The sequence below is a fragment of the Paenibacillus sp. FSL R10-2782 genome, from assembly GCF_038592985.1.
Lineage (GTDB): Bacteria > Bacillota > Bacilli > Paenibacillales > Paenibacillaceae > Paenibacillus > Paenibacillus terrae_C.
Map to the genome: position 1 here is coordinate 2,767,392 of NZ_CP151951.1, position 115,343 is coordinate 2,882,734.

Genomic DNA, 115,343 nt, shown 5'->3' on the forward strand with positions numbered 1-115,343 from the left:
GTTTCGGCACGATTAGCAGACATTTACCAGACGAATCCGGGTTTAAGCCTGCAAAGTGAGACTGAATTCAGGAATAGAGTGACTGCTAACTTACCAGAACACCCTAATGCCTATCAAGAAATTCGGCAGACCAATATGGGAAAAATTACACCCACGGAAGAAGAACAGCGAGACATGGAAATGGGACCTAACCGCTGTGCCATACATGACCACTAAAGTGGGTGCATGATGGATATTCTCCTGTATGGAGTCATGGTGCTTCTGGGTCTGATCGGATCATTCTTTTCCGGTTTGCTGGGTATAGGCGGAGCCATTATCAATTATCCGTTATTGCTTTTTGTCCCGGCTGGCTTAGGTGTAGCGCATTTTTCAGCGCAAGAAGTGTCCACGATTAGCATGTTTCAGGTCTTCTTTTCCTCATTAGCGGGAGTATTGGCCTTTCGCAATAGAAAAAACAAGCCTTCCCTTGTGCATAAGGGACTTGTCTTGTATATGGGCACAAGCATTATGCTTGGAAGTCTGATCGGCGGAATGGTATCTCATTTTCTGGACGAACAAGTGATCAATATCATTTATGGGGTGCTGGCGATGCTCGCCGTCGTGCTGATGCTTATACCAAATAAAGGGAAACCCGAACAATCCACAAGCGAAATTACGTTTAACAAATGGATCGCGATGGGGGCCGCCTTTTTGGTCGGTATCATATCAGGCGTCGTAGGTGCAGGAGGGGCATTCATTTTAATTCCTATTATGTTAACCGTGCTCAAGATTCCTACCCGAACGACCATTGCATCCTCACTCGCTATTGTGTTCATTTCTGCCATTGGCGGTGTGATTGGCAAAATATCAACGGGCCATATTCCGATTATCGTAACTGCTTTTACGGTATTGGGGAGTTTGATCGGCGCACCTCTGGGCTCCAAATGGAGTGCGAAAATCAATCCAGTTATTTTGCGATACTGTTTAGTGGTATTGATCCTTCTTACTACCATTAAAATTTGGAGTTCCATATTAGGATTTTAAATAACAAAGTTGCAGTGAAAAAGGAGCTTTCAGGATGAATCAGGAATATACTCAGCAAAAAACTACCATCGTATTATTCAGCGGGGAGCTGGATAAGGCTATCGCTGCATTTATTATCGCAAATGGTGCGGCGGCTTACGACCATGAAGTGACCATCTTCTTTACGTTTTGGGGGCTAAACACGCTGCGTAAGGAGGAACTCGTACGCACAAATAAGGGGCTACTCGAAAAAGCCTTTGGCTGGATCATGCCGCGTGGACCCCAAAAGCTGGCATTGTCCAAAATGAATTTTGCAGGACTCGGCCCGCAGATGATCAAGCATGTCATGAAAAAGCATAATGCGCTTTCTCTTCCGCAGCTTATCGAGCTGGCGCAAGAGCAGGGAATCAAGCTGGTAGCTTGTACCATGACCATGGATCTGCTAGGACTGCAACAGGAAGAACTGATGGACGGTTTGGAATATGCCGGAGTAGCTGCCTACTTGGGGGATGCTACGCAGGGCAAGGTAAATCTATTCATTTAGGGTGTCTTAATTATTTTTTTGGTTTATAATATACCTATACATGTATATGATTAAATCAAAAAGGAGTCTATACCTTATGGATTACAATTATAGTGATGAACTGAAAACACGCCTGAGAAGAATTGAGGGTCAGGTGCGTGGGGTGCTTCGTTTAATGGATGAAGGACAGTCCTGCAAGGACGTAGTAAGCCAGTTATCTGCCGTACGCAACGCATCCGATAAGGCAATTGCCCAAATCGTGGCAGAGAATCTGCAACGTTGTATATTGGAAGAGCAAGAAGCTGGTGGAGATACAGATAAACTTGTTAAGGAAGCAATTCAGCTTCTCGTAAAAAGCCGTTAAGGAGGTCATTTTATTATGTCTTTTAAAGTTGAAAAAGAAATTACTCCTCAGCAGCTCGCGGCCCGTCTGAAACAAAATGAGGAAATTGTCATTATAGATGTACGCGAACCTGCTGAATGGTCAGAAGGCCATATTGAAAGTGCCAAGCACATTCCCCTCGGTCAATTGCTGGAAAGACAACACGAGCTTGATCCAAAGCAAGAAACGATTATAGTATGCAGAAGCGGAAACCGCAGCGGGCTGGCATGTGAATTACTTGGCGAAAAAGGTTTTAATGCGGTTAATATGATCGGTGGCATGAATGAGTGGACAGATACAACGGTATAAGCATAAAATTTTTCTTAGGGCAATATTATTTCAAATAATATTGCCCTCTATACATAAGGAACGGTGAACATAAGTGCCTAAATTTTTGTTGAAATAAACAGGATGTTGAGAAGTTTCGTTCGTAACCCGAATACGAAAACCCCCATTTCCATTGGGTATGATTTCATTTAAATGAATGCTGGATTGTTGAACATCCGTTTCCAGATCCATGTCTTTATGGCAATTACCTGTTGATTTTTGTAAGACGAACCCGTAACATTAGAAAAAAATATAACGGGAGCCTGTGGAAGCAAGCTGAGAGTATGACTAAGCCGTCGTAGACCGTGTGAACCTGTTGGATAATGCCAGCGTAGGGATAACTGTATACATATGTATAAGCCAACAGTCTTTCACAGGTTCCTGAAGAAAGAGGGTTGGTTTTTTGTGTTAGATAAAAAGGCTTTATTGCTACAAAATATGCGGGATACGAATCCGCTCATTCACAATATAACTAATGTGGTCGTCACCAATTTTACGGCAAACGGACTGCTCGCGCTCGGCGCTTCACCAGTTATGGCATACGCCAAAGAGGAAGTCGCAGATATGGCCCGTATTGCAGGGGCGCTTGTACTTAACATCGGGACGTTAAATGAGGAACTTGTAGAGTCCATGATTGTGGCTGGTTTATCGGCTAATGAGCATGGGGTACCCGTGCTGTTAGATCCCGTGGGTGCGGGGGCGACTCCATTCCGCACAGCCTCCGCTCTCCGTATTCTAGATCGGGTCAAGGTGGATATTATTCGCGGTAACGCTGCTGAAGTTGCACAAATCATTGGCGAAGACATGCAGATTAAAGGTGTCGATGCTGGAGAAACAGGTGATTTGAATATTCCACAACTTGCAGTCAAAACAGCCCATCAACTGAATACGATTGTTGCAATCACCGGCAAAGAAGACGTCATTACCGACGGCCGTATAGGATGGATCATTGAAAACGGCCATGGCATGCTTACCAAAGTTACGGGAGCTGGTTGCCTATTAACTTCGGTGCTGGGCGCTTTCGCTGCTGTCGAAAACGACAGGCTTACTGCTGGTATGGTAGCACTTGCCGTATATGGCGTTGCTGCTGAAATGGCAGCGGAACGAAAAGGTGCAGAAGGACCAGGAAGCTTTCAGATCGAGCCGCTTAATATGCTGTTCGCTGTAACGCCGGACGATGTGCGCCAGTACGGTAGGGTGCGCCCGCTAGAATTACAGGGCGGAAAACCCTCAGTCAGTTAACACCGCTCGATTTTTTAACGTCATTGGTTTTAAGTGAAATTGTGGGAAATACACTATACGACGATAAGGTGAGCATTGGGCAACTTTTGTTTGCTTTGATACCGTGGTGCGCGCTGTCCTACTTTTTTGAAAAGGCAACGACCCATTTTGTAAGATTTGGATATATGGCGGAGGGCCGGACTGTACTGCTCATCGAGCCAAACGAAGCGAGGGCCGCAATCAGCAGCAATTGCCGGACCAGGAGCAGCACGATATGCCGCATCCGGTCGAAAATGCTGGCGCCTTGAATCGCTGCCGCCCGCAGCATTGTACCCGACAGATTGCCAAAGGCCCCAAGCTGCACCCTAACCGCATATGGAATTGCTCCGGCGATACCGGCAATGACCAGTAGGGAAGGGGTGCCGTACAAATGAAGGCCGATGGACTCCAGCCATTTCTGATTCCAGATGAAAATATACCCGATCCCCAGGACTACGCCGGGTACCGCCAGCGATACAATCTATGATTTATTGAAGGAGAGGAAGCCTGTGAATTTGCAGCAATTAAAGGTGTTTGTGCTCGCAGTTGAACTGCAGAAGCTGTATCTGGTCGCGCAAAAACTGGAGGTGACGCAGCCTACCGTTACTTTTCATCTGAATAAATTACAGGAGGATATTGGCGTTTCACTGTTTCATACGAAATCTTATCATGTCATTAAGCTGACTGAAGCGGGGAAAGCCTTCTATCATTATGCTTCGCAGATCAATGCCTTGTCCTTGGAGGCCGAATCGCTGATGGACATGCACCGGGGAACGGGAGCAGGCAAACTGGAGTGGAGTAGCCTAAACATTTCCGATAGATATTCCGATAACTATTAAATGGACATATACTGCTTATGTAGGGATTTACAAGGCTGGATTACAGCAGTAGGTTTTTGAAAGCTTACTTACTGGTTAGACAAATACATACTGTTATCAAGGAGAGCATAGATCATGAATAAGAAACGTTTGCGCCAATGGATGGCTCCGTTCGCAACGGCTACATTGATTTTGAATACGGGATATAGCATCTGCGGAGGAACCGATGCAGTGGCGAGTGCGTTGCCGACTGAAGAGCATAATTCGAATCTGACAGGCTTGAATATAGCACAGCCACATACGAAATTAGCATCAGTTCAAGGACGCCATGTGCCAGTTACTTCAGGCACAAAAGTGACTGCGTTTACAAAAAATAGTAATCAAACACCCTATATTAACAAAATGATAAAAGCGATGGCGAGCCAAACCGCTGCTCTAAGTATTGCACCAGCAGAGGTGAGCAATCTGACAGCGGTTCCGCTAGATACAACAAAGGTGAATTTGTCTTGGACCAATCCGTCAGACATCAATTTTGACCATGTAAAGGTGGTCAATGTCAGTACCGATGTGTATGTCAATAACATTAACAGTAACTCTTATACCATGAGCGGATTACAGCCAGATACGACATATACCTTTCGAGTGAAGACGGTGGATAAGAGTGGAAATGAATCTCAAGGTACTACAGTACAGACCAAAACTGCTTCCATTAATGTTCCTGTAGATAAGACACCTCCAGGAGAGGTAAGCGGGCTGACAGCGACGAATGTGGGTTACAACGCTTTTACTGTGAATTATATATTGCCGAAGGATACTGACCTGAGCCAAGCCATTATCTATTTAAATGACAAAGAGGTGCAGCGAACTACAGGGACGTCCTATACGTTCAGTGGATTGATTGCTTCGACAAACTATAAAGTAACAGTTAAGACAGTGGACAAATCCGGCAACATATCTGGAGGGGTCAGTATTCCGGTTACGACTACAGCCCTCACCGTCGATACAGTGCCAGAAGTAACAGGAGCTTCAGTGACATCAGTTAATAACTATAGCGTTACGGTTTCTTGGACGAGGCCCAGCGGAATTAATACGGTCAGTCTGTATAAGGACGGACAGCTGGTAACCGATTCAACGGGAACATCCTATACATTCAACAATCTTTCGGCAAGCCAGACATACACGTTTATGATCAGATCCAAGCGAAGCACAGGTGTATTGTCCTCCGGTGTGAGGCTGACTGCCACAACGAACAGCACGTCCTCCAATTCGTCGGAAGTATCCAATCTTGAAGTAGATAGCAAAAGTGATACCTGGATCAAAATTACTTACGATATGCCGAGTCAGGCTGAAAAAGTAAAAATATATGTTGACGGTGATTATAGGGGTACTACATCCTCTGAATCCTATAAAATTACGGATTTACGTGAAGGACGCTGGTATGAGATTAAGGTTACAACTGTAAATAGCAGTGGAAGGGAATCCAGCGGTGTAAGGATCTCAGAACGTGCAGATAGTTATAGTTATTCCTCGTCGTCATCTAGTTCATCGAACTATGAGAAAGCAAGAGATTTGATGCGAATTGCGGAAAACAGTCTGAATGCTTCTGATTGGCGCTCTGCCAGAGACGCAATCAGTGACCTGCCGAGCGGGACACGTAAAAGCGATCTTCTGGATCGTCTAGAAGCTATTCGCAATAGAGCGGTTGGTACCGGTAGTTCATCGACCGGGACAAGCTCAGCTACATCGAATTCCAGCACAGCGTCTTCATATTCTAACAATGCGTTTTCCTCATATTCAACTTCATTTACCCTGACACCAGGAGCTACATCAGCTTATGTCGATGGTCGTACTACGACGATGGCTCAGGCACCACGAATAATAAATGGGGTAACGATGGTCCCGCTGCGCTTTATCGGTGAACGTGTGGGCTACCAAGTGAACTATGATAAAGGGACTAAAAAGATTATCATGAATCGCCTTACCGATGGCAAACAAGTGGTGCTTCAAGTCAAGAATTCGACTCTTGCAGTGTACGAGTTAAACAACTCTCGGAATTACTCGACGAACATCACAGCTCCGGTTATTATTAACGGGCACACACTGGTTCCATTACGAGTCATTAGCGAGCTTTCGGGCTATCAGGTGAACTATAACGCTGTATCCAAACAAATCACGATTACAAAATAACTGCTTCTGTAAAAACAATTTCATAGTAAATCATTTGGAACACAGCTTGTCGAGAAACCCGGTCATTTCCATGACCTAGGGTTTCTCCTTTTTTGTATGAAAGCCCGGATTTACACGAGTTCTTTTTGAAGATAAGCATCAATTTTTGCAAGGGCTTCTTCTGTACCGCCAGATTGCTGGAAGCTATCATTTATTTTTTGTATGCCTTTTTTATACGCTGCGTTCGATATCACTTCATGTACGGCCTCTCTTAACGAATGTGCATTGATATGCTCTTTGGTTATTCGATAGCCAGCTTGAAGTTCCGTTAACCGCTGCGCGACCATCGGCTGATCCTTGTCCTGTGGCAGTACGACCAAGGGAACATTGAAGTGAATCCCTTCATTCACGCTGTTCATTCCACCATGAGTAATAAATACATCTGCATGACGTAATACCTCCAATTGGGGAACATAAGGAGAAATAATAAAGTGCTCAGGGGCCGGATTGATCTTCGTAAAGTCAGCCTTCTCGCCAGCTGCAATCACAACCATGCCTTCAAAATCGGAAAAAGCTTCAATACAGGTGTTAAAAAAGTCTTCAACATGATCCAAAACCGTTCCCATCGAAATATACAGAACCTTGTTATTTTGTAATACATCCAAAGGAAAAGAATATTCCCCTTTGCGCTCAGGGAAGCTCGGACCAATAAAAAGGTTCTCCTCACCAAAACGGTCACCGTCCGGTTGGAAATATCGACTGGTATATACCACATTCAGTTCCCCAGAATTGTTCATAAATTGAAACATATCCTCAGGAGCAACCCCGAATCTTTCTTTCATGAGATGCAGTGAAGTCGTGGCATGTTCATCAAGCTGAAATGGCACTTTTACGTCAGAACTAAAAAGATTGCTGGCCATCCGATTCTTTGTAATTAAAAAGGATGGTGATGAAGCAATGCCTGGGATATTCAAATAATCTCTAACTAACTCACCAGCTCCAAATCTATCATAGAATACAAAGTCAAAATCAATATTTTCAGATAACCTCTGAGTAACTGCCAATATGTCCATCGAAGTCTGAATATGAATGTTCAAAAATGCGTTCAATCCGGCTGGAGATGCAGTGTCGATGTAAGCAGTCCTGATCAGATCGGGGTGCAGGTGAACCGTTGCTCCAACTGCTTGAAGTCTGTCCTTGTATTTCTCAGTTGTAATGTAATGTACCTGGTCTCCCCGTGCTGCAAAGGCTTGCGTAATCCCAATCGTAGGGTTCACATGTCCTTCTGCCGGAAAGTTAACCATTAATATGTGTAGCATTCATCATCACTCCTTTATGCATCGTTAGAGACCGCAGCTTTCACTGAATCTCTCTATCTATAATAACAATAATATTTATATTTTCAAATGATATCCTTTCAAAATACTTTCGATATACTCTTAAGGTCTCTCAGCATACCGTAAGAAGCGTTAGAGCGTGAGGAGCTACTAGAAGAAGGCGGATCAGGCATTGTATCTGGCCAAGAGCAGGGGAAGGAACAGGACAATGGTCGCTGAAGATTAAAACGATTCCTCAAATCGCTTTCAACCAGTAATATGGACGGATAATAGTTTTGGGTGGCTGGTAAATATCAACTCAATGGGTGAACTCGGGCAATCTCGTTATCGATGCAACGAGTACTTTCTTCATCTCTGCGTTAGTCCAGAACAACGACAAGTGCCATTGAGCCTGGTTGACATTCGTTAATGCTTTCACTTATACTGTCTGTAATCTTATATACGATATACGTTGAAAGAGCCCAGTAGTTGCTTCATCCCTGTTCCAGAAAGCCGGGGGGAGATGAGACCCGGTACACATGAAGCGAGCGAATTACACTCTGGAGTATCCTGGCTAATCCCGGGCGGACGTTGCGAACGTTAACTCGCTATCGAGTGGTATCCAGGACACGTCAAGCCAGTCTATGCTTCCTGTGCCGGATACAATCAGGGTGGTAACACGGTTATATAATCGTCCCTATGTCTACTAACAGACGTGGGGACGATTTTTTTGTCTTTCAACGAATGCTGTGAGTTGTGCACGGCTCGCGGTAGTAGTTCTCCATGGCTGTTGACCAAAATTGGCCAGCTGTCCGAGAATAAGGACTCGATATAAGGCACGCGACAAATTGAAGGAGTGGAATAAATCATGAACATTATTGATGAACTTGAATGGCGCGATGCCATTAACCAACAGACGGATAAAGAGGGGCTTCGGGCCTTGTCGAACGAGAAGTCTGTCTCCGTATACTGCGGGGTAGACCCAACAGGCGACAGCATGCATATTGGACACTTGATTCCGTTCATGGTGCTTAAGCGCTTCCAGCTTGCCGGGCATCGTCCGGTCATTCTGATCGGCGGAGCAACAGGTACAATTGGTGATCCGAGTGGCCGTCAGACCGAGCGCTCCCTTCAAACTCTGGAACAAATTCAGGCTAACGTCGATGCGCTCACAGCGCAGATGAAGAAGCTGTTCATTACGGAGGGCGACAACCAGATTCGTATGGTGAACAACTATGACTGGACGCAACAGATCAATGTGATTGAGTTCCTGCGGGATTACGGCAAGAACTTCAGCATCAATACGATGCTTGCGAAGGATGTCGTTGCAAGCCGACTGGATAGCGGCATTTCCTTCACGGAATTCTCCTACCAGATTCTGCAATCGCTGGACTACCTGCATCTGTACCGGAATGAGGATGTGCAACTTCAGATTGGTGGCTCCGACCAATGGGGCAACATTACGAGTGGCCTGGATCTGATCCGCAAGAAGGAAGGGGCAGAAGCCAAGGCATTCGGTCTGACGATTCCGCTGATGCTGAAGTCCGACGGCACAAAATTTGGCAAGACCGCTGGAGGGGCGGTATGGCTCGATCCGAAGAAGACGACGCCATACGAGTTCTACCAGTTCTGGGCGAACACGGACGATCGGGATGTTGTGAAATACCTGAAGTACTTCACTTTCCTGTCGAAGGAGCAAATTGACGAGCTGGCCCAGAAGGTCGAGACCGAGCCGCATAAACGCGAAGCGCAAAAAATGCTCGCTGAGGAAATGACCCGCTTCGTACATAGCGAGGAGATGCTGGAGCAAGCGAAGCGGATTACGTCAGCTCTGTTCAGCGGCGATATCCAATCCCTGACGGCAGATGAAATTGAGCAGGGTTTCAAGGAAATGCCGACCTACGAGGCAACTAGGGACTCCAAAAATATCGTGGACTGGCTGGTAGATATGGGCATCGAGCCTTCCAAGCGGCAGGCGCGCGAGGATATCACCAAGGGAGCGATCTCTATTAATGGTGACCGGATAAGCGATATTGCCCATGAGATAACAGCCGAGCAAGCGATTGGTGGCCGCTTTATTATCGTACGTAAAGGGAAGAAGAACTACAGCCTGGTAAAGCTGGCGTAGCTATAGCAAACAGTTGCAGTAGCCATTCCATCAGATAGCCAAGCAGATTCATCGCCCTGACAGGCGACATCGCTGCGGCTCCGTTGTTTAGGCCCTTTTGCAGCTGATCTGGGTAAATGAGCCTCACATCAGCTGCGAAGGGGCTGTTTTTGCTGTGTATCCAAGCGTCTGCTCATTGTAGCTTCGAACCAAATCACATAGCTGCCTCATCAGGCAGATGAGCTTCTTTGGGTCTCTTATTGGTGCAGTTCTCAGCGTGAATCAATCAGAGTTTTTTTGTCATTTTTCGCTAGATGTAAAATACAAGAATCAAAGCGGAGAGAAGTCCGAAAATAATAGGCGAATACAGATACATGAACTTGATTGTGCTCAGGGCCGCAGTTGACTGTTGTTCCTGAGTTCCAATATAGCCAACCAGGCACAGAGGGACAATCATGATCCAGTACTTATTGCGGAGCAGAGCAGGGATTGAACGCTTCAGTGGTATTTTTTTTGTGTTACCACCGGTTTTACACGTTCTTTGGTTGTTTTGAATGTAATCAGGTACATGAACGGTGCTAGACAGCCAAAAATCAGGAATGTAAAGAACCAGCCTGACTTGCCGCCACCAAAAGCATTCACGAGTGGCATCGTGGCATAAGAGATCAACGCAGCCCCTGCCATAGCCAGCGTCATTCGGAAGATGTTGAGTAGGGACGAGCACTCCAATGACAGCTCCTTCAATTGATTGAAACAATAACTTATGTACAAAATACTATATAATATTAATTTCTAAGATTTGTTGACGAAGCTATGAAACTACTGTATTTTCATATAGTGTTACACATCATATGTGGACATCCGTTTCATGGGAACGGAAGTGTCCTTTTTTTGTGTAGAAGATAGGTGGAGGTAGTGGAGGAAATGGCTTCATTTTTTCATGCATATTGTCCTGAAGGAGTGAACAGCAAATACCGTCTCATTGTTTTTGACGATAAGAAGGAGGCGTTCATTCCTCTTACAGTGTTTTATCACGATCAGTTCAACAGGATCAGTGAGAGTTCCGTAATCGCTTATTTAAATACCTTAGAGCCATTCTTTTATTGGTTAAAGTACAAAAGCTACTACAAGGCCAGAAAGGTCTGTTGGGATGATGAGCCAGAGGCTGTTAAGGAAGCGGTAAGGCAATATTTAATAGAACAGATGCATTGTAAGATTCGTGGTAGAGATGGGCATGAAGGCGTGTACTTAACGAGTAAAAGCTCCAAAACTGTTCAACTGTTTCTGTCCGCTATTAAAGGTTTTTATAAGACCATGATTCGCTTAAAGAAGTATACACAGGCCAATCCACTTATCGATATAGAATATAAAGATAGTGTTTCTGAGCAACCAGGGGAAAGGGGGAACAGACCAAGGATGCCCAAAGCGGCAGGTACCGAGGAACCGCTATCTTTCAGAAAACAAACGGATTCTTATTTTAAGGTCATCAATGAAGAATGGCTTACTCCTTGAAGCAAAGAAGATGAAGATCGCAAAAAATAGAGCTAAAAACGAACTTAAGGAGATCCAACTGATAGAGAAATCTCAAAGGGATGAGACATATGCGCCGGAAATCCGTATCTCAAACAAATGAGCTGGAATGGCTTCAAGCATCATACGACAAGAGAAAGAACCGTTCAGTCGAACTTGGTGTAAAGGCGATTGATGCGCTAATTAAAGAAGGTAAATCTGTTTCGTACCGAACTGTTTCGGACAAGTCAAAAGCAATTGATCCAGATGGAATAGGTATCCACCAAAATACAATCCGTAAGAACCCAGAACTTCATAACCATTTCCTAAAGCACAGTACTACTAAAGCTTATAGGCCTCGAAAAAGGTCATATAAGCCCTTAGACGATGATCTGGATGCATTTAAGCACATAAAAGAAGATCGCGACATAGATCGAGTCAGACAGCGTTATATGCAGCTAACTAAGCCAGAATTGGTTGATTTGCTAATTCGGATGGAACAGTATATTGCATATCAGAATCAGTATTGGCTGAAAAGTGAATTTGAAAAGTATATGAATGAGTAAACCTAACTTTGGTTTGTTAAATCAAACGGTACTGCCCCGCAATCAAACGGCAGCCTTGTTGTGCAGCGACACAAAACAGCTTAAATAAAATGATCGAAAACAGTATATCTTTAAATGTAATTAAGCAGACTTATGTCGTTTTTGTGAGACACAAGTCTGCTTAATTAATGACCACGTCGAAACAAATATGCTCAGCTTTCATAATTTTTTGGTGAAAACTGTATGTTATTTGTGCGACCTCGGCGCAAAACGTTAAGGGATGAAGGGAGAAGACCTGTATGATTACGTCCTAGATTCATCCTTCGGCTCAACGGTCACATTCGTAAATCCGCTTTGCATTATTTCATCAACCATCGCATAGATATAGATTCCCTTCGGCTTACACTTGCAGCACTTGTGACTAATCCTTTTCGTGGAATTGGACAGGTACTACCTTCCATTCCATTGTAAAGGATTTTTCTTTTTGTGCAGCACATAAACATAGAAAATTATGAAATTTCTGAGATCATTAATGCAACGCTAGTGATTATTAATCAACTTTCAAAATTTGCACTTCTCCTTCAGTGAATGTTTTATCGGCATAACCGTCACCCCATTGACAAAGCGCTCTTAGAATCGGTTCAAGCGATTGCCCAAGCTCTGTGGTCGAATATTCGACCTTCGGAGGGACCTGATTAAACATTTTTCTGCTTACAAGTCCATCAGCTTCCAATTCTCTAAGCGTTTGGATAAGCATTTTTTGAGTTATATTGTGTACAAGTCGCTTTAACTCACTCGTTCGTTTTGGACCATGTATCAAATAATATAAAACTAGCCCTTTCCATTTCCCCCCAATTACCTCCAATGTAACTTCAAGGTTACAATAATAAACTTTCATGTAGTAAACTCCTCCAGTGTCAATTATTACTTTTTAGTTACTATATAACAAAAAAGTGGGTACTTCTATTATTATTACTTTTGATACATAATATCATTTGTGGGATGTTATTAACAGTTTTTTTGAAAAAACGGCAGTCAAGAGATAATATACTTAGAACAAAAATTAACCTTACAAGGAGAGTCATAACATGGGAAAGTTTAATGGAAAAGTAGCGGTTGTAACAGGGGGTACTAGCGGCATCGGTCTTGCAACAGCGCAGAAGTTTGCAAAAGAAGGTGCACATGTTTTTATTACAGGACGCAGACAAAGTGAACTTGATTCAGCGGTGAAGCTGATTGGAGATAATGTAACTGGTATTCAAGGTGACGTTTCCAATCTGGCGGATTTAGACAGTCTGTTCGAAGCAGTGAAGCAAGAGAAAGGACATTTGGACATCCTCTTTGCAAATGCTGGGCTTGGGTCATTCCTTCCATTGGGTGAGATTACAGAAGAACATTATTACAAAACATTCGACGTTAACGTAAAAGGAACGATATTCACGGTTCAAAAGGCGTTGCCCTTGTTTCCGAACAATGTAGGTTCGATTATCATAACCGGGTCCACGGCTGGTTCCGTTGGTGACCCAGCGTTCAGTGTCTATGGCGCATCAAAGGCAGCAATAAGACAGTTAATTCGCAACTGGATTCTTGATCTAAAAGGAACTGAAATTCGTGTAAACGTCGTTAGTCCTGGATTCGTTCATACACCGGCTTATAATTACTTATTTGGAGCCGAGGTCGAAAATGTCCTTGAACATGCCAAGACCGTAACTCCACTAGGCAGAGTGGGAACATCTGAAGAAATTGCAAATGCTGTAATGTTTCTTGCCTCTAATGAAAGCAACTATATAAATGGAATTGAATTGTTCGTGGATGGCGGAACTGCACAAGTTTAGTTCGGAGATATACCACGAAGATGTATTAATGGCGGGAAAGTCTAACTGTAATCTCTCTTTTGCTTCAATATTGTGGGGAGGATTAACTAATGAGCAATGTTATTGATCTTATGAAGAGACATCTCGAAATTTGGAGTAATACAAACCATGAAAGCCGAAGAAAGGCAATAGATGAAGTCTACTCCGAAAACTGCCGTGTCTACGACCCTTATTAACCAGAAGTAATTGTTGGAGACGCGACGAACTAATGACACTAATTGATGAGGTCCAGGGAAAATTTCTTCATTTTCGTTTTACCATTATGCCAGGTTCCTTAGAAGAACACCATGGTCAAGTAAAGTTTAGCTGGTATTTCGGACCTTCTGACAATCCACAAACAATCTCTGGTCAGGACTTCATAGTCATTGAGAATGGGTTAATCCAATCTTTAGTTGTCTTTATTGAAAAGTCAGAAGAATAACCAGTTATTTAACCGATGGATACAATATACAAAATGTATTGAATTTTCAAAGAAACAAAAACAGTGCTAATAAACTAAAGAAGAGGTGTATCAACTATGACAAACAATAATAATCAAATTATCCTTAACATACGATTCAAAGTAAAATCCGGTAAGAAAGAAGATTTTCGCAAGCAATTATTCTCACTGGCTGACATTATGTCAAATGAAACTAACTTTGTGAACGCCATTATTCATGATGACATGGATCAATCGGAAGACATCGTCATTTACGAGATATGGAAAGGCACACAAGAAAGCTGGCTGCAAGAAGAGTTTCCTAAGCCCTACCGCAAGGAGTATGAAGGAGTTCTCTCCGAATTGCTGAATGATAGAATGGTTAGCTGGTTAATCCCAGTTGCTGAATGGGGAAGCAACTTAACTGGAGCATCTAAAAAACAATCCTTAAAGTAGGTGACTACATGATTCAAATATTTCCAAGTTTGTGGTATTCGGATCATAATAATCAGCAAACGAGAAGCTCATGTTACTGATCAACCAACCGTGATTTGCATAGTATCGAGATGAAGCCAATTGGCTACCTTAAAAACGCGAGACAAAACTTGAAGTTTTGTCTCGCGTTTTAGTTTTAGTTGTAGTAAGTTGTATCGCTTATTAAAACAGTTTTGTGTCTGAATACCGCTGCATGAAGACATGCATCGAAACCAACTTATTATTTTGCATCTGCAAAAATGGGGAATATAATGTATGACACTAAATGAGAATCTATATAGCTCATGGCATTTAATTGTTTTATATACATATGTACAAAATACGAGTTTTGTGAATATATATTAAAAACGCAGTGAAACCGAGTTCAAAAACACGTGTCTCATGTGTCCAGTGACAACAAGTTTACTCCTTTATTGACAACAAGTTTATCCCTTTGAAGAATTATCGGATTTGATAACGACCGAGGTGACTCATTTATTCGAGTTGACGACAATTCATTTCCCCTGTTGATCAGCAAGCAGAAAATGCATTCATTATCATACAAAACATGCTGAATTCTAAGCTCGATTCCTAGCTTTTCTTTTGCCCATTTGGTATGAACATTGCTATCCTGATCTTCTCCTGGTTTGAACTTAACATCCGGGCCCCAAGGTCGTAAATACGTAATCGTTACCGGTGGATCGTATTTACCGTTCTTAATCTCCAGCTTGGCACGTGTAGTATTTGTGTCAGCCGGCTTGTGACCGCTATTGCTGCTGCACCCGCTCAACACGGCCGACATGGTCAACACACCTACCATCAGCAGGCTGCCGATTCGTCTTTTTTTACTTTCGTTCAATATTGTCTCCCCCAGTCTATGTAAAGTAGATTACAGCATTAATAATAATAAATGAATCAGGTAGCTGCCCATACTAACTTTACAACATTTGTTGCACTAATTTAGGATATTGGAAATTGGATATAAATATTGGATTAGTTAAATTTTTTTACTGAATAGGCAAAAGCAGCCCTATAGGGCTGCCTCTTCTGCTGTAACCATACTAATTGCTCGTATATTTTACCCAGTCATATTCGGCGTACAACGGATTAACTCCGTTATACGGACCTAACCAGCTATCTACTCCGGTTCCATTCCATAAATTCATCATAATTTGGCCTGGCGTGCTCGGTACGTTCGTAGTTGCCGTATGCTTTAGAGCCCCGTCAACATACCACTTAATGTATCCTGGCTGCCAATCGAATGCATAGGTGTGGAAGCCATTTGATGCATCAAAACCCAGATCGATAATCTTCTCATGACCACCGACCCCGTTTGTATAATAGTTGAATTGCACTTTTGTCGTGTCTTTGCCTAAAAATTCAATATCTATTTCATCCCATTTCGTGCCATTAGCAGGTCCCGTATATGTGAAAAAGGAAGATACGATTCCTGTATTTTTAGCAGGTTTCATGCTGACCTCGTATAAGCCGTATCCGTAAGTATTCTTCGAGCGATACTCTCCGCCGTCAAATTTATTGTACGCAGGACTTGTTAAGCTAAGCTTCATTTTGCCATCGTTAGTAAAATTGACATTATTGGCACGCCAAGTGCAATTAAACATGCTCCCATTGGAATATCCATCTGCCTTTTGCCATGTACTCGAATTAAAATAACTTAATGGTTCCCAGAACACATCCGCCGCAAAAGCGCTTACCGAAAAAAACAGAGAAACTACACCCGTGGTTACCAGCGTAAACCAATACTTCTTCTTCATAAATACACCTCCATGTAATTCCAAACATGAACAATGTTGTGGAAATGCGGTTTCCAGCAAATGTGGTACGGGCTGCCGGAAACCAAATAATAGAGCGCTTACATATTTGGTGTCCTCATTATATATGGACATAGTGTAGTAAACTATAGAAAATTTTAAAGAAGCATATTCACTTTTTAAGATTCGTGTCAGGACGACGTGAAAGATCTGTTCACGGATGTCCCGGTTTCACAAAAGGTCCAAAACAACTACTGTTTATACGAGCGATCATTATGAAAATTCAATGAAATCCACGTAGGCATCCCAAGTGCCGTCATCGCTCGTCAAGGTGAGTTTGACCTCCTGATCTCCGGTAACGTGAGTAATATTGGACAAGGTTTGGACAGTCGGCGTTTTGCCCGTGAAATAGAAGGAACCTACAGTTACTCCTCCAATAACCAAGTCCACCTTGGCCGTACCAGCATTGCTTGAAGCCCCCCGCACTGAGATATTATGCGTAGATTTAGCAAAATACTGTGAATATGATGCGTAGTCAGCAGTGGCTTACAAGGCGACCCCGTCAAACGGTGCACTGATCTTGCCCGCATAAGTGCCGCCAATATTCATATTTTCAGCTTCAACCTTTGTCCCCGTATTGCCCCCCGTGTTGGGAGTGAACTGCCAGGCATCCAGATTGAAGAGATTGCCGCTGCCTGCCCCAGTAAACACCAGATATATGTTGTGAACTCCAGTGGCATTGCTAATCATGGTCTGTACTTCTCTCCAGATTTGCATCCCTCCAGTTGAAGGTACGTTCAAGGTACCGACCAGAGGGCCTGTCTCACGATCAAGCCGTACTTCAATATTGCCACCAGCATTCGTGGCCACATTAGCTTTGAAGGTTTTCGCTCCGTTAGAACCAAAATCGGCTTTCCCGACAGCGATCCAGTCCCCATTGTGGATGTTGGTTACATTCAGATTACTAATCGGCCCACCGCTGGCTTGCGTGGGTTCGGTCGTAACGCCTGCTTGCCATGCAATGGTCTCCGCTTCAACTCTGGTATACGGATTCAGATTGGATAGTTGAGCGATTCCTGTCATATTCCCCTGCACCTCAGAGATGCTCCCGTCCGCATTATGCACCAGCTTATTAATATGCGGAGAGCGATAGCCTTTTCCATCTCCAATTTGAGCCTTGCTGACCGTTTGGGCATGGTACACGACATACCATTCATTCTTAAAATTAAATACTGCATGGTGATTGTTGCCGCCAACGCCGAAGAACGTATACGGATTTTTTAGGAAATGGCCTTTATAAGTGAAAGGACCCATCGGGTTGTCGCTGACCATATAGCCGATTTCACCTGCAGGGTACTGCGGCGGATGTGATCCGGCAAAATTGATACAGTACGAATAGTAGTACTTGCCGTTGTGCTTGTGAATGCCGGAATCCTCAAACAGGTAAGGAGCATCAATGGTGGTAGCGCTCCCAATCACACTGATCATATCGCGCCTAATTTGATGACTCTGGCAGTCTTCGGATTAGCAATGGAAGCCGAATCGGATTCATTAGGAATTCCTCCACCACTATACAGGTATCCTGTACCATCATCATCCACCAGTACAGCCGGATCAAAAAGCCAAGTCACGCCAGCCATCCCAGGTGTACTATGTGTCACAAGTGCTTTACCAAGCGGGTCTGTCCAAGGTCCGATAGGCGTGTCCGCTGTCAGGACGCCAATACCTGCTCCGCCATTGGCGAAATATAAAAAGAACTTGTCTCTGCCATTTATTTTTTTATGCGCAATGGCTGGAGCCCAGGAGTTAGAAGCCCATTTCGCAATGCCTCTACCGTTGTTCTTGTTGTTGGCACCTGCGACTGGTATCGTTCCGTGATCCGTCCAGTTCACCATGTCCGCAGAGGATATGACCTGGATGCGATCCAGTGCACTGAAGTCATTGTCTTTAATCGACCCATCCTTGTTATACACATACGTATCACTTGACATGTAGATATACACCCTTCCGTCATACACCAATGCATAAGGGTCAGCTCCCAATTTATGATCCATCAGAGGATTGGAATTTCCAGGTAGTTTAGCCAGTGGTCGATTGGCAGCATTCACATTTAGCATGGGAAAGACACCGAGCAATAAAGCGAAGGAAAGAAATAAAACTAAACATTTTCTAATCATAACATTACCTCCGTTTTTTTATATGGTAAGCCGAGCTACCCGTAAATTCATCAAATTCAGGAATATACTCAGACCTCTACCCGTAAGGGGAACGGCTGTGAAGAATGGTTAGAGATAGAGATACAAATAAAAATGAAATCGCTTACAAAATTATTGTTTAGGAGCGCTCTACGAGAGGGGAATCGCTACATACTTATCTCTGTTCTTCTATTGGCAGTTTCAGTTATTGATTGAAAATAATAGGTTTTATTTGGCGTAATTGTAACATGCTCTATTAAAAATAACAATATCATTCTATTTTAAAAAAGAGCAAACCGAAAGGGATGAAACTCAATGGTTTACTCCGTAAAATACTGACATCAGATCAGGCGATCTTGGCTCCACTCTTGAGACCTCTGACTCTCAATCAGCATGACCAGTTTGAGTCTAGAGTCATAGCGAGATATTGTGAGGAGACCAATTCCCACAAATTATGATAACTGTCAAGCATGGTGCCCTACTGGGGGTAAATCCTGTTCTGCGTTTCTTATCCATTACATACGGTCTAAAAACAATCAGCACCTCCAACACCAGCTTTTTGGTCGGTCTTACGACGACCATACAACGAACCATGTCGCTATAATCCATGAGCATTCATATAGTTCACTGCTGTTCTAAAACGACCAATTTATCTATTACCATCATTATTCAGCTTACCAGTTTTAGACCAACTGCTGAACCGAGTACCATTGCAATGAACAGAATTCTCGCGGTATTACGCGGTTCACCGTAAAAGATCATACCTAATATGGCCCCGCCCGAAGCTCCAATACCGGTCCAGACGGCATAGGCTGTTCCCATTGGTAGTGTTTCCATGGCCAGGTTTAGGAACAAAAAGCTCAATCCAAAGCCTCCAAGCAAGTAGAAAGCGGACAGGAAATTCCGGTCTTTATGGAGTTTATTAATCATGAGAACTCCAATCATCTCAAATACGCCTGCCAAAATTAGAAAGACCCAGTTCATATGTCAGTGCACCTCTTCTCCTTGTTTCTTCTCTTTGCTCTGTATTTTGAGTCCTACAACCCCGAGCAGAAGCAGCCCGATCAGCATCAATTTAGATCCCTGTACCTCAGCACCAAACAACAAAATTTCTGCCAATACAGTGCCGGCCGTTCCCAAACCGACAAACACTGCATATACTGTTCCTACCGGAAGTGTACGGGAAGCCATAATCATGAGTATGAAACTGACAAAAATGGCGACTAAAGTCCCCACCCACTCTAACCATCCACTGGCATGTTTCAAGCCGATAACCCATCCAACTTCAAATAATGCTGCAATTACAACAGATAACCATGTCTTGTTCATTCTGTGCTTCCTCCTTTTTGATAACGCTGCAAATGTAGTATGGATTTAAAGCAGCAAATAAAAAAAGCCTGAGATAATACTGCATACAGCAGTTTTTCTCCCAGGCTTTTATCCCTCCGTGACACAGTACACCGACTGTGAGTTTTCTCTCGGACCAGCCGATATTACATCGCGGAACCCTAGAAAACATTTTTGAATTCAATTATAGTTAACATCATACATATTAGTAAATAAATCACGATATAAAATTAATAAGGACTTGGATATCATCAGGTAGTGCTAAGTAAGCTGTCCCAATATCACATATCCCAATGTATATTTCTTTATGCAACTATGTGCCTTTTGTATCATGATCATTCGGATAATGCTTTGTTTTGGTCATTATGAAATCAATTTGTTCTTCATCACCTATATAAAAAGAGTGTGTTCCAGTTTGAACAAACCCCATTTTCTTATAAAAAGCAATAGCATTTTCATTTTTTTCCATACGCGAGCCAGATTTTGTTTTTATTTTGTTCCATTGCAATTTCCATAGCTTTATTTAGCAGATACTTACCAAGTCCATGCTTTTGAAATTTGTTCTTTATATAGATTCTCTCAATTTCGAGTGACTCATCACCCATATTTTCGGATTGGGCATCATTCATATTTACTTTTAAATATCCAGCAAGTTCTTCATTAAAATAGATGAAAAAGATTTCTGAAGAGACATTGGACAATTCCTCCTCCAACTGTTTAGAGTTAAATGCTCTTTCCAGATAGGCTTTCATATTTTCATGTGAATTCTGATCTTTAAAAGTATCGTTGAATGTTTCAACACTTATTTCTTGGAGTATTTGTAAATCTTCACGGCTGCACTTTATTATTTTTTACAGTCATTTTTTAGGTATCGCTCCTTCATATAAATCAATCAATAATTTCTTTTGTTCCCCTTTTTCACGAATTCCCAGTCATTTCCTATGTTTTCTCTTACTCTTTGAAGAAGATTGAAAATGGTTTCTACTTCTCTTTCCGAAAATCCCTCTAATGCAACGTTATTGGAATAAACATTTTCTCTTTTTATAAAAGGATAAACATTGTTCCCTTTCTCTGTTGGAAAGAGTTTTTTGATTTTTTTGTTATGGTTATCCTCTTTCTTTTCAATAAATCCATTAATTACAAGTTTCTTTATGGCACGAGATGCTGTTGTTCGATCTACTTTTATCATCTCAGCTAACTTTTCTTGAATGATTCCTGGGTTTTCGCATATTCGCACAAGGTACAAATACTGCCCTTTTGTAAGGTCATATTCCTTAAATTCGATATTACTTATAGAATCCAATGCCCTTGCTATCATTCCAATTTCACGAAGTACTTCCTTCATAATTAACTCCTTTGTCTCTGTTTTGTTGCAAATGCAATAAAAATGGTATGTATTAAATTTACTCTAATTTTGTTGTATTTGCAACATGTAATTATGATAAAGAGGTTTGGTAGGACTGTCTATAAATATGGGGATTGCACAATTTAATAACATCTGAACTATGGTACAGCAAAGCTGTTTGTTTTGGAATTGGTTTAATGGACCCATTGGTGTTGGAACTTTGTTAACCGTTTGCTTAGGGGGGCTAATACTCAATTACTTTATGCCATTTACTAGGAAATTACTAGACCGCATATTAACACACTCTGCTACATCACCAAATCATGAGAAAGATAAAAAGCATTCTATATAGGTAACTTTACAGCTCTTGCAGAAGCAACTTTATCCCAAAATTGCATGTTCTATAGTTCTTCTTGGTTAATTCCCTCATTATCATAGAATGGCTGGATGGTTGTTATCAAATCCAGTTGCAGTATTAAGGGCCATTATGCTCTCACACCATGAAATAGTAATTCGCCCTTTCCGGTAGTGGAAAGATTGTTACAATAAAGAAGACTGCCGATAAATTTCACCGACAGTCCTTCTCTTCCAAGTAGTATACTCCTCAATCCTATTCGCTGGATAACTCCTTGAGCGATTTGATTTTACCATGGGGATGCTGTTCTTGCTTTCGTGACTTCCAGGCAGCTTCTTTTCTTCTCTTCTGGTGAGCCATAACAGATATCCTCCTTTGGAAATTGTGATGTATACCACTTCCTTATGTTGTCATTTCTCGGCTCTGTTCATTCATAAAACTAAATTTGTTGGATTTTTTGTTATAACTCAGGGTGATACCTGCCCCGTTTTTACAATTCCAAAGTAACTGGAACTGCCGTTAGTAGCTTCCAGAAAATATGAAAACTGCTGCTTTCCGATGTTCGACTCATCTGCGAATTCCTACTTCGGATTCCAGTTATCGCTCCCCATTTCTTACCTTGATAAAAGCGCAAAGGGTTACTTTTTCCGGCAACAAGCGATCGACAAGCTCACGAAATCCGGAGTGATCATCGGCTATGCCAGTGCAATCAGCACGAGCTGCTGGGATACAATACCGCCGTCGATATGGATGACTTTTTACAGGCTTTCTTCCGGTATCCGCTAGGACGCGCTATTTAGTTTGATTTGGACGAAAATCTATATTCTCAGACTCTCCATAAAAAAGCTCAATGCGTTGGACACCCACTTTTTGGGATGAAGAACAAGCTGGATCTCCAGCTTGAGCTCGGTATGCTCAAAGGGTAACACCTTTAGCTCTTCCCGTTCAATCTCCTCCAGCGCGGCCATTAGCGGTAGAATGGATATACCTTCTCCGGTTTTGATGCTCCGCTTGATCGCTTCCGGATTACCCAACTCTAGGCCCACTCGATAGGCGATTCCATTTGCGCGAAGCACCCTTTCCAGCAGCTGCCTGTAGTTGCACGTATGCTCGGGCATGATCCACTCCGCATCCACCAGATCGTCCAGCCTGATTCGCTCTTTAGCGATAAGTGGATGGTTCGGATGGACAATCAGCACAAGCGGTTCTTCGCGAATCCTAATCCACTGTAAGGCCGGATCGCTTGAATCGTCCGCGAGGATCAGCCCGACATCAGCCTCCCCTTCCCTGACCTGGTGCAAAATCATCTCTTCGCGATCCGTATGCAACCGTATGTTCAGATCAGGGTATTCTTTGCGGGTCGCCTGCATATACGGCGGCAAAAAATACGAAGCGATGGAATCCATGGTACCGATCATCATGGAACCCCCGCCCTGCTTGGCCAATTTTTCTTTGGATTGCTCGAAGAGCTCCAGCATTTGTCCGGCAAGCTTGAACAGCTCTTCCCCGGCGGAGGTAAGACGAATCTTGTTGTTGCTGTAGCGATCGAACAATTTGACCTGATACGCTTTCTCCAGCTTCTGAATCTGGGTCGTGACACTGGATTGTGCGTAACCGAGCACTTCTGCTGCTCTCGTAAAGCTTTCACGAATGGCAACTTCCCGAAATGTCTGAAGATAGATGAAATCCAAGCTGATCACCCCATCGAAATTATTGATGAGAATTATCACTTATTATAGATAACTCTGATGCTATCTCCTATGTTACATTAGATTTAATTCAACGGGAAGGGATAACTGATGATGATGAACGAACAACATATTCATGGGATTTTTATACCGCTGATTACACCTTTTTCGCGTGACTATAAGCTGGACATCAATTCGTACCGGAAGTATGCTACCTATCTTGCAGGCCATGACATCCAGGGTCTGGTGGTTAACGGTACGACGGGAGAGTCACCGACCGTATCCTGGGATGAAGTCAAACAGATGGTACAGGTAACGCAGGATGTTCTGAAGAGCATGAACAAAACTATTCCGATCATCATTGGCACGGGAACGAACGATACCTATTCAACGGTGCATCGGACGGAAATGGCGGCTGAATTAGGAGCGGATGCAGCCATGGTGGTCACTCCGTATTACAACCGGCCGACGCAGGAAGGAATCTTGGAGCATTTCCGTGTCGTATCTCGTGTAGGCCTGCCTGTGCTTGTATACGAGATTCCGGTTCGCACTGGCAGTCGCATGACATTAGATACAATACGCAAAGTACTCGACCTGGATGGCGTAATTGGGCTCAAGGACAGCGCGGGCGGTCTTGATCTGCTCTTGAAATTGACCCAGTACGAGACTAAGCCTATCCTCTGCGGAGAGGATGCCTATTTCCATGCCATGCTATGTCAGGGGGCTGCTGGCGGTATGCTTGCATCCGCTCATATCAACATCCAGAAGTATGTGGAGATATACCAACGTTTTGTGACTGGTGATATGAACGGGGCGCGAGACAGTTTCATGCTACTGGAGCCGATGATCCAGCATGTATTTGCAGAACCAGCCCCGGCCGCGATCAAGTGGTGGCTTGCCCAGCAAGAGATTATTGCCGCCGAGCAATTACGTCTGCCACTTATGCCGCTGTCGGATCAGGTGAAGCAGGGTCTCCTGAATTCGATCGTATCCTGATAAATCAACTTGTCTCAGACTTCCCAATCATAACGTAGAAGAAGGGGCTGTCCCGTCAGTTCGATAAGGCGATCTTGTTCTAGTCTCAGAAATCGTCCGTAGTGCGGATGGCGTTTCCCCTCAAAATGTGTTTCGAAAAAAAAGGCCGTATTCACTCGGGCCTCCATGATTACAGACCCTGGGGCTGCAAACCAATGGTTAAACCGCTTGGTCCACGCTTGATACAGAACATTGGGTGACGCTTCCATTTTTCGTTCCACTGTTAGATTAGACGGTCTTTGTGAAATATCCGGCAAAGAAATAGGTAGTGTCACTTCATCTTCAATCCCTTCAGTTCAAGAGCATTATGATCATCTCTTTATTATTATACCCATAAGTATCCGTTGATTTTGGAGTCATCATCTGTCCAATAAATACAAAAACGACTGGAGATCCCACCAATAGGGGCTCCAGTCGTTTTTTATAACTATTCGGAAGATCATTTTTGGTTTTGGAACAGTAGTGATATAAACGATAATTACTTATCCAAGGAAGCCTTTCCTTCCTTAAATGCGATCAGGAAAATAGCCCCGCCTATAATTACTGCAGATAGAAGCAGTAGTGTCAAATTGCTGTATAGATACGCTGCAACGTCAGTAACCATCGGGAGAATAGGAAAGTTAAGCCTGAGCTGTGTAAGCAGTCCACCTACAATGGTGATACCGAGCCCTTCGGCCAAAAAACAGGAAAAATTCAAAAAAACCATACCTGAGCCTGATTCGTCAGCGCTTAGCGAGCCTGCCACAATGGTTGAGATAACCGTTTTGACAAAGGATAGTCCACCAAAAATCAAAACTAAGGCCCCCGAGATGATCCAGGGGGTACTCCCAAAGCAACGGTCGATCCGATCATTCCAAAAGCCTTTCCTTGATGCTGCTTTTCGATACTTCTGGTAACGATGGCCATAATCAGCCCGGGAACGGCAGAAGCACCCGCTCCTTGAATAAATCGCGCGGCAAGTAAAGCCGGAAACCAGAAATGAAAAAGCAAGCCGATTAGCGATCCCCCGCCGTATATCAGCACACTGATGAAAAACAGTTTTTTTTATGCCATAGATGTCCGATATTTTTCCGTAAACGGCCGTTCCTACTGCAAAAGAAAGAACGAAGCTGGTATTGACGTAATTTGCGACGGATGGCTCAATTCCAAATTGAACAGCAATATCGGGCAACGATACGTTGAACACCGTCTCATTCAATACACTGAAAAATGCAAGCACGCACAGCCAAATCAAGGATTTAGGGATGCGTTCCTCAACCGATTTTTCCATCATGCAAACCCCTTAAAAATGCAAGGGGAACACGCAGTTTATAGGACCAGTGATGCGATGTCCCCTTTATTTTGTGCCCTTCTTTTCACTATGTACTTCATTCTAGCGCCTCCAAAAGTAAAAATCAGTTTAATCAAAACTACCTAACCATATTATCATAAAAATATTACCTGCTATCAAATGATTCTCAAGATCAGAAAGAGTCATATTTGTGGTATCGGAATCCTTCCACAATTCAAAGTAGTAGCCGTCTTGGGTATGATGTACAAAAATAAATGGGTTTCTCCAGCCATCAGCAGATGGTCTCTCTAATACCGAGAGCATTTAGAAAACTGGATTGTTTTGGTTTTCCGTTCCCCATTCACATAATTCTTCCAAAACAGGTAATAGTGTTTTCGCTTTATCGGTGAGACTGTACTCGACTTTAGGGGGAACTTGAGGATACTCTTTTCGTTTCACCATACCATCCGCTTCCAATTCTTTAAGTTGTGAACTCAATGTTTTATAGGTAATAGCTCCTATCTGTCTTTTCAGATCATTAAAGCGAACCGGTTCGTTTTCTGCTAGGAGGTAAATAATAACCATTTTCCATTTACCACCAATAACTGACAATGTATAACCAAAAGGTGTATCTTGAATATTTTTAACTTTACCTTTAAATTCGGCCATACTCATATTTACACTATCCTTTCGGGTAGTACCTATCAAAAAAGTGCGTACTACGTTTTTATTCGAGTTCAGTTTATACTAACCTCACTTTGAAGTAAAGGAGAGAACAACATGACTAAAAAAACAATACGTCTTTTAATGCCACAATGGCAAGGGGGAAACAACCCTAACTACTCTTTTGGAGCCGAACTGCTTGCTTGGCTAGCCCCGGACAATGATCAACCTCTTATTCATGTTCCAGTTCAAGCTTATGATGGAATTCCGCTTCAAAATGAGAACGGTATGTATGGGAGAAAACAGCTACTTGAACAATTAGAGGCTGCTCAACATATTATTGACGCACATAAGCCAGATCGCATTGTAATGTTTGGTGGTGACTGCTTAGTCGAGCAAGCCCCGTTTGCCTATTTAAACGAACGATACGGAGGTGAATTAGGTTTAATCTGGATCGATGCTCACAGTGATTTAGTTAGATATGTTGGTTATGATAACGGACATACATTACCGCTCGGGAATCTTTTGGGGGAAGGAGATGAGGAGTTCGCAAAACATGTGAAAATCCCTCTTAAACCTGAAAATGTCTTTATCGCGGGATTAGCGACTCCTACAGAACAAGAAACAGAAGTGATTTCAGAAGCGTTTCAAAGACTAGGCATTAAAACTGCAGAACAAGATACAGAAATGATTCAAAGACTAGGTATTAAAACTGCAGGAACCAAAGAGTTAACGAACAGTACTGCATCTATAAAAAAGTGGATTAAAGAAAGTGGCATTAAGCACCTGGCTATTCACCTGGATTTAGATGTGCTTGATCCCAAGGCATTTCGTTCTTTATTGTTCGCCAACCCTGAAGCACCTTATAATTATTCTCCTGCGGGAACAATGCAAATGCCTCAACTGCTTCATCTGATTAAAGAACTATCTGAAGAAACAGATGTGGTTGGATTAGGTGTAACGGAGCATATGCCGTGGGATTCTATTAACTTGAAAAATCTACTTGGAGAAATACCTATTCTAAACAAATAAAAAGTCATAAACAGAATTATAGCAGAACAATGATCTGCTTAATCACAAAAATACACTCACGCACTTTTATGTTTGCGAGGGTGTTACATAATTCTCCCTTCTCTTTTCTCATACGAATAATTTTTCAAACATTTTCATGGATAATTTTATGTTATTGCAGAAGGATTTAGAGTGAAATATATTGACACACAGGGAGGAAAATAGTGTATATTATGTAAAAACATCATCTTCTCTTTACGGATAATTTAAACCTATTCAAAATCTCCGCGACTTAGAAATGGTGGTGTTAACAGGTGTTAATAAGTAATAGAATAAAAAACATTTATCTGTAGAAGAGACTTTTCCCCATTCCCCTCTTTCCTGATCCTATCCATACTAAGGAGTGAAAGTGCTATGTGCGGACGAATGATAAAAGCGAATACAAGGAATGTAATCGGCAGTTATTGCAAATGGATCGCGGCTGGTATGATTTTAACTTTCACGGGATGCTCCCTTGCATCCGCAGCTCCTTCGCCCTCCTCAAGTGAAACTAATAGTGAACCCGCCTCCTCCCTAATTACATTTCAATTGCAAGAGGCTACGATTGCTCAGATGCAGGACGCGATGAAGTCAGGGGCACTGTCGAGTGTCGAGCTTACCGCCATGTACCTTAACCGGGTATATGCCTATGATTCTAGTGGCATTAGGCTCAATTCCATCCCTGTTTTGAACCCTGATGTACTAAAAGAAGCCGCTCAGGCTGATCAACTAAGGGCGCAGGGTATCAAGACCGGGCCTCTGCAAGGCATCCCCTACACGGTTAAAGACAGCTACAAGGTTAAGGGACTCACTGTCGCTTCTGGATCTCCGGCTTTCAAAAACCTGATGGCAAAGGATGATGCCTTTACAGTAGAGAAGATACGCAAAACCGGTGGGGTACTGATTGGTAAAACCAACATGCCGCCAATGGCAGCGGGGGGAATGCAAAGAGGGGTTTATGGCCGTGCTGAAAGTCCGTACAATCCAGATTATCTGGCTGCAGCCTGGTACTCTGGCTCCTCTAACGGATCTGGCGTCTCAACAGCCGCCAACCTCGCTGCCTTCGGTATGGGGGAAGAAACGGTATCTTCTGGAAGATCACCAGCATCTAACAATGGTTTAATTGCCTACACGCCATCGCGGGGCCTAATCTCCATTCGGGGGAATTGGCCGCTCTTCCCAATACGGGATGTCGTTGTCCCACATACGAGAACTGTCGAGGACATGCTCCGCTTGCTTGACGTGATCGTTGTAGAGGATAAGATCACCAAGGGTGATTTCTGGCGAGAACAGAAAGCTGTTCGGCTCCCTTCTGTCAACAGTGTCCGTCCCAAATCCTATTTAGAGCTGCGAGACACTCAAGCTTTGAAAGGCAAACGCATTGGCGTTCCGAAAATCTATATCGGTAAGGACCATGAAACCACAACTCCGATCAAATTCAGACCTTCGATACAGGCATTATGGGAAAAAGCTGTAAAGGATTTAACTGCTCTTGGAGCTGAGGTTGTGGAAGTTGACTTCCCCTTGCAGGCGAACAGCGAGAAAGACCGGGCAACAGCGAAAACACCTGAAGAACGTGGTTTGATGCCAGCAAAGTGGGTTGAAAAGGAATTCGGGCTGCTTAATCCTTATGCAGCTGAGGAATTCCTTAAAAGTGTGGGCGATCCGAATTTCCCGTCATGGGCTAATATCGACCCTGCAACCGTCTTCCCGAATCCGCCCGGTTCGGTAGATGCCAAACGTGGCAGAGACCTTGGCCACTATGACGTATTCATTGAAACCATAAAAAAAGGCGTCACCCCTTACGAACAAATTCCTCAGTTTCATGAAGGACTACGGGGGCTTGAAAATGTACGAAAGATTGATTTTGAAAATTGGATGAAGCAAAACAACCTTGATTTTATTGCATTCCCGGCAAATTCCAATATCGGCAAAGCCGACTCCGATGTGAATGAAACATCCTATGAGGAGGCTTGGGAGAATGGCAACTATTTCTCCAATACGAATTTCATTCTACGCGAGTACGGGATCCCAAGTGTGTCTGTGAGTATGGGCGCTATGAAGGATACCGGAATGCCCGTTAATCTGACGATGGCAGGTGCCGCATACAGCGATAATGACCTGCTTCGTTACGCTTATTCCTATGAGCAGGCGACCAAAAACCGTCCTATTGCAGCACGCACGCCAGCGCTTGAGGATGAAACCTTTTCCTATAACCCGCAAACTGCTCTCCCACCCTCTAAACGTAAGGAAACAGGAGCTCCTGAACTTAAGTTGAATGCTTCGATCAAGGGCGATGTTCTCGCTTTGGAAGGTTCAGTCACAGATCAAAGCGATATCGCACAGCTTAAAGTTTATGTCAATGGCATTCGTGTCGTTATTACAGAAGATAAAGCCAATTGGTCAGCAACACTTCCAACTACTAAATACAAACAGGGTGGTGCCTCCCAAGCCGATACGCTGCATATTCTCGTGCTGGCCAAGGATATTTACGGAAATACCTCTGCTCAAGTCAAGTCTGTCACTTTACCCCAATAACGAAGGACATCATAGTACTCACTATAATTGTGGGTGCCCTGACCGTAAGGTTCTCATTAGGAAAGCTATCGCTGCAGCTGGCCTGAGCGACGGGATAGTTGAGCTTGGCGGGCTGGAGGTTGGGCAGATGAAGCTGCAACTTCCAGCTCTTTAAATTCTAATGCAACTTGGCATGCTATAGACTTGCTGTCTTGTTCATCGAACTATCGTTTTTCGATAGCTCAATCACTATTTGGATATTTGTTGAATAGGAACTCTAATATATCTTTCAAATAATCTTCGAACACACTTATATAATTTTTAAAGATGTTTTCACTTAGTAGTACATAAAGAGAGTCTTCACTTTCCATATCACCAAGCATTTCGATCAAATCAATCGATGGCATTACATTTGTGTGCTGGTGGATCTGTTTAATCGAGAAATCATGGGTCATAGTGCAGGCCCGAACAAGGACGCTGCTCTGATTACCCATGCCTTCGCGACCGTTAAGGGTGATCTACGTCAGATTCAATGGTTTCATACCGACCGTGGCAGTGAGTTCAAAAATCAAAAGATGGACGAGCTTCGGTCGTCTTGTTTGCCATCTAAGACCATTCCTTTCTTTTGAGCCTGAACATCTCAATTTTATTGGAATGGTCTTAGTGGGAAACCCTCGATTCCTCCACCCGCATAGCGGGTGGTTTTTTGTTTCGCGCGTTTCACGCACTCAACTGGCTAAAGCCATAATAAAAAAATCGCCTACTAAAGGCGATTTTAAAATGCTTGTTTTTTTAAATTCTTAACTGTATCCATGATTCGCTCTCAGCTCTTTTACTAATTGAGTAAAATGCACAGGCCGCTCGTAGCTTAACTTATCAAATAGACCTTGTGCTTTGCAGGCAAGAATGACTGGGATGGTGACATAACCATATGCATAATTGTTTAAAATGGTTAACATGCTTTCACCCCTAAAGAAAATCTATATAGTCCAATTCATATGTTTCCAGTGTTCCGGACGCTGAAGTGCTGAAGGTAATTTCGTACTGTGGTCTCCCTTGGCCGAGTTGATCTGGTTCTGGGTAAGAAAGATACTGTTGGACAGATCCGTTCCTCTCAGATCCGCATTCCGGAAATCCGCCCCGATCAAATCCGCTCCTGTTAAGTTGTTTCCTCTCAAATCAGCTGCAATTAGGTAAGCTCCGCGCAAATTGGCCCCTCTTAAATCCACTTTTCTAAGATCAGCTCCAATGAGGTCTGCGCCACGGTCAATATTCTTTTTCCCGCCAGAGCGTCTCTTCTGTCCTGTGTGGTGGCCATTCTGCTTCTGATGAACTTCGGCCCTTACAAGCTCACTCGTCTTCAAGAGTAGAACGTTCACTGAAGCCCTATGTTCTCCCACATCTAATTTCAGCAAATCATCTGGGCTAAGATATGTGAGCCTTTCTGTCTCTTCCAGCAAAGCCTGGATCTGATCATAAATCGAACGTGCCGGCTGCAACATCACTGCTTCTGTCAAGTACCACAGCAATTCATGAATTTGCATCATGGTCGTGAACACCTTGAACATCTTTGGGGCAACCTCTGGAGATGACTGCCAATCTTGTCCAGCAAAGCTCACTTGTGACACCTTTTGTCCTGCGCCAAAGCAATCAAATGATATACATCCCTTCAGCCCCGGTTTGCTAAGACTTTCGTGAATCCCACAGCGAAAATCTTTTTGCAAATGGACACAGGGCTGACCTGCATTTTTATCTATTGGAAAACCATCTGAAGCAGAGAAGCGTAGTGCCACACAACACAGACCGATGCATTTTTCGCAGTCCGCTCGAATGCTTTGTCGCCTCTCTTCCGATAGAGGGGCGACCGCTTCAGACAACAACTTGTTTTTCGTATTTTTGTTAAGATTGTTCAATTGTTTTACCTCCGACTACATGTATTAAAGTCTCGTTTCCAACACGAGATTCGACACTCTTCCATCTGGTTTTTCAGCGACCCTCTGGATAATGTCAAAGTATCATTCAACCATTGACTCCATCGTAGGCTTGGTTGAGCAGATCAGCATTATATTCCAGGTAACTTTGAATGATCTGCTCTGGCGCAGGACTGAGAAAGGCTTCCGCCACCTCCGGTCGTGATATTTTGGCAGTGATTTTATGCAAAGTGATTACCTTGCCATCCGCACTCCGTTTTAATCCTTTGGCATGATCTCGTTTGTATCCCAAGTATTCATTAATATTTGCATACAACAGATAAAGCTAGTTATCTGCGTACTGGGATATTGACTCACGAGCGACAGTCATGCTGAACTTGCATTACCCTATCCACTGCAAACCGCCAATCCAGCGGAACCCGGTGCAATTTGCCTAAAATCCATAACCTATGCATGCGATCCAACGTACTGCAAGGATCTTGACGTTGAAGGGCGACTGACGACGGAGTCCGTCGACGGATCGGCCTTTGTGGACGACTAGGCATCCTGGCTCACAAAGACCTTCGGCTTTGGACCGAAAGCCATGCCGTTAAACGGCACGGTCTGGTATCCTGAAGACGATGGCCCCTTCCCGCTCGTGTTAATCGTGCACGGTAACCATCTCGCGGCCGATTTCTCCGATCCGGGGTATGCCGATTTGGGCAAGTTGCTGGCAAGTCTCGGAACTTTTTATATCAATAGCTTCTTTAAGTCATTGGGGGTAGCTGGAAAAGTACCATTTGGGAATGTAGGTTTGAAATTCATCATAGGCATCCAACACCAACTCAGCGCGATGCACCATATCGTCAACCTCTTCTTGTCCAAACGGAATCGCCCAGTGAATAGATGAGAGTTGATTGCTTGCAATATACAAGGCCATTAATCTGAAAAACAAATCAGGTACATGATGATTAAAATAACCGTGGATACGACCCGAAGCGAATAGTGGGCTTACGCCTGCACACCAGGTAATGCGATTGAATTCTTCCCAAGGATCGCCATAATCCAGTCTGTTAAAATCAATGATACCCAGTTCACCAGATTTGGAGACTACCATGTTTCCCACATGATAGTCTCCATGCTGAAAGGTTTGAGGACGATCTTCTAATAGATGACGATTCTGCTCAATAAAGCGGAGCGCTTGATCTGCTCCCCTGAAGGGAATGCCGCAAGCTATATAATTGGTGATATATCTGTTTATTTTGGCATTATAATATTCAGCCCAGGGTACTTGATTTGGCTCCGCAGGAATGTCATGCATTTTTCTCAAGATTTCACCTGCCTGTACCCCGAGTTGATACTGATCGTTAGCATTTAAGGCGGGAATCATCTTCTCCGCATCTTCCCCTTTAATCCAGGTGAATAAGGAATATACAGACTCGCCATGATTGCAAATCCCGAAATCAAGTGGCCGGGACATTAAAATGCCCTTTAGGTGGTCCAGCTTTTTAACAGATTCAAACTCCCATTTTTTCTTTTCAAATTGGGATATATCCGACACTCGAAGTAGTAGCTCCCTGTTATCTTTTGTTTTGATATCGTATTTTTTATCTTTGGACCAGCCTTTATGGACTTCTTCTACTGTATTCCATGTATGGGCATCCGGTATTTCGCTAAACATGTTAATCATTTCGTTACACCTACTGTGGGATAATATATTCTTGAAGCAATAGGGTTATAGTATGTATGATTTCGCCCTTATATTTTACTAATCTTTCCCTGATAATGCCACTAAAAAAAGAAAAGCCCCCTCTGCTACGCTGATAGGCTTATTTCAAACCCAAGTCAGTAGCAAAGGAGGTCAATACTTAGTAAGAATAAGAAAACTCATTTTTGAATTCATCCACCCGTTGGATGATATGCAGAATATTCCGGCCTTCACGAGTACCATCAATAATACGACGAGCTTGTTTACTGTCCCCGATATTCACGACTTCCACTTGATGTTCCCTACCGTAATCGAGCAAGCTGTCCATAAGCGGACTGAATGAGCGCATTCCCAAGCATACGAAACCGAGATCAAAAGGAATCTCAAACTCCTGTTCTCCGTGTTTTACTTTGAAACGGTCGCTGCATACTTCTGTCAAAGCAGTTTCCGTATGAACGTTCACTTCCCGCTCCTCAACCATTTTCATCATGGAAATACGGGTAATCATATCAAGGTCTTTGCCCAGTAACGGCATCATTTCAATAATGGAAACCTCTTGAGCGCCACGCTCTGCATAATATTCGACAACGTCCAATCCCACGGCTCCGCCACCTACTACAGCAATACGTTTCCCTTCAAACTCTTGGAAGCTCTCCATATTGTGCAAAAGATCAAAGATAGAGAATACTTTGGTACCCAGTTTACCCAGTTGGTCATGCAAGCCCGCAATGGGCGGAAGCAGGGGTTTGGCACCCGTTGCATTGACAATAATATCGGGATTTAAAGCCGTAATCATCGGCAGATCTGCTTGAGTTCCTGTAATAATATCCAGATTGGTCAGTTGTTTGGTGCGTTGAATCAGATAATCCGGGAAATCATTAATACGCGTTTTGTCCGGCAATCGTGCAATATCGCGAGCCAAGCCACCCAATTCTGGATTTTGTTCAAATAGGGTTACTTTGCAGCCTACTTCTGCCGCTGTACATGCCGCTTCTAGCCCTGCGGTACCCCCACCAATCACAACAACTTGAACGTTATTCTTAACGTGTTGTTTCCGGTATTCAGCTTCTCTGAACAGGTCAGGATTTACCGTACAGCAAATCGGTTTGCTCTTGGAAATACGGTGATCGGCACAGCCGATGTTGCAGGAAATACATTTTCTAAGCAATTCTTCATGGCCATTCTGCACTTTAAGTACCCAGTTCGGTTCTGCGATCAGTCCTCTACCCATCGCCAGAAGATCAGCGTCTCCTCTCTCTAAAATATCCTGGGCAGCCTGCGGGCTCCGAATATTACCTGAGGTCATGGTGACCTTACCGAATTTGTCTTTTACCGCTTTGGCCATATAAGATCGCCAGCCATCCGGCAGGTTCATCCCATCAATCTGGAACTGAATGGAATCATTCAGAGCAGCAGACACGTTCAGAATATCTACCTCATCATTCAAATATTCCAGCAATTCCAATGTATCCTCCAGTGTGTTACCGCCTTCTGTGAACTCTTCCGCACTAAAGCGTAAGCAGATCGGGAAAAATGGGCCAACTACCGAACGAATTTCATCAATCACCAATCTGGCAAACCGTGTGCGGTTTTCTGCGCTGCCACCAAATTCATCCGTACGTTTATTATACATGGGGGACAGGAACTGACTCAGCAAGTAGGAATGACCCGCATGTATTTCCACGCAGTCAAATCCGGCCCGTTGGGCTCTTCCCGCTGCCTCTCCGTATTTGCGTACAATGGCGTAAATTTCTTCTTTTTGCAAAGGTCTTGGAATCGCTCCACCCTTTTTAGAAGGAATATTCGAAGAAGATACAGCCTGAACTCCATTCAATCGCCCAGCATAAGCGGAAGCACCTGCGTGGTTAATTTGGACAGAGACGCAAGCTCCATAAGAGTGCAGGGCTTCTGTTAATCTAAACAATCCGGGAATAAACTGATCATTATCCATACGCAACTGGGTTGTTCCGTTCGTACCCATTGGGAAATCCAGACAAACATTTTCTACGGTTATCAGGCCGGTACCACCTTTGGCCCGTTGCACATAATAGTCAATATGATCCTGAACAAAGCTTCCGTCCATAGCCGCAAAATTAGTGCCCATCGGTGGCATAACAATCCGGTTTTTTAACGTCATGCGACGTATTGTCAGAGGTTCAAAAATAGCAGGATAGTGGTTCATTGTTCTTCCTCCTTGCGAGTTTGCAGATTTCATGTTCAAGTTTTCATCAAAACATTTTTACATGTGATTTTTTTCACTTTTAGGAGCGTCGAGGTACTTTGAGTACGACCGTTCCTTATGACTTGATTTTATATCATCTAATCTATAAATTCTAATGCTATTTTATGTTCTAAATCATAGTTTCAGTCTATGGATTTTAGCATATCGATCTCCCTTAAACTTACCCAATTGAGTGCTAACAGGGTATGTTTCATGTCGCATGCGACAGTCCCAGTTTTCTTGAATACGCTTGCAAACTTCAACTTTATACATGATATCCGCCAAATGCTGAACAAGCTCTTCTCCTGAATAATAAATATTCAATATTTCGTAACTTTCTACCGTTTAACAAAATCATTTTATAGGCTATATTAAATTTTAAGTAATAGTTACAAGGGAGGTTTATTCATGTTCAAAAATGCTTTTAAGACGTTTGGCGTCATTGGTAATATTGAAGCGATTTCATATCTGCTGCTCGTATGTATCGCTATGCCGCTTAAATACGCAGCCGGGATGCCGCAAATGGTAAGATGGGTCGGTATGATCCATGGTATACTGTTCGTGACTTATGTAGTTGCGATTGTGGTCATGCTGATTTTGCGAAAGCTTTCGGTACTGCAAGGGCTTGTAGCCCTGATTGCCTCATTGCTGCCCTTCGGGCCTTTCATTTTTGACCGTAAGGTACTGAAGAAAGCCGAAGTACGCGATAACGGTGCTACTCCAGTAAAAGCTACATAGGGGAGTCAAAGAAAAGACTCTATGGACATAAGGATTTTATAGCACAAAAAAACACGGCTTTTCGAGGTTACATAACCCCGGATCGGCCGTGTTTTTGCTCACGTTAACCAACAAAGAAGCAACGCCAATAATATATCCCTTCAGACAATTCCGTGGACTCCTATTATGTAAAATGATATATAAACCCTGCTTAATCTCTTGGGTAATTCACACTCATGATATCCATAAAAGGAACTTTGTCCGTTTCACCATTACTTTCTACATGCACTCTACCCGTTCTCGGATCCATTTTAACGATCTGCCCACGGGTTGTCTCCTGACGCCCCCATACGGTCAACACAACCTCGGACTGCTCTTGCTGCGCTTCTGCAAGCTGGTTCCCGATTTCCTCCAGCACAAATTCATCCCGGGTAGGACGTTTGGCCACCTTCGCCTTTGCCACTTGCTTTCACCCTTCCTTTACTGCGAATCAAATTCATTCCATTTTACCATACTTTTCATCATTTGGTGCTGGTAATCTGAGTTAAATCGTGTCACTTGCGTATAAAAAAGAACCGATTTTCTCACGAACAAGAAAATCGGTTCTCAAAGCTGATCAGCCAGGAAGCAATTCCATATCCTTTTTTTATTTTATCAGCTGTGGAATGTAATTCGCTACATTATAAATAGGTGCGCTGCTCTGCTGAGTAAGGGTCAGAATTAAGGCGCCTTCCAGCATGGAAATAATAAGTACCGCCAGACTATGTGCCTTTTCCTCAGTCCATCCCGCTGTTTGAAGATGCTCCATATAGATATGTTGCCAATCTGTAAACGTACTCACGCAGGCGCGCCGCAACGATTCGCTGATGCAGGATGTTTCCGCAGCAGCCCAAAATCCAATAGGCATAAAGCCTTTAAAGTTCGTTTGGTCCGCTTCCTCAGCTGTATTACGGATGAAATCCTGTATAGCGAGCACAGGATCCTCTTTCCCTGATAGCGTTTCTTTCAACTTTTTCTTAATAAACTCATTCCCTCTTCTGATGCACTCCAAAGCTAATTCCTCTTTGCCACGTGGAAAATAATAATAAAGCGAGCCTTTCGGTGACCCACTCTCCGCAAGAATCTGATTGAGTCCGGTAGCATGATAGCCCTGATGAAAAAAGAGCTTCGAAGCAGTTTGTACAATATTTTCATATGATTCGGATTTAGCAGCCATATACAGCATCCTTCATTAATATAATATTTACAATTTTTATTTTGACAAAAAAATAACTTCACGTTTATTATATATAGACCGATCACTATAATTCAATACCCATTAATTTTATTGGAGGAACAGAACAACATGAGTACAATGAGTCAAACAAGCCCTCCGTCTGATCCCAAGACGTTCAAGGTGCTGCCTATTATGATTGCCCTGCTGCTTAGCGGCTTTATCGGAATGTTCAGTGAAACGGCGTTGAACATTGCGCTGAATGATTTGATGCAGATTTTGCACATTACAACAGCAACAGCCCAATGGTTGACCACGGCCTTTCTGCTGACACTCGGTATTTTGGTACCTGTATCGGGTTTGCTGCTTCAAACCTTTACGACAAGACAGCTTTTCGTCACATCACTGCTGTTCTCTATTGCAGGCTGTCTCGTTGCTGCGTTAGCACCAAGCTTTACGGTACTATTGATCGCACGCATTCTTCAAGCCGTCGGTACGGCGCTCTTATTGCCGTTGATGTTTAATACGATCTTGATCATTTTCCCGGCTGAAAAGAGAGGTGCAGCTATGGGAATCATCGGATTGGTTATTATGTTTGCTCCTGCGGTTGGACCTACTATTGCGGGTCTGGTGTTGCAAAATCTATCCTGGCACTGGATTTTCTGGATTTCCCTTCCGTTTCTGATTCTTTCGCTGATTTGCGGTATCCTGTTTATGCAAAATGTTTCAGAGATTACAAAGCCGAAAATTGACATTCCATCTATCTTGTTATCTTCCATTGGCTTCGGTGGTGTTGTGTTTGGTTTCAGTAAATCAGGAGAAGGCGGCGAAGGCTGGGCTAGCCCGGTTGTTTTGCTCCCTCTGATTATCGGATTTGTATCTTTGATTCTATTCTCTGTACGTCAGTTAAAAATGAAGCAGCCTATGCTGAATTTGCGCGTCTTTAAATATCCGATGTTTGTTATCGGCGTTGTGATGGTCTTCCTGTGTATGATGACGATCCTTTCTACAATGCTGATTCTCCCACTCTTTTTGCAAAAAGGGCTGGCCCTGTCCGCGCTGTCCGCAGGATTGGTGCTTCTGCCCGGCGGAATTATCAATGGTCTGTTGTCACCCATCATGGGTTCCCTGTTCGATAAATTCGGTCCCAAATGGCTCGTTATTCCGGGACTTGTGATCGTTGCCGCTGTCTTGTTTTTCCTATCCGGCATTACGACGACATCAGCTATCGTACTCATTATTGTGCTGCATAGCTGCCTTATGATCGGCATTTCTATGATCATGATGCCTGCTCAGACGAACGGTCTGAATCAGTTGCCGATGGATCTGTACCCGGACGGTACAGCCATTATGAGTACGCTCCAGCAAGTTGCCGGTGCAATCGGTACAGCCGTGGCGGTTAGCATTCTCTCCAAGGGCATGGAAAGCTATTTGAGCCAATCCAGCATGCCGAAATCTGTAGAAGAATTGGCGAATGCTATGGCGTTTGGATCACAGAATTCTTTCTTCTTTGCCATGATCGTTAGTGTAATTGGATTAATTCTTGCGTTCTTCATTCGCAGAGTTCATGTAGAAAAAGGGGCTGCTCAAGCTCCCATGCATTAATAGATAATTTTATAGCTATCTATGTTCAAAAATATCCTAAAAGTGAAAAGGCTGCTGACCTATCTCCATGGTCAAGCAGCTTTTTTCTTTTATGACCCTATATACATATTTCTATAATTACATATTTACAAACCTTCTCCATTTGGTTACGATATGCTTCATGATCTAAAGTGTAAAAATTACGATTACGATCAAGGAGGAATATCTGTTGTTTAAGAATCAGTATTTTAAACTCTTCATACTGTCGGTACTGGCAGGGATGATGGCGGCGTGCTCTTCAGCACCATCAGCTTCACCCTCTTCATCTGCTGCAAATGTACCACAAGATAAAAGTGTTACCCTATTGTTCAATGTGCAAAGCCCTTCTGTAGATCCTCATACGGATGTGAATTACACAGCCGTTCGTGCCGGAGTGAGTGAAACGCTTGTCAAGGTGAGCAAGGATCTCAAGCTGGAAGCTTGGCTTGCAGAGAAATGGGACAGTAAGGACGGACAACACTGGACCTTCAACATTCGTTCAGGCGTGATCTTCCATAACGGTAAAGCTGTCGATGCCGCTGCTGTCAAAGACTCTCTGGAAAGAGCACAAAAACTCAATCCATCGGTTAAAAATGCGCTGCATATCCGTGATATTCAAGCAGATGGTCAGATTTTAAACATCACGACAGACAAGCCTTTTCCGGAATTTGTATCTGAGCTGGTTCATCCGAATACGGCGGTGATAGATACCACCTTTACAGGTGATCTTCCATCAGGGACAGGCCCGTTCAAGGCCGCCAGCTTCCGCGCCGGAAGTGAACTGAATCTGGATCGTAATGAGCAATACTGGAATGGCGAAGTGAAGCTGAAGCATGCCAAATTCATGTTTAACGAAGACGCCAATGCACGTCAGCTTGCCTTTCAAGCCAAGGATGCCGATATTGTGTAACATTTGGATAAAAATATTAAATTTGAGGAATCCCAAGTTAAATCATGAATCACGAACCGTGATTGTTTGATCCAAGGGGGGGGGCCGAAATATTCGTTTGAAACGCAACAGCAAGAAAACGGCACGCATGAGTAAGTCAATAGCAACCGAAAGCCATACGCCAGCGATTCCCATCCCTAGATAAATGCATAACACGTAAACCCCTACAACGCGTATTAACCACTGCAGCAGTATCCCCCAAAGGATAAAGTCGTTTTATCTGAAGTAGGCGAAATTACCGATGAGTCTGAATTTCTGGGGAACATTTACGAAGTGTCTCAACTCGGGACGGCCGACGTGGAATTGGCCAGAGGTGATAAAATTGCTGATGCTACGTTCCTTTTCCCTTGCTACTCCGGATCCCTATACGAAGATCGAGGAGCATAAGGGCTACTCTATTTTGCAGTATGGAATGGAGGATGGCTATAGGGTAGACTTTGGTACGAAGCGCTCTATTGAGCTTCCCACGGTAGATGCAGCCAAGCAGCTGATCGATAATACTAATTAAACCAATAGAAGGTACTCCAATGCTGATAGATTAGTGTAAGCAAGGAATGGATAATAAACGAAACGTTTTGATACTGGTAAGAGGCCCTCTTCGAATTGAAGAGGGCCTTTTCTTTTTGAAAAGACAATGAAACGATTGCCGGACTTATCCCTCCCAGAAAAAATTTAAACCCTGTAGTAACTATTGTCCCTGGTGGAGCAATGGTTAACCCGGGAAGGTGCACGTACCTGCCTTGGATGAATCGAGAGGCAGCTAAATAATCCAACCGGTTCGCTCGATAGGTATAAAATGACTCGATCAAGCCTCCAAGCCTGCGAGCTTCCCCGCGTAACACGTTGGCCAGTTCTGCCTAATTTTTTGCGGTACTCATATTTTTTGAGATTTTTGGAGTAAACTTTGAACTTTTCACTTTATTTAGATAACGGGAAAAACAGGCTCCTGAATGGTTAGACACAGTAGCGATGGAATCCTGGAATATACAGAATCGGAGGTGCTTATAAGGAAGGATACGATATGATTCATCAAAAAATTTAAAATTCTCGCATCTCTGTTAGGAGCCTTTAAAGATTTTGACAAAAGAATATTGTAACAAAATCATAATGAGGAGGAATACAAATGCAACAACAATGGATGGAAATGGTGAATCACGTAGTCGAATGGGGAAAGGGATTCCTTGGTCCAAGGGTTTCCAGGGTGCGAAAGAAACGGTTGAATTCGCCTGCAGCTGCCTCTGTGTCCACCCGATTTAAACATGCAATCAAGAAGAAGTTTAAAGCGAAACACAAAGTATCGCAGACGCAACCGAAAATTACGCAAGTAAAGATTCAATTCAGCTATAATAATATGGCGCTTCGTCCTAGCAAAATAAAATCCCGCCAGTACTGGCGGGATTTTATTTTGCATCGATCTGAAGGAGGCATGCCCCAACTACAGGACATTATTCAGATTTAAATTTGTTTTTCATTTCGACAATGAAAGACTCTAAGGCTTCAGGGAGGGTGCTATTTTCCGGTAGCATAGATGGCGCTCGTGATAACATTGAAGAGATGATCGGTCCGTGGCGCGAATGAAGGTTGGCCGACAAGCCAACCGAGCGCCGATATCAGGGCGAACAAGTCGTCCCCATTCATATCGGCGCGAGCCGTTCCCTCGGTCTGAGCTCGGAGCAATAGTCGCTCGCCTGCTGAGTGCACCGCTGCGCATGTAGCGTAAAGCGCGGAGTCCGGGTCCGCGTGGGCGCTCGCCATCAAGGCGACAACGCCGCTATAGCTTTGGACGAAAGCCACCTGTTCGCGAACCCAGGACACGAGCGCTTCGTCAGGTGGTTTCGACGTTTCGAGTTCGCCTGCCTTCTGCGTCAGTGCCTCCAGATTCGTACGCAGCAACGCTTCGAACAAGGCTTCCCGCGTCGGGAAATGACGAAGCAATGTGGCCAACCCGACGTCGGCCCGGCGGGCGATATCTCGCATGGACGCATCAACACCATGCTCGGCGACGACGTCACGCGCGACTGCAAGTAGATGATTGTAATTTTTTCTGGCGTCGGCTCGCATCATGTTTTCACCTCACTCAAATAGCGAAAGCTTACTGTCACGATCAGGCGTTGGATTTTCCCTGCGTTCCCGATACGCGACTTTTCTCGGCATACGCCTAGTTATAACTTGATCTGTAAAAACCACAAAAAGATTTGTTTTTGGGACATTCCATCGAAAGCTAATATGTCTTTCAGTATCAAAGAGAATGGATCTTAACTGTTCTTCTAATCGGTATTGATCAGCGACCTCTCATTTCTTCCCAACCAAGCGAAATTGAAACGTTAGTATTGCTTACGTAACATTATCCCTTAAGAATACCGAAGGCTAGTATGTGGTAAACCAGAAGCCAGGCTTTTATTATGAATCGAGGGCAGGCCGAATCCCTAAGGAGCCAGCCATTATCCAATATCAACTCCAATGTACTGCATTATCATTATATCAAATTCAATCTTCCTCGTCAGTATCTCCATCATTTCTTCCTTGGTCGTCATAGCCTTTCAACTTTTGTCCAATTACATCATTTCGCACTTGTTCACGGATGGTGTTCCAGTCGGATGAAGGTAAATTTGTTTTAAAAACCCCGAAAGATGCACCAACAGTATTGGGAGTAGATGCGTTGGTAATAGGTGGTCTAGGTATGTTGCGGTTTTTCGTCGATTCTACGATCTGCTTGAATTTTTTGATTTCATACCATCGAGCCAGCCGCAAGCGCGACGGGTGCAGGCCACGACCGAAGCTTCATCGTCTCGGCGCGGCGTCAAACCGTTCAGGCGTGAGCTGCGCAGCGCCTTAGCCCGACCCTCACGCCCGATCAGGTGCGCAAGCAGGAGTGCCATGGTCCGTCAGCTCCCCGAGTAGGGCGTCAGACAGTCCCACAAGCGCGCACACGCCAGATGATCGGCAAGCGTCTGTCTACCGGCGTCGCCCTCGCTTCAATCAAACTGTGGCTGCTCTTTGTCCACGAGGCAGGATTGCATCGGAGTTTGCGATCACGATTCATCAGTCGAGCTTGACCAAATCCTTAAAGATCAGTTGACCCCAGCTATTCCCGCGCGCCTGCACAAGCAGTCCGCCTTCCGAAAGCCCGCCAAGTTTGATCGGCGCGAAACCGAGATTTTCCGCAAGCGCACCAATCTCCGCTGCTGCGCCGTCATCGTCGCTCGCCAGGAACACGACTCTCCTGCCACCATGAACGGCCGGATCTTGGTCAAGGACGGCAGCCACCAAATGGTTGAAGCCCTTGACCAATCGTCCACCAGTGAAGGCCTGCGCGACGAACTTGGAAGAAGGCTGTCCTCCCAGTTCCTCAGGGGGCACACCGTAGGCATTGGTCACATCGACGATGGTCTTCCCCTGCCAGGTAGGGAGCGCCTTCGCGACATCCGGGTGCGACTCGAAACGGACAGCCAAAAAGATGATGTCCGCCTTGACGGCGTCCGCCAATTTTTGGGGAATGATCTCTGGTCCGATCGCGGCCGCAGCGGATGCAAAGCTTTCCGGGTCGCGAGTGGTTGCAACGGATACTTCGATGCCGCTTCGGGCAAACGCCTTAGCAAGAGCCTGGCCGATCTTGCCGAAGCCAATAATTGCGTAGCTCATATATTCTTCTCCTTCGGTTTACCACGCCCTACGGGCTCCTAATATCGAATGGAGTGACCGGCCGGGCGTAGCGTGTCAGATTTGCGCTAGACCGCCGTCGACGGCGACCTCGCTGGCGGTCATGAAGCTGCTGTCCGATGATGCGAGAAAGGCGGCCACCGCCCCAATCTCCGCCGGATCAGCCATACGCTGGAGCGGAGTCATCGAGGCGAAGACTTTTTGGCCCTCCTCGCCTAGCGATTCCTTCGCGAGCTCGGTTGCCGTCGCTCCGGGCGACAGCACGTTTACCCGGATGCCGGTGCCCTTCAGGTCCTCCGCCCAGGTCCGCGCGAGGTTGCGCACTGCCGCCTTACTCGCGCTGTAGGCGCTCATTGCCGGGGCGCCCGTGGTGCCAGCGCTCGATCCCGTTAGGATGATCGAACCGCCCTGGCCCATCAGCGGTAGCGCCTTCTGGACCGTGAGGATCGAACCCTTCACATTGGTGTCGAAGATTTCGTCAATGTGCTCAGCGGTGATCTCGCCGAGCGGAAGCTGGCTTCCCGCCCCGGCATTGGCGAAGACGATGTCGAGAGTTCCGCGCTCGGACTTCACCGCCGCGTAGAGTCGGTCGAGGTCGGCCAGATCGGAGACCGAGCCCTTCACCGCGCGGGCATTGGGCCCAAGGTCGGCCACAGCGGCGTCGAGCGCTTCCTGCCTGCGGCCGAAGATGAAGACGAAGGCGCCCTCCTCGATGAATCGCTTTGCTGCGGCGCGGCCGATGCCGGTAGCGCCCCCCGTGATGACTGCAACCTTACCTTCAAGCTTTCCCATGAATTTTCACCCTTTCGTTGTGTTGGACAGCATCTCTGGCCCATTTGCACAGATTGCTGTATCTTATGGATTTCACTGATCCAGTCACCGATTACTGTATTCGGATCAGTGAACCAATTATAATGGATCACTGATCCGTTTGTCAAGGCAACCATGCGAGCTGACGCCAGGAAAAATTGCAGTCATCTACTTGGGGTAGTACCAGCGTAGCTGACACCACCCGGTTAGTGGTGTCATCTATCGTTAGATCATTTGCCAAAGCAACCACTTCCTATCGAATGTAATTATCTAATGCTTTATTTAGATCGGACAGTACCTTTTCTTGATTTCCGTGGTGTACAGCGTCCACAACACAACTCTCCAAGTGATCCTTGAGGAGAAGTTTGGCCGCATTGTCTAATGCTTTCTGCACTGCGGCGATTTGTAGTAAAACTTCTGAACAATCACGGCCTTCATTTGTCATCTTCTTTACAGCTTTCACATGACCTTCGATTCTTGCTAATCGGTTAACGATTTGTTTTCGATACTTGTGTTCATGCGCGTGATCGTGGGGGTTATTGAAAAGCGTCTTCTATTCTTGAGATTTTTCAAAAGTTCCGGTTATAATTTTGTAAACGGAAATATGGTAAGTTTGCCTCTCTGGCTAAAAAGAAATACGCTATACCATCTCTAGTTTTACATCTTTTGTTCCGATACTTACTGTTATAGGAACTTTATTTGGAGGGGATAACATGAAGCGAAATTGGGAACTAGACGAATTAATCGAGCATTTTACGATCCTACCGAACGAAATGAAGTTGATCGAGAACAAAACCGGGGAAACCAGGATTGGGTTTGCCGTACTCCTCAAGTTCTTTCAAAATGAAGCCCGTTTCCCAACCCATAAGTACGAAGTTCCGAAAGCAGTGATCTCGTACATTGCAAAACAAATCTTCTCTGAGCCGGAATTATATGCTAAGTACGATTGGACTGGTCGTTCGATCACTTACCACCGAACGCAGATCCGGGAGTTCTTCGGGTTCCGCGAGGATACGATCGAGGATGCAGAGGAAATGACAGAATGGCTATAAACCTGGCTAAAAAAGCAGGGCATTGATGACGCGCTGATTCAACCTTGTTCATGAAAGCAGAAAGTCGTTAGAAGTTTATTCAAAGCTGGCGATTACCGATGCACAAAATGAATATAACGAGGTTATTAATAAATTCCCTATTTAATCCACTCGTTTGCGGGTGGTGTCAGCAGCGCTGGTACTACCCCAGACTGACGATCCTGCAATCGTTGATGGAACCGCTGGATCAGCTCAAAGGCTATGTTCCCTCCTATATGACGGGTATGCCTTCGGGACGTAGGGACATGGCCGAGCACTTGCTCGGTATGGTGAAGCTTCCCTCCAGCTATCTGGACAAGTATCCCCATCAGCTCAGCGGCGGGGAAAAGCAACGCGTAACCATTGCGCGTGCCATCAGCACCGAGCCGGATTTTATCGTGCTGGATGAGCCGACGGCCAGTCTGGATGTGACCACACAGGCCACCGTTCTAAATCTGCTAAAGGATTTGCAGGACGAACTGGGATTGGCATATCTCTTTATTTCCCATGACCTGGCAGCCGTACACTTTATGAGTGACCGAATCATGGTTATGAAAGATGGCAATGTCCTTGAGCATTTTTCCAAGGAAGCTTTATTTCACTCAGATCGCCATTCCTATACACAATCGCTACTGGAGGTTTTTTCAACATGTTGCCTTCCCACCGAGCCTATCTTGCTTTAGCCATTCCTTTAATTATCTCAACGATTACGACCCCGCTACTCGGTGCGGTAGATACTGCGGTAATCGGTCATTTGAGCCATTCTGCCTATTTGGGCGGTGTGGCAGTGGGTACTCTTATTTTCAATACTTTATATTGGCTGTTTGGCTTTCTGCGCGTTAGCACATCAGCTTTTACCGCACAGGCAGCCGGGGCTAAAAATAACGACCAGGGTATAGCTGCCCTCATGCGTCCGATGGGGATTGCTTTGGTGATCGGGGCCTTGTTCATACTGCTGCAAAAGCCGATTCTGCTCGCTTCTCTCAAGCTTATTCATCCTGCTGCGGATGTGGCGGCGCAGGCATCAATCTATTTTAACATTCGTATTTGGGGAGCGCCCCTCACACTGGTGAACTATGTACTGCTCGGCTGGCTAATGGGATTGTCTCGCGTAAAGGCGACACTGCTTTTGCAAATTTCCATGAATGTCATCAATATGGTGCTGGCTATTGTATTCACACAAATCATGCAATGGGATGTAGCAGGTGTGGCTGGTGCTACTCTGATTGCTGAGGTCTTCGCATGTGTGCTGGGTTTTGTGCTAGTGCTTCGTTCGTCGGTCTGGAAAGCATGGAAGCGCAGCGGACAGCGGGATTGGCGGGGGTGGTTTGGAGCTTCGGAGCTGAAAAACGTCATGGCAACGAACCTTGACCTTATGATTCGCACGGCTTGTCTGCTGACGATGTTTAATCTGTTTACATCGCGCAGTGCAGGCTTTGGAACCGATCAGCTTGCGGCCAACGCTATTTTGCTGCAAATCCACTACCTTATGGCTTACTTTTTTGACGGATTTGCCAACGCCAGCAGTATCATGACAGGTCAGGCTCGGGGTGCAAGGGATCAAAAAATGCTGCAAAGGGTTATTCATCTGTCCTGGTTCTGGACGCTTGTAACCAGCGTGCTGACGGGTGGGCTGTATTTTGCATTGAAGGAGCCGCTTATCCGTCTGTTTACCGATAACACTACCGTGATCAGCCTTACGGGTCCATATAACGGTTGGCTAGTCGCCTTTCCACTGGCCGCCGGACTGGGACTGGTCTTCTACGGTGTATTTACAGGCATGACGGTGACGTACCCGATCCGTAATTCCATGCTCATTTCATTGGTCTTCTTTCTGATCTCGCTGTTCTGGTGCGTTCCACACTATGGGAATCATGGGCTTTGGCTCTCGTTCATCGTATTTGCTTTAGGGCGGTCGCTGTTTCTTGTGATCTATTTGCCTCGGTTGCAGAGGATATAGCAGCTGAGTGTGATTCAATACATCTGGAGACAACAGCGATTGGAGCAACGTTTCCTTTTGCGGAGCGTCTACTACAAACACCCGCTTTACATCACACTCAAAAGCAAAGGATGTCCCATCAACCATCTATATGACGGCGTTGGGACATCCTTTTATTTTATGGAGAAGCCTTGAAACTAACGTATGCAAATACCTTATTCGCCCTTAGGAACAGTCAAGCCCAAACCTTCGGCTACACGGCGGCCGTAATCAGGATCAGCCTTATAGAAATGTCCAATCTGACGCAGCTTGATTTCATCACTTTCCACCGGCTTCATCGCACCCACGATATTTTGTACCAGACGCGCACGCTCTTCTTCGCTGAGCAGACGGTACAGGTCACCCGGTTGAGTGTAATGGTCATGATGGTCATAAGCTACACTTTGAGCTTCACCTGATACTTCAAAAGGAGAGATTTTGTGTGCTGGTGACTCTTTGGGTCCACCGAGGCTGTTGGGCTCGTAATAGACCGATCCTCCACCATTATCGTCACTACGCAATGCACCATCACGTTGATAGTTGTGTACTTCTGCATGTGGTCGGTTGATCGGCAGTGAATTGTGGTTTGCGCCTACACGGTAGCGATGCGCATCTCCATAGGCAAACAGGCGCCCTTGCAGCATTTTATCAGGAGATGCTTCAATACCGGGAACGAACGAACCCGGAGAGAACGTTGCCTGCTCTACTTCTGCAAAATAGTTCTCGGGATTACGATTCAATACCATGCGTCCCACCTCGATCAGCGGATAATCCTTTTGCGACCATACCTTCGTCACATCAAATGGATCAAAGCGGTATGTGTCCGCATCCTCCACAGGCATAATTTGCACATGAAGCCTCCATGCAGGAAAATCACCCTTGTCAATGGCATTAAACAGATCTTCGGTATGATAATCCGGGTTTTCACCGGCAATTTTGGCAGCCAGATCTACATCGAGATTTTGTACGCCTTGCTCTGTTTTAAAATGATATTTCACCCATACCGCCTGCCCTTCGGCATTGACCCATTTGAACGTGTGGCTACCGAATCCATGCATATGTCTGAGTGTAGCGGGAATGCCGCGATCGGACATCAGAATACTTATTTGATGCAGCGATTCAGGAGATAAGGACCAGAAATCCCAAACGGCATTAGGGTTTTTCAGATGAGTTTGAGGGTGACGTTTTTGCGTATGAATAAAGTCTGGAAATTTGATCGCATCTCGGATGAAAAATACGGGTGTGTTGTTGCCTACAAGATCGTAATTGCCTTCCTCGGTATAAAACTTCACTGCAAAACCACGCGGGTCGCGTACCGTATCGGACGAGCCTTGCTCACCGGCAACCGTAGAAAAACGGATAAACATCGGTGTGCGCTTGCCCACCTCAGATAAAAAGCTTGCTTTTGTATAGGCAGATAAATCATTAGTGACTTCAAAATATCCGTGCGCCCCTGCGCCCTTGGCATGAACCACGCGCTCCGGCACACGTTCCCGGTTAAAATGCGCGAGCTTTTCCAGCAGATGCACATCCTGAATCAATGTAGGCCCGCGTGATCCAGCCGTTATGGAATTTTGATTATCACCGACAGGAGCGCCCCAGCTGGTAGTCAGGTTGGTTGGTTGTTTACTCATCATTGAAATCACCTCTTGAATGAATTAGTTGGATATATGCTGTAATCAAAAAACCTCCCGCCTCTGGTGCCGAATATCTGAAAAAACCAGGGGGAAATTCAGACGGCTTCAAGATCGGGAGGTCTATTCTATTTAAACATGAATTCCATTTTAGATAATGAAGATTTCAGGAAGATTTGAAAAAGGTTTGACGAAGATTAGAGCAGCAGCTGCTCTCTGTCGAGAAAATCCAGTATATCCTGAACCGACTGGGTAATCTCCCGGCCTTCAGTGGATACGATGAGTTCAGGCTCCAAAGGTGCTTCATAAGGCGCATCAATACCGGTAAAATGGCGTATTTCTCCGGCTCTTGCCTTCTTGTACATGCCTTTGGGATCACGTCGCTCGCATTCCTCCAGACTGCACTGGATATAAATTTCATAACAGCCTTCCTGCTGCAAGATATCCTTGACCATTTCCCGATCCTCACGATAAGGAGAGATCGTAGCGCAAATCGTCAACACCCCCGCATGTGACATCAGCTTCGCTACTTCAGCAATACGACGGATGTTTTCTTTGCGGTCAGCGGGCAGGAAACCCAGATTGCGATTTAAACCATGCCGAACATTATCCCCATCCAAAATAAACGTGTGTATGCCTCGTGCAAATAGTGCTTTTTCCAGTGTGGAGGATACCGTTGATTTCCCCGAGCCAGACAGTCCCGTAAACCAAAGTACTGGACTTTTATGCCCATTCAGAAGCTGGCGCGCTTGCTTGTCAACGTCTGACGCATGCCAGGTGACGTTTGGATTTGGATTCATTCAGCACTCTCCTTTTTCATAACTTATCATAGTATATAGTTATTGAAACACGTCCCCCAGCTTTAGGAAAGACCGTGTTTAAAGGCGTTCAAGGTACGCTGCCCTGCTGTGTGATCCAGCACCGCAAAAACAATCCATATCCTTCATCTACTAGCACTCGCTTGAACCAGACAGCAACCTCTTCTGGCTTATTGCGGAATACCCCACAGCCATAGGCTCCCAGCACAAGATGCTCTACCCCGTTTTGCACAGCCAAACTGAGTATGTAACGGATTCGCTCCAGCATCACTTCACCAATCCGATTTACCTGCTCTGGCTCCCGTTCTCGCACAACTCCAGCATTAACAGCAGGTGCGGTCAGGAAAGCGACTTGGTACGGCTTCTCCAGCAGCATTCCCTGATCATCCCGAAACACTGGCACATCAGGCGAATAAATCATATAATCCGAATAAAAACAGCTCCGCAGCTTCCGGTTGTGCTGGTACATTTCTTCCATTTGTGAAATACAGGGATACAATGCTGATGATCGAGCCAGGCTTTCCTCCTGTGCCTGACTGCCTCCGAGAAATCCGCCCCCCGGATTTTTGGCGGATGCAAAATTCAGACACGCCACGTGATCCATCTTCTCCACCACCTGAAGCCTGTAAGCCGCTTCCAATGTGCTTTCTCCCGTAACTTCCATCTTCTCATGAATCGTCTGCTACGCCAGCCGAGAAGACTCTGATGCTCCTTTTAATAGAAGAATCTTTTCCTCAGCCTCCTGTTTTACAGCCACAAGCTGAGACGGTGCATATAGCTTCGAGCCTGTGATGGCATTGCTTACCTCTTGTGCAATATTCACTTGTGCCTGTTTGGTATTCGTATAATATCCATTTTCCAAAATAGATAGCGTTACCTGTGCCATATGTGATCGAGTATCTCGATTGCTCCGGGGGTTCACGGTATGTTTCATGATGGCTACTCCTCCTTTTGCAGTACATCCTCACGTAGTTTTGTTAATATTTCCCCAAGCCAATTCGTGCCTCGCCATGATTTACGATAGCATATGCGGGCATCTGTTTCAGCCAATCCTACCCCCCAAATCGTGTCCGTTGGACTAGCCTCAACCAGCGTAGTTCCTTTCGTTTTGAGCAGATGCTTAAGTAAATTCGGATTTTGTATAAATTTAGCGTAGTTGCCGTCATACACAAATTGTTGGCAATTCGCCTCCCACAAGGATTGATCAAATCCGTGCACACTACGTCCTCGGGCTTTTTGCTCACGCGGGGTAGGGGCTTGCATAATTTTACTGGCCACCTCCTCATCTCCAAAAAGCTGTGCTTTTTTAAGCATCATATATTGCTCCGCGCAGTTGAACTCCAATCCATCCACGATAAACACAGAGGGATACCATTGTGAAAATGGCGACTGACTGCGATAAAAAAATGTAAACTTTTCCACGATAATTCCTCTTTTCATATCCTTCATCTACATAAAACGCGGCCGGGGCTTGAATCGGTATAACTTGGACGGACGATGTCCGGCCGCCTTTCTATATTCATTCGTCTCTTCCACAAGCTCGGCTATTTTGCGACGGAAGGCTGCGGCCAACAGCTCCTTACCCAGAATAATTTCATATACCTGTTGAAGCTCGCTCAATGTAAACAGGGCTGGCATCAGGTGGAAAGCGATATCTGTATATTCTATTTTGCTGCGCAAACGCTCAATTCCGTACACAATAATTTTGGCATGGTCAAAAGCAATTCCTTGGGATTTCAGCACTTCTCGCTTGATCTCAATGGTTTTCCCCTTGAGAATTTCAGTCACTTTTACTTTGGCTGACAGGTGAATATCCCCGTGCTTCAATGTAATGTTAATATCTTGTTCCCATCTGTAACCGTCCGACTGATTCGTCCGCGTCTCCTGAGCCACATTGTAGTCCAACTCAAACCATTGGGCATCCGCAGCATCATCTCCAGCTTGTACCTCCAGTGAATCGTGGTCTACCAATGCCATGTAAGCGCAGCTGATGACCCGCGTACGTGGATCACGTGCTACATCTCCCCACGTATATAGCTGCTCCATATAAATCCGGTCTACATTCGTTTCTGTCTTAAGCTCACGTCGTGCAGCTTCTTCCAGGCTTTCATCCATCCCTACAAAGCCGCCTGGCAACGCCCACTGTCCCAGAAACGGATGCTCCCCCCTCTGGATCAGAAGTAGCTGGAGTGTCTTCTCCGGTAGCTTGCGGTAATTGTGCTGGAGCTGATCCATCACAGTAAAAAGCAGCATATCCACCGTTACCGATGGACGCTCATACTGATTGGCATCATATGCAGCCAAAAATTGTTCCTCCGTCATGCCGCTATGATTGTGCTTCGATGTATTTGTCAATTGCGTCACCTACCTGTTTATATTTGGGTAATAGTTGTTTCTAAATCAAGCAGCGGAAACAGCTTATGTAACATTGTTTTATTTTAAATCAATGTTAAAAACAAAATGTTAATATCAACACAGTAATATATAAATCATGCTTCGTCAACAGCATCTTCATGAAATACGTCCCAATCCAGATAAAGGACACCGCATTCCTATGTCTAAAAAAAGAAAAGAGAAGCCCTCGTTTTGTATCGACCGGGCTTCTCTGCCAGCTAAACCTGGCTTCCTTTACTTATACCAAAGATCTTCTATTTCAAGCTCCTGTAAACTGCTCAAAAACGATTTTGAGTTATCAACATAAAGCTCGGTATCGATATAGTACAGTTTTTTATCATGCAAACATTGATCAATATAATCTGCATTCAATATACTTTTATCCTCTACATTGGCGGCAAATGCCTGTAGCTTGGGAAGCGCGGTTTTCTGATATTCAAGCCACGAATGATGGAATCCTGCTGGTTCTTCCAGACAATAGATGTCTTGGTACAGTGCTTCAGCAATCCCCTTCTTCCTGAGATAGTCAGATGAGAATGGCATACTTTTAAAATACCGGCCTGTCATGGCAAATACGCGATAGCTCCAATGAGGAGCGCCATGATTGGATTGGCAAAAAAGATTCAGAAAGAATACAGAGTAGTGCATTTTTATCGTAATAATCTCATGCTTCTTCACTTCTGAAACCAAACGATCCGCCATCCGGCTATCAATGATCTCATCGAAATCAGCTAAAATGATTATATCATCGTCCTCAACCTTATCCCGCAAAATAGAGGCACTTTGGTTTCGTTGGCAAGCTTCGTTATGAAACGCGCTGTTGTAGCTAAGCAGACGCCAGTACCAGCGGTCAAAATGATCCGCACCGCAGCTATCCACATTAAAATACAATGATTCCTTCTCTGGTTTGCGAAACAGCTCATCGGCATGAAATGGATGATGAATGACTTTGGGGCCAAGAACATCCACATTAAAGTTGAGGGGCTTCTCCAAATAACTGAACGTCTTGTTGGCTTCGATCACATGCAGCTCGTCAATCCAGCGGGCGTTTTCTTTTATTTTGATATCAGCAATCCGGTTTTCATTAAAAAAAGGGCAAAATTCGTATATTTTCATAGCAGGAAGCCTCCTTTCACTATCATAGTATTTGGACGAACATCAATGCTTTGGCACAGATAGCCGGATATTAAGCGTACAAATTCAGTAATCGTCCGGTCTTCATAATGCAGTGAACTGTAATAGCAGGTTAAACTTAATCGATCATGTTTAAGGCTTGCCGTCATATTTAGCTTGTAAGCGGAGGGGTTGTCCGCCGAGTTCGTATTTCCGTAAGGAAGGGCCAAAGGCTCGTACAAATCATCAGCCAGCCCGTTCATTTCCTCGGATTGATAATGAAAAAGCATGTGTGTTCCGTCTTTTAGCGGCTCCGTATGGGAATCCATATCCTGCATCAAATATCGTAGAATAAAGTAATCCAGTCCTTCAGATGGAATATGCTGCAATGTGCGCTTGACATGCTCCAGTACAGCCTCCCCATTTTTAGATAACCCCTCTTCCGGGATCTGAATTCGAATGGGATAAGCTCCGGCAAAAAAACCGATCGTACGATCAATTACAATCCCAGGCAAAAAGGACTCACGCTGATAAGACATCACATGGAGCAGCAAATCCGATTGCCTTTTCAATTGGAAACAAGCCTGTGACAATGCCGTAAGTATCAAGCTCAGCGGTGTAGTATGCTGCTTGACAGCCACCGCTTTTAAAAGTCGAATATGTTCCTCTCCTTCAAGCAAATCTTGTGTTATGGTAGTCATATGACGGTGGAGAGGCCGTGTCTCCGATTCCGTGTCAACCTGTAAAGACTTGCCGCCTTCCACAACCTTGGCCCAGAAGGCTGATGCGTCAGGAGAAAGGCCTTTTGCCGCATATTGTGTCAATCCCATGCACCAATCCCGATAGCTGCTTTCTTCCTCCCTATGCAGGAGCCAATCACTCCCCTTTTCCAGTAATAGAAGATGCCTCAAGTCTTCCAAAAAAATGTTTATGGATATCCCGTCAAAAATTAAATGATGGAACAGGAGCAATACCACCTGCCGTCTCTCTCCGCGATAATGGTCAAACAGCACGACTTTCCATAAAGGTCCAGCCCCGATGTCAAATCCATGCTGAGCATTCGAGCAGTATTCCGAAATGTAGGCGTCATGTGAGCCCGGGACCGTTTGCAAATCTACATAAGAAACAACCTGTTCCACACTTATGGTCTGCTCATATTGATACCATTCATTATGATCCAGCTGAGCAAATGACAAGCGTAGCGCCGCATGTTTGTTCCATAGTGCCTCCAGGGAAGAGTCCAGCAATTGTCTGGGGATGTATTTCTTGAGCAGAGCCAGGTAAGGTACATTAAACATGTTGCGATTCAGCAGATCTCTTTGAAAAAAACGTTTTTGTACAGCAGACAGTGGAAATCCGTCATTCGGGTACACCTTTTTTATCGTCTGAATATATGGGATATGCCTATCCGAACAAAGGGCAGTTACAGTTTCCGTCCTGGCTTTACTCAATGCAAGGGCCAAACGTTCGATGGTCTGTTCACGAAATATTTGGTTGACTGTAACCGGATATCCGCTTTTTTGCAGCATGCTGGCTATACGCAGCGCATGAAGCGAATGCCCTCCCAACGTGTGAAAATCTTCATCCTTACGGATAGTCTCAAGCTGCAGAACCTTGCTCCAAATCTCTTCAATAATTTGTTCCAATTCAGTTTTTGGACTGGAATTTGGTTCTTTATGGCTGTTCTGGCTTTCCGGTAAAGGAAGCTTTTTACGGTCGATTTTCCCATTAGCTGTTAATGGGAACGACTTCAGCCAAATGTAACGGAAGGGTAGCATATAAGCCGGAAGCACCTCAGCCATAAACGTATGAAGCTCTCCCTCCCGCTCCTCCTCTTCCGCTGTATAGTAAGCGATCAGCCGTAATTCACCGTGAAGCTCGCGGGCAGCAACCAGACATTCTTTCACGACAGGATAGCGGCCAAGCCTGAACTCGACTTCGCCAGGTTCGATTCGATAGCCGCGAAGCTTCACCTGATCGTCAACCCGTCCAATATACTCGATATTACCGTCCGGTAGCCATTTCGCCCGATCTCCTGTACGATAAAGAACCCGATTTCCTCCTCTTTCACGATCTTTGGCAGAAGTATAGGGATTCGGAGTAAACGCATGCTGTGTCAATTGGTTTTGCAGCCAATAGCCCCTCGCAACCCCGTCTCCTCCTACATATAGTTCCCCGACCGCCCCGATAGGCTGAATACGTCCCTGTTTGTCCAGGATATAACAAGTCGAATTACTAATCGGCTTGCCGATGGGGATATCTTGCTCAAAAGTCTCTTTGATTCGATAGCTCGTTGAAAACGTGGTGTTCTCCGTTGGGCCATATACATTAAGAATCGAAAGCTCTGAATAGGCCAGCCGGATACGGTTTATATGCTTAGTCGATAAAACTTCCCCGCCCACGACCAACCATTTAAGTTCAGCAAACATCTTTTCATTTTCTTCAATCCATTGATTGCACAATGCGGAACTTAGCCATAGTGTATTAATTTTCCACTCCTTCATTCGATGCTCCAGCAGCTGGATATTGAGAAGATCATCTTTTGAAACTACAAACAGACGACCTCCGTTTAGCAACGTCCCCCAAATTTCAAACGTGGAAGCGTCAAAAACAGGCGAACCTGTATAAAGCAACCTGATGTCAGAGGAAAACGGGATATAGCTGGTGTTTTTAACCAAGCGGATGACATTGCGATGTTCTACCATCACGCCTTTCGGTTTTCCCGTTGAGCCGGATGTATACAGTAGGTAAGCAAGGTCATTAGGAGCAATTATAGGCTCCTTCTCTACTTGCGGTACAACTCCAGTCTGGTCAAAACGCTCTATATCAATCAGTTTTAAATGGATTCCATTACAGGCTTTCGAGATACCTTCCGCTCCTTTATGTGAGGTGATGATGGTGTCCAGCTTGGCGTCCTCGATCAATTCGCGTGTTCTTTCTGCCGGAAAATCGGGGTCTATCGGCACATAAGCACATCCCGCTTTCATAATCGCCAGAATGGAGACAATGAACTCGATGGATCGCGGCAAATAAACCCCGATCAACTTCCCATGACTGTCGGTATCATCTACTAGCAAATGGGCAATCTGCCGGGACATTTGGTTCATGGTGCGGTAAGTTATAATCTTGTTGCTTGCAATTACCGCCGGCTGTGAAGGGCGCAGCCTCGCTTGCTCCTGAAACAAGTCAACAATCGAACGATTTCTGGGATAGTCTGTATACGTATCGTTCCAGTCGTAGACGACTTGATCATATTCGTCCTTGCTTATAAAACACACGTCTCCGACGGAGTGACTCGGATATTCCAGCACATAGTGCAATGTATTTAGCAGATGCTCAGCTAGGCGACAAACCGTTGCTTGCTTCAAGCGATCGGCATCGTAAATAAATTTGACAGTGACCTGTTCCCCGTCATTGGCAATGGTGATAGTCATCGGGTAATTGGTTTTCTCCCGTTCCTCCATAGCTGACATCTCCAACCCATGTTCAGGCTGACGGTAGTCGTTCATATAATTCTCGAAGGCCACGATGCTGTAAAACATGGCATGACCATGAATAGCACTCCACCTCTTCAGTTCGTTCAGGCTCACATAGCAGTAGTCATTCAATTTCTGAATCGTCTGGTGCAGGTGCTTAACATATTCTGTGATGGTTTGCTCCACATTCCAGTGCATCACCAAGGGTAACGTATTAATCAGCATACCTGTAATGCGATCCCCTTTTGCAAGATCCGATCCCCTCCCGGAAACGACCATGCCGAATACGGTTGTATCTGCATCATGATAGACCTGTAGCACTTTCCCCCATGCAAACTGCACCAAGGTATTGAGCGAAACCTGTGTTTGCTGTACAAAGGTGGCAATACGTTTGGTTAGACTCGAATCCATGTGAAGAGTCTGGATCTGCTGGTTCTTAATCGGTTGATGTACATCGGGAATCGCACTTCCCTTCTCGATTGGCAGCAGGGTCGGCTCCGTTACTTCCGCCAAATAAGCCTTCCAGAATAACTCGGCCTCTGTGCGATCCTTATCATTCAGCCAATGAATATACGCTTCAAAAGAGCGGGACAAGCTGCGCTGTGGCATTCTGTTTTGCAATCTACAAGCATAGAGTTCATGAACCCGGTTTAGCAGCAGCGGCAGGCTCCAACCGTCCAGCAAAATATGGTGATAGCTCCAGAGCATCGTCCATTCTTCCGGTGCAGTCTGAATCAGTGTGATGCGGTACGCAGGCCGGCTCAGATCAAAACGACGATTGCGATCCATCTCCATCCACTGTTCAATACATTCCTGCTGCCGTTTGGGTTGCTCTGCTCCAACATCCAGGAACGTCCAGTCCCATTCTGCTGTTTGGATAATGCATTGTACGGGCTTATCCAGCGTGTCCCAAATGAAACATGTCCGCAAGCAATCATTTTCGGCAATGACACTGTCCCAGGCTTCCCGATACTGGTTTACCTCCAGCCTCCCACGATATTTCCAATTAACCTGCACAAAGTATTGATCGGAAGCAGGATACTCTAAATAATGAAACAACAGCCCTTCCTGCAAAGGACTTAAATACATCATTTTATTCAGACCATATTGCTTAGAATAGGTCTTTACAATCTGATCCAGCGAATGCTGCTCCAGTGACACTGATGGAAAATCACTTGGTGTAAACTCTTCATAATTAACCTGGCTGCAATGCTCAATGATAGAAAGCAAACGTGATATGAAAGTATTTATGAACTGAGTAATGGTCGTTTCTTCATAGTGACGTTTGCTATATTTCATGAATAAATGCAGTTGTCCATGAACGATGGAACAGTTAAGTTCCAACAGGCTTGTTCCATGATTAAGCGGCGAGCTATGGTCCTGTGCTGCTTCACGTGTAAAACCTATCCACTGCTCTAGCCCGCTCGTATTTGTCTGATCGAATTGACCCAAATAATTGAATAGAGCCTGTGGTTCGGAAGCTGTTAGCTCGGAACGGACTTCTTCGTTCGGATGACAATATCTCAAAGCACCGTATGACATGCCGCGATGAGGAATAGAACGCAGCTGTTCTTTGACTGATTTAATCGTCGCCCCCAAGCTGCAATTGTCCTTGATCCGAATGCACACCGGAAACATTGAGGTAAACCAGCCGACGGTTCTTGTCAGATCCATATCGGCTACAAAATGCTCACGTCCATGACCCTCTAACCGAAACGCGATCGTCTTCTGCCCAGACCAAGCGGAGAGCGCCAGCGACCAGGCCGTAAGCAGCAGATCATTGATCTCGGTATGATATGCCTGTGAGCAATGGTACAAGAGTAGCTGCGTATCGTTGGGAGTAAGCATTGTAACCAATTCCGAAGATTCACTGCTCATTTTATGATCCGCGCAATGGTCTACCGGCAGCACAAATGCTGCATTTTGGAGATGTACTTTTTTCCAGTAATCTATATGACTTAGAGTATTCTGGTGTTTGGAATAATCCATCCATGCATAGTGCCACCTTTTGTATGGATTTAAAACAGGAGGCAGCTCTGAGCCATGATACAATTGATCCAATTCCTGAACCAATATTCTCCAGGAAACGCCATCAATAACCAAATGATGAATCGTCATAAACAAGCGGACTTGACCGTCAGGGTGACCCTGGATTACGCCTGCATAAATCATCTGGCCTGTCGCGTAATTCAATTGTCTGTTCCATGTATCACATATGCTTGAAATTTCAGATTCGGGATCAGCAATGTGCTGAATGGTGTGACTGGCAAGTTGAATGGTGGTATCTGTTCGGTAGCGCTGCGCATATCCATGCTTGTCAGCTACAATCTCCATTGAAAGCTCTGGATGGAGTCGGATCAATTGTCTGATGGCCGTTTCCAGCTTTACGGGATCACAATCACGGAGTAGAAACAACTGGGATTGATTGAAATAATGCGGTTCTTTGAACTGCTGCTCGAAAAACCAGTGCTGGATCGGCATCAGACCAAATTCGCCTGTCAAATCAACCATACTATCTTCCTTCTTCTCACGTTCTGTCCAAGCAACCACAGCAGCTAATTCCTTGATAGTTGGATGCTCTGCAACTTGTCTTGGAGTCAGCATCATACCGTGATCTCTGGCCATAGAGACGACCTGAATGGCAAGGATTGAATCTCCCCCGGCCGCGTAAAAATGATCGTTTACACCGATATCTCCTCTTTTTAAAATTTGTCGCCAAATGCAAAGCAGTCGCTTTTCGAAACTGCCCTCCCCTGCTTCCGCAGCATTCTCAGCAGGGACAAATAATGTGGTCGGATCAGGAAGAGCTTGACGATCAACTTTCCCGTTTGTATTTACGGGGATTGAATCCAGCTGACAGAAATAAGCAGGAACCATATAAACAGGTAAAATAGAGCCTGCATACTGGGCCAATTCAGCCTCAGTCAGCCTTTTTAAGGCAGTATAGTAAGCCACCAGTTTATGGAAGGACTCGTCCTTCCAGGCTCGAACGACACATTGACGGATGTCAGGGTGCTGGCGAAGCTGATGCTCTATTTCACCCAGTTCGATACGGTAGCCTCTGATTTTAATCTGTTCATCACTACGGCCGATAAATACCAGTTCACCCTCTGGCGTCCATTTCACGACATCCCCGGTTCGATATAACCGCTCTCGCTGTGGATACTCATTTCCGATGCTCATCTCTTTGTGAACAAAACGCTCCTGGGTCAGCTCCTCACGATTCAGGTATCCTCTGGCAAGCCCTATGCCGCCCACCCATAATTCACCGGGAACACCGACCGGCACAGAATTACCAAATGGATTGAATACAAACAATCGTTTGTTATAGGCTGGTTTGCCAATCGTGATTTCTGCCTCTGGCTTGCATACCGCGGTGGAACATAAAATCGTCACTTCGGTCGGTCCGTAAGCATTCACAAACAGTCGTCCTCTTCCCCAATAATTCACAATATCAGGCGTACAGGGTTCTCCAGCGGATACGATTGTGTGCAGTTCAGACAGTTCTCTTGGTTTCATGGTTCGCAGCACAGACGGCGTCAGCATGGCAATGTGGATATTTTTCTCTTCGAGTACATCTGAAATATCCGCATAAGGAGGCAGCTCCTCATTCGACAGCACAACAAGTGTCCCGCCTACTGTTAATGTTCCGATCCATTCGTAGACCGAAGCGTCGAAACTGATGGAAGCGAATTGCATAACTCTGGAGACAGGGGTAATACGAAACTTTTCAATAAGGTAAGGAGTTAACGCAACCAGTCCGGCGTGCTCAATAAGCGTCCCCTTCGGATTTCCAGTGGAGCCGGATGTGTAAATGACATAGGCCAGGTCGTTCTGTTTAACCTGAATATTCAAATTCTCGTCGGGATGATCGTACTGCTGCACTAAGCATTCATCTACACAGATAACCGAATGCGCTTTCATTCTCATTTGATTCATAGATGGATTTAGCTTGTTTACCAGATGGCTGTGCGTGATAATCATTTTGGCCTGCGCATCTTCTAAAATAAATCGAACCCGTTCTCCAGGGTATTGGGGGTCGACCGGAAGATAAGCGGCCCCTGCCTTCATAACTCCTAGTATTGCCGGGATTACATCTGCGCTTCTGTCCATAAAGATGGCAATCAGCGTGCCGGGTTGTAAAGCGCCCTCCTCTCCTGTGGAAACCGATTCTAAAATCACGCGGCCGATTTGATTAGCCCGCTGATTTAACTGCGAATAGGTCAGCTTCTGCCCTTCAAACTCCAATGCGATTGCATCGGGAGTTCTAGCAGCCTGCTCTTCAATCAGTTGAACCACGGTTTTATCCAAAGGATAGGCTTGTTCCGTATCATTCCATTGTTGTATCTGCTCGTATTCTTTCGCTGTCAGTATGGGGTGAAGGAGTACCGCTTTCTCCGGAAGATGGAGTGCATTGGCCAGTAGTATCTGAAAGTGGCCTGCGAGATTAGCGATCTGCTTTTTACCAAAATACCTGCTATCATACTGTATTGCGCACTCTAATCTTTCCGAACCATAACGGTAGCAGAGCGCAATCTCAGGCTGATTTATACCGCTTAGAGAAGCTAGTGCTTTTGTGCTCAAACTTGAATGCGAGAGTTCACCACAAGTCTCTACGATGCCCACATTAAAAAAATCCTCATCTTTTTCAGATAGGTAATCCACTTTCATGTGCTGCGAAAAATCCTCACTCCACTTACTGTTGCTATCTCTATCCCATTTTCCCTTTATTTTTTTCATCAAGGAGAGAAGATGATCTTCCTTCTGAATATGGATAAAAAGCGGATAGTCCTGACGACGTGGTGTTCCCTCATTGTCTGATAACATGGAGTATAAAACAGGTACTGTATATTGATTGGCGTAATGGGATAAAAGCACCGACCATATGGCTGCGATAAAAGAAGGCATGCCCAACTGATGCTGCTGTACAAACTCCATGATCGGTTTGACCTGTCTTGTTTCCAAACGAATATGGTAAAGGACTTGAACTTTGTCTTCAGGCTGTCCGGCTTCCCCTTTGTGATGGGAAAATAGAGGCAAGTAAGGTTGGATCACTTATAGAACCTCCCCTATCTGAGATGCTATACCGGCGGCCTGATAAAAAGCAGCCCTAACTTCCTCAACCTCTATCTCGTAACTGCACCGCATCGAAAAAATAAGACCATCTGTGTAGGAGGTAGCGATGCAGTTGAACAGCGAATAGATCGGCAGCGGATTCGGTTGCTTTATGACCGTATCATCGTAAAATTGGCTATACTTCAACCCTTCCTTTGCGCTATTGGCCAAATAGTTAAACATGAATACATCTAGATGCTCATACTGCTTCCCAAATTGTACAAGTGTTCTGGTCCGTTCCCACCTGTTTTTATAGGCAGGTCCTGTAAGCAGGTTCATAAAATTAATCGTGTGGTGTTTTAATAATTCCAGCCTATTTCTGACAGTCAGCAGCATTTCATCCGGCTTCTGCTTCATGTCCATCAGCATAGGCACAAAATCAATAAACTCACCGACCGTGTTATAATACGTCGCCTCATCGTACCTTCTTCCATCATATAAAAATAACAATGGCAACTGGTTCATACCTAAATAGATTTGCATGCCCCTTGTAAAGACAGAGAGCGCAAACTCCAAGGATGGGTTTTTAGCCGGGATGCTCACGCTAAACAGATAGGCTTCTGTGCTCGTTCTTAGCTTCGGAGTTTGTAACAGGTCCTGCTTGCTTTGCTGGAATGCTTCCAGATGAAAGTCGTATATCAATGCCTGTTCGGTGATTCCGCTGGGTCCGCTTTGGATTTGTTCTACATAATCCTTATAGGGTTTTACTTCATCCGTAGGAAGGGATTCGTTTTGAAGCAGACTCCTGTAGCAAGCCATTACCTGTCGTTCAGCTACTTCCGAAGTCACCCGATCGCATATCGCATGATGATAAAGCGTAATAACAACATGCTCACGCAGATTTCGTTTTAGCACAAACATCTGAAACAAAGCACGCTCTCCCGTGTATCGGGTATTCGTCATGTAGTCATTTATCATTTCCATAAAGGGGCCATATGGATTGCAGTCCGTTACGTCAAAGATGGTGAGTGTTGGCAAATCGGCGTCGGGAAGTACGTATTCCCTCCAATACGTCCATTCATCTCTTTGCACAGGAATGCTTCTCAGTAATCCTTGACTTTGTACAAATTGAGCATAAGCCTGATTCAAAAAATCATAATTCACATACTCGTCCAGCCTAAATAAGCCAATACTCGGCGGTGTATGAAATGAAATTTGCATTTGTTGAATTCCACTTAGCGGATATTCTTGTGCCACTTGCCCCGTTTTAACCCACTGATCTCTTTTTAAATAATCGTCTTCCAGTTGCTCGCGCAACCTTGCCGCCTGATCCGTGTCCATGGTTTTCAAGCCCAGACGCTGGACAAACTCCTCTTCATCGAAGACCTGGTATTGATTATCCATTTTTACTTTTTGATGCAATGGTACAATATAATGCGGCTGGAGTTCTTTAGCGACTTTCCCGTTCATAATCCGCATGATAGGATTGACGTCGTCCACGGAGTTGAAGTAAAGTACTCGAATATCTCTCACTTCGTGAAGAAAATCCCGCACTTGATACTTCACCAGCTCATACACACCATCTGTTTCTTGGTGCAGCCAGGAAATCAACTCTTGCTTGGTTTCTATGGTGCCCTGCTGCTTCAAGGCTCTTTCACTATCTTGAGCCGATTGAAGATAAGCAGCGAGCGCACGGATCGTCTTATAGTGGTAAATATCTGCCAAAGTGGTATGATATCCAGCCACCTCCATCCTTGACATTAACGTAAGCGCATGAATAGAATGTCCACCAAGGTCGAAGAAGCTGTCTACAACACTGAACTGCTGAATACCTAATACATCCTGCCAGATTTCCATCAGCCTGGCTTCCAGCCCTGCCTCAGGAGATATGTTTGCTGCCATGGTATGTCCATTGTCTTCAAAGGACAACAGTACCTTGCGATCCAGCTTTCCATTCCGTGTTAGTGGCATCTGCTCTAATTGAACAAAAAAAGAGGGAATCATGTATTTCGGCAGCTTTGCAGAAAGCGTGTTTTTAATTTCATCTGCCGGCAGCCTTTGGCTTGCCCTATAGTACGCTCCCAGTTGCTTCTGTCCGTTCCCATCTTCACGCACGATAACAACCGCTGCTTGTATATCCTTTATTTTTATTAGCTGTGCCTCAATTTCCCCTGGCTCAATTCGGTAGCCCCGTATTTTCACTTGCTCGTCAATCCGGCCGATATATTCAATGTTTCCGTCCGCTTGCTCTTTTGCCCAATCTCCGGTTCGGTACAACCTGCCCCCCGGCACCCCTGGAAAAGGAATAAACCTTTCCTCTGTCAGCTCTGGACGGTTCAAATAACCTTTCACTAATCCATCACCAGCGATGTACAGTTCACCTGCAACTCCTTGTGGCAAAGGATGCTGGTTATGATCCATGATGTAAACCGACGTATTGCTGATGGGTTTACCAATCGGTACGGTATTTGCAGCCTCATCCAAATGATCAATCCGGTAAAACGTTGCAAATACTGTACTCTCGGTCGGTCCGTAGACATGAATTAAACGGCCAGAGCCCAGACGGGCAAATGCTTTGCGCACATGGCTGACCGACACCTTTTCACCACCGAATAGCAAGGTATCAAGTGTGGCAAAGCAATCCGGATCAATATCCACCATTGCATTAAAAAGTGCGGTTGTAATGAAGCATTTTGTAATCTGTTGTGTGTGCAGTACACTCGATAGCTCTCGTGCATTCATGATGTGGGCTTGTGGGGTCAAAACGAGGGTGGCTCCGTTAAGCAGTGCCCCGTAAATGCCAAATGTAGAACCATCGAACGAAAAACTGGCCAATTGCAAGATTCGATCTTTTGCCGCGAATCGGATGTAATTTGTTTCTTTGACAACACGTGTAATATTGTAGTGCATCGTCAGGTTTCCCTTCGGTTCGCCCGTAGAGCCTGACGTATACATAATGCAGGCTAGTGCATCTGAGTCATGAATGGAGGTGAGATTCCCTGCTTCTTCCCTGTTATTTCTCTTGTCCGACAAATCCAGTACAGGAACGTTGAACTCCACTTGTTGCTCAATTGGTAGCCGGGTTAGCAGGAGCTTTGCGCCAGAATCTTTCAGCATATAGCGTATACGTTCCTTGGGGTATTCCGGGTCAACCGGCACATAGGCTCCCCCGGCTTTTAAAATCCCGAAAATACCGACGATCATTTCCAATGAGCATTCGGCCATAATCCCGACGGGGTCGCCTTTATTTACACCTTTGTTCCGCAGAACCCGGGCAAGCTGATTAGCCTGTTTGTTCAGATCACCATACGTCAAATGCTTGTCTTCCAATACAACTGCCACTTGCTCTGGTGTGCGCTCGGCCTCCCCCTCAAACAACTGATGAATCGTTGTATCCCGCGGGTAATCCGCTAACGTACCGTGTATCATGCTCCGCCTCATCTCCTTCTCCCATTAACATTCATACGATTTAAGGTTTGCTCTACAAGCATCTTTTTCGAAAGAAGTCGTTTATGGATAAACTATAATCACAACTTTACATTAAAATGGGAATTTAGCTGGAGATGAAGAAATGACATCAGGTGACAGAATAGTACACTTTTTCTCTTCGTTTTACGCCTTTAGTTTCACAGCATAGCGATATTGCATGCCCGACATTTCAGGCATTTCCAGAAATTCGAGTCTGCCCTGAGCGATCAACTGTTGAATCCGGTATTCCAATAAAGTATCGCTTCTCAGCTGTGACCACCGTGTTAAAGCCTCACCTATTATTTTTCCCGCGAGTACATATTGCCGATTATCCTCTACCCGCAGTTGACCGATCAAATCCAGCAAAGCCTGATCAAAGTAATCTTCTGGCACATGATCGATATGGTTATTTTCCCATAATCTCAGCACACTTTCCTGTTCACTAAGCTCCAGCCAATCTTGTTCATGTCGATGTCGATCTTCCATACTTAAAGCATGAATTTTATCTTTATTTTGCGTTATGAAGCGTGCAATTTCTTTCGAATACACCACGTTCATGGATAGAGGAAACTTACTTTCCATGTATAAAGGATCACTCGGCTCCCGTTCCAAGGAATCTGTTACGTTTACGACCCCGATAGGAGCAGTTCTGTTCCGCAAAAGGTATAATGCAAAACGTAATCCGATCTGCTCGTGAGCATTAGAGCCGCACCAGATCGTGATCGACTTATCATCAGAAATTGCAGTAAGAGTAGCCGTCATCTGTTCAATGCGGTGCTCCCAATTCGCGTAATAGAAAAATTCATAATCCACGATCCGTTCAGCCAACCAGTTGTGACGGTTCTCTTGTCCTTCTGGTGTTTCCAGCTTCCACAACGGCCCTATGGAAAATAGATCATTAAAAGACAGCACTTCACTCTCATAACGCAATCCTGCTCCAGAAAGGCCTACTTTCATCGAGCCAGCAGCAGACTGAGAGAACAGCAGGTGTACATTGTTAGATGACAAGTCAACTGCCTCCTTTCACTGTGTTCAATAATATATTGTCTTTCGACCAGAAATATCTTTAGAATAGGCGTATAGCTATCATATCTTGCTCCACAATAACAATACCACAGGATGATTACTCGACTGGAGGAAAAGAAATGACATCGGAGTGGCAGAGACTACAGACCAAACTGCCGGAATGGGTGGAACAGAGCCGTCATCAGTATATTCATGGCAAGGTGGCAGCGTATATTCCCGAATTGTCCAAAGCCCCGGCCGACGCGCTGGGAGTTGTCGTGATGAACGAAACCGGCGAGACCGTGGTAGCAGGAGATACCGAAATAAGCTTTACGATGCAAAGCATTTCGAAGGTATTCACGCTTATTTTGGCCTTGATGGATAATGGAGAGGATGTGGTCTTCTCCAAGGTCGGTATGGAGCCTACCGGAGACCGTTTCAATTCCATGCTGAAGCTGGAACTGGTCGAGCCGGGCATCCCGTTTAACCCGCTGATTAATGCCGGAGCCATCGCCGTGTCCTCTTTGATTCGTGGGAACAGTCCCGAAGAGAAGTTTGCTCGTGTCCTGCAATTTTTCCGTCTGCTTACCCGTAATGACACGCTGGAATATGACCAGGATGTCTACGATTCGGAATCTGCAACAGGCCATTTGAACCGTTCTCTTGCCTACTTTTTGATGGAAAAGGGAATTCTGCGCGGACATGTTGAGGACGTGCTGGAGGTTTACTTCAGGCATTGCGCTGTAAAATTGAACTGTACGGATTTGGCGCGTATGGGACTCGTATTAGCCTACAATGGACGTGATCCGGTCACGGATGTACCGCTGATTCCCCGCCGCTATGTACAAATCGCCAAAACCTTTATGACCACATGCGGCATGTATGACGCATCCGGAGAATTCGCCATTCAGGTCGGACTGCCCGCCAAAAGTGGCGTCTCTGGCAGCATTATGACGATGGTGCCCGGACGATATGGCATTGGACTGGTCGGACCTTCTCTGAACCGCATGGGCAACAGTACAGCGGGTGTACACTTGCTGGAGACCATGTCGCGGGATTTGGATTGGAGCTTGTTTTAGTTAACGAATAAAAGGGTACTCCCAGCCTTCGCAGCTTACGGGAATACCCTTTTTTACTTACCAGATATGTTAAACGGTTTGGCCGTTAACCAGCTTGATATGAATGCGGAACGGATCAGCTACATACTTGGTACCCTCACGTTCCTCTACTCCATAGCCTGCCGTAGTCAAACGGGCCACAACGGCCTCCAGTTCCTTTTGATCCGGCACAATTAACTCAAAATAATCCAACCCTGCGGCATGCTCGGGAGCTGGAAGCGCGCCTTCCCCTGCCCATATATTCAAGCCCATATGGTGGTGGTAACCACCTGCGGATACGAACATAGCAGACGAGCCATAGCGACATGTAATATCAAAACCGAGCACATCGCAATAAAATTGCTGCGCCTTGAGCAAATTAGACACATGGAAGTGAACATGCCCAATTACCGTTCCTTCGGGCAACCCTTGCCAAGGTAGGTTCTCGGAAATAGCGACCAAGCCTTCTGCATCCACAGGATCTGTTCCCATAATGTAATATCCGTTAGCATCTTTCTTCCACTGATCACGAGGACGATCCGCATAGATCTCTATCCCGTTATTATCCGGATCATGGATATACAGAGCTTCACTTACATCATGGTCCCCCTGTCCGATTTCAATCTCATGAGCAAGCAGATTACGCAGTGACAGGCCCAGAGCCACTCGATTCGGTACAAGAATAGCAAAGTGATACAATCCGGCTGCGGATTGGCGTGGAAGAATAACTGCATTTTCAATAAACTTAAGGGTTAGCAGCGGTTGCTTTCCATCGACTGTCAATTCAGCGGTATCCGCCGTTTGACGCAGCAGTTGAAAACCAACGACCTCGGTATAAAATTGAATAGAGCGCTCCAAGTTACTAACCTTTAATGAAACCTGCCCGATTCTGGTGTTGTCATGGATATGTGCTGTCATGAGATTTCCCTCTTTCTACATGGATTGGAGGACTACGCTAATGATAAATTACTGTTCTGTTGAGGTACGACGGCTAAACAAAGAATCCAGAGACAAGCGAGTCGTCGGCGCAAATACCAAATGCAATGCTACCAGAATAAAGGCAATATCCAGCTCATACCCTGCTCCCTGACCATTACCCATCAGACCGCCGGACAATTTTGCTGTGAAAATCGCACCGATTAATACAATAACAAAAAGTCCAGATACATAACGGGTAAGCAATCCAAGAATTAAAGCAATTCCTCCGACTAACTCAATTACGGCAACGGCATAACCTAAAAATCCCGGAACACCTATACTGGAAAACCAGCCAGCTACATTACCTAACCCCATTTGAAATTTAGCAATTCCGTGCGCCAAAAACAAGATACCCAACGCTACCCGCATAATTGTAGAAATGTTTCTGCTTGCTGAACTCATATTTATCTCTCCATTCTGAATATTTTTTTGCACTCGTATGAGCACATAATAATTATTTTATATTACTAATAATTTGGTTAAAAAATAAAATGATCTTGCTCTAAGTTGTAACTTATATAAGTACGATTCAAGCTCAAATTATTAGTAATACGAATAATTATTTTGTAATGTGAATTTATCATAAGAAACTATAGTCTGTCAACAAAATATTTGGTATAGTAAATAATAAATTAGTATTTATTATATTCCCTTGAAGGAGGAACGCTCCATGGGTATAGGATGCAACATACGCGCCGCGCGTAAACGTAAAAATTTATCCATCCAGCAAATATGCGAACGAACCGGATTATCTCAAGGTTTTATGAGTCAAGTGGAAAACAATAAAACCTCCCCTTCCATCGCTACACTGGACAGCATCGCTAATGCACTTAAGGTACCCCTCGCTTTTCTGCTGCTCAAAGAAGAGGAACGAATGCAGGTGATTCGGAAGGATGAGCGCCGCAAAACGGTTTATGGCAAAAATAAGCTTCAAGTTGACCATTTGGGGGGCCAAGGTAACATCAAAATGATGCTGGTGGACATGCCGCCAGGCTCATCCACGGAAGAAGAGCATGCTCATGCGGGTGATGAGATTCATTTTGTTATGGAAGGCACAGTATATGTGGAGCAAGGCGAGGATTCGGCTACCCTCGAAGCAGGAGATTCCTTTAGCTGGAGAGCAGCCATTCCGCATTATGCCAAAAACATTGGAGAAAACAACGCCCGTATTTTGATTTCTGTATTTCTCGAAGCAGAGAATGACGCTTAATAGAATCAAAAAAAAGCGCGTACCGGGAAGTTATTTTTCACTTCCACGGTACGCGCTTTTTATATTTCAACTCTATTTTTTCTTGGCTGCGTCAATATCTCCAGGATTCAAGCCTTCCCATATATTTGGGATACTTACGTTTTCTGGATGATCGAATACGAGGAATGCTGTTGGTAAATACCGCTCGCCGTATTCAGAAGAAGGTTTATTTACAATGGCATGATCCTTGACGAGCACGGTCGATGATCCACCATCCAGATTAGCACCGATAACCGCTCCGTGTTTAAGTAAAATGTTTTGCATATCATACAAATTGGCACCAATGCTGTAACCCGGCTGACGACCATCGATGGTCACAAAAATAATCGCGCCGTCTGCTCTTTGCCCCATTGCCGTACGGGGAGCAATTCCCCATCCTTCGCTTGCATTGCGAATGAGACCTTTACCATTCACGATCAAGCGTGGCTGGAAGGTAACCGCTTCTTGCACATTCATTTTGGACAGCTCGGACAGCGAGTAATGCCCGGCCACCATTTTGCCTTGCTTATCAATCCCTACGATTTGGGCTGAAGCGTTTTTCCCCATATCATTGTAGTATAGCTGGCCCTGTGAAATAACAACGCCGATCGGCTTAAATCCATTCCCATTCCAGTTGGGATCGGCAAAGCCGCCGCCATTTACGCCCGCAACGGCTCCCAAGCGCTCAACCATACTGGATACTCTTTCTCCTTTACCTACCTTGGCAGGAATCCCGAGTCTGATTTTAGTGGGGTCATGCACCGTCATCACATAGCCGTGATAATTGCGACCAGATACCTCTTCTACTTCAACCAACGGCGTTTGTTGGAACTTGGTTGGTGTCAGATCAGGCAGCTTGATCGTATGTCTGTCCTTCTCCTCGCCCATCTGCTCGAAACGGGCCGAATATTCGGCCACTCGCTTCTGCGCCTCCTCCTCACCAATAAAATATTTTGCCCAGTGACGATGTTGTGTTGTGATCAGCGTATCCGCCGCCAAGTAGCGCATATCCTTGCCAGATGGCGTTAAAAACAGCCACGCGCCGCCTCCGACTCCTGCGAGCAGTAGTACAATAAAAAGCCGCGACATAAAGCGACCGAATTTTCCTTTTCGTTTCTTTTTTTTGTTATTCTGCCTGCGGGCTGCTGCACGCTGTGGCAAGACTTCCGGTTTCATTCGTCATCTCTCCTGTATGCTGACTTCTGTCTTGAAATAGCTGATAGGGTTTGTTGTTCAAGACAGCCATGCTGCTGATTCTGGTCCTCAGAGGGTAACATATCGGCAGCGACATCTAACGACAATATCATAAACTAATTTTGTAGAATGATAGTGTCAATTTTTTAACAGATTCATCATACCGAAAAAGAACACAATAAACCAGCCCTCCACATGAAAGTAAAGGACCGATTGGAAAATTATATAAAAATTCACGCTTGGTCGGAACACGTTTCGTTGCCGTTGCATTCCCTTTTACGGTGCGGACTCGGGTACAAGCAGCATGAACAGTTCTTTCATTTGCTGGCGCTTGAGCTTCGGACTAAGCACATACAAAGTATCCCCCGGCTTAATCACCGTCGTGCCTCTCGGAGCTATAATTTGCTCCTCTCGAATAATAGCGGTGAACAAAATGTCATCGGGAAGCTGCATATCCTGAATCGCTGTGCCCACAATGGACATCCCCTCCTGCACCTGAATGTGATTAATCTCCGAGGTGGTTTTCCCTAGAGATACCAATTCCAGGAGCGAGGGAGACGACGTTTCGTTAGGGTCCATTAAGCCGAGTTTCACCGCCAGCCACGAAATGGTCGTACCTTGTATAATGGCCGAGGTAAGCACGACGAAGAATACGACATTGAAAAACAGCGGCCCCACATCCATTTTATCCAGCAGTGGATAGGTAGCCAGTACAATCGGTACTGCTCCCCTTAGTCCTGCCCAGGATAACAGCGTCTTTTCGCGTATAGAGTACCTGGAAAAAAGCAGGCTCAGGAACACGCCAAGCGGACGGGCTACGAGCATCAGGATGAAGGAAAGCGCCAAGCTTTGCCACACAATGCCGAGCAACTGACCGGGAAAAACCAACAGTCCAAGCAGGACGAACATCATGATCTGCACCATCCAGGCGAAGCCGTTGTTAAAATGAATAATAGACCGCTTGTAGGTCAGGTCCGAATTACCCAGCACGATGGCCATGACATATACCGCCAGCAAGCCGCTTGCCTCCAGTAAGGATGCGGCCGCATACGTTAAGACCGCAAATGCCAGCGCCATCACAGGATACAGACCGGATGAATCAAAATTCATTTTATTAATGGCATATACAGCTATGCGTCCAAGCACAAAACCAACGGCCAGACCAAAACCCATTTCCCATAAAAAAAGCAAAATATGTACCCAAATGGATTGCTCAGGGTGATGTATCAGCTCAATCAACGTTACCGTGAGAAAAACGGCCATCGGATCATTACTTCCAGATTCCGCTTCCAGCGTGGACGTAATTCGTTTCTTGATATTTTTACCACCTAAAACGGAAAACACTGCTGCCGCATCCGTCGATCCTACAATAGCTCCGAAAAGCATGGATTCCATCCAACTCACGCCTAAAATAAACTTGGCGACAACGCCAATGACCACAGTTGTAATAATGACGCCAAGCGTCGATAATGACATCGCAGGTCGAATGACTGGCTTAACATCTGCAAACTTCGTTTGCATCCCGCCTTCAAACAAAATAACGATGAGCGCGAGAATCCCCACCAACTGCGTAATAAACGCATTATCAAAATAAATAAACTGACTGAGCACCATGCCGACGGCAATAAACAATACGAGCGCAGGCATGCCGAAACGACTGGAAAATTTGGTAGTCAGTACGCCAACCAGCAGCAAGCCGGACAGCAAAAGCACAATAAAATTAATAACAGTTGTCTGTTCCATACGACGGCTTCTCCTATCCTGAAAATAATGTTCATTTTTTCGCCTTTTACCTATATACCCTCAAATCACACAGAATACTAATCTTAGTTTAAAAAAATATATATAATCAAAAACCAGCTCATGAACTGTGCTAATTGGCACTCCATGAGCTGGCTCGTATGTTTCTATATAGCTCGGGCTGCGAAAGCTCCGCGCTTTATGCTTTGGGCTGAATCATATTTGCTGGAACGACATATTGGTTGAACTGCTCTTCGGTCAACAATCCGCTACGCATAGCCGCTTCTTTGAGAGACAGCCCTTCCGCATGTGCAAGTTTGGCGATTTTAGCCGCATTTTCATATCCGATATACGGATTTAATGCTGTCACCAGCATCAGTGAATTGTTCAAATTATGCTCAATTTTAGTGAGATCCGGCTCAATGCCGACCGCACAGTTATCATTAAAGGCTACAATTGAATCCGCTAGCAGATTCACGGATTGCAGGAAATTATAAATAATGACCGGCTTAAACACGTTCAGCTCAAAATTGCCCTGACTCGCAGCAAAGCCGATAGCTGCATCATTACCCATGACCTGCGTAACGACCATTGTAAGTGCCTCGCTCTGGGTCGGATTGACCTTACCCGGCATGATCGAGCTGCCCGGCTCGTTAGCAGGAATCGTGATTTCACCCAAGCCGCTACGCGGGCCGCTTGCCAGCCAGCGCACATCGTTGGCGATCTTCATCAAATCAGCAGCAAGCGCTTTAACGGCTCCGTGTACGGCAACCACTTCATCATGACTCGTCAGCGCATGGAATTTGTTTGGTGCGGATGTGAACATTTTACCAGTGAAGCTGGAAATTTCCGCAGAGGTTCGGTCACCGAACTCTGGATGAGCGTTAATACCCGTGCCCACGGCTGTACCGCCAATGGCAAGCTCCTTCATATATTGAACGTTGTCGATGATGATTCGCTTGCTTTTATCCAGCATGGCATACCAGCCGCTGATTTCCTGACCCAGTGTAAGCGGCGTGGCATCCTGTAAGTGGGTACGTCCAATTTTAATAATATCCTTAAATTGCTCTGACTTCTGCTGGAAGGTTTCTTTCAGCTTATCTATAGCAGGCAGCAAGTGATCCTCCACTGCAATCACACCCGCTACATGAAGCGCCGTCGGAAACGTATCATTCGAGCTTTGCGACATGTTCACATCGTCATTAGGATGCAGCTTCACATCCTGTCCCTGCTCTTGCAGCCACTGGCTTCCTAGATGAGCAATCACTTCGTTCACATTCATATTGGATTGCGTACCGCTTCCTGTCTGCCATACGACCAATGGGAAATGGTCATCGACCCGTCCAGCAAGAATTTCGTCTGCCGCATAAATAATGGCGTCCTGCTTCTCCTGTGGCAGCTTGCCCAACTTATAATTGCTGATCGCAGCACTCTTCTTGAGCACTGCGAAAGCCTGAATAACCTCTAATGGCATTTTCTCCGAGCCAATCGGGAAATTTTCCTTGCTGCGCTGTGTTTGCGCTCCCCACAGACGATCTGCCGGTACTTTGATTTCACCCAATGTATCTTTTTCGATGCGGTAGTTCAACTCATTTCCTCCTCTTGGCCTATGTAATTCAGACAAAATATGGTGACTTCCTTGCCTATTATACATTAAATTTCAAAGGTTATCATATATTTTGCAAGCGCTTTTTTACGATTAGGCCGGAGGAGGAATGTATCGTGAGCTACAAGCGGGATCTCACGGGTTCAGCTAATGGAGATATTGCCTTTAGCACGAACCTCTTTTCTGCCGAGTAGCTTATTCAACGCGTCGATATAAGCTCTGGCGCTGGCTTCCAAAATATCTGTACTCGCGCCTCTTCCGCGGGCAGTGAACTCTCCTTGTCTCAGAACAGTATGCACTTCACCCAGTGCATCCTTACCGTACGTTACAGATTGGATCGAATAATCTTCCAATTCCACTTCTTCACTACTGGCCTTGTCAATAGCATGAAAAATCGCATCTACAGAGCCGTTGCCCATCGCCACTTCATCGATTGCTGTTCCATCCTGTTTAATCAGTCGAATGGATGCTACCGGAACCGACTGATTGCCATAGGATACCTGGATGGAATCCAACGTGTAAATTTGAGGAGAGGTGCTGCGGCTCTCATCCATCAGGACGAGCAAATCTTCATCCAGCACCTGTTTTTTCTTGTCCATCAAGATTTTAAATTTACGGAACGCCTCCTGAAGCTGCTCTTCTGTCAAAGCATCAAACCCCATGTCTGCCAGCTTTTCCTTGAATGCATGCCGACCTGAGTGCTTGCCAAGTACAAGCTTACTCGTCTTCAAGCCGATGCGCTCCGGGGAAACGATTTCATATGTCGTACGCTCCTTGAGCATTCCGTCCTGGTGGATACCAGACTCGTGGGAAAAGGCATTCGCTCCAACAATGGCCTTGTTCCCTGGTACGGCCATCCCGGTGCGTTTGCTCACCAGACGACTGGTAGCATAAAATTCCTCCAGAACGAGATCCGTTTTTGCGTCATACAGCTCGGTTCTCGTATCAAGGGCGAGCGCGACCTCCTCCACCGGTGTATTTCCGGCACGTTCCCCGATGCCATTGATTGTACCTTCAAATTGATCTACACCATTACGGATAGCCGCAAGTGTGTTAGCTGTTGCCATCCCGAGATCATCATGACAGTGGGTGCTGAGCTGTATCTTTTCGATGCCAGGCACCTGGGCTTTTACCACTCTGAACATTTCACCGAACTGATCTGGTGAAGCATAACCAACAGTATCCGGCAGATTAACGACCGTTGCTCCAGCCCGGATCGCCATATCCACGACCTCGCAAATAAAGTCCAACTCGGTACGACTGGCATCCTCCGCCGAAAATTCCACCTTGTCAAAATACTTGCGCCCATAACGAATGGCTGCGGCTGCGGTTTCCAGTACCTTCGTCTTGTCCATTCGCAGCTTGTGCTGGCGGTGAATGGGTGAGGTAGCCAGAAACAGATGAAGACAAGCGTCCTCCGCTCCCCTCAGCGCCTCTCTGACCGCATCTATATCCTGCTCTTTCGACCGCGCAAAACCAACCAAGGTTGAATTAGTAACCTGTTTGGCAATCTCCTGCATGCTGAATATCTCACCTGGCGAGGTAGCCGGAAAACCGGTTTCTATCCGATCTACGCCCAATTTTTGCAGTTGAAGGGCAATTTCGACCTTTTCTGTACTGGTCAGACTAACTCCTGGTGATTGTTCTCCATCTCTTAACGTTGTGTCCAACACCCATATTTTGCGCATTCAGAACCCACCTTTGGTTTTATTGTAGGAGATGCTCGATATAAAAGATTTACAATTCAATACATTCATCCGATCATCTGATGTTTAGGATTAAAAAAATTATGAATGTTCCAAATGCTTTTGCAGTTCCAGCTTGGTGCCGTCCAAATGCTGAATGCTGTACAGTTCGGCAGCTTTGGCATCCTGATCTCGGATCGCCTCATAAATTTTCTCATGCTGAAGTGTAAAAGGATTTTGCATCGCCGGATCGGTTATGAGATTTTTTAACGTCTTCCGAATCGCCTCTACAAAGCTGCGATACACATCTGTAAGCACTTTATTACGTGTAGCCCCTGCAACAGCCAAGTGAAAAGTGATATCCGCATCCAGATACTCGTTCAAATCCCCAGCGGCCAATGTCACGGCACGACGGTCCAACGCCTCACGCATCAAGCGTAAATCCTCATCCTTACGTCGTAAAGCAGCCAGCCTGGCAATTTCCAGTTCCAACACACTCCGCACCTCATAGACCTCAATAATTTCAGCGCGGCTCAGTCGGTAATCCAAAGGCTCTTGGGAAGTCGTCGGTTGGCTGACAAAGGTTCCGTGTCCTTGTTTTTTCTCTAATAGACCGGCATGTACGAGAACGCTGACCGCTTCACGCACTGTGGAACGCCCTACTCCAAAAAGCTTCATCAGCTCAGGCTCTGTTGGAATTTTTGTACCCACATCCCATTCACCAACAGCAATTTTTCGTTGCAGCTGTTCAGCCACCTCATCGGCAATTTGCTTGCGTTTGACGGCTTGAAAAGGCACCATTTCCTGATTCATCTGATCATCTCCTGTTTCGTATCATACTATAGCGGCTTGCCATCCTGCAACCTGTTTTTATTTTCCCTTCCTCTCCTTATCAGGCTTCTGCCTGTAATACTTGTCTTCGCACCTCTCCCATCAACAAAATAAGCCCGTACCGTTAGAAACGATACAGGCTTATTTTGATAAAATATAGGCTAGGATTTAGATTGTGCAGGTGTGACACAATATAAACGGCTGGTTGCTTCAAAAATATGGCCTGGAGCAAGCGCAATCAGTCCGATATCCTCCGCTGGCAAATCCGGACGATTCGGCGCATTGATCATGTTCATTTGCGGCTCAGGACAGATGAATTCCTTGTTCGCTTTATTATTCCAGATCATCCAATGCTTATAGGCCGTGCCTACATCGTATACTAGAGTAGCGCCTGTCTTAGTGTGTGTCAGTTCCATATAGTTGCGTCCATTTTGCGGAGCTGCCGTGTAATGATTATCCATGGAGGCAAAATAAGGACTTACTCCCGTTGTCTTCAGCAGTTCCTCTTCCGGCGACAATGGCTGGAACTGTCCTGTGGCTAACAACCGCTCTGTCAGCTCCCGACGCTCACCGATAGTAACCTTAATTTTGTAGTCTTCCGGCGAACTATCCGGTACGAATGGAACCCGAATAGCCGTGTGAAAGGCAAACAGGTTTGGAATCGGCTGATCACCCTCGTTGTGGATCACATAACGCTGATGTAGTCCAAATTCGTCCAGGCTGTACGTCAGCTTGATGGTAAAGGTGAACGGCAAATAGTGAAACATGGGGTGTCCTTCCCTCACATGCTGATTCATTACCACATAGCTGCCCTGTTCTCCAGATCCGTAGTCCTCAACCTCCCACCGGACGGTGTGTAAAAAACCGTGCAGATGGTTGTGGGTTGCCGTTTCATTGATGGGCAGTTCATATGTAACTCCATTCCACAGGAATTTGCCATCCTCATACCGATTCGGAGGATACAGAAAAGGAATCCCATAGACTGACGGGCTTTGTTTAAAAGCCTCTATGCTGTCAGCTTCCGGCTCGCGGAGAAATGAATATCCCGTTTCATTGTCACGAAAAGAAATCAGATTTGCGCCGTTTCCCGGCAGGGCTACCGCCTCATAACGCCCAAATTTAAGGCGAATCGCCGGTATTCCATAATAAAGGTCACCAATTGCAGCATGCTGATGTGTCATCAAAAATCCTCCTTGATGAATGACGATGGTTAATGAAAGCGTTTAGCTTTTGGCTTGACTATACCATGCTGAGCAAAAAAATTCCATGCCAACACAAAAAAACGACGCCCCGTAAGGCATCGTCCTTTCCAAGTCACTACACATAGCGCCCCTGCTTGGGTACAGCCGTATGCTCAAAATCCTCCGTCAGTCGTTCCAACTGGGTCGTCAGCTCATTTCCCTGCATGTAGTGACCGTGTCCCGTAACGGCAATCTCCGGCTTTAAACCGGACAGCAGTTTTACTGACCGCTGCGCAGCCTGCCAATCTGTCGTAAAATATGCAGGCGGACCGTGTATTTCTTTTTCCTGTAAAATAACCGCCAGCGCCGATTCCTGTTTTACGGTAATAAAAGCATCTCCGGCTACCAGCAACCGTCTGCGTTCATGAAAAAGCGATATGTGACCCGGCGTATGCCCAGGTGTATGCAGCCACTTCCAACCAGGCGCACCAGGCACACTGCCATCCTCAGGCAGACGGGTGATGCGATCATCCAGATCAATGGCATCATTGGGATATAAAAAGGAAACGCTCGACAGCAGCCCTCCAGCCACACTGGGATCAGGTTGTTGGTAATCCTTCAACCCTGTCAAGTAAGGAAGCTCCAGCGGGTGCGCATACACAGGAGTGCCCCAATGCTGAACCAACTCAATGACCGATCCCACATGATCAAAATGCCCATGAGTGAGCACAATAGCAACGGGAGGGCCAGCGAACCGTTCCTCAGCCAAGCGAATAATCGAGTCTGTAAACCCCGCCATCCCCGTATCCACCAGTACCCAGGATCGACTTCCCGGCTCCCCGATAAAACACACATTTACAAACAGCGTCCGTAAGCTCAGAAGATCGGGAGCAGCCTCTTCATTTGCCGTCATTCCTTCGGTGAACAGATGATTTGCCAAACCGTCATCCTCCCCATTCACATGGAATTTGCTGTCATCATCGACCTATAGGCTTCCCCCATGTCGGCAGATTATGCATTATGCGGACACTGCTAAATATAATCCGCTTGTCACGAAAATAGACCATGTTTACATTACTCGGGTAATTTACTCCAAGCCGCATCAAGCAAATAATCAAATAAATCATCATTCTCTTCAATCCAGGCATCCATACGCAGCATCTCTTCCTCTACGCGTGGCTCGCCTGCAAAATGAAGACTGTAATCCCACTCCTTGCCCCTTTTGCTATGGAACGTAATTTCGTATACAGAAGTTTGTCCATCTACTCCAAACACGACCTGACCCAAGTATGCACCATTCTCATCTCTAGTCATTTGTGCCTGTTGAATATGTACTTCTTTTACTTCCTGAGATGCATTTTGATCCGTCATTCATCTATCCGCCCTTTCATCTTCTCCAAAATGTACCAAAACTAATTTGTGAACCTTTTCGTTACATTGTACAATATATAAGCCGTGTGTGGAATTTGCAACAAACTGCGCAGGCAACCCAAGCCCTGTAAGGGCCTTTTCGTGAAATGGAGGAAAGTTACATGTCAGATTTTCAACAAAAATTGCAAAAATATGCCGAGCTAGCCGTTAGGGTGGGGGCTAATGTCCAGCCTGGGCAAACCCTCATCGTTCATGCTCCCATTCTGTCCGCTGAACTTGTGCGGCTTATTGTCAAATCCGCGTATACCGTTGGAGCAAAGCTGGTTAAGGTAAAATGGAGCGACGAAGCCATCACTCGCCTACAGTATGAACTGGCTCCTGATGAGACTTTTAATATTCCTCCCAAATGGTATGCGGCCGAAATGACCGAAGAGGTCGAGAACGGCGCAGCAGTACTGCATATCATAGCAGATAATCCGGATTTGCTTCAAGGTATCCCGTCCAGTCGCATTACTGCGGCTCAGCGCGTACGTTCACATGAATTGCGCCAATACCGTGAACTTCAAATGGCCGATAAATTCAGTTGGGCTCTGATTGCTTACCCTTCTGAAGAGTGGGCTGCTAAAGTATTCCCGAATCTGCCAGCTTCCGAACAAATGGATAAGCTGTGGGAAGCCATTTTCAGCACCGTACGTGTCGATCTCGACAACCCGGTAGAAGCATGGAAAGAGCATTTGAAGACACTCTCCAGCAAATCAGACATTTTGAATGCCAAACGCTATAAAAAGCTGCATTATTTGGCCCCGGGGACTGATCTGACCATCGAATTGGCAAAAGATCACCTGTGGGTTGCAGCCGAAAGCGTCAATCAGCAGGGACATTCCTTCGTAGCTAATATGCCTACCGAGGAAGTGTTTACTGCCCCGCTCAAAACCGGAGTGAACGGCAAAGTAAGCAGTACCAAGCCGCTAAGCTACAGCGGAAATATTATCGACAACTTTACACTGACCTTTGAAAACGGGCGCATTATAGATGTGCAGGCTGAAACAGGATTGGAGACTCTTCAGCATCTCGTTGAAATGGATGAAGGCTCCCACTACTTGGGCGAAGTCGCTCTTGTGCCCCACCAGTCCCCGATTTCGGATAAGAACATTTTGTTCTATAATACGTTGTTTGATGAAAATGCCTCAAATCATCTGGCCATCGGTAATGCCTATGCATTTAACCTGAAAGGCGGCAAGGACATGAATCAGGAGCAGTTGGCAGCCAACGGCCTGAATTCCAGTCTGACACACGTCGATTTTATGATCGGCTCAGGTGAAATGGACATTAACGGCGTCACCGAGGATGGTACCGAGGAGCCCATTTTCCGCAAAGGAAATTGGGCGATCTAAAAAGACAAAAAAGGCTCTCGCCGCTTTTTCATGCGGAGGAGCCTTTTTTCTTCATTCAACGGGTTATGTCACAGATATTTTACAAATTACGAAGCCACTGATTCACTGTAATTCCAAAGACAATTTGTACTATGCTAATGATTAAAAAGACAATAAGGCAGCTTATGATTCTTCGATTCGTGGATTGGTGCATGGATAATGAAGATTTTACATAAAACATGCTGCCCAATATCCCAAAACACAAACCAAAGATACCCGCAAACAGCCACCCTATGACCAAGCTGACTACAACAAAAGCCCAGCTCCAGCCGGGAACTTTAGCCACAGGCACGTAAGGCTGATTGGAACCCAGATATACGCCATCCACGGCCAGATCCGCTTTGTTACCAATGACGACAACATTTACAGCTTTATTCGTCAATCTGATGGGGAAATCGACCAAATTCAAAAAAGCATTCTGGCTTTTAACCTTCTGTACGCTTCCATTCACAATAATTTTCCCTCCACCGAGGCTACGCTTGTACTCAATTTCATACTGAGTTCCATTATCTTCTACATTCCATTTTGCCATTGCTCTACTCCTTTCAAGTTTTAGGGTAGCCGTAGATATACTTCCGACATTTCTAATTCAGCATTTTGCATCATTCGATTCCCAACGCTTGATAGACGAACTAAACCGTTTCGATCTCTATATTGCTGATTTGAAATCGCTCTTGGAATTGTTGCAAAATGCTCATTTATGTACTGTAAAAATCATAACATAAGCTGCAAGTTAAATAATGGAAAAAGGCCGCTTATTAGCGACCTCTTCGTGTATTTCATATTGTATTGGTGTTAATTCTTATGTCCAATTTTAGCTTTGTAAGCAAGGGAATACTGGTCAGCGGCTAAAATCGCATCCAGCACATCGTCCGCCGTTACAGCAAATGGCAGGTTGTGAGCGGTTTCGCCTTCCTTCGTCGCCGCCTGAGCTACACGGTACAGATCCTCGCGGGAGGCTTCCTGGAGCTTGACATCCTCCAGTGTGACGGGCAGATCCAGCTTCAGATAAAAATCGATATACCGTTCCACCTCGGCCAAAGGCCTTTTTTCCAACGCAAGCTGTACCAAGGTGCCGAAAGCCACCTTCTGACCATGCGTCAGATGATGAATATCCCCTTCCAGCACGGTAAAACCGTTGTGTATCGCATGTGCGCCTGCCAAGCCACCACTTTCGAATCCTAGCCCACTCAGCAGCGTATTAGCTTCCACTACTGCTTCAAGCGCAGGTGTAACCACTTTGCGCTTCACGGATTCATAAGCTTGCAGTCCGTAATCGAATAGAACCTCTTCGCACTTGGCCGCAATCGCTTCGGCTGCCAAGGTTGGCAAGCCACCAGCCATCGTTGTAGCCCGAGCCTCGATAACCGCACGAGCTTCAATCCATGTTGCCATCGCATCCGCAATGCCAGAAGAGAGGAACAATGGCGGTGCTTGGGAAATGACCTTCGTGTCGACTAGGATCAAGCTTGGATTTTTACTAAAAAATGAATACGCATCAAATGCACCCTCATCCGTGTACAAGACAGATAGCGCACTGGTTGGAGCATCCGTGGAAGCTGTCGTTGGAATAATCACAACTGAGGAACCTAGCACCTCATTAACCGCCTTGGCGGTATCCAGCGTCTTGCCGCCGCCTACACCAATGACAATATCGACATGCCCGCTTCGTCCCTGATCAGCAATACGGTTCACTTCATTTTTGGACGCTTCCCCTTGAAACTCCACCTTTACCGAAGCAAGCCCCGCTTGTTCCAGACTTTTCACTACCCGGTCGGCTGCGATACCCCATACCAGCTTGTCAGCAATAACCAGAGCAGTATGACCTAATGGCTTGACATATTCACCCGTTTTATCAATCACATTTTTCCCTTGCACATATTTACCCGGACTAATAAATACCTTTTCACTCATCGTTCAACGCTCCCTTCCAAGTTTGTACAATTCCTATTATACGGCTGAAAGGGCACACATCTCAATTTCAAACCCCAGATCTTCAATCATTTGATGATCGGCTGTGACTTCTTGTCCATCTGTCGTTAAATAATCTCCTACGAAAATCGAATTGGCTGCATACAGGGATAAGGGCTGTAGTGTCCCTAAATTCAGCTCCCTTCCGCCTGCAACACGAATTTCCTTGGATGGACAAATGAACCGAAACAGCGCCAGTGTCTTTAATGCTCTGATCGGAGATGTGCGCTTTGCTTCTTCCAGCGGGGTTCCGGGGATCGGATTCAGAAAGTTAACCGGAATGGAGTCGGCACCGAGTTCTCGTAAAGCATAACCCATCTGGACGATTTCCTCATTCGTTTCCCCCATTCCGATAATCACGCCGGAGCAGGGTGACATCCCGTGAGAATGAGCCATTTTAACCGTTTCAACACGTTGGTCGTATGTATGTGTGGTTGTAATGGACGGATAGTTGGCCTTGCTCGTATTTAAATTGTGATTGTAACGATGGACTCCTGCCTTTGCCAACCGGCGGGCCTGATCTCCTTTGAGAATCCCCAGGCATGCACAAATTTTAAGTGGCATCGTACTGGTAATTTCCTGTACCGCCTCAATTACCTGATCCAGCTCTCGATTCGTTGGGCCCTTGCCGGAAGCTACGATACAATATGTACCTGCTTTCCTTGCTAACGCTTCACGGGCTCCGGCCAGCAGAGACTCCTTGTCCAGCATACTGTATTTGCTGACAGGTGCCGTGGATACGATCGATTGTGAACAATAGCCGCAATCCTCCGGGCACAGGCCGCTTTTGGCATTCATAATCATGTTGAGCTTTACCTTTTTACCGTAGAAATGATGACGCACACGGAATGCAGCTTGCATAATCGGTAAGATTTCCTCATTGTCCGCTCCCAGCACCGCCAATCCTTCTTCCAGCGTCACATTGCTGCCGTGGATCGCTTTTTCTGCCAGCGAGTCCCAATCCGTAACCTCATTGGACCAATTCATACTTCATACCTCCCTAATTTAAATAAGCATCTAAACAGATATGTTTATCTAGGATAAATTGCCTTTTTAATTGTCAACCCAATAGGTATATAATAGGTTTACAATAATACAAACATCATATCAATTCGCGTCTTATGTGTAAAGAAGTCAAAATCAAAAAAGCGACCCTCTATCGTTCATGGGTCGCTTCAAGGATGATTCAATTATAGAATGTCTACTTTTCTGTCCGGTGAATCCTGATTTACGAGACTCCGGCTTCCTCCATAAGAATCGGCTGCTTCAACAGCCGAATACGCGAAATTCGCTTGTTCTCGATTTCTTCTACAACGAACTGACAACCTTCAAATTCTACAGACTGACCCGGCTGTGGCGGGATAATCTCAACATGCGAGTACAGCCAGCCCCCTACTGTATCATAATCCTCATGATCCAGATTCAATCCAAAGCGATCATTCACTTCATCAATTAACAGCATACCGTCAATGGAAAATTCCTCGTCATTAATCTGCTCACAACCCGGACGCTCCTGATCAAACTCATCCTGAATTTCACCAACGATCTCTTCCATAATATCCTCCAGTGTCACCATACCCGAAGTACCTCCGTACTCATCAATCAGAATCGCAATTTGTGTCTTGCTACGCTGCATGCGTTTGAGCAAATCGCTAATTTGTGTAGATTCAGGAACGGCAAGAATCGGGCGGATCATCGTACGGGTATCCAGTTTGTTCGCCCGCAGAAGATCCTTAATATGGATAAAGCCGATAATATGGTCCTTGTCCTCGGCACAGATTGGATAACGCGTTCTCATGCTTTCCGTCGCAATCGCGAGATTTTCCTCTGTGGACTCATTGCTGTACAAACAGATCATCTCGGTACGTGGAATCATGATTTCCCTGGCGGTCGTGTCGGTAAAATCAAATATATTATCAACAAGCGCCAATTCCGTATTATCAATTAGTCCGCTCTTATTACTTTCCTTCATCAGAATGCGTATTTCATCCCCCGTATGCGCGGAATCGTCATATTCAGATACCGGCTCCAGACGGAATAAACGCAGCAGGCTGTTCGCCATGCCATTCAACGCCCATATGAATGGATACATCAGCTTGTAAAACCAAGTCATCAGCATGGCCGAATACAGCGTAATGGTTTCAGATTTACGAATGGCTATCGTTTTGGGAGCCAACTCCCCCAGCACAATATGCAGAATCGTAATTACAATAAATGCAATGACCACGGCAGTACCATGTACATATACCGGTCCTAGCCCGGCGGCGGTAAATACAGGTTCGATCAAATGTGCAATGGCCGGCTCTCCGATCCACCCGAGTCCCAGCGAAGCCAGTGTAATGCCCAACTGGCAGGCAGACAGATAGGCGTCCAAATTGTGTAACATATTCGCGGCATATACGGCTTTTTTGTTACCCGCCTCTACCAATGTTTCAATACGGCTGCTTCTGACTTTAACCATTGCAAATTCTGCAGATACAAAAAAACCGTTTAATAATACTAATGCAAAAACAATAATTAAGTTAAACATACTCGGTAAAGGGTCACTCAATATGCTCCCCGTCAGCCGTCATTACGGCAGACAGGCGCACCTCCTTCGGATAGTTTCATCATAGACAGAACGATAACACATCATTAGCAGCGTCAATTTCCCAACACGTTCACTCCTTCCGGCTTCCAAAAGCCTTATTCCGCATGATTGATTAAATCTTCATCAGCTTATATTCAATTATATAACTATACTCTATACAGTCAAACCACAAGCAATGTCAGAAAAATCGGTTTTCCCTAGCATTTAGGTCAGAAAGCTTCATTTTTCGCCTCTCACCACAAAGGAAGCAACTATATTTGAGAAAGTTTATAAACAAAATACATCCCCTGCCATCAGGCAGCGGATGTATTTTAATATATATGAAGGCATCAGCGAACCGGGGATGTACCCGGATTCCCGATGACGCCGGGATATTGATACAGCAAAGGCTCATCAAAAGTAGCATAGTCCAGGTTTACCATAAGTAGAATGGTGCGTCTTCCGGTAGAAGGATCACTGATAATAATGTGGTCACGACCAGCCGCTTCCAAAATACCCTTGAAAATTTTCGCGTTCCATTCCCGGTTATTTTCATAGGTCATATAAAAAGTACCCGTTTTGCCCAGATTCAGACGCAAAATATTTTCAATATAAGATTGCTCATATTGTGGAGTCTGAGTCTGCACCACTGTACCAGTCGGTGTCATTGCACTACCACTATTGACATGAGGGGGAAAGCCGCTCATGGGCTGCATGGTTCCCATTGGAGCCAACCTAGGCCATTCGGGGTACCCGCCGCCAGCAGGATAAGAGACAGGACGGTAAGCTTGCTGTGTAATCATGTTAATTCCTCCTAAAATGGTTTTAAATCATCCAAACTCATTTGTTACGCTTTAATAGACGGCAGGACAATCCTGTACAGTCGGGCTAAAGAAGCAATGCGCTTTGTAACGGCCGGTGTTAGTCTGGTTATACCAGGTATCCGGACAGTCCCCGGAAGGTCTGAAAAACCACAATGCATTCGAAGCCGGGCGAATCTTTTCCCCATTAATGACACGCCGGGCAAGACGAATGTCACGGTCACGGGCTTTTTGATAAAAGTACCCCTTTTGGGTAGCTTCAAATCCGCCTGGACTTTGAAAGACCATGTCATTCATGAGGCGAATACCCTGAAAATCCAGGCAATTGGCCAAAATCCGATTTACTCCGACATTGCCGACCATGAGCATTCCCTGCTCTCCTTCTCCTTCAGCCTCTGCCCGCATAAGCCGGGCGAGTGTCCTTACATCCTCTGAGTTGACATTAATAACAGCCAACGTCTCTCCTCCTTGCTGCTCAATCATATATCGTATCGTATGGTACAAATGCCCAATGGGTGACAGCGTGAGTGAAAAAAAATAGCCCCGAAATTCGGGACTATCCTGCAGCAACGTATCCTTATATGAAAATTAAGTCGCCCATGTTCAGCCTGATTGTCAGGGCTCATAAATCATTTTTCGCGTCATACCGCCATCTACAACCAGATTCGTGCCTGTAACAAAGTCGTTGCCGGGCTGGGTCAAATACAGACACGCCCGCGCGATGTCGGCAGGAGTTCCCACTCGGCCGGATGGATGCTGCTGATGGTCTTCGGGGCGTAGTTGCCCGTAATCCCCTGTCTCAATCCAACCCGGGCTAATACAGTTGACCCGAATCCCATCCTTTCCTAGCGATATGGCCATCGCGTGTGTAAGGGCTGCAATGGCTCCTTTGGATGCTGCATAGGCTTCTGTATCCGGTTCTGACATAAAAGCCCGTGTCGAAGTCATATTGACCACAGAGCCACCTTCCGGGTTACGTTTCATCACCTTGGCCGCTTCTCGTGTGGCTATAAAGCAACTGCGTACATTCGTATTCAAAATGTCGTCCCATTCCGCAACCGTTAACTCATATGGAGATTTCCATTTGGACACGCCTGCATTGTTAATCAGCGTATGAATGGTGCCATATTCTTCTTCCGTGGCACGGATCAGCGCAACAATATCTTCTTCCTTACGCACATCACAGGGAACAAAGATCGCCTGATGTCCTTCATTCCGTGCCGCAGCCGCCACAGCTGCCCCTACTTGCTCATTGTGATCGGCAAATACAACCTTGGCACCCTTGCCAGCGTAGGCCAAAGCGATCTTTCTTCCGATCCCATGTGCCGCACCTGTAACGATAACAACTTGTCCTTCAAATGACATGCTTATTCCTCCCCTATACTTTCCTAGTATATATGTACCAAAATGTGCTGCACAAGAAACAAGAACATCCCCCCTGGCCTATTGTATTACAGGGGGATGCCCATGAATAAATGGGGAATAAGCTTCTGTCTACATTTTAACCTGTTCCAAGCCATAGCGATTGAGACGCTGGAACCCGATGTACCGTGTACCCTGAAAGGTAAGACGCCCCTCATCCCCCTCGGCACATTGACCATATTCTTCCCCGCTTACCTTGAATTCCATCCGGTCGCCGCTCTCTACCTCGAAGGTTACATAATAGAAAGTATAGGTACGAGTCCCTTGCTCCTCCTGTCGCCTCTGTTGGAGATGTGTCCTTCTGGCCGTAATTCGGGAACCGACCGTCAATACAGGCTGCTTTTTATTCCGGCTCCATTCCATGACTTCCTTCCCCGCAGACAGTACGACAATACCCAACACGACTACGAAAAAAACGGGCAGTACCGTACCCAGCCAATCGAACATCCATAATGACTCAAATCCCATACACCGCACTCCTCTCCGCCAGGCATTCCACAGGGAACTGGCCGGGCATCCTCACATGACCTAAGCTTTCTGTATTAGTATATGTATGTTCCTGCCCAAATTTGATAGCAACCCTCAAGAACGCCAAGAGCCTCCGCGGAATGATCCGGGAGGCTCAACTTATGGCGATATCAGTATGATGCATCTGTTTATACATGTACAAGCTGGAGATAACGTTGTGTCTCATTCAAAACTTCATTTTCTTCTGCCTCGGCATAACGCTCTGCACACTGCTTACAATCCTCTTCAGTCGTGCAGCCGTAGGCATCCTGGCAAGTGTAACAAAATTGAAGGTAGTATTGGGTTAACTTATGATCCTGATTCGCTCTCATGATTATCACTCCTATCGTTGTTTACAGGTTCAGTATAACAGTGGCTCATTCAGTATATTGTGATTTTTTTCACATATTGTCGTATAAAATTTAAAATCTTAAAAAATAAAACGCCCTGTGTCTCTTCGCTGTATCTGCATGGCCTTTTGAGGACGTGCAAATACAGGGAAAAGCACAGGACAATCACCCTGATGAAGGTTATAGGATCCTCCAGTTGGTACCGCCGTCCGTCGTTTTCAGCAACAATGATTTCTTATCATCCAGACGTTCCAGAAGCAGCCACCCTACCGTAGAAGAAGCGAAACGGAGCTTGACTGATCGAGGGTAATCCTTAAGCTTCGATGGCAATACTTTGCTGCCAGTAAGGGTTGTCCACGTCTTGCCCCCGTCCATCGTTCGCTCTATTCCCGCTGGGGTTACGATCCACCCTTCCTTATCATTTAGAAAAGTACGGCCGGGAATAACGGTGTTTCTATTGCTGATCAGCCCCAAAGACACATGGTTCCATTGCATGCCTGCATCAGCAGTAAACAGTCCGCTATACTTTGTACCGCTGTCTAAATAACAGAGAATAGGAATCCAATACGAGGAACTATTTCCTTTAAAAGACTGCGGAGCTTCGGCTTTTGCTTGCGGACAACCCTGTATCTTGCTGACTACCGGGGTCCAAGTCTTCCCTTGATTCGAAGTCTTATAAAGTTTAACACTGCTATCCAGATTAATGGCAACAAAACCCTGCTTGTTGCCATCAAAGCTCATTCCCGCCATGCTGCCCTGATCGGGTAGGCCCGAGCTTGACTCATTGGATGACAAGCCAGAACTTTGCGCAACCTTCTTCCATGTGGCCCCTCCATCAGTGGTATGATACAACAACTTTTGTTGATCCTGCTCATTCAGGTTTGTAGACGCCATAATCCATCCGGTAGACGGATTTACATATTGTATCGAGCTCACATGCTCCCCGCTTGGGAGCGCTGAAATATCCCAGCTCTGTCCCCCATCGGCGGTTCTGAGGATGACGGTTGCGGTTTTGTCCAGATTTTGACGGACAACCCATCCATGCTGGGAATCGGTAAAGCTAATATCCTTCCCATATTCAAGCTTGTCTTGAAATTGAACATTTTCGGAAGGAGAAATATTATTCCAGGTATATCCACCATCATGCGTATAATAGAGTCGAAGCTCATTACGAGTAACTCCCCAAACGAAACCTTTGGTATCATCAATCAGATGGAAATCAGCTATTCGTGTCTGAACTACATATTTGGCATTGGGATCGCCCACCTTCGGCGTCATTGGTGGATTTATAGTTATCGTTTGTCCCTGGTCATCCGGTTCCTCAACCGGAGGTTTGGTTACGGTTTCTGCGGGTTCGGAAGAACAGCTAGCCAGCAGGATACCTGTCAGCAGCAATACTCCCCCCAGGAGCGCACGCCAGCGCAGTTTCATATAAAGATCCTCCCTCGATGGCATGCGGTAATCCCGTGCCACAAGCTTATCTGAAACAGAATTATACCATAAACGACCTTATGTGACACTTTTCGCGCACTCATACAAAAAAACCGGCCACCCTCCACGTAAGTGCAGGATGCCGGCTTTTTAACATTCAGACAAATTAGGATTTACGGTTTAACAAACTTTTGTGATATCCATAGAAGATATAAATCAGTAGACCCAGCAGAAGCCAAACGATAAATCCAATCCACGTGCTGATATGAAGCTGAAGCATCAAACCGACGCAAACCAGGGCACTCAAAAGCGGGAGCAACGGGACCCAAGGTACGGTAAAGCCTCTTTTCAAATCCGGACGTCTCTGCCGCAGAACGATTACTCCAACCGATACGACGGCAAAAGCGAACAGGGTTCCGATACTCGTCAGGTTCGTCAATGCATGTAATGGAAAAAATCCACTAGCCAATGCGATGATGCTTCCGACCAGCCAAGTGCTTCGGATTGGTGTTTGAGTTTTGGGATTGATTTTAGATAAAAATACCGGCAACAAACCGTCACGCGACATCGAGAAAATTAACCGTGTCTGACCATACAACAGTACGAGCAAAACCGTGGTCATCCCGGCAATCGCACCGACAGAAATCAATCCTGCCGCGAAATCCTGATGGATAAAGCGTAAAGCAAACGCAACAGGATCATTTACCCCTAACTGCGTATAAGGCACCATTCCGGTAAGTACAACCGAAACCGCAATATACAGCACCGTACAAATCGCAAGCGAGGAAATAATACCAATTGGCATATTCCGCTGCGGATTACGTACCTCCTCTGCTGCCGTTGAAATGGCATCGAAACCCAAGTAAGCAAAAAATACGATTGCCGCGGCACTCAAAACACCGGAAAACCCATAGGGGAGAAACGGTGTCCAGTTAGCAGGCTTAACATAAAAAATTCCGATTCCGATAAACAGCAGCACGACTCCGACTTTGACACAAACCATAACGAAATTAAATCGGACCGTTTCCTTGGCTCCGAGACTCAGCAGCAGTGTGATCAACATAATAATACACACAGCAGGCAGGTCAATAATGGTTCCCTTGGCTGAATCAAAGGCTGCGGTTAAAGCCAGTGGTAAATGTAAATCAAACCCAGCCAGCAAACCTTGAAAATAAGCAGACCAGCCACTGCTCACTGAGGCGGCCGCCACCCCGTATTCCAGAATTAAGTCCCAACCCAGCACCCAGGCCAGAATTTCCCCAAACACAATATAGCTATACGCATAAGCGCTGCCAGCAGCGGGAACCGTAGATGAAAGCTCCGCATAGCACAGGGCTGCCAGCACGCAGGCAATTCCTGCAATAACAAAGGAGATCATCAGGCCAGGACCCGCATTTTCCGCTGCTGCCTTGCCTGTGATCACAAAAATCCCGGTACCGATGATACATCCTACACCCAGCATAGTCAGATCGAAGGCGCCCATCGTTCTCTTCAAGTGACTCGTCGTTCCGTTCTCCTCATGCGGGAGCAACCCTGTCTTTTTTCGAAATAAGTCCATAATCATAATCCTCTTTCCATAATGTCCTACGCGAATATTGCTACTGCAACGCTTTAGTGTGTGTCCCTGTCATCCGATTAATTATTAGCTAGCCCCTGTTTGAAGTCAAGGAGAAATGTCATATTTCTTTGCAGTGGAGGGCACATATACGGTAAACTAGGTTGGAAAGATAAATTTTGTATTATTAAAAATGAAAAGGTATACAACCCGAGAAGGAGATGAGGATTTTATGAGCTTAAAACCTTACAAACGAAGCAGAGTGGCCATTGTCGGCATGGGAGCGGTCGGTACAACGACCGGTTACACCCTCCTGCTACGCCAACGCATGTCAGAACTTGTCTTTATTGATGTTAATGTCAAAAAGGCGCAGGGGGAAATGCTCGATATGAATCACGGGCTTCCCTTTCTCGGCGGTGTCAAAGTGTGGGCGGGTGATTATGAAGACTGCCGTGATGCGGATATCATCATTGTTACAGCGGGCGCATCACAAAAACCGGGAGAAACACGCATTGATCTGCTCAAGCGTAATGCCGAAATTTTTGAAAGCATTATTGATAATATCGTCAAGGTAAACACACACGGCATTTTACTGATCGCAACCAATCCAGTGGATATTCTCTCCTACATCTCCTGGAAACGTAGTGGCTGGCCTTCGAGCAGAGTTATCGGTTCGGGTACGCTGCTGGACAGCGCACGCTTCCGTTATTTGATTGGTAAGCAAAAGGGCATTGATCCTCGCAGCATCCACGCCCATATTATTGGAGAACATGGCGATTCCGAGCTGCCTGTATGGAGCACGGCCAACATCGCAGGAACTCCATTGGAGCTGGGCGAAGAAACGAAAAATGAGATTTTTGAAAGTACCAAAAATGCAGCCTATGAAATTATAGATGCCAAAGGCGCGACTTCTTACGCCATCGGACTGGCTCTCGACCGGATCGTAGCCGCCATTCTGGGGGACGAAGGGTCGGTACTTAATGTGTCCACTTTGCTGGAAGATTATAACGGAGTATCTGACGTTTATCTAGGTGTTCCGAGTATCGTGGATCACAACGGTGTACGCGAAATTTTAGATCTTCCACTGAATGACAAGGAACGTCAAGGGCTGCATCAATCTGCGGACAAGCTGAAAGATCAAATCAGTAAACTCAACTTGTAGATGAACAAACTGAAATTGTAGACAAAAAGGGCCTCCAACAGCGGCGAAAATACCGTTGAGAGGCCCTTTGATTATTTCATATAAGGAGTTCAGCTTATCGTAAACAGTTTATTCAGATTACCAAGGCGGTGTATCTCCATCGGCAAACTCGTCTTCTTGCTGGCGTTTCTCTTTCAAGCGCTCAGCCACCGTTTCGAACGATTCCGGTTGAAGCAGCTCAATCGGTGAAAAGCCTTTTTCAAACGTAAATGCGTCGCCTTCAATGATAAGCGCGTATCTATCATGCAGCTTCGTAATATGCAGCTTGGCCCCAAAGTCGGACAACAGTCCACGTACAGCCGTATCATCCAGCTTGAAGCGAACTTCAATTTCCGGTTTTAGCTCAACAATATGCTGTGCAGCCTCTACGACCTGAAGGGGTTCCCATTTTCCTTGCAAATCCCGTTTTTCACTGGCCGCCCACAGCTCCAGATCACGTTCCTCTTGCTGTCTTTCCTCATTGGAAGCATCTGGCCATTTCGTCTCTACATAGTTCTGTACGAAGCCCATGACATGCTCATTAACGATTTCTGGCATGGATTGCTCGTAGGTCACAAATTTCAGAAAATCCTCAAAATACCGGGCATGCGAGGACTGGTGAATTTTAAGCTCCCACTCATCGTTCATCCCCTCCTCCAGCATGTAAGGATACATGATGGATTTCATATTACGGGCTGAAATGGCCATTTCGACCTCACTGACCAGACTGCTTTCGGTAATCCGGGCAATTTTAGGTTCAAAATCACATTTGAGCACAAAAATAAACGGATCATCGGAGTGTGTATTCAAGGTAGCCTGTACAATGATCAACGCTCCCCCGCGTACCGCGCTCGTATCCAGATACATCCGCACCAGATCGTCGCAGGCATTTTTAAAATCCTCCTTATCCTCTGCTGCCCGCAGCCGGGCGAACATATTGAAATTCGGATTACTGCTCAGTTCATGCTCCGGTTCGACGATAAAGCGGCCAATTTTGGTCGGTGCCTGCTCTGTGCTCGGATTTTTCTCGACCTTCCGCTTGCTAATACGGGCAAATTCCCCGTCCAGGAATTTCTTAACATCGCTCTCGTCATAATCATAGTCATCCATCGTAGCGTAATGCTTGTAGGACTTACCGCCTTGTCCTTCTTTTCCGTCCACCTGAATTACAAAAAAAGATAAAAAGTCCACTTGAAAGTTCATTTGCGTTCCATACGCTCCTTTTCAGGCATGTACGCGTAATTATATCACTATGGATTTAAAACGTACATCGGATACAAATCCTCATTATTAAGAAATACATTTAAGTTAACATAACTATTATTATGTAAATTCATTTGTAGAATAGATTTAATTTTCTGTATCGTGTTCTCTCCTTGATCAAAAAACATTTGACTAAATTGCGAACTGTTTCGAGGCGATGAGCAATAGCAATAACGGTTCGGCCTTGTACAAGGGGATCAATCACTTGCTGAATTTCCTTTTCATTTTCAGGATCAAGCGAAGAGGTGGCCTCATCCAGCAACACGATCGGCGAATCCTCTGAGAATGGCCCATGCGATGGAAATCCGTTGCTTTTCGCCACCCGACAATGTACTGCCGCCCTCAACTAGCCAGATGCCATACCCGTTTGGCAGCTTGAAAATAAAATCGTGACAGCAAGCTTAACGGCCGGCTGCTTCGATCTGTGCCTGCGTCGCATCACTTTTACCGAATCGAATGTTATTTCCAATGGTATCCTGAAACAGATTCACGTCCTGAAACAAAATAGATACCTTACGTAACAGCGCCTCGGGGTCCATCTGCCTCATATCATCGGCGCCCAGCAGTACACTGCCCTGCTTCGGGTCATAAAAACGTGCGATCATACGTAATAATGATTATCATTCTTATTTTAAAGACAAAACCTGATTTTGTAGGGCTCGGAATATTTTAAGTTAACATAATATTTATTACGTAGTCTATTTCTTGTTACGATTTGAAGCTAGGCTTGACTTCGGTGCTGACTGATAGTATAGTGCTGATATATCTGTAATCAAGGGAGAGATTTTGATGTCGGTGAACGTTCTTAACTAAGCAACTTCATATTCAGGGAAGACCATTCAGGCGCTTGTGCCCTCCGGGGACAGGTTTTTTGATATTGTGTTTTTACCCTGACATTAGTTAAGAACATGCGGATATCATAAATCGCCTCAGGGATTATTTTCTTTTAGGCCTTATTCCGTGCTGTGTTCAGCGCGGTTTTTTTGTTTTCAGATTTTGTGAAATTCCTTTATATCCTTCCTATTCATGGGCTAATTAGCTTACAAATTGGTTTACTCATGGATGATTTGGGGAGGCATAAATTGGAGCTACAAAAGCTGGAGTATAGGCTTATTTGACGATAAATTCCCTACTTCCTTCAGGGCGGAGAATGAACGATTTGTTCATTCTCCGCCCTTTTTTTATTTCACAGAGAAGGCTCTAAACAATCCTAAAATCACACACTAAAGGAGAGATTTATTCATGAATGAAACCACAATGCAGCGTTTGGAATATGATCGGATCAAAACAAGAGTTTCCGAATGTGCTTTTTCTTACCTTGGTAAGCGCCATGCCGCTTCCATGCAACCCATTACAGATATCCGTACGATCAAGATCCGCCTTGACGAAGCGATGGAAGCCCTGCAGCTCATTCGCCACGGTGCAAGTGTTCCTATCCCCTCGCTGGAAGGGATGGAACACATTCTTCACTTGCTGGGAATCGGATATTTGTTCAGCGAGCGCGATTTTTCTCACATTGCCCAATTTATCAGAAGTTGCGGTCAACTGATAAAATATATGGGTTCCAAGTCGAATGCCGCTCCAAGCGTCAGTGCCTATGCTTCTTCCATGTATGATATGGAACCGCTTCTGTCTGAAATTGAAAGATGTATTTATTCAGGAAAAGTGACGGACACCGCCAGTAAGGAACTGGCTAAAATCCGCAAAAAAATAGCAGTCACGGAAGAACGGATCAAAAGAAAACTTGATTCTCTCACCAGCCGTCACCGATCCATCATGCAGGAACATATGACCAGTCAGCGTGGCGGTCGTTACGTGCTTCCAATCAAAAAAGAGTTTCGAAAACAGGTGAAAGGCAACGTGCTGGATGAATCAGGCAGTGGACAAACGGTTTACATTGAGCCTGCCGAGATTGCAAGTCTCCAATACGATCAGAGCGCGAACATCGCAGAAGAAGCAAAAGAAGCAATGAAGGTACTGGGCGACCTAACGGCACTTGCTGAGTCATACAGCCGGGAGCTGAGCATCAACACAGAGACAGTAGGCATACTCGACTTTTTATTAGCAAAAGCCAAATACGCCATGACGATGGATGCTGTGCCTGTCGAGCTTAACCTTGACGGAATTATAGACATTCGAGGGGCACGTCACCCGTTGATGGGAAAATCTATGGTTCCACTTGATTTCTCAATCGGTGAAGGCTACTCTTCACTCATCATTACCGGACCCAATACAGGTGGAAAAACGATGGCCCTCAAAAGTGTCGGCCTGTTAACTCTGATGGTACAATCCGGACTGCTGGTACCTGTTTCAGAAGGCTCACGAATGGCTGTATTCGAGAACATCGAGGTGGATATCGGAGACGGGCAAAGCATCGAGCATGCTTTGAGCACCTTTTCTGCACATATTCGCAACATGATCGGTATTTTGGAAACGGCAAGCAACTCCACTCTGATCCTGATTGATGAAATGGCATCTGGAACCGATCCGGGCGAAGGCGTGGGCCTCTCTATCGCGCTGCTGGAAGAATTCCACCGCCGACAGGCAACGGTAGTAGCTACCACGCACTTTAGCGAAATTAAGCATTTTGCCGAAAATACACCTGGATTTCAGAATGCCCGAATGGAGTTTGATACCGAAACGCTACAACCATTATACCGTCTCCGAATCGGTGAGGCCGGGGAAAGCTACGCATACGCCATTGCCTTGAAGCTGGGGATGTGGAATCGGATTATCGAGCGTTCTCAGGCCATTTCTGCGGGCAGAACATCTCAGAACACACAGGAACTGTTTGTGGTCCCCCCAGCTTCTAATGATGAGAAGCACAAAACAACAAGTGAACTCTCTCCTAAAAGAGCATCTTTAAAGCACACAGCCACAAAACAGGGGAAACAAAAACACACTGCCGAACCTATGTCGTTTGCCCTTGGCGATAGTGTTTATGTAGGCTACCTGAATCGGACTGGAATTGTGTACAAAACCGAGGATGAACGAGGGAATGTAGGTGTTTTAATCCAAGGAGAGAAGCTGAGCATGAATAAAAAGAGGCTCGTCCTTCACATCGCAGCTACTGAATTGTATCCTGACGACTATGATCTGGATATCGTTTTAGAAACCAAGGAAAACCGCAAAAAACGGAAGCTTATGGGACGCAAGCATATCGAAGGCTTGATGATTGAATCTCCCCCGGAAAATGAAATGTAGACGCACATGTATATTCTCAATTTAAAATAAGTTTTTTTGAATGCCAGTGAAATTTAATCTGCAAGCGGACACTTTGATTAGAGTGATCCACTTGCAGATTCTACTTGTTGTCATTTGAATACATTAATAGGACTCATAAATCTAGTTTAACTAACATAATATATATTATGTAATCCTATGGTTTATCAAATCATCTTTTAACATCAGCAGGGTCACGTTGTCTGGTGTATTTTTCAATCCAAAAATAGTCATCTCCATTCAAATTCACTTATGGGAGTCTCAGAGCCAGCTTACTTCCAAGCGACGATACTCCCGAGCCTGAAGCTCCAAGGATATGTATTCTGTTTTTCAAACCTCTTATATCAAACGTCTGTAACACAAAAAAGGCGTGTCCAAAGTTAAAGGCACGCTCTTTTGTTAACATTTTATTTGTTTGTATTACTCAATCCCTTACTCGTCGAAATATAACTTTTGTCATAATTCAAGATGATACGATTGTTTGTAGTTATATATAGCGCCTAGCAAATTCGCTTCATTGCCTAATTTACTTTGTTCAATATCTGCACGCACAAAATTATAGATAGATTCCATATAAAGCTTCTCCAACTCTTCCCTAATCGTAATTACCAGTAAAGGATTTTCAGATATGCCTCCCCCAATAACAAACTTTTCAGGGTCAAGAATCGATTGCAAATTAATGATTTGTGTTGCGATGTTCCTACAGTATTCATGAAAAATCGTTTGGACCGCGCGATCACCTTCTTCAATGAACTTGAATACTTGTTCACCCGTTATTGAATCTGCAGGAAGTCCTTTAGCTTTCGCAACGGTTTTTGTTAAAACAAAACTACTCCCTTGCATACCAAACAAATAATCATCATTGTCTGCATACTCGCTGTTGGTTCTGATGAAGGAGAATTCTCCAGCCGATAAATGGTGGCCTTTCAGCAATTTCCCTTGAGAGATGATTCCACCCCCCATCCCTGTTCCAACTACCAGAACAACACCATCGGTAATCCCTTGTAATGAACCACGCCATGCTTCCCCAAGAGCAGCACACTTTCCATCATTTTCAATCGCTACGGGCTTGTGAAACGCTTTCTTAAAAACTTCTATCATATTTATATCATTTATATATCTTAATGAACCTCCATGCACCATATGGCCGCTTGCTGAATTCACAATACCTGGCATACTGACGGCTATACCTTCGCACTCATCCATAAACTGATTAAGAATTTGCTTTAAAGCTACAAGCAGATTCTCAAGTGAGTCCAATGGAGTTTTAACTTTACCCTTGCTCATAAATTCACCTTGAAAATACAAACTGAATTTTATAAAAGAGCCGCCAATATCAAAAACCAGTATTTTATTTTTCATACTACGTATAGTCCTTTCATTGAGCAGTTTTGAGTGGTTCTCTAAATAACGATAATTAATTTTATTGGTTTTGTAAATCCATCATTTTCTTTATCGTTAGTCAGACACCGTTCTCTTCGTTGGATTTAGTGATAAAGCTAGCTGCATTATTGGCATCGTATTACTATTAAAAAAAGCTTCTGTACCTTTACTTTATTACCTTTGTCAAGGCAATACCATACTGGCTTTTAATTCACCATTGCTTTCCAACTTATTCTGAATTATTCTAAGGTTTATCATATGACAATCGCTAAAATAAGGAGGCACATCTATTGAATAATACTGTTGAAGAACTCGCTAGGCTCATCGAGGATCATGAAAAAGAATTCTTTTCGATCTCAGAACATGAATTTAATGCCAAACCTTTCCCAGAAAAATGGTCTAAAAAAGAAATACTAGGGCATCTGTGCGACTCCGCTTCTAATAATCATCGAAGATTTATAATGATTAAGCATTCAAGGTCCCCTGTTAAAATTGAAGCATATGCGCAAAATGATTGGGTTGCAGCTAATCAGTATCAGGAAGCGTTCTCCCACGCGGATGTCATACATCTATGGAAACTATTAAATAAACAAATCATAAATATGTTAAACTCATGTACATCACTCGATTTTGAGAAAGAATTTCAAAAAGATGACCAGTCTACCGAAACATTACAGTGGCTAGTTGACGATTATATTCAGCATATGCAGCATCATTTGGATCAAATCAATCAAAAACAAGAATAAGTACGATGATAAAGGATACTATGTTCACAATATGGATGACACAAGTCGTTGATGCGATTTCCAAGTCAGGGTGCAATTCTTTTTTTGGTTTACATAATATTTTTTATGTAAACCAAATGTGTTTATTTTCAAAATCAACTCCTGGTATATACTTATAATCCCGTTATTGGTAGCTGGACATCCAGCTTGTCCATCGCTTTTTCCTTTTCCCGATCCGTGACATGCGTGTATACAGTGGTGGTCTGAATGGAAGAGTGTCCCAGCAACTCTTGCACAGTACGCAGATCTGCACCTCTACGCAAAAGCATCGTTGCAAACGTATGACGCAGCTTATGGCTGGAGTAAGCCACTCGACCTTGCGCACCTTTATCCTGCTGGAATCGCTCGAACGTTTCTGTAGCGATCTGCTGGATAGAGCGAACCGCCAGTCGGCGGCCTTTTTGCGACACGAACATCGCATCCTCCTTCCCTCTCCACGGCGTTAATCTTTCCTCCAATGCACGATCTAAAACATCACACACAGCCTCCGGCACCGGGAGCGTACGCCACTTTCTCCCTTTACCAAACACATCCAGTGTGCGTCGCTCACGGCTGTAATCCGGGACATTCAAAGAATGAACCTCTCCCACCCGTAATCCCATATATACCATGAGCAGAAAAATAGCCATGTTGCGATTGGCATATTTCCCTTCCACCGCGAGTAAAAATGGCCGAATTTCATTTTCATCCAGGTACACGGGCATACGATTCTTTTCGGTCTTTGCTTTTTTAATTCCGAAAGCCGGATTCGTGCTGCACAATTCAAATTCCTGTAGCGCTTTAAAAAAGCTACTCACCGCTGCATGCTTGCGGTTCCGGGTGCTATCTCCAGCTCCGCCTTCCCGAGCTTTAGACAGATACGACATCACATGAATCTTTTTCACCTGATCGAGTGGTTTATCCCGCAACGTGAGTAAGAACTGCTTCACATCCCCTGTATAGTTTTTTTGCGTATGTATCGTATAACCTGCATCTTTCATCCAAATCAAAAAAGCCTCCAGTTCCTCAGCATATACTTCATCAATATCATCTATCATATCCGGCTCCATTTGCCGTACCCCTTTTTTCATCCCGATTACCTCCGCTCCGATTCATCTTCCAATATACTGTAAAACGTCCATTTTCGCCTACTTTTTATCGACAATTCGATCGACATCTTGTGCGTGAGGGCTAATAAAAGTCGATTTAAACCAAAATTGCGTATAATTTATATTATGCGCAGTTATTTTAGGCACTTTTTAAGTATAAAATAAAGCCCTTAGCCTTGTCTACCGCCATTTTGACTGATTTTCTCCTAAGATACCGTTATCATCAGCATCAGAGAGCATATCTAAGAACCCACGGGGTGAGTAGCCGTCGGCGGGACATGGATGATGTGAAAAAGAATTTTGCTGTCTCTCTCCATTTTCCCTTCATCATTCAGCACGCTATACTTAAAGAAGTCGAAAGGCAAACTATTTTCAACTTATATTCATTTCAAAAATGTAAGTTATTCATGACAAAGGGAGTGTTCATTTATTTATGAGTACCGAAATGCTGGAACGTCGAAGTGAAATTCTAAAACGGAACATCCATCAGTTGCTGGTCCAGGAAAATCAACACGGCGTGACGCGTCAAGAAAATTATACTTTGCACAAAATGATCAGGGAGCTTCATCAAACTTCTCACGCCTTGAATACTTCCCGTTGATATGAAAAATACGAATGTTTAAATTTTTAAATGCAAAATAACCTTCAGCCCCACTTCCTTAGTGGGGTTGAAGGTTATTTTGTCGTGTATAGCTTTTAATGAATAAGTTATGATTTCTTCGCGATGTTATCCCCTGGAGCGACTTAGCAGGTATAGGAAGTATGGAGCACCAATGATGGCCACGATCAAACCTGTCGGGATTTCTTTCTGTAAAGGTAAGGATCGTGTAATTGTATCCGCCACAAGCACTAACAGTGCCCCAACCAATGCACAGGCCACTAACAGCATCTTATGTTTTGGCCCCACCAGTTTTCTCGCCAAATGCGGAGCGACTAAACCGACGAAGCCGATTCCACCGCTAACCGATACGCTGGAGCTGGCCAATCCAACCGCAGCAGCGAGCAGAAGGATGCGTTCTTTTTCAATAGATGTACCTAACCCGGATGCCGTCTGATCTCCCAAATTAAGCACATTCATTACATTGGCCTTGTAGTATGCGAAAGGCAGCAGCACCACAAGCCAAGGTAACAGTGCCATTACAAATTTCCAGTTGGACCCCCATATACTTCCTGCCAACCAATTGGCAACAAACGTATAACTTTCAGGCGTAAGCTTGAGAGTTAGGATGATCATCGCAGCACTGATCCCCGCCGCTACACCAATTCCGCTTAACAGTAACCTTGTCGGAGAAATCCCTTCACCCTTTTTGTAAGAAAGAGCGTAGATCAAAATAGCAGCCGCTCCCGATCCAATCAGCGCAAGGGCAGGTAGTAAAAACAATGAATTCGTTGTTTGCATCGTTGGGAAAAGCAATACAAACAGCATAACCATCAGCCCGGCTCCGGCATTAATCCCCAAAATACCAGGGTCCGCCAAACCATTACGTGAAACTCCCTGCATGATACAGCCGGAAACCGCCAGACCTGCACCGATCAAAACGGAAATAACCATTCGTGGCAATCGGAATTCAAACAGGATCAATTCCTGCTGTGGAGTCCCTTGCCCAAACAAGGTTCTAAAAAGCTCCATTGGCGAAAGTCGAATAGTTCCTGTATTCGCACTAATGGTAAATGCAGCAATAAGCAGAATGAGCAGAACGATAACAACGATCCAATCATGGATTTTTTTACGGTGACCTGCTTTGGCAATAGCTCCAGTCGTGATGTTATTCATCTTACAGTGCCCTCCTTTCTTTACGAGCCAGATAAAGGAAGAATGGCACCCCAATCAGGGCAATAAGCACGCCTACTGGTGTTTCCTCCGGTGCATTAATCATACGGGCCGCCAGATCGGCAAACACGATGAGTAAAGCTCCCATAATGGCCGAGCAAGGAATGATCCAGCGATAATCGACACCTACCAGCTTGCGGGTCATATGAGGAATAATCAGCCCTACAAAACCGATAGATCCTACCAGCGACACTGCCGCCCCCGCCAGAATAAGTACCAGGATCATCCCAAGCACCTTTACAATGCCAGTGCGCTGACCGAGACTGAGCGCAATTTCATCCCCCAGGCTGAGCAACGTAATAGACCGTGACAGCATAAGAGCACCGATAAAGGCTGCCACAACCCAAGGTAAGACAATCCCCAGTTGCACCCACTTGGTTCCGCTAAGTCCCCCTGCATACCAGAAGGCCAGATCCTGTCCGACATTAAAATACAAGCTGATCGCGTCACCCAAGGCAGACAGCAATGCCGTTACAGCTGCACCCGCCAATACAAGGCGTACTGGCGTAAGCCCACCCTTGGATATGGAGCTTGTACCATATACCATCACAACAGCTAAGGCCGCGCCAACAAAGGAGTACAGCATCAGTTGTAAAAAGGATGACCCGGGAAAAAGAGCAAAACAAATCGCCATCGCCAAACTAGCTCCCGAATTCAATCCAAGCAAACCCGAGTCAGCAAGCGGGTTGCGGGTCATCCCCTGCATAATTGCCCCCGCCACAGCGAAGCAGACTCCAATCAACACACCACCCAAAATCCGTGGTAGCCTAATTTCCCAAATAATTTGATGATTTTGTATTTCAGGATTAAAATGAAAGACTGCATTCCATACCTCAAACAGCCTAATTGGAGCTGCGCCAAAAGATAGGGATAAAGCGATACCGAATGCCAAAAAGGCTAGTCCGGCTGTTAAGATGAGCGAAGCCGCCCATGGACGTGAGTGAAATGGAGTCGGCGGCTGGCTATTGTTACTCTGGGCGGGACTCTCCGATGATTCTGATAATTTCATGACTATTTTTCACCCTTACTGTTGAATAGTATGTAGGCTATCACACAAACCTGTGCTCATGAAGGCATTTGATAATGAGAATTATTATCATGCAATCTTTACTATTGTAAATTAATGCGACAATGGCTTCAATAGTAAATTTCGACGAACCCGTGAAGCCCTGCAATTTTGTGAAAAAATAAAGCCCTTTGGCATCAATACCAAAGGGCTACCAGCAACACCTGAGTAACTACTTCTGTGAAGCCTTCTCTTTATTCCGTTGGACGAGCATGTCTGCGATTTCTTCTGCTTGTCCTACAATGGCAATCGGGTCAAAGTACCAATAGCGATCCTCCTGTAACTCAAAGACCCTGCCATTTCGGACGGCATCCAGTGACTTCCATATACTGTCCCCTGTATAACCCGCGGTATCCTTGTTAACCGTCAGAAAAATATAAGAACCGGCATACTGATTAATAACTTCTTTCGATACCGATTTCCATTGAGTCTCACCTAATAATTCTTTTTGGACAAGAGGTGGAGGCGTCAAACCCAGTCCTCTGTATACCGCCTGCCCTCCTCTGCCAAAGTTATCGCCATATACATAATATTCCTTCGTTGAAGCCTCCATGATAGTGAAGGTGTCCTCAGGTTGAATAATTCCCATTAACTTGTCGCGTGCTGCCTGCATCCGCTGATCGTATTGGGCTAGCCACGCTTTAGCCTCCTGATCCTTACCAAGAAGCTCTCCAAAAGCAGTTAATTCCTCATGCACATCCTTATACGTGCCATAAGGAATAGAGACGGTCGGTGCAATTTTACTGTATTTCTCATATTGAGAAGCATCTTTGGAACCAATCAGAATCAAATCCGGCTCCAGAGTCAGTACCTTTTCAAAGGACACGCTATCGCGATCTCCAATGCTTGTAATGCCCTGTACAAGATCCTTGGAAAACGGATTGTCCAAATAATACTTCACACTCCCCACGGGTTGAATACCAAGAGCTAATAAATCATTCTGATACATATCTACTACGATCCGTTGAGGATGAGTTGGGACTGTAACATCACCATGAATTGTTTTGACTGTTTTCGTTGCTGGCTTCTGCTCGGTAGAAGTTTGATTCTGCTTTCCGTCAGTCTGCCCCGTATTTCCTCCACAAGCGGTCAGAGCCAGCATGAATGACAGCAGCATCATTGCAATCCACATTTCCTTTTTCAAAACATTCATTCCTCTCTCTGCTTACATTTCATACTATTTCATTTAGGTACCGTACTGGGCTTGATGCAGACGGCTATACGGACCTTGTACCGCTAGCAATTCTTCATGCCTACCTTGCTCGGCGATTCCCTGATCGGCAACTACGATAATGCGGTCGGCGTTTTTAATCGTTGCCAGACGATGCGCAATAACGAGCGTTGTGCGTCCTTGCGACAACTCTGTCAAAGCCTGCTGAATTGCAGCTTCTGTCTCTGTATCCAGTGCTGATGTTGCTTCATCCAAAATGAGAATAGGTGGATTTTTGAGGAACATCCGGGCAATAGACAAGCGTTGCTTTTGGCCCCCGGACAGCTTTACGCCCCGTTCACCAATCATGGTATCCAAACCTTCCGGATATGAACGAACGAGGTCTTCAATCTGAGCCCGTCGGGCGGCATCCCAAATTTCTTCTTCCGAGGCACCTAGCTTGCCATATGCAATATTTTCACGAACCGTTCCATCGAACAGGAACACGTCCTGCTGTACGATCCCAATCATGGAGCGCAACGATTCCAGCTTCATTTCACGGATATCCATACCATCAATGGTAATACTGCCTTCCTCCACATCATAGAAGCGTGGCAACAAGCTGCAAAGCGTCGTTTTACCTGCTCCTGAAGGGCCGACCAGTGCTACAGTCTCTCCCGCATGGATGGATAGGTCCACTTTACGCAATACCTTGTCTTTGTTTTCATAGCCAAATGTTACACCTGCAAATTGGATTTCTCCATTGAGATGGGTAACGGTCTTGGCCCCTGGCAGATCTTCTACATCCGATTCACTTTCCAACAAATCTAGGTATCGGCGGAAGCCGGCAATGCCTTTGGGATACGTTTCAATAACGGAGTTAATCTGCTTGATTGGCGCGAGAAATACGTTGGACAGCATCACAAACGCGATAAATTCCCCGTACGTCATTTGCCCTTCAATCACAAACCATGTACCGCACACGAGTACAAACAGCGAAACCAGCTTCATCAGAATAAAACTAATTGAAGAATTCCAAGCCATAATACGGTAAGCAATTAGCTTGGTTTTACGGAATCGTCCATTGTTTTCAGCAAAGCGCTCCATTTCATGCTCTTCGTTCGAAAATGCTTGTACAACGCGGATACCACTAACGTTATTTTCGATACGTGCGTTGTAATCTGCGATATCCGAAAACATTCGATGGAAAGCAGCATTCATTTTACGGCTAAAATACAAGGACAAGTAAATCATAAGCGGCACAATAATGAACGTCAGCACTGCCAGCTTCCAGTTAATGCCGAGCATGATGCCGAAGGCCCCTCCCAGTGTCATCAACGCGATAAACAAATCTTCAGGCCCGTGGTGGGCGATTTCCCCGATATCCATCAGATCGTTAGTCATACGGGAGACGAGATGCCCTGTTTTGTTATTATCAAAAAAACGGAAGGATTGCTTTTGAATTCGATCAAACAGCTTTTTACGCATGTCCGATTCGATGTTAATTCCCAGCTTATGGCCCCAATAGGTAACCACGTAATTTAATCCGGCACTGACTACATAAATACCAAGAAGTCCTAAACAAGCATATAAAATCCATTTCCAGTTCCCGCTAGGCAGCAAATCATCGACCACCCGGTTGACGGCAAGTGGGAAAGCCAACTCCAGCAGTGCAGCCAGCAAGGCGCAAGAGAAATCAATAATAAACAAAGTCCGGTAAGGACGGTAATATTCAAAAAAACGTTTTAACATGTATATGACTTCTCCTTTCTTATTTCAAGTGATTATTTAGGATCAACGGAAAGCATGTTAACCGCTTCATCCAGCGATTTGTCAATCGCAAGCGGTGAGTACGTAAACCACGGGTCAGCTTTGATGAAATATACTTTGTGGTTTTTAACCGCAGGGAGGTTTCTCCACAGTGCGCTTTGCTCGATTTCCTTGAGGATTCCATCCTTGGTCTCTTCATCATAAACCAGCATAATAATTCGATCCCCTGACAGTTCAGGCAGCTTTTCCATTGAAATGCTATCGTAAACGAAATTAAAGTTCGGGTCCTTCGCCAGCTTTTGGCGTATGTACTCAGGAGGATTCAATTCCAGTGAACGGTAAATGACATGTCCTACATTCCGCGCCCCGTACACTCTTAGCACATCCTTACCGTAAGTCATGTAAATCGTGACCGTTTCACCTTTCTTAAATTTTCCAGCCAGCTTCTTCCGCCCTTCGGCAGCCTTTTGATCCAGATTAGCAATCCACTGCTCAGCTTCCTTGTCCTTACCGAGTACGGCAGCAACATCCCGAAATTGCTTAAACACATCCCCTTTCATAAAAGAAATGACTACAGTTGGTGCAATTTTTTCCAGTTGTTCCTTCACTTCGGGAGTGGTGTCTTCTGTTATTAGGATCAGGTCTGGTTGTAGCTCCAGCACCTTTTCTACATTTGTCGGGTTCCCAATATCCGCAATTCCGTCAATCTTTCCTTTTAAATATTCGCCCTCCAACAAATGGGAAGCGGCACCTACCGGTTTAACTCCTAAGGCCAGTATCGCATCCAAATATTGCGTCGTAATAACTCGTTGCGGATTTACAGGGATATTGATCTTGTTGCCAGTGGCATCTGTATATTCACGCATGGCAACCGTTTGGGATTGTCCGGATGGATCCTTAGTGTCGATCTTTTCGTTCGGATGGTTGTTGCTAGCTGCGTTTCCACAAGCACCCAGTACAACCGTCAGCAGAACCACAAGACAAAGCGTGATTCCCCATTTTAATCTGTTACTTTGTTGCATATTACAAATCCTCCTTAGTTATATATATCGAAAATGATAGTGATTCTCATTATCATACAATTGTTATTCTATCTTTTACTGCTACTTCTTACAACATTAAAATTAAAAACTTCCATATTATACGAAGCAAATGATTCCTGACTCATAAAAAAACGGACTGATCGCATTCTCGCATCAGCCCGGAATCTTAAATATATGGGGACATACGCCCGTTTTATTTCTTCTGATCCACCAGCTCCAGCTTGGCAGGAATTGATTTTTTCACGGTTTTACCTTGGAGTACATCCTGTGCCGCTCGAACCGCCAATTGTCCAATCAGTTCAGGTTGTTGAGCTACGGTTGCCGTGAGCTTGCCCTCCTTAATCGATTTAAGTGCATCCTCGTTGCCGTCAAAGCCGATCACTGGAATATTTTTACCAGAGCTTTGAATGGCTTCAATTGCCCCAAGCGCCATTTCATCATTATGGGCAAATACCGCCTGAACGTCCGGGTTGCCTTGCAGCAGGTTTTCCATGACATTCAAACCCTTGGTCCGGTCAAAATCGGCCGACTGTTTGGCAATAACGTTCAGTTCCTTATCCGCTACTTCGTGGAAGCCTTTACCCCGCTCACGGGTAGCCGATGCACCTGGTACGCCTTCCAGCTCAATGACCTTGGCACCTTTTCCGACTTGATCGATCACGTATCTGGCAGCCATACGTCCACCCTCTACATTGTCCGAAGCGACAAGCGCTTTTACATCTCCTTTGTCAGCAGAACGATCCAGCGTAATGACCGGGATGTTCAAAGCATTAGCGGATTGAACAACCGTGGAGATAGCCGACGAATCTGTAGGGTTAATTAACAATGCATTTACGCCTTGCTGGATCAGATCGTCCACATCATTGCTTTGTTTCGCCGAATCATTTTGCGCATCGACGACAATGACTTGCAATCCTTGTTTTTTGGCTTCTGCAACGACTCCGTCTTTAAGAGAAACAAAGAATGGATTGTTCAGCGTTGAGATGGACAAGCCGATTTTGATCTCCTTCAAGTTCGCACCTGCTTTGGGCTTTGCCCATTCCGGCGGTTCCAGAGAACAACCCGTCATCAGCAGGAGCAGCAAGGCTGTCATGATTAATGTAAGTTTTTTCATATATGTGATCTCCTTCTATGCAGATTAGGCGTATTAAGCTGATTTCTTACGGTCAATCAATACAGCAATGGCGATTACAATCCCCTTGACCACCATTTGATAAAAAGAGTTCACTCCCAGTAAATTCAAGCCATTGTTCAGCGTCCCGATAATAAGTACACCGATCAACGTACCTACGATTCGTCCGCGTCCCCCTGACAAGCTTGTTCCGCCCAGTACGACAGCCGCAATGGCATCCAGTTCATATGAAGTACCTGCTGTCGGCTGTGCGGAGTTCAAACGTGAGGTCAAAATAGCACCCGCCAAAGCAGAGAGCATTCCAGCCAGAGAGTAAATCCAAATTTTCACGCGCGGTACTTTAATACCGGATACAATCGAAGCCTTCTCGTTACCACCGATGGCATACGTTTTGCGTCCAAACGGCGTTTTATGCAAAATGATCCACAGTACGGCAAAGGTAATGAGCATTGTAATCGCCGGAACCGGAATGCCAAACTGGTAACCGCGGCCGAACAACTGAAATACCAGACTGTCTCCGAGTCCCGTAATCGGATTACCGTTGGTATAGACCAGTGTCAATCCTCTAAAAATAGTCATGGTCGCCAATGTAGCAATAAACGGAGCCATTTTACCTTTGGTGATCATCAAGCCATTAATCATCCCCATGACGCCACCCAGCGCACAACCAATGATAATTGCCAAAATCGGATCGAAGCCGGCCAGCATCATATTCGCGACAAACGCACTGGATAGAGCTAGGATCGAGCCAACAGACAAATCAATCCCGCCTGTGAGAATCACGAAGGTCATACCAAACGCAATCAGCGCATTAATAGATACTTGGCGCAACAAATTCAGAATATTAAGCGGTTCCAAAAAGCTGGGATTCAAGACCGATACGATGATGACCAAAATAATGAGTCCCAGCAACGGGCCGAGCTTTTGTGTAATTTGCGACATTTGAAACCCTTTGCCACCTTTTGTTTCATTCATGGTTGTCATATTACTGTCCTCCTGTAGCTAACGTCATAATGTGTTCTTGCGTGGCTTTTTCCCTGCTCAGTTCCCCGGTGATTTGTCCCTCATGCACCACGATAATACGATCGCTCATGCCGAGCACCTCGGGAAGTTCTGAGGATACCATGATGATCGCTACTCCGCGCTCGGTCAGCTCGTTCATCAACTGGTAGATTTCCCGTTTGGCACCTACATCCACGCCTCTTGTCGGTTCGTCAAGAATAAGTACGCTTGGGCCAATGCCCACCCATTTGGCGATCACCACTTTTTGCTGATTGCCACCTGACAAACTGCGTACCGTCGTTTCGCCTGATTGAGTTTTTATCTGTAAGCGCTTAATTAATGTATTAACAAAATCCAGCTCTTTTTTGCCTGAAATAAATCCTTTCGACGTAAAGCTGAACAGATTGGGTAGCACCATGTTTTCCCGGATCGAAAAATCCAGCACCAATCCCTCATCCTTGCGGTCCTCTGTAATAAAGCCAATTCCCAGCTTCACCGCGTCATCCGGCTTGCGGATCGTCACCTTTTTTCCACGCACATGAATTTCACCGCTATCCAAAGCATCCAGTCCAAAAAGCGCTCGCATGATTTCTGTCCGTCCCGAACCCATCAAGCCTGAAAAGCCCACAATTTCCCCGGATCGCACGGTAAAATTCACATTTTTAAAAATACTTTTGTGCGAGGCATTTTTGACCTCCAGCACCACTTCTCCCAAAGCAGGTGTTCTCGCCGGATAGCGCTCAGTTAGCTCCCTGCCAACCATTTTCCGCACAACCTCATCAAAATCAGTATCGGGAATCGCTTGGGTATCCACTGTTTTTCCGTCACGCATGACGGTAATCCGGTCGCAGATTTCGAATATTTCCTCCATCCGATGTGAAATATACACAATGGAAACGCCTTCTTTTTTCAAGGAAATAATAACCTCAAACAGCTTTTGAATCTCCCGTTCGGTTAACGCGGCTGTTGGTTCATCCATTACGATCACTTTGGCATCCGTCATCAATGCTTTGGCTATTTCGATCATCTGCTGTTGACCCACGGAGCACTCGCCTGCTTCACCATTCAAAGGAAGATTCACGGCAAGCTTAGCGAATTGCTCGTTTGCTAACGCTTTCATTTTGGTGCTGTCGAGTAACCCCCACTTGGATGTCATTTCCTTGCCGATAAACAGATTTTCCAGCACGGTCATTTCCGGCCACACATTCAGCTCCTGGTGAATAAAAGCAATCCCCTTTTGTTCGGCCTCTTTAGGGTTAGCAAAATAAGTTTCCTGACCGTCAATGATAATCGTCCCTTCATCACGGTGATGCAGTCCGATTAAAATATTCATCAGCGTTGATTTACCTGCACCATTTTCACCCATGAGTGCATGAACCTCACCTTCACGGAGATCAAAATCCACACCGCTCAGCACCTGATTGGTACCAAAGGCTTTGTGAATTCCCTTCATTTGAATATGCATGCTGTCCCCTCCTTTTTATATAAAATTAACTTATCCAAAATAGGCTTATCCAAAATAGGCTTATCCAAAATAAACCCCTGCCTGCAAAATACAATTGGCAAACGGCTTAGCTTCTCCTGTGCGAATGACTACCTTGGCATGACGGGTCAACTCCTTGAATTGCTCATGCGAACAAAACTCAATGGCGGCAGTTTGCGCCGTGGTCTGCGAATTTTCTGACTCTTCCTTTGTAAATGTGCGGATAATATACTGTAGAGCTTCATCATTCTCCTGTTTCATTTCTTCAGCCAACGTTACCTTTTCGATCACCATGTCAGCTGCGATCACATCAACGACATCTTGAAAGGATGGTACGCCCCATTTGAGAGCCAAATCAATTTTAGTAACGCCTTCAGGAATAGGTAAGCCGGCATCGGCCACGACAATATAGTCCGTGTGGCCGAGATCCGACAGTACCTTGGATATATGACTGTTCAGAATTCCATGTTTTTTCATATTATAATTGTTCCTCCACTTCACGCCGTGTTGGCATACCACCCTGTGCTCCAAATTTGGTAACGGACAGCGATGCAGCACGATTGGCGAATTTCACACTGTCTGCCAGTGATTTCCCCTCAGCCAGCGCCACGGCAAATGCAGCGTTAAATGTATCCCCTGCACCTGTCGTATCCACGGCTTCTACTTTATAGGTAGGAACAACGACCTCCTGTTCTCCGTCGAAAAACCGTACACCGTTGCTGCCTTCAGTAACAAACAGCTTGTTCGGATATTGACGCAGAGCCTCTTGAAGGCTTTGGCCCTTAAACATAATAGCGGCTTCATGCTCATTGGGAGTAATGTATGTCGCATTCTCAATCACACTTACTTCCACCTCACGAGCCGGAGCGGGATTCAGCAACAGCGGCACCTCATACTTGGCGCAAATTTTGCTCACGTATACGACCGTTTCCTCCGGTATTTCCTGTTGGATGAGCACCATATCCGAATTTCGGATTACATCGAGCGCTTCTTCTACATAGGCTGGAGTTATTTCATTATTCGCTGCTTTTACAACGACAATACTGTTATCCCCTTCAGCCAGTACAATATGTGCTGTGCCGCTTTCCATATGTGTAACCGGTTTCACATAGCCAGCATGAACACGATTTTCTTCAAAGTTCCGTAAAATCTGTTGGCCAAAATGGTCATCCCCTACGCGTCCAATCATCGTAACGTCCGCTCCAAGACGGGCTGCGGCTACTGCCTGATTGGCTCCTTTCCCTCCGGGTACGGTTGCAAAGCTTTCACCCAGTACGGTTTCTCCTGCGCCGGGGCGCTTGGAGGTAGTCACTACAAGATCCATCGAGCTGCTTCCGACAATCGTGATTTTAGCCATGATAATCCACCTTTCTGGTCGTTTCCCGTTCAATGAATTTGACGGGCAATTGTATGCTTGAATGGGTAAGTATACTCGAATGAAGATTAGGTATGCTTGACTTTGTAGCTTGTGACTGCTCAATCAGTTGAATCAGCAATCCTGCTGCTTCCCAACCCATTTCGTAGGCAGGCTGACGGATCGTTGACAATGGCGGGAATAACAAACTGCTTAACGGTATATCATCAAACCCGATAATCTGAACATCCCCCGGGATTTTCTTTCCTAATCGATGTGCCTCATGCATCACCGCTGTAGCCACAATATCGTTACTCGCAATGACTCCGTCCGTATCAGGATGCTTGTTGAACAGCTCTTTGGCCCACAGCTCAGCTTCCTTGAACGAAAAGGACGTTGTCTTGACGACATGATAAGCAATATTCGATTGCTGAAGCTCTTCAACCGCTCCGCGAAAACGATCCTGCGCCGGACGAATATGTGCCGGGCCTTGCAAGACCGTAATTTGTTTACTACCACGGGCAATGATTTCCTGCGCTGCAAGTCGACCGCCATGAGCACCATCGGCGTATACGGAGGGGCTATCATTGGAAGTTCGATCAAGAAAAACGACAGGGATTTTCAGCTTGGCGTAGCAATCAGCATTGGGATCATTTGTAGATGAAATGACGCCAACGACATTATTTTGTATAAAGGTATCCATGTAATCCAGTTCTTTTTGCCGATCCTCATCACTATTGCCAAAAATAATTCGAAAATCATTTTCCTGCATTCGATCCTCCACTCCACGAGCTAGCAAGGGAAAGTATGGATTTGTAATATCCGGCAGAAGCAGACCGATTAATTTGGATTTCTTTTTGTACAGAGAACGAGCAACTTCGTTGGGTTTATAATTTAGTTGCTTAACAGCGGCCTCAACCTTGCGGCGTGTATCCTCATGCACATATCCCGTTTCATTAATAACTCTGGATACAGTCGCTACGGAAACGCCTGCATAGCTGGCGACCTGTTTAATTGTTGTCATTGTGTAATTTCAACTCCTGTGTAACCGGTTACACATATAAAATATCACAGCATTTATTTTTTGACAAGCATAAATATTTGCATATAGCAGGTTTTGGCCTTATAATTCTTATTGTAACTGGTCAAGTTTCACCTTTGACATTCTAAACGTGAGCTTGCTTACTCCCGGTTACTCGATAAAATGCGTATACATGGAGGCTTTTCCTTATGAATATCGAAGTTTGGTCTGATTATATGTGTCCGTTCTGTTATATCGGCAAACGCCGTTTGGAACAAGTAGTGAAGCAATTCCCGCACCATGATGAGGTGAAATTGACATTTAAGAGCTTTGAGCTGAACCCGGACGCTGTAAAAGATAGTGGTAAAACGATCAATGAAGAGCTGTCGGCCAAATATGGCGTCAGTCTGCAAGAGGCTCAGGCTATGAATGATCGTATGAACGAAAATGCACGCTCGGCGGGTCTGGAGTACAATATTCATGCGATGGTGCCAACCAACTCGCTGGATGCCCACCGCTTAACGCTTTGGGCTCAAACACAAGGCAAAATGCTGGAGCTGAGCGAGCGCTTATTCCAGGCTGTGTTCATAGAAGGCAAGCATACAGGTGACCCTGAAGTGCTGGCGGCGCTGGCTGCCGAGGTTGGCCTGGATCGAGACGAAGCCGCTGCTGTGCTGGCCAGTGATCACTATACGGATGAAGTTAGAGCCGATGAAGCCGAGGGTGCTGGGTTGGGCGTTCGGGGTGTGCCGTTCTTTGTTTTTGATCGTAAATTTGCTGTTTCGGGCGCTCAGCCGGACGAGGTATTCCATAATGCTCTGCAAAAAGCATGGGATGAACGCTCTCCGTTCACGATGGTAAGCGCAAGCTCCTCCGCAGACGATACAGGTGGTGTATGCACCGACGACGGTTGTGAGCTTCCACGCCGCAAGAACTGATCGGTTAGTGAACAGCGATTCACAGCTTCTTAACTAACCCTCCTAAAAAGGCGTGCTGACATCTGTTTCATTATGATGCTGGCACGCTTATTTTAATATTGGTTACAACGATTTGATCATCCCGCCATCAACAAGAATGGTGCTGCCTGTCAAATAGGACGAGGCTTCAGATGCCAAAAAAGCAACCACTCTCCCGAACTCTTCCGGCTCCCCATATCGTCCCAACGGAATCCCCTCTTCTGCTTGTTTACGAACCTGATCTAAAGTTTGCCCGGTCTTCTCGGCCCGATGCTCGTCCAAGCTTCGCACACGATCGGTTGCGATTCTTCCCGGCGCTACGGTATGTACCAGGATATTGTAAGGAGCTAATTCCAGAGACAGTGTTTTCGCCAATCCAGCGACACCCGTACGTAGTGTATTCGAGATAATAAGACCCGGAATCGGCTGCTTAACCGACGAGGATGCAATATTTAAAATTCGGCCGCTTTGTTGTTTTTTCATATATGGTAGAGCTTCACGAATTAACCGGATATGACTAAGCAAATTTTGCTCAAAGGCTTGCAGCCAAACTTCATCCGTAAAATCATCAAAGGTTCCCGCAGGAGGCCCGCCCGCATTGTTAACTAAAATATCGACGGTGCCGAACAAATCTGCTGTACGACGGATAGCTTCGGAAATTTGTTCAGGTTTCGTTACATCGCAAACCACATATTCGACGCGCCCGCTGGCCGTTTCCTGGAGTTCAGCCTGTGTATGTTGAAGCTCCGCTTCGTCACGTCCCGAAATCACGACATTCGCACCTTCACGTGCCAGCTCCCGTGCGCTTGCCTTGCCAAGTCCTTTGCTGGAGCCTGCAACAAAGGCAGCTTTTCCCGTTAATCC

The 115,343-nt window shown here is 45.3% G+C and carries 96 protein-coding genes, 13 pseudogenes, 2 riboswitches and 1 other annotated feature (2 of these 112 cut by a window edge); of the genes and pseudogenes, 35 read left to right on the plus strand and 74 right to left on the minus strand.

Features of this window, described 5'->3' with window-relative positions; all coding sequences use genetic code 11:
• The 7 genes and pseudogenes from NST83_RS12470 to NST83_RS12500 all read left to right on the plus strand — a co-directional run.
• Positions 1 to 216 carry the final stretch of an MBL fold metallo-hydrolase gene (locus NST83_RS12470; RefSeq protein WP_342417821.1) on the plus strand. 933 nt of this gene lie to the left of the window's left edge, so 216 of the gene's 1,149 nt are visible here — the last part of the coding sequence; the start codon falls outside the window, past its left edge; it ends in the stop codon at positions 214 to 216.
• A gap of 12 nt (positions 217 to 228) precedes the next feature.
• Positions 229 to 1,023 (plus strand): sulfite exporter TauE/SafE family protein, encoded by a 795-nt coding sequence (locus NST83_RS12475; protein WP_342417942.1) that lies wholly within the window; start codon positions 229 to 231, stop codon positions 1,021 to 1,023.
• Between the two features lie 34 nt (positions 1,024 to 1,057).
• Complete coding sequence (locus tag NST83_RS12480; RefSeq protein ID WP_137063150.1) at positions 1,058 to 1,546, plus strand: DsrE/DsrF/DrsH-like family protein; 489 nt, start codon at positions 1,058 to 1,060, stop codon at positions 1,544 to 1,546.
• 76 nt (positions 1,547 to 1,622) lie between these two features.
• Positions 1,623 to 1,889 carry a metal-sensitive transcriptional regulator gene (locus tag NST83_RS12485; RefSeq protein WP_044645886.1) on the plus strand — a complete coding sequence of 89 codons (267 nt, stop codon included), beginning with the start codon at positions 1,623 to 1,625 and terminating at the stop codon, positions 1,887 to 1,889.
• 15 nt (positions 1,890 to 1,904) lie between these two features.
• Positions 1,905 to 2,216: a rhodanese-like domain-containing protein gene (locus NST83_RS12490; protein WP_137063151.1), complete on the plus strand. Its 312-nt coding sequence runs from the start codon at positions 1,905 to 1,907 to the stop codon at positions 2,214 to 2,216.
• Between the two features lie 263 nt (positions 2,217 to 2,479).
• A riboswitch (TPP riboswitch) is annotated at positions 2,480 to 2,589 on the plus strand.
• A gap of 50 nt (positions 2,590 to 2,639) precedes the next feature.
• On the plus strand, positions 2,640 to 3,476 hold the full coding sequence (gene thiM, locus NST83_RS12495) for a hydroxyethylthiazole kinase (RefSeq protein WP_342417822.1): 837 nt from the start codon (positions 2,640 to 2,642) through the stop codon (positions 3,474 to 3,476).
• Positions 3,477 to 3,499: 23 nt separating this feature from the next.
• A pseudogene (locus NST83_RS12500) lies at positions 3,500 to 3,547 on the plus strand (hypothetical protein); the annotation flags it as partial.
• 47 nt (positions 3,548 to 3,594) lie between these two features.
• Here the strand turns inward: NST83_RS12500 and NST83_RS12505 are convergent.
• Complete coding sequence (locus NST83_RS12505) at positions 3,595 to 3,885, minus strand: hypothetical protein (RefSeq protein ID WP_342418050.1); 291 nt, start codon at positions 3,883 to 3,885, stop codon at positions 3,595 to 3,597.
• A gap of 118 nt (positions 3,886 to 4,003) precedes the next feature.
• Here NST83_RS12505 and NST83_RS12510 point away from each other — a divergent pair, with 118 nt between their 5' ends.
• Both NST83_RS12510 and NST83_RS12515 read left to right on the plus strand, forming a co-directional pair.
• Positions 4,004 to 4,333, plus strand: a complete 330-nt coding sequence (locus tag NST83_RS12510) for a LysR family transcriptional regulator (RefSeq protein WP_342417823.1) — start codon at positions 4,004 to 4,006, stop codon at positions 4,331 to 4,333.
• A 114-nt stretch (positions 4,334 to 4,447) separates the two neighbouring features.
• Positions 4,448 to 6,499: a fibronectin type III domain-containing protein gene (locus tag NST83_RS12515; protein WP_342417824.1), complete on the plus strand. Its 2,052-nt coding sequence runs from the start codon at positions 4,448 to 4,450 to the stop codon at positions 6,497 to 6,499.
• 110 nt (positions 6,500 to 6,609) lie between these two features.
• Here the strand turns inward: NST83_RS12515 and NST83_RS12520 are convergent, their stop codons facing one another.
• A complete protein-coding gene (locus NST83_RS12520; RefSeq protein WP_342417825.1) occupies positions 6,610 to 7,797 on the minus strand; it encodes a macrolide family glycosyltransferase in 1,188 nt (395 codons plus the stop codon).
• 460 nt (positions 7,798 to 8,257) lie between these two features.
• Positions 8,258 to 8,496: a binding site (T-box leader), on the plus strand.
• Between the two features lie 166 nt (positions 8,497 to 8,662).
• Here NST83_RS12520 and tyrS point away from each other — a divergent pair.
• Positions 8,663 to 9,922: a tyrosine--tRNA ligase gene (tyrS, locus tag NST83_RS12525; protein WP_342417826.1), complete on the plus strand. Its 1,260-nt coding sequence runs from the start codon at positions 8,663 to 8,665 to the stop codon at positions 9,920 to 9,922.
• Positions 9,923 to 10,399: 477 nt separating this feature from the next.
• Here the strand turns inward: tyrS and NST83_RS12530 are convergent, their stop codons facing one another.
• Positions 10,400 to 10,630: an MFS transporter gene (locus NST83_RS12530; protein ID WP_342417827.1), complete on the minus strand. Its 231-nt coding sequence runs from the start codon at positions 10,628 to 10,630 to the stop codon at positions 10,400 to 10,402.
• 186 nt (positions 10,631 to 10,816) lie between these two features.
• Here NST83_RS12530 and NST83_RS12535 point away from each other — a divergent pair, with 186 nt between their 5' ends.
• Both NST83_RS12535 and NST83_RS12540 read left to right on the plus strand, forming a co-directional pair.
• Positions 10,817 to 11,413, plus strand: a complete 597-nt coding sequence (locus NST83_RS12535) for a hypothetical protein (RefSeq protein ID WP_342417828.1) — start codon at positions 10,817 to 10,819, stop codon at positions 11,411 to 11,413.
• An 89-nt stretch (positions 11,414 to 11,502) separates the two neighbouring features.
• The gene (locus NST83_RS12540; protein ID WP_137063156.1) at positions 11,503 to 11,976 is read left to right on the plus strand and encodes a hypothetical protein; all 474 of its coding nucleotides are present in this window, start codon (positions 11,503 to 11,505) and stop codon (positions 11,974 to 11,976) included.
• Positions 11,977 to 12,505: 529 nt separating this feature from the next.
• On the opposite strand, the gene NST83_RS12545 is transcribed toward NST83_RS12540, so the two are convergent.
• A complete protein-coding gene (locus tag NST83_RS12545) occupies positions 12,506 to 12,853 on the minus strand; it encodes a winged helix-turn-helix transcriptional regulator (protein WP_137063157.1) in 348 nt (115 codons plus the stop codon).
• A gap of 190 nt (positions 12,854 to 13,043) precedes the next feature.
• On the opposite strand from NST83_RS12545, the gene NST83_RS12550 reads away from it, so the two are divergent.
• The 3 genes from NST83_RS12550 to NST83_RS12560 all read left to right on the plus strand — a co-directional run bounded on the left by NST83_RS12550 (position 13,044) and on the right by NST83_RS12560 (position 14,703).
• Positions 13,044 to 13,790: a glucose 1-dehydrogenase gene (locus tag NST83_RS12550; RefSeq protein WP_137063158.1), complete on the plus strand. Its 747-nt coding sequence runs from the start codon at positions 13,044 to 13,046 to the stop codon at positions 13,788 to 13,790.
• Between the two features lie 247 nt (positions 13,791 to 14,037).
• Positions 14,038 to 14,250 carry a hypothetical protein gene (locus tag NST83_RS12555; RefSeq protein ID WP_137063159.1) on the plus strand — a complete coding sequence of 71 codons (213 nt, stop codon included), beginning with the start codon at positions 14,038 to 14,040 and terminating at the stop codon, positions 14,248 to 14,250.
• A gap of 96 nt (positions 14,251 to 14,346) precedes the next feature.
• On the plus strand, positions 14,347 to 14,703 hold the full coding sequence (locus NST83_RS12560; RefSeq protein WP_342417829.1) for an antibiotic biosynthesis monooxygenase family protein: 357 nt from the start codon (positions 14,347 to 14,349) through the stop codon (positions 14,701 to 14,703).
• 30 nt (positions 14,704 to 14,733) lie between these two features.
• On the opposite strand, the pseudogene NST83_RS12565 reads toward NST83_RS12560, so the two are convergent.
• From NST83_RS12565 to NST83_RS12600, 8 genes and pseudogenes are all read right to left on the minus strand, one after another.
• Positions 14,734 to 14,823: pseudogene (locus NST83_RS12565) on the minus strand (pirin family protein); the annotation flags it as partial.
• Between the two features lie 298 nt (positions 14,824 to 15,121).
• Positions 15,122 to 15,580 (minus strand): hypothetical protein, encoded by a 459-nt coding sequence (locus NST83_RS12570; RefSeq protein ID WP_342417830.1) that lies wholly within the window; start codon positions 15,578 to 15,580, stop codon positions 15,122 to 15,124.
• Between the two features lie 202 nt (positions 15,581 to 15,782).
• Positions 15,783 to 16,496, minus strand: coding sequence for a glycoside hydrolase family 16 protein (locus NST83_RS12575; RefSeq protein ID WP_342417831.1), 714 nt, complete (start codon positions 16,494 to 16,496; stop codon positions 15,783 to 15,785).
• Positions 16,497 to 16,766: 270 nt separating this feature from the next.
• Positions 16,767 to 18,670: pseudogene (locus NST83_RS12580) on the minus strand (carbohydrate-binding protein).
• Between the two features lie 687 nt (positions 18,671 to 19,357).
• Positions 19,358 to 19,672 carry a multidrug efflux SMR transporter gene (locus NST83_RS12585; RefSeq protein WP_342417832.1) on the minus strand — a complete coding sequence of 105 codons (315 nt, stop codon included), beginning with the start codon at positions 19,670 to 19,672 and terminating at the stop codon, positions 19,358 to 19,360.
• Between the two features lie 3 nt (positions 19,673 to 19,675).
• A complete protein-coding gene (locus NST83_RS12590) occupies positions 19,676 to 20,017 on the minus strand; it encodes an SMR family transporter (protein WP_342417833.1) in 342 nt (113 codons plus the stop codon).
• A gap of 95 nt (positions 20,018 to 20,112) precedes the next feature.
• Positions 20,113 to 20,211: riboswitch (guanidine-I (ykkC/yxkD leader) on the minus strand.
• A gap of 137 nt (positions 20,212 to 20,348) precedes the next feature.
• Positions 20,349 to 20,883, minus strand: a pseudogene (locus tag NST83_RS12595) (GNAT family N-acetyltransferase).
• 44 nt (positions 20,884 to 20,927) lie between these two features.
• A complete protein-coding gene (locus tag NST83_RS12600) occupies positions 20,928 to 21,380 on the minus strand; it encodes a MarR family winged helix-turn-helix transcriptional regulator (protein WP_137063194.1) in 453 nt (150 codons plus the stop codon).
• A gap of 125 nt (positions 21,381 to 21,505) precedes the next feature.
• On the opposite strand from NST83_RS12600, the pseudogene NST83_RS12605 reads away from it, so the two are divergent.
• Positions 21,506 to 21,732, plus strand: a pseudogene (locus NST83_RS12605) (YitT family protein); the annotation flags it as partial.
• Between the two features lie 258 nt (positions 21,733 to 21,990).
• Here NST83_RS12605 and NST83_RS12610 read toward each other — a convergent pair.
• Both NST83_RS12610 and NST83_RS12615 read right to left on the minus strand, forming a co-directional pair.
• Entirely contained in the window at positions 21,991 to 22,095 is a 105-nt protein-coding gene (locus NST83_RS12610) for a DUF6254 family protein (RefSeq protein ID WP_015735743.1), read from the minus strand.
• 458 nt (positions 22,096 to 22,553) lie between these two features.
• Positions 22,554 to 23,426, minus strand: coding sequence for a LysR family transcriptional regulator (locus NST83_RS12615; RefSeq protein ID WP_137063195.1), 873 nt, complete (start codon positions 23,424 to 23,426; stop codon positions 22,554 to 22,556).
• A gap of 108 nt (positions 23,427 to 23,534) precedes the next feature.
• On the opposite strand from NST83_RS12615, the gene dapA reads away from it, so the two are divergent.
• Positions 23,535 to 24,419 (plus strand): 4-hydroxy-tetrahydrodipicolinate synthase, encoded by an 885-nt coding sequence (dapA, locus tag NST83_RS12620; RefSeq protein WP_342417834.1) that lies wholly within the window; start codon positions 23,535 to 23,537, stop codon positions 24,417 to 24,419.
• Between the two features lie 53 nt (positions 24,420 to 24,472).
• Here dapA and NST83_RS12625 read toward each other — a convergent pair.
• The 4 genes and pseudogenes from NST83_RS12625 to NST83_RS12640 all read right to left on the minus strand — a co-directional run.
• Positions 24,473 to 24,733 (minus strand): annotated as a pseudogene (locus NST83_RS12625) (SRPBCC domain-containing protein); the annotation flags it as partial.
• A 520-nt stretch (positions 24,734 to 25,253) separates the two neighbouring features.
• A complete protein-coding gene (locus tag NST83_RS12630; RefSeq protein WP_342417943.1) occupies positions 25,254 to 25,481 on the minus strand; it encodes an MFS transporter in 228 nt (75 codons plus the stop codon).
• 22 nt (positions 25,482 to 25,503) lie between these two features.
• Positions 25,504 to 25,731 (minus strand): annotated as a pseudogene (locus NST83_RS12635) (tetracycline resistance MFS efflux pump); the annotation flags it as partial.
• Positions 25,732 to 26,052: 321 nt separating this feature from the next.
• Complete coding sequence (locus NST83_RS12640) at positions 26,053 to 26,403, minus strand: helix-turn-helix domain-containing protein (protein WP_137063197.1); 351 nt, start codon at positions 26,401 to 26,403, stop codon at positions 26,053 to 26,055.
• 105 nt (positions 26,404 to 26,508) lie between these two features.
• On the opposite strand from NST83_RS12640, the gene NST83_RS12645 reads away from it, so the two are divergent.
• The 3 genes and pseudogenes from NST83_RS12645 to NST83_RS12655 form a co-directional block, all read left to right on the plus strand.
• On the plus strand, positions 26,509 to 27,423 hold the full coding sequence (locus tag NST83_RS12645; RefSeq protein WP_342417835.1) for an arginase family protein: 915 nt from the start codon (positions 26,509 to 26,511) through the stop codon (positions 27,421 to 27,423).
• A 393-nt stretch (positions 27,424 to 27,816) separates the two neighbouring features.
• Complete coding sequence (locus NST83_RS12650) at positions 27,817 to 29,979, plus strand: amidase (RefSeq protein ID WP_342417836.1); 2,163 nt, start codon at positions 27,817 to 27,819, stop codon at positions 29,977 to 29,979.
• A 326-nt stretch (positions 29,980 to 30,305) separates the two neighbouring features.
• Positions 30,306 to 30,542 (plus strand): annotated as a pseudogene (locus NST83_RS12655) (DDE-type integrase/transposase/recombinase); the annotation flags it as partial.
• A gap of 396 nt (positions 30,543 to 30,938) precedes the next feature.
• Here NST83_RS12655 and NST83_RS12660 read toward each other — a convergent pair.
• From NST83_RS12660 to NST83_RS12675, 4 genes and pseudogenes are all read right to left on the minus strand, one after another.
• Positions 30,939 to 31,838, minus strand: coding sequence for a pentapeptide repeat-containing protein (locus tag NST83_RS12660; protein WP_342417944.1), 900 nt, complete (start codon positions 31,836 to 31,838; stop codon positions 30,939 to 30,941).
• Between the two features lie 199 nt (positions 31,839 to 32,037).
• Positions 32,038 to 32,160: pseudogene (locus tag NST83_RS12665) on the minus strand (hypothetical protein); the annotation flags it as partial.
• 480 nt (positions 32,161 to 32,640) lie between these two features.
• Complete coding sequence (locus NST83_RS12670) at positions 32,641 to 33,558, minus strand: phosphotransferase family protein (protein WP_342417837.1); 918 nt, start codon at positions 33,556 to 33,558, stop codon at positions 32,641 to 32,643.
• 178 nt (positions 33,559 to 33,736) lie between these two features.
• Positions 33,737 to 35,758 (minus strand): NAD(P)/FAD-dependent oxidoreductase, encoded by a 2,022-nt coding sequence (locus NST83_RS12675; RefSeq protein ID WP_342417838.1) that lies wholly within the window; start codon positions 35,756 to 35,758, stop codon positions 33,737 to 33,739.
• A gap of 447 nt (positions 35,759 to 36,205) precedes the next feature.
• Here NST83_RS12675 and NST83_RS12680 point away from each other — a divergent pair, with 447 nt between their 5' ends.
• A complete protein-coding gene (locus tag NST83_RS12680; RefSeq protein WP_137063204.1) occupies positions 36,206 to 36,535 on the plus strand; it encodes a DUF3817 domain-containing protein in 330 nt (109 codons plus the stop codon).
• Positions 36,536 to 36,725: 190 nt separating this feature from the next.
• Here the strand turns inward: NST83_RS12680 and NST83_RS12685 are convergent, their stop codons facing one another.
• Positions 36,726 to 36,977, minus strand: a complete 252-nt coding sequence (locus tag NST83_RS12685; protein WP_014281611.1) for a YolD-like family protein — start codon at positions 36,975 to 36,977, stop codon at positions 36,726 to 36,728.
• 183 nt (positions 36,978 to 37,160) lie between these two features.
• Complete coding sequence (locus NST83_RS12690) at positions 37,161 to 37,730, minus strand: TetR/AcrR family transcriptional regulator (RefSeq protein ID WP_342414476.1); 570 nt, start codon at positions 37,728 to 37,730, stop codon at positions 37,161 to 37,163.
• 138 nt (positions 37,731 to 37,868) lie between these two features.
• On the opposite strand from NST83_RS12690, the gene NST83_RS12695 reads away from it, so the two are divergent.
• From NST83_RS12695 to NST83_RS12710, 4 genes and pseudogenes are all read left to right on the plus strand, one after another.
• The gene (locus NST83_RS12695) at positions 37,869 to 39,332 is read left to right on the plus strand and encodes a DHA2 family efflux MFS transporter permease subunit (RefSeq protein ID WP_342417945.1); all 1,464 of its coding nucleotides are present in this window, start codon (positions 37,869 to 37,871) and stop codon (positions 39,330 to 39,332) included.
• A gap of 208 nt (positions 39,333 to 39,540) precedes the next feature.
• A pseudogene (locus NST83_RS12700) lies at positions 39,541 to 40,257 on the plus strand (ABC transporter substrate-binding protein); the annotation flags it as partial.
• Positions 40,258 to 40,540: 283 nt separating this feature from the next.
• Complete coding sequence (locus NST83_RS12705) at positions 40,541 to 40,807, plus strand: hypothetical protein (RefSeq protein ID WP_342414477.1); 267 nt, start codon at positions 40,541 to 40,543, stop codon at positions 40,805 to 40,807.
• A gap of 615 nt (positions 40,808 to 41,422) precedes the next feature.
• Entirely contained in the window at positions 41,423 to 41,758 is a 336-nt protein-coding gene (locus tag NST83_RS12710; protein ID WP_342414478.1) for a hypothetical protein, read from the plus strand.
• A 50-nt stretch (positions 41,759 to 41,808) separates the two neighbouring features.
• On the opposite strand, the gene NST83_RS12715 is transcribed toward NST83_RS12710, so the two are convergent.
• From NST83_RS12715 to NST83_RS12730, 4 genes are all read right to left on the minus strand, one after another.
• Positions 41,809 to 42,363: a helix-turn-helix domain-containing protein gene (locus tag NST83_RS12715; RefSeq protein ID WP_342414479.1), complete on the minus strand. Its 555-nt coding sequence runs from the start codon at positions 42,361 to 42,363 to the stop codon at positions 41,809 to 41,811.
• A 978-nt stretch (positions 42,364 to 43,341) separates the two neighbouring features.
• Positions 43,342 to 43,941, minus strand: coding sequence for an NADPH-dependent F420 reductase (locus NST83_RS12720; protein ID WP_342414480.1), 600 nt, complete (start codon positions 43,939 to 43,941; stop codon positions 43,342 to 43,344).
• Between the two features lie 75 nt (positions 43,942 to 44,016).
• Positions 44,017 to 44,751, minus strand: coding sequence for an SDR family oxidoreductase (locus NST83_RS12725; protein ID WP_014277674.1), 735 nt, complete (start codon positions 44,749 to 44,751; stop codon positions 44,017 to 44,019).
• 271 nt (positions 44,752 to 45,022) lie between these two features.
• The gene (locus NST83_RS12730; RefSeq protein ID WP_342417946.1) at positions 45,023 to 45,265 is read right to left on the minus strand and encodes a metal-sensing transcriptional repressor; all 243 of its coding nucleotides are present in this window, start codon (positions 45,263 to 45,265) and stop codon (positions 45,023 to 45,025) included.
• Positions 45,266 to 45,482: 217 nt separating this feature from the next.
• Between NST83_RS12730 and NST83_RS12735 the strand changes: the two genes are divergently transcribed.
• The 3 genes and pseudogenes from NST83_RS12735 to NST83_RS12745 all read left to right on the plus strand — a co-directional run bounded on the left by NST83_RS12735 (position 45,483) and on the right by NST83_RS12745 (position 47,799).
• Positions 45,483 to 45,821, plus strand: a complete 339-nt coding sequence (locus tag NST83_RS12735) for a DUF4158 domain-containing protein (protein WP_342414481.1) — start codon at positions 45,483 to 45,485, stop codon at positions 45,819 to 45,821.
• Positions 45,822 to 46,006: 185 nt separating this feature from the next.
• Positions 46,007 to 46,522, plus strand: a pseudogene (locus NST83_RS12740) (ABC transporter ATP-binding protein); the annotation flags it as partial.
• Complete coding sequence (locus NST83_RS12745) at positions 46,489 to 47,799, plus strand: MATE family efflux transporter (RefSeq protein ID WP_342414482.1); 1,311 nt, start codon at positions 46,489 to 46,491, stop codon at positions 47,797 to 47,799. The pseudogene NST83_RS12740 and the gene NST83_RS12745, both read left to right, overlap by 34 nt.
• Positions 47,800 to 47,993: 194 nt before the next feature.
• Here the strand turns inward: NST83_RS12745 and katA are convergent, their stop codons facing one another.
• The 9 genes and pseudogenes from katA to NST83_RS12790 form a co-directional block, all read right to left on the minus strand.
• Positions 47,994 to 49,451, minus strand: a complete 1,458-nt coding sequence (katA, locus tag NST83_RS12750) for a catalase KatA (protein ID WP_342417947.1) — start codon at positions 49,449 to 49,451, stop codon at positions 47,994 to 47,996.
• A 197-nt stretch (positions 49,452 to 49,648) separates the two neighbouring features.
• Positions 49,649 to 50,251 carry an adenylyl-sulfate kinase gene (gene cysC, locus NST83_RS12755; protein WP_149095041.1) on the minus strand — a complete coding sequence of 201 codons (603 nt, stop codon included), beginning with the start codon at positions 50,249 to 50,251 and terminating at the stop codon, positions 49,649 to 49,651.
• A 62-nt stretch (positions 50,252 to 50,313) separates the two neighbouring features.
• A pseudogene (locus NST83_RS12760) lies at positions 50,314 to 51,203 on the minus strand (TIGR02452 family protein).
• A 5-nt stretch (positions 51,204 to 51,208) separates the two neighbouring features.
• Entirely contained in the window at positions 51,209 to 51,691 is a 483-nt protein-coding gene (locus tag NST83_RS12765; protein ID WP_342414483.1) for an NADAR family protein, read from the minus strand.
• Between the two features lie 27 nt (positions 51,692 to 51,718).
• Positions 51,719 to 52,624, minus strand: coding sequence for an NUDIX domain-containing protein (locus NST83_RS12770; RefSeq protein WP_342414484.1), 906 nt, complete (start codon positions 52,622 to 52,624; stop codon positions 51,719 to 51,721).
• 273 nt (positions 52,625 to 52,897) lie between these two features.
• Positions 52,898 to 53,779: a hypothetical protein gene (locus NST83_RS12775; protein ID WP_342414485.1), complete on the minus strand. Its 882-nt coding sequence runs from the start codon at positions 53,777 to 53,779 to the stop codon at positions 52,898 to 52,900.
• Positions 53,776 to 62,307 carry an amino acid adenylation domain-containing protein gene (locus NST83_RS12780; protein ID WP_342414486.1) on the minus strand — a complete coding sequence of 2,844 codons (8,532 nt, stop codon included), beginning with the start codon at positions 62,305 to 62,307 and terminating at the stop codon, positions 53,776 to 53,778. The genes NST83_RS12775 and NST83_RS12780 overlap by 4 nt, the downstream gene beginning before the upstream one ends.
• Positions 62,308 to 65,736, minus strand: a complete 3,429-nt coding sequence (locus NST83_RS12785) for an amino acid adenylation domain-containing protein (protein WP_342414487.1) — start codon at positions 65,734 to 65,736, stop codon at positions 62,308 to 62,310.
• 183 nt (positions 65,737 to 65,919) lie between these two features.
• Positions 65,920 to 66,783: a DUF1835 domain-containing protein gene (locus NST83_RS12790; protein WP_342414488.1), complete on the minus strand. Its 864-nt coding sequence runs from the start codon at positions 66,781 to 66,783 to the stop codon at positions 65,920 to 65,922.
• 137 nt (positions 66,784 to 66,920) lie between these two features.
• Between NST83_RS12790 and glsA the strand changes: the two genes are divergently transcribed.
• Entirely contained in the window at positions 66,921 to 67,859 is a 939-nt protein-coding gene (gene glsA, locus NST83_RS12795) for a glutaminase A (protein ID WP_342414489.1), read from the plus strand.
• A 69-nt stretch (positions 67,860 to 67,928) separates the two neighbouring features.
• Here the strand turns inward: glsA and NST83_RS12800 are convergent, their stop codons facing one another.
• Both NST83_RS12800 and NST83_RS12805 read right to left on the minus strand, forming a co-directional pair.
• A complete protein-coding gene (locus NST83_RS12800) occupies positions 67,929 to 68,795 on the minus strand; it encodes a VOC family protein (protein ID WP_342414490.1) in 867 nt (288 codons plus the stop codon).
• 48 nt (positions 68,796 to 68,843) lie between these two features.
• Entirely contained in the window at positions 68,844 to 69,257 is a 414-nt protein-coding gene (locus tag NST83_RS12805) for a DoxX family protein (RefSeq protein ID WP_014281592.1), read from the minus strand.
• Positions 69,258 to 69,525: 268 nt separating this feature from the next.
• On the opposite strand from NST83_RS12805, the gene NST83_RS12810 reads away from it, so the two are divergent.
• Positions 69,526 to 70,065: a cupin domain-containing protein gene (locus NST83_RS12810; protein WP_342414491.1), complete on the plus strand. Its 540-nt coding sequence runs from the start codon at positions 69,526 to 69,528 to the stop codon at positions 70,063 to 70,065.
• A gap of 72 nt (positions 70,066 to 70,137) precedes the next feature.
• On the opposite strand, the gene NST83_RS12815 is transcribed toward NST83_RS12810, so the two are convergent.
• The 8 genes from NST83_RS12815 to NST83_RS12850 form a co-directional block, all read right to left on the minus strand.
• Positions 70,138 to 71,259, minus strand: coding sequence for a phosphodiester glycosidase family protein (locus NST83_RS12815; RefSeq protein WP_342414492.1), 1,122 nt, complete (start codon positions 71,257 to 71,259; stop codon positions 70,138 to 70,140).
• Between the two features lie 294 nt (positions 71,260 to 71,553).
• On the minus strand, positions 71,554 to 73,020 hold the full coding sequence (locus NST83_RS12820) for a potassium/proton antiporter (protein ID WP_342414493.1): 1,467 nt from the start codon (positions 73,018 to 73,020) through the stop codon (positions 71,554 to 71,556).
• A 196-nt stretch (positions 73,021 to 73,216) separates the two neighbouring features.
• Positions 73,217 to 74,605, minus strand: coding sequence for a class II fumarate hydratase (gene fumC, locus NST83_RS12825; RefSeq protein ID WP_342414494.1), 1,389 nt, complete (start codon positions 74,603 to 74,605; stop codon positions 73,217 to 73,219).
• 161 nt (positions 74,606 to 74,766) lie between these two features.
• On the minus strand, positions 74,767 to 76,311 hold the full coding sequence (locus tag NST83_RS12830; protein ID WP_342414495.1) for a 2-isopropylmalate synthase: 1,545 nt from the start codon (positions 76,309 to 76,311) through the stop codon (positions 74,767 to 74,769).
• A gap of 99 nt (positions 76,312 to 76,410) precedes the next feature.
• Entirely contained in the window at positions 76,411 to 77,121 is a 711-nt protein-coding gene (locus tag NST83_RS12835; RefSeq protein ID WP_342414496.1) for a FadR/GntR family transcriptional regulator, read from the minus strand.
• A gap of 179 nt (positions 77,122 to 77,300) precedes the next feature.
• On the minus strand, positions 77,301 to 78,320 hold the full coding sequence (locus NST83_RS12840; protein ID WP_342414497.1) for an aldose 1-epimerase: 1,020 nt from the start codon (positions 78,318 to 78,320) through the stop codon (positions 77,301 to 77,303).
• A 136-nt stretch (positions 78,321 to 78,456) separates the two neighbouring features.
• On the minus strand, positions 78,457 to 79,260 hold the full coding sequence (locus tag NST83_RS12845; protein ID WP_342414498.1) for an MBL fold metallo-hydrolase: 804 nt from the start codon (positions 79,258 to 79,260) through the stop codon (positions 78,457 to 78,459).
• Positions 79,261 to 79,394: 134 nt separating this feature from the next.
• Entirely contained in the window at positions 79,395 to 79,691 is a 297-nt protein-coding gene (locus tag NST83_RS12850; protein WP_342414499.1) for a hypothetical protein, read from the minus strand.
• A 161-nt stretch (positions 79,692 to 79,852) separates the two neighbouring features.
• On the opposite strand from NST83_RS12850, the gene NST83_RS12855 reads away from it, so the two are divergent.
• Positions 79,853 to 81,085 (plus strand): aminopeptidase, encoded by a 1,233-nt coding sequence (locus tag NST83_RS12855; RefSeq protein WP_137063228.1) that lies wholly within the window; start codon positions 79,853 to 79,855, stop codon positions 81,083 to 81,085.
• Positions 81,086 to 81,164: 79 nt separating this feature from the next.
• On the opposite strand, the gene NST83_RS12860 is transcribed toward NST83_RS12855, so the two are convergent.
• From NST83_RS12860 to NST83_RS12910, 11 genes are all read right to left on the minus strand, one after another.
• Positions 81,165 to 81,656, minus strand: coding sequence for a hypothetical protein (locus tag NST83_RS12860; protein ID WP_342414500.1), 492 nt, complete (start codon positions 81,654 to 81,656; stop codon positions 81,165 to 81,167).
• A gap of 263 nt (positions 81,657 to 81,919) precedes the next feature.
• Positions 81,920 to 83,038 (minus strand): glycerol dehydrogenase, encoded by a 1,119-nt coding sequence (locus tag NST83_RS12865; protein ID WP_342414501.1) that lies wholly within the window; start codon positions 83,036 to 83,038, stop codon positions 81,920 to 81,922.
• A gap of 36 nt (positions 83,039 to 83,074) precedes the next feature.
• Positions 83,075 to 84,082, minus strand: coding sequence for a biotin synthase BioB (gene bioB / locus NST83_RS12870; RefSeq protein ID WP_342414502.1), 1,008 nt, complete (start codon positions 84,080 to 84,082; stop codon positions 83,075 to 83,077).
• 241 nt (positions 84,083 to 84,323) lie between these two features.
• Complete coding sequence (locus NST83_RS12875; RefSeq protein WP_137063232.1) at positions 84,324 to 85,625, minus strand: hemolysin family protein; 1,302 nt, start codon at positions 85,623 to 85,625, stop codon at positions 84,324 to 84,326.
• A 389-nt stretch (positions 85,626 to 86,014) separates the two neighbouring features.
• Entirely contained in the window at positions 86,015 to 86,467 is a 453-nt protein-coding gene (gene gerQ / locus NST83_RS12880) for a spore coat protein GerQ (protein ID WP_342414503.1), read from the minus strand.
• A 51-nt stretch (positions 86,468 to 86,518) separates the two neighbouring features.
• On the minus strand, positions 86,519 to 86,941 hold the full coding sequence (locus tag NST83_RS12885; RefSeq protein ID WP_342414504.1) for a cell wall hydrolase: 423 nt from the start codon (positions 86,939 to 86,941) through the stop codon (positions 86,519 to 86,521).
• 159 nt (positions 86,942 to 87,100) lie between these two features.
• Entirely contained in the window at positions 87,101 to 87,850 is a 750-nt protein-coding gene (locus NST83_RS12890) for a glucose 1-dehydrogenase (RefSeq protein ID WP_342414505.1), read from the minus strand.
• Between the two features lie 129 nt (positions 87,851 to 87,979).
• Positions 87,980 to 88,375 (minus strand): DUF2500 domain-containing protein, encoded by a 396-nt coding sequence (locus NST83_RS12895; RefSeq protein WP_342414506.1) that lies wholly within the window; start codon positions 88,373 to 88,375, stop codon positions 87,980 to 87,982.
• 188 nt (positions 88,376 to 88,563) lie between these two features.
• Positions 88,564 to 88,746, minus strand: coding sequence for a hypothetical protein (locus tag NST83_RS12900; protein WP_342414507.1), 183 nt, complete (start codon positions 88,744 to 88,746; stop codon positions 88,564 to 88,566).
• A gap of 198 nt (positions 88,747 to 88,944) precedes the next feature.
• A complete protein-coding gene (locus NST83_RS12905; RefSeq protein WP_342414508.1) occupies positions 88,945 to 90,195 on the minus strand; it encodes a YCF48-related protein in 1,251 nt (416 codons plus the stop codon).
• A gap of 166 nt (positions 90,196 to 90,361) precedes the next feature.
• Complete coding sequence (locus tag NST83_RS12910) at positions 90,362 to 91,753, minus strand: amino acid permease (RefSeq protein WP_342414509.1); 1,392 nt, start codon at positions 91,751 to 91,753, stop codon at positions 90,362 to 90,364.
• A 229-nt stretch (positions 91,754 to 91,982) separates the two neighbouring features.
• Here NST83_RS12910 and NST83_RS12915 point away from each other — a divergent pair, with 229 nt between their 5' ends.
• On the plus strand, positions 91,983 to 92,912 hold the full coding sequence (locus NST83_RS12915) for an L-lactate dehydrogenase (RefSeq protein WP_137063240.1): 930 nt from the start codon (positions 91,983 to 91,985) through the stop codon (positions 92,910 to 92,912).
• Positions 92,913 to 93,029: 117 nt separating this feature from the next.
• On the opposite strand, the gene NST83_RS12920 is transcribed toward NST83_RS12915, so the two are convergent.
• Both NST83_RS12920 and NST83_RS12925 read right to left on the minus strand, forming a co-directional pair.
• A complete protein-coding gene (locus NST83_RS12920) occupies positions 93,030 to 94,133 on the minus strand; it encodes a DUF3900 domain-containing protein (RefSeq protein ID WP_342414510.1) in 1,104 nt (367 codons plus the stop codon).
• A gap of 130 nt (positions 94,134 to 94,263) precedes the next feature.
• Positions 94,264 to 94,810 (minus strand): annotated as a pseudogene (locus tag NST83_RS12925) (ATP-binding cassette domain-containing protein); the annotation flags it as partial.
• 625 nt (positions 94,811 to 95,435) lie between these two features.
• On the opposite strand from NST83_RS12925, the gene NST83_RS12930 reads away from it, so the two are divergent.
• A complete protein-coding gene (locus NST83_RS12930) occupies positions 95,436 to 97,397 on the plus strand; it encodes a DNA mismatch repair protein MutS (RefSeq protein ID WP_342414511.1) in 1,962 nt (653 codons plus the stop codon).
• 474 nt (positions 97,398 to 97,871) lie between these two features.
• Here the strand turns inward: NST83_RS12930 and NST83_RS12935 are convergent, their stop codons facing one another.
• On the minus strand, positions 97,872 to 98,777 hold the full coding sequence (locus NST83_RS12935) for an ROK family protein (protein WP_342414512.1): 906 nt from the start codon (positions 98,775 to 98,777) through the stop codon (positions 97,872 to 97,874).
• A gap of 311 nt (positions 98,778 to 99,088) precedes the next feature.
• On the opposite strand from NST83_RS12935, the gene NST83_RS12940 reads away from it, so the two are divergent.
• Positions 99,089 to 99,544, plus strand: a complete 456-nt coding sequence (locus NST83_RS12940; RefSeq protein WP_342414513.1) for a DinB family protein — start codon at positions 99,089 to 99,091, stop codon at positions 99,542 to 99,544.
• Positions 99,545 to 99,696: 152 nt separating this feature from the next.
• Here the strand turns inward: NST83_RS12940 and NST83_RS12945 are convergent, their stop codons facing one another.
• The 12 genes from NST83_RS12945 to NST83_RS13000 form a co-directional block, all read right to left on the minus strand.
• Positions 99,697 to 100,653 carry a tyrosine-type recombinase/integrase gene (locus NST83_RS12945; RefSeq protein WP_342414514.1) on the minus strand — a complete coding sequence of 319 codons (957 nt, stop codon included), beginning with the start codon at positions 100,651 to 100,653 and terminating at the stop codon, positions 99,697 to 99,699.
• A gap of 745 nt (positions 100,654 to 101,398) precedes the next feature.
• Positions 101,399 to 102,445, minus strand: coding sequence for an iron ABC transporter permease (locus NST83_RS12950; protein ID WP_342414515.1), 1,047 nt, complete (start codon positions 102,443 to 102,445; stop codon positions 101,399 to 101,401).
• Position 102,446: 1 nt separating this feature from the next.
• The gene (locus tag NST83_RS12955; RefSeq protein ID WP_137063248.1) at positions 102,447 to 103,511 is read right to left on the minus strand and encodes an iron ABC transporter permease; all 1,065 of its coding nucleotides are present in this window, start codon (positions 103,509 to 103,511) and stop codon (positions 102,447 to 102,449) included.
• A gap of 229 nt (positions 103,512 to 103,740) precedes the next feature.
• Complete coding sequence (locus tag NST83_RS12960; protein WP_342414516.1) at positions 103,741 to 104,721, minus strand: ABC transporter substrate-binding protein; 981 nt, start codon at positions 104,719 to 104,721, stop codon at positions 103,741 to 103,743.
• A gap of 33 nt (positions 104,722 to 104,754) precedes the next feature.
• The gene (locus NST83_RS12965; RefSeq protein ID WP_342414517.1) at positions 104,755 to 106,470 is read right to left on the minus strand and encodes an ABC transporter ATP-binding protein; all 1,716 of its coding nucleotides are present in this window, start codon (positions 106,468 to 106,470) and stop codon (positions 104,755 to 104,757) included.
• A 32-nt stretch (positions 106,471 to 106,502) separates the two neighbouring features.
• Positions 106,503 to 107,510 carry an ABC transporter substrate-binding protein gene (locus NST83_RS12970; RefSeq protein WP_342414518.1) on the minus strand — a complete coding sequence of 336 codons (1,008 nt, stop codon included), beginning with the start codon at positions 107,508 to 107,510 and terminating at the stop codon, positions 106,503 to 106,505.
• Between the two features lie 214 nt (positions 107,511 to 107,724).
• Entirely contained in the window at positions 107,725 to 108,645 is a 921-nt protein-coding gene (rbsB, locus tag NST83_RS12975; protein WP_137063252.1) for a ribose ABC transporter substrate-binding protein RbsB, read from the minus strand.
• A gap of 33 nt (positions 108,646 to 108,678) precedes the next feature.
• Complete coding sequence (gene rbsC / locus NST83_RS12980; RefSeq protein ID WP_014281544.1) at positions 108,679 to 109,647, minus strand: ribose ABC transporter permease RbsC; 969 nt, start codon at positions 109,645 to 109,647, stop codon at positions 108,679 to 108,681.
• 1 nt (position 109,648) lies between these two features.
• Positions 109,649 to 111,130: a sugar ABC transporter ATP-binding protein gene (locus tag NST83_RS12985; protein ID WP_342414519.1), complete on the minus strand. Its 1,482-nt coding sequence runs from the start codon at positions 111,128 to 111,130 to the stop codon at positions 109,649 to 109,651.
• Between the two features lie 60 nt (positions 111,131 to 111,190).
• Positions 111,191 to 111,625, minus strand: coding sequence for a D-ribose pyranase (gene rbsD, locus NST83_RS12990; protein WP_342414520.1), 435 nt, complete (start codon positions 111,623 to 111,625; stop codon positions 111,191 to 111,193).
• Between the two features lies 1 nt (position 111,626).
• Positions 111,627 to 112,505, minus strand: a complete 879-nt coding sequence (gene rbsK / locus NST83_RS12995; RefSeq protein WP_342414521.1) for a ribokinase — start codon at positions 112,503 to 112,505, stop codon at positions 111,627 to 111,629.
• Positions 112,498 to 113,526 (minus strand): LacI family DNA-binding transcriptional regulator, encoded by a 1,029-nt coding sequence (locus NST83_RS13000; protein ID WP_342414522.1) that lies wholly within the window; start codon positions 113,524 to 113,526, stop codon positions 112,498 to 112,500. Before NST83_RS13000 ends, rbsK begins: the two co-directional genes overlap by 8 nt.
• 206 nt (positions 113,527 to 113,732) lie before the next feature.
• Here NST83_RS13000 and NST83_RS13005 point away from each other — a divergent pair, with 206 nt between their 5' ends.
• Positions 113,733 to 114,461 (plus strand): DsbA family oxidoreductase, encoded by a 729-nt coding sequence (locus NST83_RS13005; protein WP_137063257.1) that lies wholly within the window; start codon positions 113,733 to 113,735, stop codon positions 114,459 to 114,461.
• A gap of 102 nt (positions 114,462 to 114,563) precedes the next feature.
• Here NST83_RS13005 and NST83_RS13010 read toward each other — a convergent pair whose 3' ends face one another.
• Positions 114,564 to 115,343 carry the 3' portion of an SDR family oxidoreductase gene (locus NST83_RS13010; RefSeq protein WP_342414523.1) on the minus strand. 9 nt of this gene lie beyond the right edge of the window, so 780 of the gene's 789 nt are visible here — the last part of the coding sequence; the start codon falls outside the window, past its right edge — the gene reads right to left on this strand; it ends in the stop codon at positions 114,564 to 114,566.

What these genes read in the sequence shown, in the direction of transcription:
- NST83_RS12490 (WP_137063151.1), top strand. Translation starts at nt 1,905, where the DNA reads ATGTCTTTTAAAGTTGAAAAAGAAATTACTCCTCAGCAGCTCGCGGCC.
- NST83_RS12745 (WP_342414482.1), top strand. Translation starts at nt 46,489, where the DNA reads ATGTTGCCTTCCCACCGAGCCTATCTTGCTTTAGCCATTCCTTTAATT.
- NST83_RS12540 (WP_137063156.1), top strand. Translation starts at nt 11,503, where the DNA reads ATGCGCCGGAAATCCGTATCTCAAACAAATGAGCTGGAATGGCTTCAA.
- NST83_RS12585 (WP_342417832.1), bottom strand. Translation starts at nt 19,672, where the DNA reads ATGAACTGGGTCTTTCTAATTTTGGCAGGCGTATTTGAGATGATTGGA.
- NST83_RS12830 (WP_342414495.1), bottom strand. Translation starts at nt 76,311, where the DNA reads ATGCGCAAAATATGGGTGTTGGACACAACGTTAAGAGATGGAGAACAA.
- NST83_RS12970 (WP_342414518.1), bottom strand. Translation starts at nt 107,510, where the DNA reads ATGCAACAAAGTAACAGATTAAAATGGGGAATCACGCTTTGTCTTGTG.
- gerQ (WP_342414503.1), bottom strand. Translation starts at nt 86,467, where the DNA reads ATGATTACACAGCAAGCTTACCGTCCTGTCTCTTATCCTGCTGGCGGC.
- NST83_RS12645 (WP_342417835.1), top strand. Translation starts at nt 26,509, where the DNA reads ATGACTAAAAAAACAATACGTCTTTTAATGCCACAATGGCAAGGGGGA.
- rbsB (WP_137063252.1), bottom strand. Translation starts at nt 108,645, where the DNA reads ATGAAAAAACTTACATTAATCATGACAGCCTTGCTGCTCCTGCTGATG.
- NST83_RS12720 (WP_342414480.1), bottom strand. Translation starts at nt 43,941, where the DNA reads ATGAGCTACGCAATTATTGGCTTCGGCAAGATCGGCCAGGCTCTTGCT.
- NST83_RS12805 (WP_014281592.1), bottom strand. Translation starts at nt 69,257, where the DNA reads ATGAGTTCAGCAAGCAGAAACATTTCTACAATTATGCGGGTAGCGTTG.
- NST83_RS12680 (WP_137063204.1), top strand. Translation starts at nt 36,206, where the DNA reads ATGTTCAAAAATGCTTTTAAGACGTTTGGCGTCATTGGTAATATTGAA.
- NST83_RS12610 (WP_015735743.1), bottom strand. Translation starts at nt 22,095, where the DNA reads ATGGCTCACCAGAAGAGAAGAAAAGAAGCTGCCTGGAAGTCACGAAAG.
- NST83_RS12785 (WP_342414487.1), bottom strand. Translation starts at nt 65,736, where the DNA reads ATGATACACGGTACGTTAGCGGATTACCCGCGGGATACAACGATTCAT.
- NST83_RS12485 (WP_044645886.1), top strand. Translation starts at nt 1,623, where the DNA reads ATGGATTACAATTATAGTGATGAACTGAAAACACGCCTGAGAAGAATT.
- NST83_RS12710 (WP_342414478.1), top strand. Translation starts at nt 41,423, where the DNA reads ATGCAACAACAATGGATGGAAATGGTGAATCACGTAGTCGAATGGGGA.
- rbsC (WP_014281544.1), bottom strand. Translation starts at nt 109,647, where the DNA reads ATGACAACCATGAATGAAACAAAAGGTGGCAAAGGGTTTCAAATGTCG.
- NST83_RS12670 (WP_342417837.1), bottom strand. Translation starts at nt 33,558, where the DNA reads ATGATTAACATGTTTAGCGAAATACCGGATGCCCATACATGGAATACA.
- NST83_RS12800 (WP_342414490.1), bottom strand. Translation starts at nt 68,795, where the DNA reads ATGACAGCACATATCCATGACAACACCAGAATCGGGCAGGTTTCATTA.
- NST83_RS12650 (WP_342417836.1), top strand. Translation starts at nt 27,817, where the DNA reads ATGTGCGGACGAATGATAAAAGCGAATACAAGGAATGTAATCGGCAGT.
- bioB (WP_342414502.1), bottom strand. Translation starts at nt 84,082, where the DNA reads ATGAATTGGTCCAATGAGGTTACGGATTGGGACTCGCTGGCAGAAAAA.
- NST83_RS12860 (WP_342414500.1), bottom strand. Translation starts at nt 81,656, where the DNA reads ATGGCAAAATGGAATGTAGAAGATAATGGAACTCAGTATGAAATTGAG.
- NST83_RS12900 (WP_342414507.1), bottom strand. Translation starts at nt 88,746, where the DNA reads ATGAGAGCGAATCAGGATCATAAGTTAACCCAATACTACCTTCAATTT.
- NST83_RS12895 (WP_342414506.1), bottom strand. Translation starts at nt 88,375, where the DNA reads ATGGGATTTGAGTCATTATGGATGTTCGATTGGCTGGGTACGGTACTG.
- NST83_RS12515 (WP_342417824.1), top strand. Translation starts at nt 4,448, where the DNA reads ATGAATAAGAAACGTTTGCGCCAATGGATGGCTCCGTTCGCAACGGCT.
- rbsK (WP_342414521.1), bottom strand. Translation starts at nt 112,505, where the DNA reads ATGGCTAAAATCACGATTGTCGGAAGCAGCTCGATGGATCTTGTAGTG.
- NST83_RS12675 (WP_342417838.1), bottom strand. Translation starts at nt 35,758, where the DNA reads ATGAACCACTATCCTGCTATTTTTGAACCTCTGACAATACGTCGCATG.
- NST83_RS12725 (WP_014277674.1), bottom strand. Translation starts at nt 44,751, where the DNA reads ATGGGAAAGCTTGAAGGTAAGGTTGCAGTCATCACGGGGGGCGCTACC.
- NST83_RS12910 (WP_342414509.1), bottom strand. Translation starts at nt 91,753, where the DNA reads ATGGACTTATTTCGAAAAAAGACAGGGTTGCTCCCGCATGAGGAGAAC.
- NST83_RS12935 (WP_342414512.1), bottom strand. Translation starts at nt 98,777, where the DNA reads ATGAAAAATAAAATACTGGTTTTTGATATTGGCGGCTCTTTTATAAAA.
- cysC (WP_149095041.1), bottom strand. Translation starts at nt 50,251, where the DNA reads ATGAATCCAAATCCAAACGTCACCTGGCATGCGTCAGACGTTGACAAG.
- NST83_RS12965 (WP_342414517.1), bottom strand. Translation starts at nt 106,470, where the DNA reads ATGTTAAAACGTTTTTTTGAATATTACCGTCCTTACCGGACTTTGTTT.
- NST83_RS12810 (WP_342414491.1), top strand. Translation starts at nt 69,526, where the DNA reads ATGGGTATAGGATGCAACATACGCGCCGCGCGTAAACGTAAAAATTTA.
- NST83_RS12550 (WP_137063158.1), top strand. Translation starts at nt 13,044, where the DNA reads ATGGGAAAGTTTAATGGAAAAGTAGCGGTTGTAACAGGGGGTACTAGC.
- NST83_RS12850 (WP_342414499.1), bottom strand. Translation starts at nt 79,691, where the DNA reads ATGACGGATCAAAATGCATCTCAGGAAGTAAAAGAAGTACATATTCAA.
- NST83_RS12840 (WP_342414497.1), bottom strand. Translation starts at nt 78,320, where the DNA reads ATGACACATCAGCATGCTGCAATTGGTGACCTTTATTATGGAATACCG.
- NST83_RS12690 (WP_342414476.1), bottom strand. Translation starts at nt 37,730, where the DNA reads ATGGCTGCTAAATCCGAATCATATGAAAATATTGTACAAACTGCTTCG.
- NST83_RS12905 (WP_342414508.1), bottom strand. Translation starts at nt 90,195, where the DNA reads ATGAAACTGCGCTGGCGTGCGCTCCTGGGGGGAGTATTGCTGCTGACA.
- NST83_RS12705 (WP_342414477.1), top strand. Translation starts at nt 40,541, where the DNA reads ATGAGTCTGAATTTCTGGGGAACATTTACGAAGTGTCTCAACTCGGGA.
- NST83_RS12575 (WP_342417831.1), bottom strand. Translation starts at nt 16,496, where the DNA reads ATGAAGAAGAAGTATTGGTTTACGCTGGTAACCACGGGTGTAGTTTCT.
- NST83_RS12480 (WP_137063150.1), top strand. Translation starts at nt 1,058, where the DNA reads ATGAATCAGGAATATACTCAGCAAAAAACTACCATCGTATTATTCAGC.
- rbsD (WP_342414520.1), bottom strand. Translation starts at nt 111,625, where the DNA reads ATGAAAAAACATGGAATTCTGAACAGTCATATATCCAAGGTACTGTCG.
- NST83_RS12930 (WP_342414511.1), top strand. Translation starts at nt 95,436, where the DNA reads ATGAATGAAACCACAATGCAGCGTTTGGAATATGATCGGATCAAAACA.
- NST83_RS12920 (WP_342414510.1), bottom strand. Translation starts at nt 94,133, where the DNA reads ATGAACTTTCAAGTGGACTTTTTATCTTTTTTTGTAATTCAGGTGGAC.
- NST83_RS12985 (WP_342414519.1), bottom strand. Translation starts at nt 111,130, where the DNA reads ATGCATATTCAAATGAAGGGAATTCACAAAGCCTTTGGTACCAATCAG.
- NST83_RS12555 (WP_137063159.1), top strand. Translation starts at nt 14,038, where the DNA reads ATGACACTAATTGATGAGGTCCAGGGAAAATTTCTTCATTTTCGTTTT.
- NST83_RS12545 (WP_137063157.1), bottom strand. Translation starts at nt 12,853, where the DNA reads ATGAAAGTTTATTATTGTAACCTTGAAGTTACATTGGAGGTAATTGGG.
- NST83_RS12815 (WP_342414492.1), bottom strand. Translation starts at nt 71,259, where the DNA reads ATGAAACCGGAAGTCTTGCCACAGCGTGCAGCAGCCCGCAGGCAGAAT.
- tyrS (WP_342417826.1), top strand. Translation starts at nt 8,663, where the DNA reads ATGAACATTATTGATGAACTTGAATGGCGCGATGCCATTAACCAACAG.
- NST83_RS12590 (WP_342417833.1), bottom strand. Translation starts at nt 20,017, where the DNA reads ATGAACAAGACATGGTTATCTGTTGTAATTGCAGCATTATTTGAAGTT.
- NST83_RS12890 (WP_342414505.1), bottom strand. Translation starts at nt 87,850, where the DNA reads ATGTCATTTGAAGGACAAGTTGTTATCGTTACAGGTGCGGCACATGGG.
- NST83_RS12775 (WP_342414485.1), bottom strand. Translation starts at nt 53,779, where the DNA reads ATGAAAATATACGAATTTTGCCCTTTTTTTAATGAAAACCGGATTGCT.
- NST83_RS12520 (WP_342417825.1), bottom strand. Translation starts at nt 7,797, where the DNA reads ATGCTACACATATTAATGGTTAACTTTCCGGCAGAAGGACATGTGAAC.
- NST83_RS12875 (WP_137063232.1), bottom strand. Translation starts at nt 85,625, where the DNA reads ATGTTTAACTTAATTATTGTTTTTGCATTAGTATTATTAAACGGTTTT.
- katA (WP_342417947.1), bottom strand. Translation starts at nt 49,451, where the DNA reads ATGAGTAAACAACCAACCAACCTGACTACCAGCTGGGGCGCTCCTGTC.
- dapA (WP_342417834.1), top strand. Translation starts at nt 23,535, where the DNA reads ATGATGATGAACGAACAACATATTCATGGGATTTTTATACCGCTGATT.
- NST83_RS13000 (WP_342414522.1), bottom strand. Translation starts at nt 113,526, where the DNA reads ATGACAACAATTAAACAGGTCGCCAGCTATGCAGGCGTTTCCGTAGCG.
- NST83_RS12835 (WP_342414496.1), bottom strand. Translation starts at nt 77,121, where the DNA reads ATGAATCAGGAAATGGTGCCTTTTCAAGCCGTCAAACGCAAGCAAATT.
- NST83_RS12955 (WP_137063248.1), bottom strand. Translation starts at nt 103,511, where the DNA reads ATGAAATTATCAGAATCATCGGAGAGTCCCGCCCAGAGTAACAATAGC.
- NST83_RS12715 (WP_342414479.1), bottom strand. Translation starts at nt 42,363, where the DNA reads ATGATGCGAGCCGACGCCAGAAAAAATTACAATCATCTACTTGCAGTC.
- NST83_RS12855 (WP_137063228.1), top strand. Translation starts at nt 79,853, where the DNA reads ATGTCAGATTTTCAACAAAAATTGCAAAAATATGCCGAGCTAGCCGTT.
- glsA (WP_342414489.1), top strand. Translation starts at nt 66,921, where the DNA reads ATGACATCGGAGTGGCAGAGACTACAGACCAAACTGCCGGAATGGGTG.
- NST83_RS12950 (WP_342414515.1), bottom strand. Translation starts at nt 102,445, where the DNA reads ATGAATAACATCACGACTGGAGCTATTGCCAAAGCAGGTCACCGTAAA.
- NST83_RS12820 (WP_342414493.1), bottom strand. Translation starts at nt 73,020, where the DNA reads ATGGAACAGACAACTGTTATTAATTTTATTGTGCTTTTGCTGTCCGGC.
- NST83_RS13005 (WP_137063257.1), top strand. Translation starts at nt 113,733, where the DNA reads ATGAATATCGAAGTTTGGTCTGATTATATGTGTCCGTTCTGTTATATC.
- NST83_RS12695 (WP_342417945.1), top strand. Translation starts at nt 37,869, where the DNA reads ATGAGTCAAACAAGCCCTCCGTCTGATCCCAAGACGTTCAAGGTGCTG.
- NST83_RS12945 (WP_342414514.1), bottom strand. Translation starts at nt 100,653, where the DNA reads ATGAAAAAAGGGGTACGGCAAATGGAGCCGGATATGATAGATGATATT.
- NST83_RS12735 (WP_342414481.1), top strand. Translation starts at nt 45,483, where the DNA reads ATGAAGCGAAATTGGGAACTAGACGAATTAATCGAGCATTTTACGATC.
- NST83_RS12865 (WP_342414501.1), bottom strand. Translation starts at nt 83,038, where the DNA reads ATGAGTGAAAAGGTATTTATTAGTCCGGGTAAATATGTGCAAGGGAAA.
- NST83_RS12600 (WP_137063194.1), bottom strand. Translation starts at nt 21,380, where the DNA reads ATGAAGGAAGTACTTCGTGAAATTGGAATGATAGCAAGGGCATTGGAT.
- NST83_RS12560 (WP_342417829.1), top strand. Translation starts at nt 14,347, where the DNA reads ATGACAAACAATAATAATCAAATTATCCTTAACATACGATTCAAAGTA.
- NST83_RS12915 (WP_137063240.1), top strand. Translation starts at nt 91,983, where the DNA reads ATGAGCTTAAAACCTTACAAACGAAGCAGAGTGGCCATTGTCGGCATG.
- NST83_RS12640 (WP_137063197.1), bottom strand. Translation starts at nt 26,403, where the DNA reads ATGAGTATGGCCGAATTTAAAGGTAAAGTTAAAAATATTCAAGATACA.
- NST83_RS12475 (WP_342417942.1), top strand. Translation starts at nt 229, where the DNA reads ATGGATATTCTCCTGTATGGAGTCATGGTGCTTCTGGGTCTGATCGGA.
- NST83_RS12960 (WP_342414516.1), bottom strand. Translation starts at nt 104,721, where the DNA reads ATGAATGTTTTGAAAAAGGAAATGTGGATTGCAATGATGCTGCTGTCA.